Origin of the sequence: Streptomyces sp. NPDC004539 (genome assembly GCF_040610055.1) — a bacterium.
In the GTDB taxonomy this organism is placed as follows: domain Bacteria; phylum Actinomycetota; class Actinomycetes; order Streptomycetales; family Streptomycetaceae; genus Streptomyces.
In genome coordinates this window covers 57,019-172,361 of sequence record NZ_JBEXLS010000020.1, presented here as the reverse complement: position 1 = coordinate 172,361, position 115,343 = coordinate 57,019, and the positions used below count along the sequence as shown (strand labels likewise).

Annotated in this window: 93 protein-coding genes and 1 pseudogene (1 of these 94 running past the window's edge); 51 read left to right on the top strand and 43 right to left on the bottom strand. The window is 71.3% G+C overall.

Annotated elements, in window-relative coordinates; translation table 11 throughout:
• Positions 1 to 1,088 carry the 3' portion of a citrate synthase 2 gene (locus tag ABZX85_RS34185; RefSeq protein WP_355877429.1) on the top strand. It extends 13 nt beyond the left edge of the window, so only the last 1,088 of its 1,101 coding nucleotides appear in the window; its start codon lies beyond the left edge, outside the window; it ends in the stop codon at positions 1,086 to 1,088.
• A 53-nt stretch (positions 1,089 to 1,141) separates the two neighbouring features.
• Here the strand turns inward: ABZX85_RS34185 and ABZX85_RS34180 are convergent, their stop codons facing one another.
• On the bottom strand, positions 1,142 to 2,158 hold the full coding sequence (locus ABZX85_RS34180) for a 2-oxoglutarate and iron-dependent oxygenase domain-containing protein (RefSeq protein WP_355877426.1): 1,017 nt from the start codon (positions 2,156 to 2,158) through the stop codon (positions 1,142 to 1,144).
• Between the two features lie 578 nt (positions 2,159 to 2,736).
• On the opposite strand from ABZX85_RS34180, the gene ABZX85_RS34175 reads away from it, so the two are divergent.
• The 3 genes from ABZX85_RS34175 to ABZX85_RS34165 all read left to right on the top strand — a co-directional run bounded on the left by ABZX85_RS34175 (position 2,737) and on the right by ABZX85_RS34165 (position 5,191).
• Complete coding sequence (locus ABZX85_RS34175) at positions 2,737 to 3,132, top strand: RidA family protein (RefSeq protein WP_355877424.1); 396 nt, start codon at positions 2,737 to 2,739, stop codon at positions 3,130 to 3,132.
• 56 nt (positions 3,133 to 3,188) lie between these two features.
• The gene (locus ABZX85_RS34170; protein ID WP_355877422.1) at positions 3,189 to 3,683 is read left to right on the top strand and encodes a GNAT family N-acetyltransferase; all 495 of its coding nucleotides are present in this window, start codon (positions 3,189 to 3,191) and stop codon (positions 3,681 to 3,683) included.
• 62 nt (positions 3,684 to 3,745) lie between these two features.
• Positions 3,746 to 5,191 (top strand): PAS domain-containing protein, encoded by a 1,446-nt coding sequence (locus ABZX85_RS34165; protein WP_355877419.1) that lies wholly within the window; start codon positions 3,746 to 3,748, stop codon positions 5,189 to 5,191.
• A gap of 68 nt (positions 5,192 to 5,259) precedes the next feature.
• On the opposite strand, the gene ABZX85_RS34160 is transcribed toward ABZX85_RS34165, so the two are convergent.
• Positions 5,260 to 6,015, bottom strand: coding sequence for an SIS domain-containing protein (locus tag ABZX85_RS34160; protein WP_355877417.1), 756 nt, complete (start codon positions 6,013 to 6,015; stop codon positions 5,260 to 5,262).
• Positions 6,016 to 6,716: 701 nt separating this feature from the next.
• Between ABZX85_RS34160 and ABZX85_RS34155 the strand changes: the two genes are divergently transcribed.
• The gene (locus tag ABZX85_RS34155; RefSeq protein WP_355877414.1) at positions 6,717 to 7,409 is read left to right on the top strand and encodes a metal-dependent transcriptional regulator; all 693 of its coding nucleotides are present in this window, start codon (positions 6,717 to 6,719) and stop codon (positions 7,407 to 7,409) included.
• 596 nt (positions 7,410 to 8,005) lie between these two features.
• Entirely contained in the window at positions 8,006 to 9,073 is a 1,068-nt protein-coding gene (locus ABZX85_RS34150; protein WP_355877411.1) for an alpha/beta hydrolase, read from the top strand.
• A 512-nt stretch (positions 9,074 to 9,585) separates the two neighbouring features.
• Here the strand turns inward: ABZX85_RS34150 and ABZX85_RS34145 are convergent.
• Positions 9,586 to 10,248, bottom strand: a complete 663-nt coding sequence (locus ABZX85_RS34145; protein WP_355877408.1) for a bifunctional DNA primase/polymerase — start codon at positions 10,246 to 10,248, stop codon at positions 9,586 to 9,588.
• Positions 10,249 to 10,644: 396 nt separating this feature from the next.
• Here ABZX85_RS34145 and ABZX85_RS34140 point away from each other — a divergent pair, with 396 nt between their 5' ends.
• Positions 10,645 to 12,030 (top strand): transcriptional regulator, encoded by a 1,386-nt coding sequence (locus tag ABZX85_RS34140; protein WP_355877405.1) that lies wholly within the window; start codon positions 10,645 to 10,647, stop codon positions 12,028 to 12,030.
• A gap of 161 nt (positions 12,031 to 12,191) precedes the next feature.
• Positions 12,192 to 13,709 (top strand): hypothetical protein, encoded by a 1,518-nt coding sequence (locus tag ABZX85_RS34135; protein WP_355877402.1) that lies wholly within the window; start codon positions 12,192 to 12,194, stop codon positions 13,707 to 13,709.
• Positions 13,710 to 13,719: 10 nt separating this feature from the next.
• Here the strand turns inward: ABZX85_RS34135 and ABZX85_RS34130 are convergent, their stop codons facing one another.
• Entirely contained in the window at positions 13,720 to 15,048 is a 1,329-nt protein-coding gene (locus tag ABZX85_RS34130) for an ABC transporter substrate-binding protein (RefSeq protein WP_355877399.1), read from the bottom strand.
• A gap of 140 nt (positions 15,049 to 15,188) precedes the next feature.
• On the opposite strand from ABZX85_RS34130, the gene ABZX85_RS34125 reads away from it, so the two are divergent.
• Both ABZX85_RS34125 and purU read left to right on the top strand, forming a co-directional pair.
• Entirely contained in the window at positions 15,189 to 15,689 is a 501-nt protein-coding gene (locus ABZX85_RS34125; protein WP_355877396.1) for a hypothetical protein, read from the top strand.
• 123 nt (positions 15,690 to 15,812) lie between these two features.
• Entirely contained in the window at positions 15,813 to 16,682 is an 870-nt protein-coding gene (gene purU, locus ABZX85_RS34120; protein WP_355877394.1) for a formyltetrahydrofolate deformylase, read from the top strand.
• 151 nt (positions 16,683 to 16,833) lie between these two features.
• Here the strand turns inward: purU and ABZX85_RS34115 are convergent, their stop codons facing one another.
• Together ABZX85_RS34115 and ABZX85_RS34110 are read right to left on the bottom strand one after the other, a co-directional pair.
• A complete protein-coding gene (locus ABZX85_RS34115) occupies positions 16,834 to 18,141 on the bottom strand; it encodes a zf-HC2 domain-containing protein (protein ID WP_355877392.1) in 1,308 nt (435 codons plus the stop codon).
• Positions 18,138 to 18,746, bottom strand: a complete 609-nt coding sequence (locus ABZX85_RS34110; protein WP_355877390.1) for a sigma-70 family RNA polymerase sigma factor — start codon at positions 18,744 to 18,746, stop codon at positions 18,138 to 18,140. The genes ABZX85_RS34115 and ABZX85_RS34110 overlap by 4 nt, the downstream gene beginning before the upstream one ends.
• 348 nt (positions 18,747 to 19,094) lie before the next feature.
• Here ABZX85_RS34110 and ABZX85_RS34105 point away from each other — a divergent pair, with 348 nt between their 5' ends.
• A complete protein-coding gene (locus ABZX85_RS34105) occupies positions 19,095 to 19,475 on the top strand; it encodes an STAS domain-containing protein (RefSeq protein ID WP_355877387.1) in 381 nt (126 codons plus the stop codon).
• A 42-nt stretch (positions 19,476 to 19,517) separates the two neighbouring features.
• On the opposite strand, the gene ABZX85_RS34100 is transcribed toward ABZX85_RS34105, so the two are convergent.
• Both ABZX85_RS34100 and ABZX85_RS34095 read right to left on the bottom strand, forming a co-directional pair.
• Positions 19,518 to 19,982 carry a hypothetical protein gene (locus ABZX85_RS34100; protein WP_355877384.1) on the bottom strand — a complete coding sequence of 155 codons (465 nt, stop codon included), beginning with the start codon at positions 19,980 to 19,982 and terminating at the stop codon, positions 19,518 to 19,520.
• 29 nt (positions 19,983 to 20,011) lie between these two features.
• On the bottom strand, positions 20,012 to 21,514 hold the full coding sequence (locus tag ABZX85_RS34095) for an AMP-binding protein (protein ID WP_355877382.1): 1,503 nt from the start codon (positions 21,512 to 21,514) through the stop codon (positions 20,012 to 20,014).
• Between the two features lie 132 nt (positions 21,515 to 21,646).
• On the opposite strand from ABZX85_RS34095, the gene ABZX85_RS34090 reads away from it, so the two are divergent.
• From ABZX85_RS34090 to ABZX85_RS34075, 4 genes are all read left to right on the top strand, one after another.
• On the top strand, positions 21,647 to 22,840 hold the full coding sequence (locus ABZX85_RS34090; RefSeq protein ID WP_355877379.1) for an amidohydrolase family protein: 1,194 nt from the start codon (positions 21,647 to 21,649) through the stop codon (positions 22,838 to 22,840).
• A gap of 5 nt (positions 22,841 to 22,845) precedes the next feature.
• Positions 22,846 to 23,976, top strand: coding sequence for an acyl-CoA dehydrogenase family protein (locus ABZX85_RS34085; protein ID WP_355877376.1), 1,131 nt, complete (start codon positions 22,846 to 22,848; stop codon positions 23,974 to 23,976).
• Positions 23,977 to 23,984: 8 nt separating this feature from the next.
• Entirely contained in the window at positions 23,985 to 24,872 is an 888-nt protein-coding gene (locus ABZX85_RS34080; protein ID WP_355877373.1) for an acyl-CoA dehydrogenase family protein, read from the top strand.
• Between the two features lie 458 nt (positions 24,873 to 25,330).
• Complete coding sequence (locus ABZX85_RS34075) at positions 25,331 to 25,810, top strand: ATP-binding protein (RefSeq protein WP_355877370.1); 480 nt, start codon at positions 25,331 to 25,333, stop codon at positions 25,808 to 25,810.
• Between the two features lie 420 nt (positions 25,811 to 26,230).
• On the opposite strand, the gene ABZX85_RS34070 is transcribed toward ABZX85_RS34075, so the two are convergent.
• On the bottom strand, positions 26,231 to 27,157 hold the full coding sequence (locus ABZX85_RS34070) for a cyclase family protein (protein ID WP_355877367.1): 927 nt from the start codon (positions 27,155 to 27,157) through the stop codon (positions 26,231 to 26,233).
• Positions 27,158 to 27,242: 85 nt separating this feature from the next.
• Between ABZX85_RS34070 and ABZX85_RS34065 the strand changes: the two genes are divergently transcribed.
• Genes ABZX85_RS34065 through ABZX85_RS34055 form a run of 3 tightly spaced genes read left to right on the top strand, consistent with a single transcriptional unit; the run spans position 27,243 to position 30,362 of the window.
• Positions 27,243 to 28,154, top strand: coding sequence for an SDR family oxidoreductase (locus ABZX85_RS34065; protein ID WP_355877364.1), 912 nt, complete (start codon positions 27,243 to 27,245; stop codon positions 28,152 to 28,154).
• A 16-nt stretch (positions 28,155 to 28,170) separates the two neighbouring features.
• On the top strand, positions 28,171 to 29,316 hold the full coding sequence (locus ABZX85_RS34060; protein WP_355877361.1) for an acyl-CoA dehydrogenase family protein: 1,146 nt from the start codon (positions 28,171 to 28,173) through the stop codon (positions 29,314 to 29,316).
• A complete protein-coding gene (locus tag ABZX85_RS34055) occupies positions 29,313 to 30,362 on the top strand; it encodes a Zn-dependent alcohol dehydrogenase (protein ID WP_355877359.1) in 1,050 nt (349 codons plus the stop codon). The genes ABZX85_RS34060 and ABZX85_RS34055 overlap by 4 nt, the downstream gene beginning before the upstream one ends.
• 18 nt (positions 30,363 to 30,380) lie before the next feature.
• Here the strand turns inward: ABZX85_RS34055 and ABZX85_RS34050 are convergent, their stop codons facing one another.
• Positions 30,381 to 31,364 (bottom strand): helix-turn-helix domain-containing protein, encoded by a 984-nt coding sequence (locus tag ABZX85_RS34050; RefSeq protein ID WP_355877556.1) that lies wholly within the window; start codon positions 31,362 to 31,364, stop codon positions 30,381 to 30,383.
• A 386-nt stretch (positions 31,365 to 31,750) separates the two neighbouring features.
• Between ABZX85_RS34050 and ABZX85_RS34045 the strand changes: the two genes are divergently transcribed.
• Complete coding sequence (locus ABZX85_RS34045; protein ID WP_355877356.1) at positions 31,751 to 33,061, top strand: MFS transporter; 1,311 nt, start codon at positions 31,751 to 31,753, stop codon at positions 33,059 to 33,061.
• A gap of 28 nt (positions 33,062 to 33,089) precedes the next feature.
• Here ABZX85_RS34045 and ABZX85_RS34040 read toward each other — a convergent pair whose 3' ends face one another.
• Together ABZX85_RS34040 and ABZX85_RS34035 are read right to left on the bottom strand one after the other, a co-directional pair.
• Complete coding sequence (locus tag ABZX85_RS34040) at positions 33,090 to 34,604, bottom strand: ATP-binding protein (RefSeq protein WP_355877353.1); 1,515 nt, start codon at positions 34,602 to 34,604, stop codon at positions 33,090 to 33,092.
• 62 nt (positions 34,605 to 34,666) lie between these two features.
• Positions 34,667 to 34,843 carry a hypothetical protein gene (locus tag ABZX85_RS34035; RefSeq protein WP_355877350.1) on the bottom strand — a complete coding sequence of 59 codons (177 nt, stop codon included), beginning with the start codon at positions 34,841 to 34,843 and terminating at the stop codon, positions 34,667 to 34,669.
• 202 nt (positions 34,844 to 35,045) lie between these two features.
• Between ABZX85_RS34035 and pglX the strand changes: the two genes are divergently transcribed.
• A complete protein-coding gene (gene pglX, locus ABZX85_RS34030) occupies positions 35,046 to 38,513 on the top strand; it encodes a BREX-2 system adenine-specific DNA-methyltransferase PglX (RefSeq protein ID WP_355877347.1) in 3,468 nt (1,155 codons plus the stop codon).
• On the opposite strand, the gene ABZX85_RS34025 is transcribed toward pglX, so the two are convergent.
• Complete coding sequence (locus ABZX85_RS34025; RefSeq protein WP_355877344.1) at positions 38,510 to 39,118, bottom strand: flavin reductase family protein; 609 nt, start codon at positions 39,116 to 39,118, stop codon at positions 38,510 to 38,512. The genes pglX and ABZX85_RS34025 overlap by 4 nt on opposite strands.
• 82 nt (positions 39,119 to 39,200) lie before the next feature.
• On the opposite strand from ABZX85_RS34025, the gene ABZX85_RS34020 reads away from it, so the two are divergent.
• Positions 39,201 to 40,184 carry a hypothetical protein gene (locus ABZX85_RS34020; RefSeq protein WP_355877341.1) on the top strand — a complete coding sequence of 328 codons (984 nt, stop codon included), beginning with the start codon at positions 39,201 to 39,203 and terminating at the stop codon, positions 40,182 to 40,184.
• Between the two features lie 27 nt (positions 40,185 to 40,211).
• Here the strand turns inward: ABZX85_RS34020 and ABZX85_RS34015 are convergent, their stop codons facing one another.
• From ABZX85_RS34015 to ABZX85_RS33990, 6 genes are all read right to left on the bottom strand, one after another.
• Positions 40,212 to 40,952, bottom strand: a complete 741-nt coding sequence (locus ABZX85_RS34015; RefSeq protein WP_355877553.1) for an enoyl-CoA hydratase-related protein — start codon at positions 40,950 to 40,952, stop codon at positions 40,212 to 40,214.
• Between the two features lie 71 nt (positions 40,953 to 41,023).
• A complete protein-coding gene (locus ABZX85_RS34010) occupies positions 41,024 to 43,249 on the bottom strand; it encodes an acetate--CoA ligase family protein (RefSeq protein WP_355877338.1) in 2,226 nt (741 codons plus the stop codon).
• Between the two features lie 121 nt (positions 43,250 to 43,370).
• Positions 43,371 to 44,231 (bottom strand): GNAT family N-acetyltransferase, encoded by an 861-nt coding sequence (locus ABZX85_RS34005; protein WP_355877335.1) that lies wholly within the window; start codon positions 44,229 to 44,231, stop codon positions 43,371 to 43,373.
• Positions 44,228 to 44,821, bottom strand: a complete 594-nt coding sequence (locus ABZX85_RS34000; RefSeq protein WP_355877332.1) for a GNAT family N-acetyltransferase — start codon at positions 44,819 to 44,821, stop codon at positions 44,228 to 44,230. Before ABZX85_RS34000 ends, ABZX85_RS34005 begins: the two co-directional genes overlap by 4 nt.
• A gap of 131 nt (positions 44,822 to 44,952) precedes the next feature.
• Positions 44,953 to 45,366: a Zn-ribbon domain-containing OB-fold protein gene (locus ABZX85_RS33995; protein WP_355877329.1), complete on the bottom strand. Its 414-nt coding sequence runs from the start codon at positions 45,364 to 45,366 to the stop codon at positions 44,953 to 44,955.
• A gap of 2 nt (positions 45,367 to 45,368) precedes the next feature.
• Positions 45,369 to 45,815, bottom strand: coding sequence for a DoxX family membrane protein (locus ABZX85_RS33990; protein WP_355877326.1), 447 nt, complete (start codon positions 45,813 to 45,815; stop codon positions 45,369 to 45,371).
• Between the two features lie 296 nt (positions 45,816 to 46,111).
• Between ABZX85_RS33990 and ABZX85_RS33985 the strand changes: the two genes are divergently transcribed.
• From ABZX85_RS33985 to ABZX85_RS33975, 3 genes are all read left to right on the top strand, one after another.
• Complete coding sequence (locus tag ABZX85_RS33985; RefSeq protein ID WP_355877323.1) at positions 46,112 to 47,752, top strand: subtype B tannase; 1,641 nt, start codon at positions 46,112 to 46,114, stop codon at positions 47,750 to 47,752.
• A 190-nt stretch (positions 47,753 to 47,942) separates the two neighbouring features.
• Positions 47,943 to 49,139 (top strand): NAD(P)/FAD-dependent oxidoreductase, encoded by a 1,197-nt coding sequence (locus ABZX85_RS33980; protein ID WP_355877320.1) that lies wholly within the window; start codon positions 47,943 to 47,945, stop codon positions 49,137 to 49,139.
• A gap of 174 nt (positions 49,140 to 49,313) precedes the next feature.
• The gene (locus ABZX85_RS33975) at positions 49,314 to 50,801 is read left to right on the top strand and encodes an FAD-dependent oxidoreductase (protein WP_355877317.1); all 1,488 of its coding nucleotides are present in this window, start codon (positions 49,314 to 49,316) and stop codon (positions 50,799 to 50,801) included.
• Between the two features lie 30 nt (positions 50,802 to 50,831).
• Here the strand turns inward: ABZX85_RS33975 and ABZX85_RS33970 are convergent, their stop codons facing one another.
• The 3 genes from ABZX85_RS33970 to ABZX85_RS33960 form a co-directional block, all read right to left on the bottom strand.
• The gene (locus ABZX85_RS33970) at positions 50,832 to 51,500 is read right to left on the bottom strand and encodes a pyridoxal 5'-phosphate synthase (protein ID WP_355877314.1); all 669 of its coding nucleotides are present in this window, start codon (positions 51,498 to 51,500) and stop codon (positions 50,832 to 50,834) included.
• Positions 51,501 to 51,582: 82 nt separating this feature from the next.
• Positions 51,583 to 52,620: an expansin EXLX1 family cellulose-binding protein gene (locus tag ABZX85_RS33965; RefSeq protein WP_355877311.1), complete on the bottom strand. Its 1,038-nt coding sequence runs from the start codon at positions 52,618 to 52,620 to the stop codon at positions 51,583 to 51,585.
• A 227-nt stretch (positions 52,621 to 52,847) separates the two neighbouring features.
• Entirely contained in the window at positions 52,848 to 53,006 is a 159-nt protein-coding gene (locus ABZX85_RS33960) for a hypothetical protein (protein WP_355877309.1), read from the bottom strand.
• 31 nt (positions 53,007 to 53,037) lie between these two features.
• Between ABZX85_RS33960 and ABZX85_RS33955 the strand changes: the two genes are divergently transcribed.
• Entirely contained in the window at positions 53,038 to 60,378 is a 7,341-nt protein-coding gene (locus tag ABZX85_RS33955) for an LPXTG cell wall anchor domain-containing protein (protein ID WP_355877306.1), read from the top strand.
• A gap of 128 nt (positions 60,379 to 60,506) precedes the next feature.
• On the opposite strand, the gene ABZX85_RS33950 is transcribed toward ABZX85_RS33955, so the two are convergent.
• Genes ABZX85_RS33950 through ABZX85_RS33940 form a run of 3 tightly spaced genes read right to left on the bottom strand, consistent with a single transcriptional unit; the run spans position 60,507 to position 61,789 of the window.
• Entirely contained in the window at positions 60,507 to 60,713 is a 207-nt protein-coding gene (locus tag ABZX85_RS33950) for a hypothetical protein (RefSeq protein ID WP_355877303.1), read from the bottom strand.
• A 21-nt stretch (positions 60,714 to 60,734) separates the two neighbouring features.
• The gene (locus ABZX85_RS33945; RefSeq protein WP_355877300.1) at positions 60,735 to 60,929 is read right to left on the bottom strand and encodes a hypothetical protein; all 195 of its coding nucleotides are present in this window, start codon (positions 60,927 to 60,929) and stop codon (positions 60,735 to 60,737) included.
• A gap of 8 nt (positions 60,930 to 60,937) precedes the next feature.
• Positions 60,938 to 61,789: a helix-turn-helix transcriptional regulator gene (locus ABZX85_RS33940; protein WP_355877297.1), complete on the bottom strand. Its 852-nt coding sequence runs from the start codon at positions 61,787 to 61,789 to the stop codon at positions 60,938 to 60,940.
• A gap of 174 nt (positions 61,790 to 61,963) precedes the next feature.
• On the opposite strand from ABZX85_RS33940, the gene ABZX85_RS33935 reads away from it, so the two are divergent.
• A complete protein-coding gene (locus tag ABZX85_RS33935) occupies positions 61,964 to 62,473 on the top strand; it encodes an ATP-binding protein (RefSeq protein WP_355877294.1) in 510 nt (169 codons plus the stop codon).
• Between the two features lie 6 nt (positions 62,474 to 62,479).
• Here the strand turns inward: ABZX85_RS33935 and ABZX85_RS33930 are convergent, their stop codons facing one another.
• Positions 62,480 to 63,640: an acetyl-CoA acetyltransferase gene (locus ABZX85_RS33930; RefSeq protein ID WP_355877291.1), complete on the bottom strand. Its 1,161-nt coding sequence runs from the start codon at positions 63,638 to 63,640 to the stop codon at positions 62,480 to 62,482.
• Between the two features lie 90 nt (positions 63,641 to 63,730).
• Between ABZX85_RS33930 and ABZX85_RS33925 the strand changes: the two genes are divergently transcribed.
• The gene (locus ABZX85_RS33925; RefSeq protein WP_355877288.1) at positions 63,731 to 64,897 is read left to right on the top strand and encodes an acyl-CoA dehydrogenase family protein; all 1,167 of its coding nucleotides are present in this window, start codon (positions 63,731 to 63,733) and stop codon (positions 64,895 to 64,897) included.
• Positions 64,897 to 65,385 (top strand): nitroreductase/quinone reductase family protein, encoded by a 489-nt coding sequence (locus ABZX85_RS33920; RefSeq protein WP_355877550.1) that lies wholly within the window; start codon positions 64,897 to 64,899, stop codon positions 65,383 to 65,385. Before ABZX85_RS33925 ends, ABZX85_RS33920 begins: the two co-directional genes overlap by 1 nt.
• 69 nt (positions 65,386 to 65,454) lie before the next feature.
• Here the strand turns inward: ABZX85_RS33920 and ABZX85_RS33915 are convergent, their stop codons facing one another.
• Positions 65,455 to 66,090 (bottom strand): TetR family transcriptional regulator, encoded by a 636-nt coding sequence (locus tag ABZX85_RS33915; RefSeq protein WP_355877547.1) that lies wholly within the window; start codon positions 66,088 to 66,090, stop codon positions 65,455 to 65,457.
• A gap of 133 nt (positions 66,091 to 66,223) precedes the next feature.
• Here ABZX85_RS33915 and ABZX85_RS33910 point away from each other — a divergent pair, with 133 nt between their 5' ends.
• The 3 genes from ABZX85_RS33910 to ABZX85_RS33900 all read left to right on the top strand — a co-directional run bounded on the left by ABZX85_RS33910 (position 66,224) and on the right by ABZX85_RS33900 (position 70,380).
• Complete coding sequence (locus tag ABZX85_RS33910; protein WP_355877285.1) at positions 66,224 to 67,027, top strand: VOC family protein; 804 nt, start codon at positions 66,224 to 66,226, stop codon at positions 67,025 to 67,027.
• A gap of 242 nt (positions 67,028 to 67,269) precedes the next feature.
• The gene (locus ABZX85_RS33905; protein WP_355877282.1) at positions 67,270 to 69,708 is read left to right on the top strand and encodes a serine/threonine-protein kinase; all 2,439 of its coding nucleotides are present in this window, start codon (positions 67,270 to 67,272) and stop codon (positions 69,706 to 69,708) included.
• Positions 69,709 to 69,813: 105 nt separating this feature from the next.
• Positions 69,814 to 70,380 carry a hypothetical protein gene (locus ABZX85_RS33900; RefSeq protein WP_355877279.1) on the top strand — a complete coding sequence of 189 codons (567 nt, stop codon included), beginning with the start codon at positions 69,814 to 69,816 and terminating at the stop codon, positions 70,378 to 70,380.
• 22 nt (positions 70,381 to 70,402) lie between these two features.
• Here ABZX85_RS33900 and ABZX85_RS33895 read toward each other — a convergent pair whose 3' ends face one another.
• Genes ABZX85_RS33895 through ABZX85_RS33880 form a run of 4 tightly spaced genes read right to left on the bottom strand, consistent with a single transcriptional unit; the run spans position 70,403 to position 73,788 of the window.
• The gene (locus ABZX85_RS33895; protein WP_355877276.1) at positions 70,403 to 71,380 is read right to left on the bottom strand and encodes an alpha/beta hydrolase; all 978 of its coding nucleotides are present in this window, start codon (positions 71,378 to 71,380) and stop codon (positions 70,403 to 70,405) included.
• Positions 71,381 to 71,424: 44 nt separating this feature from the next.
• Positions 71,425 to 72,195 (bottom strand): enoyl-CoA hydratase/isomerase family protein, encoded by a 771-nt coding sequence (locus ABZX85_RS33890; RefSeq protein WP_355877273.1) that lies wholly within the window; start codon positions 72,193 to 72,195, stop codon positions 71,425 to 71,427.
• Entirely contained in the window at positions 72,192 to 72,602 is a 411-nt protein-coding gene (locus ABZX85_RS33885) for an OB-fold domain-containing protein (protein ID WP_355877270.1), read from the bottom strand. The genes ABZX85_RS33890 and ABZX85_RS33885 overlap by 4 nt, the downstream gene beginning before the upstream one ends.
• Positions 72,603 to 72,639: 37 nt before the next feature.
• Positions 72,640 to 73,788, bottom strand: a complete 1,149-nt coding sequence (locus ABZX85_RS33880; protein WP_355877267.1) for a lipid-transfer protein — start codon at positions 73,786 to 73,788, stop codon at positions 72,640 to 72,642.
• Between the two features lie 110 nt (positions 73,789 to 73,898).
• Here ABZX85_RS33880 and ABZX85_RS33875 point away from each other — a divergent pair, with 110 nt between their 5' ends.
• The 3 genes from ABZX85_RS33875 (at position 73,899) to ABZX85_RS33865 (ending at position 80,293) form a co-directional block, all read left to right on the top strand.
• Entirely contained in the window at positions 73,899 to 75,479 is a 1,581-nt protein-coding gene (locus ABZX85_RS33875) for a FadD3 family acyl-CoA ligase (protein ID WP_355877264.1), read from the top strand.
• A 183-nt stretch (positions 75,480 to 75,662) separates the two neighbouring features.
• Complete coding sequence (locus tag ABZX85_RS33870) at positions 75,663 to 78,638, top strand: BTAD domain-containing putative transcriptional regulator (protein WP_355877261.1); 2,976 nt, start codon at positions 75,663 to 75,665, stop codon at positions 78,636 to 78,638.
• 419 nt (positions 78,639 to 79,057) lie between these two features.
• Positions 79,058 to 80,293 carry an amidohydrolase family protein gene (locus tag ABZX85_RS33865; RefSeq protein ID WP_355877258.1) on the top strand — a complete coding sequence of 412 codons (1,236 nt, stop codon included), beginning with the start codon at positions 79,058 to 79,060 and terminating at the stop codon, positions 80,291 to 80,293.
• A 130-nt stretch (positions 80,294 to 80,423) separates the two neighbouring features.
• Here ABZX85_RS33865 and ABZX85_RS33860 read toward each other — a convergent pair whose 3' ends face one another.
• Positions 80,424 to 82,889, bottom strand: coding sequence for a histidine kinase (locus ABZX85_RS33860; RefSeq protein ID WP_355877255.1), 2,466 nt, complete (start codon positions 82,887 to 82,889; stop codon positions 80,424 to 80,426).
• 87 nt (positions 82,890 to 82,976) lie between these two features.
• Here ABZX85_RS33860 and ABZX85_RS33855 point away from each other — a divergent pair, with 87 nt between their 5' ends.
• Entirely contained in the window at positions 82,977 to 83,660 is a 684-nt protein-coding gene (locus ABZX85_RS33855) for a response regulator transcription factor (protein ID WP_355877252.1), read from the top strand.
• An 8-nt stretch (positions 83,661 to 83,668) separates the two neighbouring features.
• Here the strand turns inward: ABZX85_RS33855 and ABZX85_RS33850 are convergent, their stop codons facing one another.
• Positions 83,669 to 84,094, bottom strand: coding sequence for a M23 family metallopeptidase (locus ABZX85_RS33850; protein ID WP_355877249.1), 426 nt, complete (start codon positions 84,092 to 84,094; stop codon positions 83,669 to 83,671).
• A 199-nt stretch (positions 84,095 to 84,293) separates the two neighbouring features.
• On the opposite strand from ABZX85_RS33850, the gene ABZX85_RS33845 reads away from it, so the two are divergent.
• Together ABZX85_RS33845 and ABZX85_RS33840 are read left to right on the top strand one after the other, a co-directional pair.
• On the top strand, positions 84,294 to 85,232 hold the full coding sequence (locus tag ABZX85_RS33845) for a TIGR03619 family F420-dependent LLM class oxidoreductase (protein WP_355877246.1): 939 nt from the start codon (positions 84,294 to 84,296) through the stop codon (positions 85,230 to 85,232).
• Positions 85,233 to 85,310: 78 nt separating this feature from the next.
• Positions 85,311 to 85,964 carry a response regulator transcription factor gene (locus tag ABZX85_RS33840; RefSeq protein ID WP_355877243.1) on the top strand — a complete coding sequence of 218 codons (654 nt, stop codon included), beginning with the start codon at positions 85,311 to 85,313 and terminating at the stop codon, positions 85,962 to 85,964.
• Between the two features lie 12 nt (positions 85,965 to 85,976).
• Here ABZX85_RS33840 and ABZX85_RS33835 read toward each other — a convergent pair whose 3' ends face one another.
• Positions 85,977 to 86,762 (bottom strand): hypothetical protein, encoded by a 786-nt coding sequence (locus tag ABZX85_RS33835; protein ID WP_355877240.1) that lies wholly within the window; start codon positions 86,760 to 86,762, stop codon positions 85,977 to 85,979.
• Positions 86,763 to 86,800: 38 nt separating this feature from the next.
• Positions 86,801 to 87,538: a hypothetical protein gene (locus tag ABZX85_RS33830; RefSeq protein WP_355877238.1), complete on the bottom strand. Its 738-nt coding sequence runs from the start codon at positions 87,536 to 87,538 to the stop codon at positions 86,801 to 86,803.
• A gap of 193 nt (positions 87,539 to 87,731) precedes the next feature.
• Here ABZX85_RS33830 and ABZX85_RS33825 point away from each other — a divergent pair, with 193 nt between their 5' ends.
• The 6 genes from ABZX85_RS33825 to ABZX85_RS33800 all read left to right on the top strand — a co-directional run bounded on the left by ABZX85_RS33825 (position 87,732) and on the right by ABZX85_RS33800 (position 94,246).
• On the top strand, positions 87,732 to 88,511 hold the full coding sequence (locus ABZX85_RS33825; RefSeq protein ID WP_355877235.1) for an SDR family NAD(P)-dependent oxidoreductase: 780 nt from the start codon (positions 87,732 to 87,734) through the stop codon (positions 88,509 to 88,511).
• 110 nt (positions 88,512 to 88,621) lie between these two features.
• Complete coding sequence (locus ABZX85_RS33820; RefSeq protein ID WP_355877232.1) at positions 88,622 to 88,828, top strand: cupin domain-containing protein; 207 nt, start codon at positions 88,622 to 88,624, stop codon at positions 88,826 to 88,828.
• Positions 88,829 to 88,925: 97 nt separating this feature from the next.
• Positions 88,926 to 90,044, top strand: coding sequence for an LLM class flavin-dependent oxidoreductase (locus ABZX85_RS33815; RefSeq protein WP_355877229.1), 1,119 nt, complete (start codon positions 88,926 to 88,928; stop codon positions 90,042 to 90,044).
• Between the two features lie 6 nt (positions 90,045 to 90,050).
• Positions 90,051 to 91,781, top strand: coding sequence for a D-aminoacylase (locus ABZX85_RS33810; protein WP_355877226.1), 1,731 nt, complete (start codon positions 90,051 to 90,053; stop codon positions 91,779 to 91,781).
• The gene (locus tag ABZX85_RS33805) at positions 91,778 to 93,229 is read left to right on the top strand and encodes an aldehyde dehydrogenase family protein (protein ID WP_355877223.1); all 1,452 of its coding nucleotides are present in this window, start codon (positions 91,778 to 91,780) and stop codon (positions 93,227 to 93,229) included. Before ABZX85_RS33810 ends, ABZX85_RS33805 begins: the two co-directional genes overlap by 4 nt.
• Before the next feature lie 225 nt (positions 93,230 to 93,454).
• Positions 93,455 to 94,246, top strand: coding sequence for an alpha/beta hydrolase (locus ABZX85_RS33800; protein WP_355877220.1), 792 nt, complete (start codon positions 93,455 to 93,457; stop codon positions 94,244 to 94,246).
• A 103-nt stretch (positions 94,247 to 94,349) separates the two neighbouring features.
• Here ABZX85_RS33800 and ABZX85_RS33795 read toward each other — a convergent pair.
• Positions 94,350 to 94,743 (bottom strand): annotated as a pseudogene (locus ABZX85_RS33795) (nitroreductase/quinone reductase family protein).
• 239 nt (positions 94,744 to 94,982) lie between these two features.
• Positions 94,983 to 96,542 (bottom strand): CehA/McbA family metallohydrolase, encoded by a 1,560-nt coding sequence (locus ABZX85_RS33790; RefSeq protein ID WP_355877217.1) that lies wholly within the window; start codon positions 96,540 to 96,542, stop codon positions 94,983 to 94,985.
• Positions 96,543 to 96,664: 122 nt separating this feature from the next.
• On the opposite strand from ABZX85_RS33790, the gene ABZX85_RS33785 reads away from it, so the two are divergent.
• The 4 genes from ABZX85_RS33785 to ABZX85_RS33770 all read left to right on the top strand — a co-directional run bounded on the left by ABZX85_RS33785 (position 96,665) and on the right by ABZX85_RS33770 (position 101,829).
• Positions 96,665 to 97,531 carry a serine hydrolase domain-containing protein gene (locus ABZX85_RS33785; protein WP_355877214.1) on the top strand — a complete coding sequence of 289 codons (867 nt, stop codon included), beginning with the start codon at positions 96,665 to 96,667 and terminating at the stop codon, positions 97,529 to 97,531.
• A gap of 103 nt (positions 97,532 to 97,634) precedes the next feature.
• The gene (locus tag ABZX85_RS33780) at positions 97,635 to 98,480 is read left to right on the top strand and encodes a TIGR03619 family F420-dependent LLM class oxidoreductase (RefSeq protein ID WP_355877211.1); all 846 of its coding nucleotides are present in this window, start codon (positions 97,635 to 97,637) and stop codon (positions 98,478 to 98,480) included.
• Between the two features lie 58 nt (positions 98,481 to 98,538).
• Positions 98,539 to 101,124, top strand: a complete 2,586-nt coding sequence (locus ABZX85_RS33775) for a bifunctional FO biosynthesis protein CofGH (RefSeq protein WP_355877208.1) — start codon at positions 98,539 to 98,541, stop codon at positions 101,122 to 101,124.
• Positions 101,125 to 101,253: 129 nt separating this feature from the next.
• Positions 101,254 to 101,829: a hypothetical protein gene (locus ABZX85_RS33770; protein WP_355877205.1), complete on the top strand. Its 576-nt coding sequence runs from the start codon at positions 101,254 to 101,256 to the stop codon at positions 101,827 to 101,829.
• 68 nt (positions 101,830 to 101,897) lie between these two features.
• Here the strand turns inward: ABZX85_RS33770 and ABZX85_RS33765 are convergent, their stop codons facing one another.
• The 4 genes from ABZX85_RS33765 to ABZX85_RS33750 all read right to left on the bottom strand — a co-directional run bounded on the left by ABZX85_RS33765 (position 101,898) and on the right by ABZX85_RS33750 (position 106,343).
• Positions 101,898 to 102,353 (bottom strand): hypothetical protein, encoded by a 456-nt coding sequence (locus ABZX85_RS33765; protein ID WP_355877202.1) that lies wholly within the window; start codon positions 102,351 to 102,353, stop codon positions 101,898 to 101,900.
• A 117-nt stretch (positions 102,354 to 102,470) separates the two neighbouring features.
• Complete coding sequence (locus ABZX85_RS33760) at positions 102,471 to 103,607, bottom strand: ADP-ribosylglycohydrolase family protein (protein WP_355877544.1); 1,137 nt, start codon at positions 103,605 to 103,607, stop codon at positions 102,471 to 102,473.
• A 198-nt stretch (positions 103,608 to 103,805) separates the two neighbouring features.
• The gene (locus ABZX85_RS33755) at positions 103,806 to 105,371 is read right to left on the bottom strand and encodes a sodium:solute symporter family protein (protein ID WP_355877199.1); all 1,566 of its coding nucleotides are present in this window, start codon (positions 105,369 to 105,371) and stop codon (positions 103,806 to 103,808) included.
• A 186-nt stretch (positions 105,372 to 105,557) separates the two neighbouring features.
• Entirely contained in the window at positions 105,558 to 106,343 is a 786-nt protein-coding gene (locus tag ABZX85_RS33750) for an SDR family oxidoreductase (RefSeq protein WP_355877196.1), read from the bottom strand.
• Between the two features lie 74 nt (positions 106,344 to 106,417).
• Here ABZX85_RS33750 and ABZX85_RS33745 point away from each other — a divergent pair, with 74 nt between their 5' ends.
• A complete protein-coding gene (locus ABZX85_RS33745; protein WP_355877193.1) occupies positions 106,418 to 107,269 on the top strand; it encodes a hypothetical protein in 852 nt (283 codons plus the stop codon).
• Between the two features lie 45 nt (positions 107,270 to 107,314).
• On the opposite strand, the gene ABZX85_RS33740 is transcribed toward ABZX85_RS33745, so the two are convergent.
• Both ABZX85_RS33740 and ABZX85_RS33735 read right to left on the bottom strand, forming a co-directional pair.
• Positions 107,315 to 109,198, bottom strand: a complete 1,884-nt coding sequence (locus ABZX85_RS33740; RefSeq protein WP_355877191.1) for an MFS transporter — start codon at positions 109,196 to 109,198, stop codon at positions 107,315 to 107,317.
• 181 nt (positions 109,199 to 109,379) lie between these two features.
• The gene (locus ABZX85_RS33735; RefSeq protein ID WP_355877185.1) at positions 109,380 to 112,691 is read right to left on the bottom strand and encodes a D-alanyl-D-alanine carboxypeptidase; all 3,312 of its coding nucleotides are present in this window, start codon (positions 112,689 to 112,691) and stop codon (positions 109,380 to 109,382) included.
• 260 nt (positions 112,692 to 112,951) lie between these two features.
• Between ABZX85_RS33735 and ABZX85_RS33730 the strand changes: the two genes are divergently transcribed.
• The 3 genes from ABZX85_RS33730 (at position 112,952) to ABZX85_RS33720 (ending at position 115,270) form a co-directional block, all read left to right on the top strand.
• A complete protein-coding gene (locus ABZX85_RS33730) occupies positions 112,952 to 113,713 on the top strand; it encodes a GPP34 family phosphoprotein (protein ID WP_355877182.1) in 762 nt (253 codons plus the stop codon).
• A 324-nt stretch (positions 113,714 to 114,037) separates the two neighbouring features.
• Complete coding sequence (locus ABZX85_RS33725; RefSeq protein WP_355877180.1) at positions 114,038 to 114,919, top strand: helix-turn-helix transcriptional regulator; 882 nt, start codon at positions 114,038 to 114,040, stop codon at positions 114,917 to 114,919.
• Positions 114,920 to 115,081: 162 nt separating this feature from the next.
• Positions 115,082 to 115,270 (top strand): DUF397 domain-containing protein, encoded by a 189-nt coding sequence (locus tag ABZX85_RS33720; protein ID WP_355877177.1) that lies wholly within the window; start codon positions 115,082 to 115,084, stop codon positions 115,268 to 115,270.
• Positions 115,271 to 115,343: the final 73 nt, after the last annotated feature.

Below are 115,343 nucleotides of genomic sequence, written 5' to 3'. Positions count from 1 at the left end.
TACCCGGTCTCGAAGGAGTCGTCGCGTTCGAGACGGAGATCGCCGAACCGGACAAGGAGGGCGGCGCCCTGCGGTACCGGGGCGTCGACATCGAGGATCTGGTGGGGCACGTCTCGTTCGGGAACGTCTGGGGCCTGCTGGTGGACGGCGCGTTCGACCCCGGCCTGCCGGCCGCCGAGCCGTTCCCGATCCCGGTGCACTCCGGGGACGTCCGGGTCGACGTGCAGTCCGCGCTGGCCATGCTGGCCCCTGTGTGGGGCCTGAAGCCCCTCCTGGACATCGACGAGGCCCGAGCCCGGGACGACCTCGCGCGGGCCGCTGTGATGGCCCTCTCGTACGTCGCGCAGTCCGCGCGCGGGCAGGGCCGGCCGATGGTGCCGCAGCGGGAGATCGACAAGGCGCGGTCCGTCGTCGAACGGTTCATGATCCGCTGGCGCGGCGAGCCGGACCCGAAGCACGTCGCGGCCGTCGACGCGTACTGGACGTCCGCCGCCGAGCACGGCATGAACGCCTCCACGTTCACCGCGCGGGTGATCGCCTCCACCGGGGCGGACGTCGCCGCCGCGCTCTCCGGCGCCGTGGGCGCCATGTCCGGCCCGCTGCACGGCGGCGCCCCCTCCCGGGTGCTCGGCATGATCGAGGAGATCGAGCGCACGGGCGACGCGGAGGCGTACGTCCGCCAGGCGCTCGACCGGGGTGAGCGGCTGATGGGCTTCGGGCACCGCGTCTACCGTGCGGAGGACCCACGCGCGCGCGTGCTGCGTCGTACCGCGCGGGAGCTGGGGGCGCCCCGGTTCGAGGTCGCCGAGGCGCTGGAGAAGGCCGCGCTCGCCGAGCTGCACGCGCGCCGGCCCGACCGGGTGCTCGCCACGAACGTGGAGTTCTGGGCGGCGATCGTCCTCGACTTCGCGGAGGTCCCGGCGCACATGTTCACGTCGATGTTCACGTGCGCGCGCACGGCCGGGTGGTCGGCGCACATCCTGGAGCAGAAGCGGACGGGGCGGCTGGTGCGGCCGTCCGCGCGGTACGTGGGGCCGGGGGTCCGTGATCCGCGGGAGATCCCGGGGCACGCCGGAATCGCCTCCTGAGGCCCTCGGACGGCTCTGCTCGAGGCGGAAGCCGTCCGATCCGTCCCAGGCGGTCAGGCGGGCGTCAGGAGGCTCGCGTGGTGCCTCTCCGCCACCAGCGGATGCGCCCGCAGCTTCCCCTTGAGCTCGTTGAAGCCGTACTCCGCGAACAGCGGGTTCGCCGGGTCCGTCGTCACTCCGGGGGCCGTCGACGCGTGCGGGAAGACCAGGGGCTCCACGCGCGCGTCGAGGCGCGGGTTGTAGAAGAACGGGACGGAGAAACGTTCCACTGCGGCCGGCGGGGAGACCACGCGGTGGTTGGTGGCGAGCAGGTAGCCGTTCGTGGCGACCTCCAGCAGCTCGCCGAGGTTGACCACGAAAGCGCCCTCCAGGGGAGGCACGTCGTGGAAGAGGCCGTCCTCGCGCTGGACCTGGAGGCCGCCCACCCGGTCCTGGAGGAGCAGCGTCAGGAAGCCGTAGTCCTTGTGCGCGCCGACACCCTGGTCGGCACCGTTCCCGGCGCTCCCGGGGTAGCGGACGAGCTTGAGGTGCGGGTGGGAGTGCTCCCCGAAGGCGGCGTCGTAGAAGTCCGGGGAGGCGCCTATGGACGCCAGCAGTTCGTGCAGCAGCTTCTCGGCGACGGCGCTCAGGCGGTCGATCCAGCGCAGGGCGGCCGTGCGCAGCTCGGGGAGTGCGGCGGGCCACTGGTTGGGGCCTTCGAGCCACCAGTAGGGCGCGTCGCCGGGGCCCGGCACGCGCGCGGGGCGCTCGGCGCCGATGTCCAGCTGGTCACGCCAGTCCTGACGGCCGCCCGTGCGTTCGTCACCGGTGCGCGTGTAGCCGCGGAAGTGCGGGGAGCCGACGTTGTCCAGAGCGAGGCGGTCGGCCTCCGGGAGGGCGAAGAAGCGGCGCATCGCCGTCAGCAGGGCGGTGGTCTCGGCGTCCTGCACGCCGTGGCCCACGAGCTGGAAGAAGCCCACGTCGTGCGCGGCGCCGTGCAGGCGCGCGTGCAGCTCCGCACGCGCGCGTGGGCCCGCGTCCGCGGCGGAGAGGTCGATGATCGGGAGCTGCTGGTACGACGGGTTCGTCATGGTGCGTCCGTAGGTGTACGGGGGCAGGCCCGAAGCCGTGGGTGGGGCGCGGGCGCGGGTGCCGGATGTGCGGGAGAGAAGGGGCCGTGGGGTGGCCGGGAATGCGGGCTGGAGGCTCAGACGGAGCGTCGACAGCCCATGCTCGTGACGCGGACGTAGTCCACGTGGCGGCGTCGAACGAGCGAAAGCATGTGCCCAGGCTACTGCTTGACGAGAAATTCGTACGTGGCGCAGATCACGCCCCGGAAATCCTCCGGAACGCAGGCGACCCGCGAGTCGGGTTCCTCCGGAGAGGAGCCGGCCGGACGTACCGGCGACTCGCGGGTCGGGTGACTGCTTGGGACTGGGCCGGCTGCGCACGGTCTCCCGCGCGCGGGTCCGGCACCGCACAGAGTGGGTGACGGGCGCTAGCCCGCAGCCACCTCACGCGTCCGGTTTCCATACATCTGCCGAACCACCTCCCTTCGTGTGTGCTCCACACCCTAGGAACCCTTCCCGGCGCACTCAACCGGTTTTTTCGTGACCCGTTCTCAAGTACGACGATCAGGACGGATGCGGCTGTCGTTACCGTCTCCGCCATGACGGAACGACGCGCCATCCTCAGCGGCTCCCCCTTCGAGGAGCAGATCGGTTACGCCCGCGCGGTCGTCGACGGGGACTGGGTGCACGTCTCCGGGACGACCGGTTACGACTACGCCGCCATGACGATCTCCGACGACGTCGTCGAACAGGCCGAGCAGTGCCTGCGCAACATCGGCGCCGCCCTCAAGGAGGCCGGCTGCGGCTTCGAGGACGTCGTCCGGGTGCGCTACCTGCTCCCCGAACGCGCCGACTTCGAACCCTGCTGGCCCGTCCTGCGCCGGTGCTTCGGCGAGGTGCGGCCGGCCGCGACGATGCTGGTGTGCGGGCTGGCGGACCCGGCGATGAAGATCGAGATCGAGGTGTACGCGCGGCGGCCGGCGGGGGCGGTGTAGCGCACGCGCGGGGGCTCGCGTTGACACGCGCGCGGGCAGCGTGTTCGGCTCTGGGGGTGATCGGCTTCCGTATCGAACCCGCCGTCGGCGAGCACCGGTTGGAGCAGTGGCGGCAGGTGCACAACACGGTCGTGCCGCCCGCCGCGCTGTCTCCGGAGGAGGTTGCCGAGCGGGCCGGACGCAACCGGCTGGAGAACGCGTACGCCGGTGACGTGCTCGTCGGCTGCTCGACCGTGCGCCCGCCGGAGGGCGAGGCACGGGCGGCGACCGTCATCGCGCGGGTGCTCCCGGAGTTCCGGGGACGCGGATACGGCGACGCGCTGTACCGGCACGCGCTCGCCCACGCGCGCGGGCTGGACGCCGGGGTGATCGAGACGTGCGTACTGGCCGTGAACACCGACGGACTGGCGTTCGCCCGCGCGCGGGGGTTCACCGAGGTCGAGCGGTACACCCTGGACGACGGGAGTGACGACTGGTGGGTGGATCTGCGGCTCACGAATCTCGGCCCGGCTTCCGGGAACACCGTGTGGGCTGAGTCACGTTCCAGTTGAATGAAAGGCGAGTGAGCGAACCGACGCGCCCGGGGCGCGGAGGCGGCTGGTAGGGGGTCCGGATGAGTGCTTCCCGGCAGAGCGGGACCACTGACGAGCTGGGCCCGGACGAGCCCGGACGGGACGGGCCGTACGGGTTCGACCTGCTCTCCGCGCTGCTCGACGGCATGGACGCGGCACTGTGCGCGTTCGACGCCGACGGAGTCGTCACGCACTGGAACCGCGAGGCGGAGCGGATTCTCGGCTGGAGCGCCGAGGAATCCGTGGGCCGGCACGGCTTCGCCGGCTGGGCGGTGCGCAGCGCGGACGCCGAGGAGGTCGAGGGCCGCCTGATGGCCGCCATGCACGCGGCCGGACGCCAGGTGCACGAGTTCGCGCTCCTCACCAAGGACGGCGGCCGGGTCCTCGTCCGCACCCAGTCCTCCGCCGTGCGCGGGCCCGACGGCAAGCCCGCCGGGCTGTACTGCGCCTTCAGCGAGGTCCACGCGCAGATCGACCTGGAGCGGTCCATCGCGCTCAGCGAGGCCCTCTTCGAGGACGCCTCCTGGGGCGTCGTCCTCGTCGACGCGGACCTGCGACCCGCCGTCGTCAACACGCACGCCGCGCGGGCGCTCGGCACGGGCCGTACGGCGGTCCTGGGCCGCCCGCTGGGCGAACTGCTCACCCACGGCGTCCGGGAGCTGGAGAGCGCCCTCACGCACGTCCTCGCGGAAGGCGCCCCGCCCGCGCCGGCCGAGATGTGGATCGGCGTGCGCACACCGGACGGCGAGCGCCGGCGCTGCTGGCGCAGCGGCTTCCTGCGGCTCGCCTCGCCGCTCGCGGAGGAGCCCGTGCCGCTGGGCGTCGGCTGGCTCTTCCAGGACGTCACGGAGGCCAAGCAGGGCGAGCAGGAGGCGGCCCTGCTGCGCTTCCGCGCCAACCAGCTGCACCGTGCCGCGCGCGCGGCGGCCGAGTGCGAGGACCCCGCCGAGGCCGTGACCGTCCACCTCGACTTCTCGCTCGCCGGGTTCGCCGACCACGCCTTCCTCGACCGCCTCCACGGCGCCCCGCGCGCGGACGCCGATCTCGCCGCGCCCGTACGGCTGGTCCGGGTCGCGGCGACCCCCGCGGGCGGTCCCGGGCCGAGTCTCCTGAGCCCTCACCCCGGTCTCCCCGTCGGCTATCCGGAGGGCCACCCGGCGCTCCAGTGCGTCGCCCGCGCGGGGACCGTCCGCACCGGGGCCGCCGGCATCCCCGCCGACCAGGCCCGCATCTGGGCGCGCACCCGGCAGTGGCCCGAGGACACCGTCCACGCCCTCTCCACCGTCCTGCGCAGCCGGGGCCGCACCCTCGGTGCCGTCACGTTCCTGCGGGGCGGGGGGCGCTCGGCGTTCGAGCGCGGCGACACGACGTACGCGGAGGACGTCGCCGTACGGATCGCGGCGGCGCTGGATCTGGCGGGGGTGGCGGAGGCGGCGGGGGAGAAGCGGGGCTGGCGGGGCGACGCGGGGCCCGTCAGCGGGGCGTGAGGCTCAGGGCGTGAGATCCGGAGGGCGCCTCCCGGAAGCTCCTGCCCAGGAAGCGCGTGTCCCGGGAGTCAGCTCCGGTAGAAGATCCGGTCCCCGTACTCCTCCATCACGCGCGCGTTCCACGCGTGGCCCTCGTCGACGTTCCCCGACCGCAGGAGGGGCGGTTCGACGCCCCGGGCGGCGAGGGAGGCCGCGGTGGTGGCCATGACGGCCTGGAGGAGGGCGGAGGTGACGACGGTGGAGGCGGGGGCGAAGGGGGCGGGGACGGCGTCCAGGGAGATCTCGGCGTCGCCGACGGCCACCTTGGAGTCCAGGACGACGTCGCAGTGGTCCTTGAGGAAGGTCCCGGAGGAGTGCCGGGAGGCGGTCTCGGCGGCGTACGCGACGGACGTGACGCCGATGACGCGCACACCGCCTGCGCGTGCGTGGAGGGCCATTTCCACGGGGAGCGGGTTGCGCCCCGACAGGGACACGATCACCAGCGCGTCGCCCGCGCGGAGCGGCGAGTTGTCCAGGACGACCTTCGCGAGCCCGTCCACGCGCTCCAGGGCGGAGCCGAGGGTCGCGGGCCGGACGTCCACACCGACGAGGCCAGGGACGGACAGCAGGTTCATCACCGCGAGCCCGCCCGCGCGGTAGACGAGGTCCTGGGCGGCCAGCGAGGAGTGCCCCGCCCCGAAGGCGAACAGCCGCCCGCCCGCGACGACGGTGTCGGCCAGCAGCTCGCCCGCCGCCTCCACCGCGTCGGCCTCCTCCGCGCGCACCCGCTCCAGCAGTGCGGCGGCGGCCTCGAAGAACCGCTCCCCGACCCCGCGCTCACCCATCCCGAGCACCCCTTCGCACCGTCCGTGAACCACACCCGCCCGTTCCGCCGATCACCGTGCGGTCTGGACCAGTGCGGTGTCAATACGGGGGAGGGGGGACGCGCACAGGGGACGGCTACGGGCCCAAGGGGGGACCGCCGGTGGCGCCCGCATGCGCAGGGGGGGCGGGCGGGCTCTGGCACGGGGCAGGTCGGGAGGGCGAGGGACGCCGGCCTATGGCCGTTGCGCCTCGGGGTACACGCGCGTGCGGCACCCGACCGAACCCTGGCTCCGGGGGCGGCGTCCGGATCGGGCACGCACACGCGTGCAGGGCGTCCTCCGGTGACCGCGCCCCCGGCCCGGCACGCGCGCCCGTGGCGTTCGGCGCCTCCTGCCCGGCTTGTTCGTTCCCGAACCGCCGCCCCCAAGCGAAAACCTCCGCTCGCCGCCGAGTGCGCGTGCCCACGGACGCCGTGGCCGTGGCCCGTGTGCGGTGGGCGGATCAAGTACGTGGGCGCAGGTGAGAGCCGGTGGTGGGCGGGGGTGGAGGGGAGTGCGCCGGGGGCGTGTGGGGGGCGGTGTGCTTCCGAGGGGCGGTGCGTGAGGCGGTGGTTTTGTCGGCGCGGCACGGTTGTCAGTGGTATCCGGCAGAATTGGGGTCAGGGCCAGCGCACGCGCCGAAGAGCCGTCGAGCCTTCGGCAGAGCTAATCGAGGGGCACGTATGTCCGGACTGATCGACACCACGGAGATGTACCTCCGCACCATCCTCGAGCTGGAGGAGGAAGGTGTGGTCCCCATGCGCGCCCGGATCGCCGAGCGGCTCGACCAGAGCGGACCGACGGTGAGCCAGACGGTCGCGCGCATGGAGCGCGACGGCCTCGTCTCCGTGGCCAGCGACCGCCACCTGGAGCTGACCGACGAGGGCCGCCGCCTCGCCACGCGCGTGATGCGCAAGCACCGCCTGGCCGAATGCCTCCTGGTCGACGTGATCGGCCTGGAGTGGGAGCAGGTCCACGCGGAGGCGTGCCGCTGGGAGCACGTGATGAGCGAGGCCGTCGAGCGCCGCGTCCTGGAGCTCCTGCGCCACCCCACCGAGTCGCCCTACGGCAACCCCATCCCCGGCCTGGAGGAGCTCGGCGAGAAGGACGGCGCGGACCCGTTCCTCGACGAGGGCATGGTCTCCCTGGCCGACCTCGACCCCGGCGCCGAGGGCAAGACCGTCGTCGTCCGGCGCATCGGCGAGCCCATCCAGACGGACGCGCAGCTGATGTACACGCTGCGGCGGGCCGGCGTACAGCCCGGCTCGGTCGTGAGCGTGACGGAGTCCGCGGGCGGCGTCCTCGTCGGCAGCGGCGGCGAGGCGGCGGAGCTGGAATCGGACGTCGCGTCGCACGTCTTCGTGGCCAAGCGCTGAGCCTCCGGGGGGCGTGCGGAGCCGCTTGGCGGGGCATGGTCAACTCCTGAGCCGCGCGCGGCGGTTGGGTTCCCTTCGGGTGCCTCGAACCCGAAGATTCCCCGTGCCGAATCGCAGCGCTCCGGCGCTGCGCGTGCGAGGCTGTCGCGTGAGGCATATGACCGGAGGGGGCGGGAAGATGTGCCGCAGACGTGAGAAGGGCCCCGGTGCCGTGAGGCACCGGGGCCTGTCCTCCCCTGTGCTGACCCGGAGCCCCGAGCTCCCAGGGTCATTCCCCTCGGACCGGTTTCCCCGGCCGGTCCGCCTCCCGTTGAAGATCTCCCCTCGGCAGCGGCGATCATTCCTTGAGCGTGGTCACTCGAACGAGTGGGGTTGCCGCCGGACACTCCAGTTTTCGAATGTGCATTCGATACGCTGCGGGTGAGGGGCCGCGGGAAGCGGAGGCCGCGCTTCGGGCGGGCGGGAGCGGGGCGGCCGGCGGCGGCAGCGGGACACGGCGTTAGTGGTACGACGGCAGACACGAAGCGGTTGACTCGGACCGGTGGGCTTGAGCGGGAGCGGGCGGGCCGAGCGGAGCCAGGGGGGTGCCAGGACCGATGGCGCGACGCATCGAGGTGACCGGGGCCGGCGGGGTACGCCTCGTGGCCTGGGAGTTCGGTGATCCGCCCAAGCCGATTCCGGACCAGCCGGGGGCGCCGGAGGAGGCCGGGCGGGGGCCGGGTCTCGCGGCGGACGGGCAGGGGGCGCGTGCGGGCGAGGGCTCGCGACGGGGTGCCGTCCCGGGAGAGGGCGGTGTGCGGGGCGCTCTTTCGGGTGACGCCGGGGCCGGTGGGGCCGCGGGTGGTGACGCCGGGCCGGGTGGCGTCGTGACCGGCGATGTCCTGGCCGGTGGCGCCGGGGCCGGTGTCCTCTTACTGCACGGCCTCATGGGGCGCGCCTCGCACTGGGCGTCCACCGCCCGCTGGCTCTCCGGCCGGCACCGCGCGGTGGCGCTGGACCAGCGGGGGCACGGCCAGAGCGAGAAGCCCCCGGAGGCCGCGTTCACCCGCGAGGCGTACGTCGAGGACGCGGAGGCGGCGCTGGAGCAGCTCGGGCTCGGTCCCGCCGTTCTCGTCGGGCACGCGATGGGAGCGCTCACCGCGTGGCAGCTCGCCGCCAAGCGGCCCGATCTCGTCCGGGGGCTCGTCGTCTGCGACATGCGGGCGTCCGCGCTCGGAGCGGCCTCCCAGCGGGAGTGGGCCGACTGGTTCAAGTCCTGGCCCCTCCCCTTCGCCACCCTCGCCGACGTCCGCAAGTGGTTCGGTGAGGACGACCCCTGGGTCGAGCGCCCCAACCCCGCGCGCGGGACGTTCTACGCCGAGGTGATGCACGAGTCGGGTGACGGCTGGCGCCCCGTCTTCGAACCCGAGCAGATGCTCAAGTCCCGCGAGACCTGGGTCTACGACGCGCACTGGGAGGAACTCACCCAGGTCCAGTGCCCCGCCCTCGTCGTCCGCGGTCTCGACGGCGAACTCGGCCGCGCCGAGGCCCAGGAGATGGTCCGCGTCCTCCCCCGAGGCCAGTACGCCGAGGTCCCCGACGCCGGCCACCTCGTCCACTACGACCAGCCGGAGGGCTGGCGCGCGGCGATCGAACCGTTCCTGGACGGGGCGTTCGCGGAGTGAGCGGAGTGGAGTGAGGGGTGTGAGCGAGGGAAGTGAGGGACGCGAGGGACGTGAAGGAAGCACGAGGGCGACGAAACCGGCGAAGTGAAACCGACGCCCCCACGGTTCACGGCAACACCCCGAGAACCACCGGACACGGCCCGCACGCCCCCACCACTCCAGCAGCCCGACCCGCCGTCACCTGAGCCGCCGTCACCTGGGCCGCCGTCACCCAACCCGCCATCACCCGAACCCGAACCGCCCCCACCTGAAGCCCAATCCGAACCGCCCCAATCCGAGCCGCCCCAATCCGAACCGCCCCAATCCGAACCACCCCGCCCCGAACCGCCCCCACCCGCCCCGCCGTCACCCGAACCGATCCACCCCCACCCCCCACTTTCAGCCGCCCACCCCCAGCCCCGCCCCGCCCCAAGACTCCCTCGGCCGGGCCTCACGGCCCGACCGGTTCGATGAAACTCCAACGCCCCCCGCCCGCGGCCAATACCGGCCAACACCCGGCAGAAGAACCGCAGTTACCGATCCCGCCCACAGGCGTACGCGAGCGGTGAGATCAACTCCTCCGCATCCGGCAGCCACCGGTTCGCGGCGGTCGGCCGGCAGGCCCACTGCACCGCCCGCGACCCGAACCGCGTGGGCGGAGCGGCGACGTACGCCCCTTCCCCCAGCACATCGAGATCGAGGGACCCGATCGACCAGCCGATCCGCCGCAGCAGGTCCGGGACCTTCACCGAAGCCCCCGGCAGCACGAAGAACTGCATACGCCCGTCGGGCGAGAGCGTCACGGGCCCGAGGGTCAGCTCCATCCGCTCCATCCGCGCCAGCGCGAGGAACCCCGCCGTCTCCGGCACGGAGATCGCGTCGAAGGTCCGCCCGGTGGGCAGCAGGATGGCGGCGCTGGGCTGCTTCTGCCACATCCTGCGGGCGACGGTCGCACTCCCCGTCGCCTGGGACGCCCAGTCGGGGCGCACGGGATGTGCGCCGGGAGCGGCACACTTGGCGTCACCGCAGGAGCAGCGTTGCACTCCGTCGACGGCTTCCAGCCAGGTGCCGGAGAACACGTCCCAATGACGCTCCTCGGCATAGCGGACGGCGGTTTCCAGCAGCGTTTCCCCGCGCTGCTTCGGGATTTGGGTGGCTTCGGCGACGCCGGCAATGGTCTCTTCCACGGTGAGCACAACTCTAGCGGTCACGAGGGGTTACGCGTGCCCGAAAGCCTGGGCGGAAGCGGGCTCTCGCACGGCTCTGACGGATGTTCAAGTGCGCGGGGGAGAGCACCGGTTCGGCCTTCGGGGCGCATGGGTGCACGTCCGGGGGCGCGTGGCAGGAAAGCGCCGGGGAACGGGTAGGCACAAATCGGGGGGAACGGGGAGTCACGCTGGGGGGAGGACTCCGCCCGGCACTTGAGCGAGGCTCCGGCAATCCTCACAAGTCCCGCATTTTCGTCATGTTCGTGGGGCACTGATCTTCACGGCCGGATTTTTTCGGTGACGACCCGGAGCCGGCCGGTGGAAGACACGACAACCACGATAAATCGGTGCGTGGCAGGCACCGCAGCCACAGGGGGTTACACCATGGCCGCAAGGCCGCTTGTCGCGCGGCAGCCGAACGAACGGTTGCAGGCGCTCATCCAGGAGGCGGGGTGCTCGAACGCCGGGCTCGCCCGCCGGGTCAACATGTGCGGGGCCGAGCACGGTCTCGACCTGCGCTACGACAAGACGTCCGTGGCCCGCTGGCTGCGCGGACAGCAACCGCGGGGCAGGGCACCGGCGATCATCGCCGAGGCGCTGGGCCGCAAACTCGGCCGTACGGTCACGATCGACGAGATCGGCATGGCCAACGGCAAGAACCTCGCCTCGGGCGTCGGCCTCCAGTTCTCCCCGACCGTCCTCGGCGCCATCGAGCAGGTCTGCGAGCTGTGGCGCAGCGACGTCGGCCGGCGCGACTTCCTCTCCGGGTCCTCCGTCGCCGCGTCCGCGCTGGTCGAGCCCAGCCGTGACTGGCTGATCTCGGCGCCGGACGCGCAGGTCGCCCGCTCGGCGGGGCCGCGCGTCGGACAGTCGGACGTGGCCGCCGTCCGCGCCATGACGCAGGCCCTCGTCGACCTCGACCACCAGTACGGGAGCGGGCATGTGCGCCCCGTCGTCGTCCACTACCTCAACAGCGTCGTCTCCGGGCTGCTCGCCGGGTCCTACCGGGAGGCGGTGGGGCGGGACCTGTTCGCGGCGGTCGCCCGACTGACCGAGCTGGCCGGGTACATGGCCGTCGACACCGGTCAACCGGGCCTGGCGCAGCGGTACTACATCCAGTCGCTGCGGCTCGCGCAGGCCGCGGGGGACAGAGGCTACGGCGGGTACGTCCTCGCCGCGTCCATGAGCCACCTCGCCGCGCAGCTCGGGAACCCGCGCGAGATCGCCCAGTTGGCGCGCGCGGCGCAGGAGGGCACGCGCGGCCGGGTCACCCCGCGCGCGGAGTCGATGTTCCACGCCGCCGAGGCCCGCGGCCACGCCCTGCTGGGCGACGTCCGCGCGGCGCAGCTGTCGTCCACCCGCGCGATCACCGCGCTGGAGGCCGCCGACACCGACACCGGGGACGATCCGCCGTGGATCGCCCACTTCGACGAGGCGTACCTCGCCGACGAACTCGCCCACTGCCACCGCGACCTCGGCCAGGCGGAGGCCGCCGCCCGCTGCGCGGAGCAGTCCCTCGCCGGCCACCCCCCGAGCCGCGCGCGCCGCCGCGCCATCGGGTACGTCCTGCTGGCCACCGCGCAGGTCCAGCAGCGCGAGATCGAGCAGGCGTGCACGACCGGCCTCAAGGCGGTCGAACTGCTGGAGACCCTGCGCTCCAACCGGGGCGCGGAGTACCTCGACGACCTCCAGCAACGCCTGGAGCCCTACCGGGACGAGCCCGTCGTCCGGGAGTTCGGGGCGCGCCTCGACCTCCAGACGGCGGCCTGATCCGACGCGGGACCGCCGTACCGACGAGTACGGCGGCCGGCGCCCTGTTAGCGACGTCACAAGGCGGCAGGTCACGGTCCGAGCTGTGTGGTCCGGGATTCCGGGGACCCGGTAGCGTGGGCCGACGACTGTCGTGAAGTCCCCCGTTCGGAGGAGTTTCGGTGACGCAGAGTGGACAGGGCGAGGAGCCCTCGGCGCGGTTCGCGCGCGAAGGCATCGTGCTGCCCTCCGACGGCGGTGAGCCGCTGCTGCCGGGCATGACGGGCGCGTCGGCGGTTCCCCCGGCTCCTCGCTACGACCCGCAGCCCGACCCGACGCCGGTGGCCGGCCAGGGCTGGACCCCACCGCCGGCCCAGCCGTCCCAGCCGCCGACCCAGAGCTGGCCGCTCCCACCGGAGGGCGGCGAGTCCCCGGTGACGTACGGCCAGGGGGCGCCGACACCGTCGTACGACCACATGCCGACGTACGGCCAGACCCCCTCGTACGACCAGTCGGGCGCGTACTCCCAGCAGTCGTACGGACAGCCCGGCGCGGCCTATGGCCAGAGCACCCCGTTGCCGCCGATGGACGAGGCCGCCACCCAGTACATCCCGCCGGTCCCGGCGGACGGCGGATACCCGGACTCAGGGGGATTCCAGGGTTCTCCCGGAACTTTCCCGGGGGCGCAGCCCGGAGGTTTCCCGGGTTCCGAGGGGGCCACGCAGTACCTTCCGCCGGTCCCCGCCGTCGAGGAGGGCGCCACCCAGCTCCTCCCCCCGATCACCCCGGGCGCCCTGCCCCCCGAGTCCGGTCAGGGCCACTACCCGGGCGCCGACTCCGCCCCCACCCAGGTCATCCCGCCCATCCCGGCGGACGGCAGCCCCCCGGCGGGCTTCGAGAACCTCTTCCGCGACACCCCGGCCACCCCGCCCCGCCCCGACACCCGCACGGTCCCCCCGCAGCAGACCTACGGCGGCCCCCGCCCCGGCTACGGCCACCCCCAGCAGCCGGGCCCCGCGACGTACGCCCCGCAGGAGCCGTACGACGACGGCGGGCGCGGCCGGGGTGGCCGCAGCCGCTCCAAGGTGCCGCTGATCGTGGCGGCGGGCGTCGCGCTCGCGGCCGTCGGGATAGGCGCCGGGGCCCTGATGGGCAGCGGCGGCGACGACGCGAAGGCCAACAGCACGAACGTGGCGGCGTCGGCCGACGCCGGCCAGGGCACCGGCGCGGCGGCCGGGGACGGCGCCGAGGGCCAGGCGCAGGCGCTCGACAAGCTGCTCGCGGACAGCGGCAGCAGCCGGGCGACGGTCATCCAGGCGGTCGCCGACGTCAAGTCGTGCGACAACCTGGAGCAGGCCGCCGCCGATCTGCGCGACGCGGCCGGGCAGCGCAACGAACTGGTGACGAAACTGTCGGCGCTCTCCGTCGACAAGCTCCCCGACCACGCGGCCCTCACCGACGCCCTCACCAAGGCGTGGAAGGCGTCCGCCGCCGCCGACGACCACTACGCCGCCTGGGCCGACGAGGTCGCCGACAAGAAGAAGGGCTGCCGCAAGGGCCAGGCGCGGACGACGTCCGAGACCGCGCAGGGCAACAAGGAGAGCGGCACCGCGACCCAGCAGAAGGCCAAGGCCGCGGCGCTGTGGAACGTCATCGCCAAGAAGTACGGGCTGACGGAGCGGCAGCCGACGCAGCTCTAGCGGGCCGGCCTCAGCGGAGGCTGGCCTCCTGGAGGGACTTCGTGACGTCCACGAAGTCCGTGCGGGCGGCGACCAGGCGGCCCTGGCGGACGATCTGGAGGGTGACGTCCGCGTTGACCATCCGGGGGAAGCCGACGGAACCGAGCCGGCCGGAGAACTCCCAGCTCAGGGTGGGGGTCAGCCCGCCGGTGTCGACCTTGAGGCCGTCGTCCAGAGCGCTCTTCAGCGAGTCGGCCGTCACGCTCTTGCCCTTCAGTGACTCGACGGCCTGCCTGAGTACCGTGAACGCGAGGTACGTCGTCTGGACGCCCGTGTCCTCCGCGTCGATCCGGGTGTCGGAGAAAGCTTCCTCCTTGATGATCTTCTTCATCTCGTCCCACCGCTTGTCGCTCGCGACGGGGTACCAGCCGGTGACGTACGACCCCTCGTAGGGGCCGTCGGCCCCGCCCGTCGAGTCGATCTCCGGCTGGTCGACGCTGCCCAGCACGGACGCGGTGCGCACCTCGGGGTACTCGTCCCGGACCCGGCGGAAGGAGTCCATGAAGATGCTGGTGCGGTCGCCGAGCGCCGGGACCACGCACCCCTTCTTCGCCGACGACCCGCCGGTCGCCTCCTTGAGCGCCGCCTCGGCCGCCGTCGAGTACTCCGTCGCGTCCTCCGCGGCCCGCTGGTCCGCCGACCCCGCGTGGTCCCCGCTCTCCAGGCCCGCGTCCAGCATCACCGGCTGGGTGTCCCCGGCGATCGTGTCGGGCCGCACCAGCGTGACGCGTCCGCAGGTCTTCGCCAGCTCCTCCCCGAGCCCCGCGAGCAGCGCGGGCTGACCGCCGTTCACCGGGTACGACAGGGGGCTCGTGAACTCGTTCTCGGTGACGCCGTAGCCGCCTATGTAGGGGATGCCCGCGCCCTCCAGCGGCGGGAAGAACGACTTCGCGTACTGGCTGTACGAGCCGACGACCGCGACCGCGCCCTCCTTGACGGCGGTGCGCGCGCACTTCGCCGCGCCGACCGAGTCGTTACGGTCGTTGCAGGTCAGGACCTTGAGGGTCCGGCCGTCCAGGCCGCCGTTGTCGTTGATCCAGCGGGCGTACGCCTGGGCGAACGCGGGCATGCCGGGTTTGTTCGTCGCGCCGGTGTCCTGGGGGGCCCAGGTCATGACGGTGACGGGGCCGTCCTCGGCGTCGCCCGAGGTGCCGGGGACGACTCCGCAGCCGGCGACGAGTGAGGCGCCGGCCAGCAGGGTCGCCGCTCCGGCCCTGACGGACGTGCCGGCTCTGACGGACCCCGTGAAGCGGCCGGTCCTGGGGAGGAAGGTGCTGCGCGTGCGTCGCCTGCCGGTCATGGGCACACACGCTTCCGCCACATCCCCAACTCGGGAGTGACCCGTGGTCAACGTGAGGTGACACGGAGGTGAATTGCGCGGGCCGGGTGGGGTGGGGGTGGGCGATGGGGCGGGGAGAGGTGTCGGCGATCATATGATTCATGACCTTGCAAGGACCGGAGAACCCTTCCCGTCGGGGCCGTCGCTCATCCACCATGGGCGTCATGCCACTCAACGACATGCCGTGGTGGCGCTGGCGCAGCAATGTGCGTTCCGCGCTGCACATGCTCTCCGATCCTGTCTTCCAGCGGAACGTCTGGCTCACCGGCGCCGAGGGGTACGGCGACGTCACCGACGCCGTGTACCGCCTCGTCGAGGACACCTGGCTGGACAACTGGTCCGCCGAGAAATACGTGGGCACGATCTTCCGCGACTCCCAGGAGGCGGCCCTCGTCGACACCGCCGTCCTGCGGGTCCTGCGCATCATGCACCAGGTCGGCCCCGACGCCCTCGTCTCCGCCTACCTCGAACACCCCGGCTGGGGCGAGGCGGTCCGCGCCTGCCGCGACGCACACGTCCGGATGGCCGTCGCGGACGGGGAGGACCCGGAGGGGGCGCCGCAGACGCTGGAGGTGTTGCGGATCGTTACGCGGGCGGTTTAGGGGGGCCGGTTCGTTGGCGGCTGCGGGTGCGTTGTGGCTTGGCGAACGGCCACGACGCACCCGCACTCGCCCACCCACTGGAACCCCCCGAGCTCCTGGGCGCACGTATGGGACCCTGTGCCCATGAACGCGCAGTCCACCCCCGCCCAGCAGTACATCCTCACCCTCTCCTGCCCCGACAAGCAGGGCATCGTGCACGCGGTGTCCAGCTACCTGTTCATGACCGGGTGCAACATCGAGGACAGTCAGCAGTTCGGGGACCACGACACGGGCCTGTTCTTCATGCGCGTCCATTTCTCCGCCGAAGCCCCCGTCACCCTCGACAAACTCCGCGCCAGCTTCGCCGCGATCGGCGACTCCTTCCACATGGACTGGCAGATCAACCGGGCCGACGAGAAGACCCGCATCGTCCTGATGGTCAGCAAGTTCGGCCACTGCCTCAACGACCTCCTCTTTCGCGCCCGCACCGGCGCCCTGCCCGTCGAGATTGCGGCGGTCGTCTCCAACCACACGGACTTCGCGGAGCTGGTGGGGTCGTACGGCATCCCCTTCCACCACATCCCGGTCACCAAGGACACCAAGGCCGACGCGGAGGCCCGCCTCCTGGAGATCGTCCGCGAGCAGGACGTCGAGCTGGTCGTCCTCGCGCGCTACATGCAGGTCCTCTCCGACGACCTCTGCAAGCAGCTCAGTGGCCGGATCATCAACATCCACCACTCCTTCCTCCCCAGCTTCAAGGGCGCGAAGCCGTACCACCAGGCGCACACCCGCGGCGTGAAGCTGATCGGGGCGACGGCGCACTATGTGACGGCCGACCTCGACGAGGGGCCGATCATCGAGCAGGAGGTCGAGCGCGTGGGCCACGGCGTCACGCCGGACCAGCTCGTGGCGATCGGCCGCGACGTGGAGTGCCAGGCGCTGGCGCGTGCGGTGAAGTGGCATGCGGAACGCAGGATTTTGTTGAACGGCCGACGCACGGTGGTGTTCGCGTAGTAGGTCGGCTGCGGGTTGTATGTGGTTGCTCGCGCAGTTCCCCGCGCCCCTAAAAGCAAAAAACGGCGACGCACCCGCATTCTTTTAGGGGCGCGGGGAACTGCGCGACAAGCCACAACGCACCCGCAGCCGCCAACGAACCAGAGGCCCCCTACATCCTGCTCAACGCCGCCGCAGCGAACAGCACATCCCTGATCGCCTCCCGATCCCCCACCTGCCCCACAGCCGCCTCCTCCGGAGCGATGTGCCCGGCGGCGAGCTGACAGAACTCCACGTCGTCCAACGCGATGTGCGCGACCTCGTACTCCGCGGACCCCACCGCCGCGGGCGAGTCGAGCGGGATGAACCACTCACCCCCACCGAGCCCCTCGATCTCCAGCCGCAGGCTCCGCCCGGGATGCCCGGCGGGCACGAGATGACGGGTACGACCGGGCGCCGCGAGCCCCGCGAGCCGCCGCTCGGCCAACGCCCCCGGCAACAACCGCGCCGCCAGCCCGATCATGGCCCGCAGATGACGCGGCGCGGGCGGATCGTACGGATAGTCCACGGCCTGCGCGATGTCGTCCGCATGGACCCAGCACTCGAAGGCCCGGTCGAGCAGCGCGTCGCGCAGGGGCAGCTCGAAGGCGCCGTACGACACCCCGAGCCCCCCGGCGGAGCCGCCCGTGAAGGACGCGGTCCGCACGATGTCGTGGACCTGCGCCCGCCAGGGCCCCCGCGCGGTACGGGTGTGCGGGAACCGGGACGTCCGCCAGGCGAACTCGGTCCGCTCGACGGCCCCGGTCAGCGGCTCCTCGCTCTGGACCGGGTCGTCCAGTCCGAGGGCGACGGCGATCATCCCGTCCACCGCGTGCAGATGCGCGATGACCCCGGCGACCGTCGTCCGCCGGCTCTCCCGCCGCTCCCCCTCGAACCACCGCAGCCGCACGGGCGCGTGCCACTCGGAGTCGCCGAAGTCCTGGAGCAGCGCGTCGAGCCGGGCGGCCTCCGCGTCGTACGGCAGGGACCAGTCCGGCACGGGGATGCGCGGCGGGCGCCGTTCGAGACAGCTCGCGAGGACGCGGGTGCGCAGCCCGGGGTCGAGGTCGAGCGGCTCGGGCCGCTGGAGCAGCCCGACGGCCTCCCGCAGCCGCCGCGCCTCGTCCGCGCAGACCCCGCACCCGCCCAGATGCTCCTCGACGGCCTCGGCCTCCTCGGCGGAACAGGCCGCCAGCGCCCACGCGCCCAGCAGTGACTTGAGCACCGGGTGCTCCAGAGGAGGTTGCGGCACGGGGACGTCCCCGCCTTCTTGTCGTACGACGGTCCCGGCGCCGAAGTCGGCCTCGGCGCCCGCGGGGTACGCGCCGCCGTCCTCCGCCGCGGCGCGCGGCAGCGGTATCCGGGGTGGCGGCTGGCCGGGGGAGCGGTGGTGGCCGGCCGGGTCGAAGGGGTTCTCGGCGTGCCGGTCGGCGCTGCTCATGCTGCACCTCCGTAGCCGGGCGGGGCTCCGGGGGCCGCGCTGTCGTGGGCCGTGGACAGCAGCTGGAGGCCGAGGCGGAGCCGGCGGCGGGCCTCGTCCTCCGTGACGCCGAGGTCGGCGGCGGTCTGGCGGTAGTCCCGGCGCTGGAAGTAGGCCAGTTCGAGGGCGGTGCGCAGGGGGGCCGGCATGGACTGGACGATGTAGTCCGCGCGGGCGGCCACCGAGGCGTGCCGGACGCGGTGTTCGAGGTCCTCGGGGGTGCCGGGGCCCGAGCCGGAGCCGGGGTCGGTGCCGGGGCCGTGCGCCAGATCGGCGGTGCCGGTGTCGCGGAGGTGCTGGACGGCGAGGCGGTGGGTGAGGCCGGCGATCCAGGTGCGCAGCGGGCCCTGCTTGGGGTCGTAGGCGTCGGGGTGCTCCCACACGTGGGTGAACACTTCGCGGGTGATCCGGTCGGCTCCCCGCTCGTCTCCGAGCACGCGGTGGGCGAGGCCGTGCACGAGTGAAGCGAACCGGTCGTACAGCTCGCCGAGCGCCGCCGCCTCGCCGCGTGCCAGCCGCTGCTGCATCTTGCGGTCCCAGCGGGGCAGTGCGTCCTTCTTCGCCATGCGGCCCCCTCTACCCGTGTCTGCCTTCACCTCGAATGTAGTCGGCGCCTCCGACAACGCACGCTCGTTTGTCGCATTGTGCGCCCCTGACCCGTCGCGAGGTGATAAAGGGCCCTCCGGTCGTCGCCTACCCCGTTCCGGAATGATCAAGTCGCGATCGAATTTGATCGCTTCATGACCTGTACGGCCCGGACATGACCCGATGGGAACAAGCCTCCTTCTTCCGGTTCCCGTTTCCGCCCCGGCGTTTCGGGGAACGGCCGCTGGGCAGCCGCGGTGCAGGGAGCGAAGGGAAGCGAAGGGACCGCTTCCGGGGAACGACCGCTTCCGTACCGGCGAGCGAAGGGCGTGGTGGTGGCGATCAAAGTGACCGGTGAGGAGCGTGGCCGCTGGGCCGTGCTCCACGTGTCGGGCGAACTGGACCTGGTCACCTCGACCAGCCTGCGCCGACGGGTCCACGACGAGGTGGCCGAGGGCCGACACCTCCTCGTCCTCGACCTCTCCGGCGTCCGTTTCTGCGACTCCAGCGGCGTCGGCGTCCTCATCGCGGCCCGCCGCCTCCTGCGTTCCTGCGGGGGCCGCCTGCGCCTCGTCCTCCCCGCCGGCGGCGGCCAGGACGCCCACGTCAACAAGGTCTTCGGCGCGCTCGGTGTACGCCGCCTGTTCGACGTGTACGGCACGCTGGACGAGGCGACGACGGAGGACGAACCCAGCCAGGTCTCGGCGTAGGGATTCTTTCTGCGTCGGGCACCGGTGTGGAGACGCCGGGTGTCACAGTGTCCGTCCGGCCTCGGTCACGAACGCCGTGACCGCCGCGCGCGTGATGTCGCGGCGGGCGTCCAGTTCGAGCCGGTCGGGAGCCCTGTGCAGCTGGTCGATCAGCTCCAGCGCCTCGTGGGCCCGTGCCACCAGCGCCTCGTCCGGTGTCAGCATCTGTACGCGGAACAGCGCCTCCTGGGCCGTCGTCCGCAGGGTGTACCCCTCCATGCGGGCCCGGTGCGACTCCTCCGGCGCGTTGTCCACGTGCAGCCGGAACCAGCGGTCCAGCAGCACCCGCCGGTAGGTCACCAGCGCTCCCGCGTACGCGGCGTACGCGTCCATCCGCTCCTGGCGCAGCCGCTCGTCGTGCGCGAAACGCTCCGCGCGCTCGGCCGCGCGCACCTGGAACCGGTGGGTCACCCCCGCACCGAGCAGGGTCCCCAGGACCGCCACGAGACTCGCCGCCAATGCCTCCACGCCGGACAGTTGATCACACCGGCCTCTCCTCAACTCCCCGAATACCGCTCCCGCAGCTTGTACTTGAGGACCTTCCGCAGCGTCTCGTTGCGCGGCAGCGCGTCCACCACCTCCAGGCGTTCCGGCAGCTTGTGCGCCGACAGGCCCTGCTCCCGGAGGTAGGCGACGACGCCCGCGAGGTCCGGCGCGGTGTCGGCGGACGCCGGTTCGACCACCGCGCAGACCAACTCCCCGCGCTCCGCGTCCGGCAGCCCCACCACCGCCGCCTCGCCGATGCCGGGGTGCGCGGCGAGGAGGTCCTCGATCTCCTTCGCGGAGACGTTCTCGCCCTTGCGGATGATGACGTCCTTGAGCCGCCCGGTGAGGACGAGGTGCCCGTCACCGGTGACGTACCCGAGGTCGCCGGTGCGCAGGAAGCCGTCCGCGTCGAACGCCTCCGCGCTCTGGGCGGGGTCCAGGTACCCCTGGCAGACCGCCTCGCCGCGCAGCCGCACCTCGCCGTCCACGATCCGTATCTCCATCCCCTCCGGGGGCCTCCCCTCCGTCGTCGCCAGGTTCTCCGCCGTGTCGTCCGGCGATCCCATCGTGATCATCGGGACCTCCGTCATGCCGTATCCGTGCGTCAGCTGCACCTCCATCTCCCGGACCACCGCGTGGTACACCTCCGGCGGCTTCGGCGCTCCGCCGCCCGCGAGGAGCCGCAGCGTCGGGATCACCTTCGCCCCCGGGGACTTGCGCTGCTCCGCGAGGAACATCGAGTAGAACGCCGTCGACCCGCCCGCCACCGTCACGCCGTGCCGCCGGAACTCTTCGAGCGCCTCGGGGAGCGCGAACCGCTCGAACATCACCGCCGGGAAGCCGTAGAGCAGCAGCATCACCGTGTAGTCCGGCCCCGCGATGTGGGCGTACGGGAAGGCCATCGACCCCACGTCCGTCTCCGACAGGCGCAGTGCGTGGGCGAGGCAGGCCCCGCCGGCGATGAGCGAACGGTCTGTGTGGAGAACTCCCTTGGGGTCCGAGGTCGTTCCCGAGGTCCAGTAGATCCACCGAACGGAGTAACCGTCCCCGGGCGGCGGCGGCAGCACGGCCGGGTCTCCGGCGGGCAGCGCGTCGTACGCCTCGAAGACCCCCTTCGCGCCGAGCCGCCGGGCCATCTCGCCGTGGTCGAAGTCCCGCCAGACGCCCGGCACGGCGAAGAACTCGGCCTTGGACTCGCGCAGGGCGAAGCCGACCTCGCGGTCGCGGTAGAAGGGGATCACGGGGCTCTGGACGGCGCCGAGGCGGGCGAGGGCGAAGGTCAGGACGGCCGTCTCGATCCGGGTGGGGAGCTGCCAGGCGACGACCGTGCCGGGGCGCACGCCCCTGCCGTACAGGCCGGCCGCCGTGCGTTCGGCGGCGTCCCGGAGGCCGCCGAACGTCATCGCGCGGTCCTCCTGGAGGAACACCGGGCGGTCCGGGGTGAGGGCGGCGCGGCGGTCGAGGAGTTCCCAGAGAGTGCGGGCGGAGCCCAGGGCGTGCGCGGTGTCGGTCACTTCGGCCCCCTGCTTGGCTGACGGGTCGTCAGATCGTAGGGGTGTGCGCCTTGTCGGTCCAGGGGTGCGGGGCTAGTCTGCGCGGTGACGACTGGATCTGACGGTCCATCAGATAACGGGAGTGGGGGCCTCATGGGTGAGCTGCCGCGCATCGTCAGCGTCGACGACCACGTGATCGAACCGGCGCACCTTTTCCAGACCTGGCTGCCGGCCAGGTACCGGGAGCGCGGGCCGCAGCCGCTGACCGCCGGGATCGGTGAACTGGCCTACGTCGGCGGCAAGTACCAGATCACGATGGACCCCGACGGGCCGCCCGCCGACTGGTGGATCTACGAGGGGCTGAAGTTCCCCTACAAGCGCGTCATCGCCGCCGTCGGCTTCGACCGCGACGACATGACCCTGGAGGGCATCACGCGCGCGGAGATGCGCCCCGGGTGCTACGACCCGGTCGAGCGCCTCAAGGACATGGACCTCAACCACGTCGAGGCCAGCCTGTGCTTCCCGTCGTTCCCGCGCTTCTGCGGGCAGACCTTCGCGGAGGCCCAGGACAAGGAGGTCGCCCTCGCGTGCGTGCGCGCCTACAACGACTGGATGGTCGAGGAGTGGTGCGGCGGCAGCGGCGGACGGCTCATCCCGCTCTGCCTGATCCCCCTGTGGGACATCGGTCTGGCCGTCGCGGAGATCCACCGCAACGCCGCGCGCGGGGTGCGCGCGGTGACGTTCTCCGAGATCCCGACCCACCTCGGCCTGCCGTCCATCCACTCCGGCTACTGGGACCCGTTCTTCGCGGCCTGCGAGGACACCGGGACGGTCGTCAACATGCACATCGGGTCGTCCTCCCAGATGCCGGCCGCCTCCCCGGACGCGCCCCCGGCCGTCCAGGCGTCGCTGTCCTTCAACAACGCCATGGCCTCGATGATGGACTTCCTCTTCAGCGGCGTCCTGGTGCGCCACCCGCGCCTCAAACTGGCCTACTCCGAGGGGCAGATGGGCTGGATTCCGTACGCCCTGGAGCGCGCCGACGACGTCTGGGAGGAGCACCGCGCGTGGGGTGGCGTCCGCGACCTGGTGCCGGAGCCGCCGTCGACGTACTACTACCGGCAGATCTTCTGCTGCTTCTTCCGCGACAAGCACGGTGTCGCGTCCATCGACGTCGTCGGCCGGGACAACGCCACCTTCGAGACGGACTACCCGCACGTCGACTCGACGTTCCCGCACACCAAACAGGTCGCCCTGGAGCACGTCGAGGGACTCGACGAGGAGACGACCTACAAGCTGATGCGCGGCAACGCGATCCGCATGCTCGACCTGGACCTCGACAAGTAGCCCTCATGGACCTCGCGTACACGCCCGAGGAGGAGGAGTTCCGCGCGCGCCTGCGCGCGTGGCTCACGGAGACGCTGCCCCTGCTGCCGCCCAAGCCGTCCCCCGACGACTGGCCCGCCCGGCGCGCGTACGACCTCGGCTGGCAGCGCCGGCTGTACGACGCCGGGTACGCGCACGTGCACTGGGACGCCTCCCCGACCCTGCGGCTGATCTTCCTGGAGGAGACCGAGCGGGCCGGGGCGCCCTATGTGGGCGCCGGGTTCGTGGGCCTCCTGCACGCGGGGCCGACGATCGCCGCCGAGGGGACGGACGCCCAGCGGGCGCGCTGGCTGGAGCCGATCCTGCGCGGCGAGGAGGTGTGGTGCCAGGGGTTCAGCGAACCGGACGCCGGGTCCGACCTGGCCTCCCTGCGCACGCGCGCGCGACGCGACGGCGACGTCTACCGGGTGACCGGCTCCAAGATCTGGACGTCCCACGCGGAGGTCGCCGACTGGTGCGAACTCCTCGTGCGCACCGACCCGGACGCGCCGAAGCACAAGGGCATCACCTGGCTCGCGATGCCCATGGACGCCCCCGGGATCACCGTCCGGCCGCTGCGCACGCTCGCCGGGTCCGCCGAGTTCGCCGAGGTGTTCCTCGACGACGTGCCGGTGCCGGTCGCCAACCGGGTCGGCGCCGAGAACGACGGCTGGCGCGTCACGCTGGTCACGCTCTCCTTCGAGCGCGGCACCGCCTTCGCCGGCGAGGTGGTCGCCTGCCGCCGCGTGCTGGCCGAACTCGCCCGCGAGGCCCTGACGGTCGGCCGGTGGGACGATCCGGCCCTACGGCGCCGTCTGGGCCGCCTGGAGGCCGAGTTCCGGGCCCTGTGGCGGCTCGTCCAGTGGAACGTCAGCGAGGCCGCCGAGAACGGCGTCCCCGGCGTCGGCGGCTCCGTCTTCAAACTCCGCTACTCGCACGCGCGCCGGCAGCTCTACGACACCGCCGCCGAGATCCTGGGCGACGCCGCCCTCGACCTCGACCGGCCGTGGGTCCTCGACCGGCTGTCGTCGCTGTCGTACACGATCGCGGCGGGGACGTCGCAGATCCAGCGGACGATCGTGGCGGAACGCGTGCTGGGGCTGCCGAAGGGGAGGTGAGAGCCACCGTGCGCTTTCAGTTGACCGAGGATCAGCGGGCCCTGCGCGCGGGCGTGCGCGAGGTGCTCGCCCGGCGGTTCGGGCCCGACGCGCTGCGCGCCGCCGTCGACGCGCCGGGGCTGGACCGGGGGCTGTGGCGGGCCCTGGGCGAGGCCGGGTTCTTCGCGCTGCGGCTGCCCGAGGAGCGGGGCGGGGTCGGACTCGGGCTGCCGGAGGCGGTGTTGGCGTTCGAGGAGGCCGGACGGGCCCTGCTGCCGGGGCCGTTGGTGGGGACGCATCTCGCGGCGGGGACGGTGCCGGGGGCGGCGGAGGGCGAGACCGTCGTCGCGGTCGTCGACGGGGGGCTCGTGGAGTGGTGGGACGAGGCGGACGTCGTGATCGGGGAGGGCGGTTCGGGGGCCGTCCCGATCCGCTCCGTCGACCCGCTGACCCCGCTGCGCCGGGTGCCCGACGCGACCGTACGTACGGCCGGTCCCGACCCCGTGGCCGTCCTGCTGACCGCCGCCGAACAGCTCGGCACGGCCACGCGCGCGTGCGAGCTCGCCGTCGGCCACGCGCGCGTGCGGGAGCAGTTCGGGCGTCCCATCGGGGCGTTCCAGGCGGTGCAGCACCTGTGCGCCGACATGCTGGTCCGCGCGGAGGTCGCGCGGGCGGCGGTCTACGCGGCGGCCGTCACCGGGGACGCGGCCGACACCGCGTGCGCGCGCGTGCTCGCCGACGAGGCCGCCGTGGGGAACGCCGGGGACTGCCTCCAGGTGTTCGGCGGGATGGGGTTCACCTGGGAGGCGGACGTACATCTGTTGCTCAAGCGCGCGTGGGTGCGCACGCGGCGTGCGGGAGGCGCGACGGAGAGTGAGGAGTTGCTTGCTCGGGAACTGCTCGCCGGGGCCGGCTGACAGGCGCGTGGCCTGCGGGGACGGCGCCGGGGGCGGCAGAACGCCGTACGGATGTCGCCGATCGTGGCATCGGGTGGTGACGGAGTGTCGATACCGGGTTGTGTCCCGCATGTGACCCGTCACGGTGCGGAGTCGGTGACCGGCTCGGGTACCTTCGGGGGATGCGCGTGGTTCCCGGTGTGAGCCGCCCCGGTGTTGCCTGTTCGACTCCCTCCGAGGGGGGTCGCACAGTATGCCGCACGGGTACTCCTTCGCGCGGGAATATGCCCGAAGCGCTTGTTCGGGTGACGGAACGTCAATCAGGCTGTCCTGCAAGGGATTCACGTTCCGTCACGATGCCTCTGGCCCTTGTGGGGGCCACGCGGAAAATGGCTACGATCGTGGCCCTCGTCGTCATGGTGGGCATGTCGCCGTCATGGCGCGCGGTCATGTGTCCGCCGGTTCGGATGGTGTGAGCGGTGCAGGTGCTTCAGGAGCAGTTGGAGATCCGGCCCGACCCCGCGGAGGTGGGGCGGGCCCGCAGATGGGCGTGCGCGCGGCTCGCCGGGTCACCTCTGGGCGACGACGACGCGCTCGCCGAGACGCTGGCGCTGATCGTCTCCGAACTGGTCACCAACGCCGTCGTGCACACGGGCCGGCCGGCCGTCCTGAGCCTCTGTCTGCCCGGTGAGGCGGTCGAGGAGGCCACGGTGCGCCTGGAGGTCGCCGACGGCAGCGAGCGGGCCCCTGTGCCCCGCTGCGCGAGCGACGAGGCCACCGGCGGGCGGGGCCTCGCCCTCGTCGACGGGCTCGCGGACCGCTGGGGGTGGGCCGCCGAGGGGGCGGGCAAGCGGATCTGGTGCGAACTCGACCGCCCCGCGCGGGCGCGCGAGCGCGTGGCGGCGGAGTGCGGGCGGGCGCTGGGGATCTTCGAGGGGCTGGCGTACGGGGTCGTGTGAGACGGCCGGGGCGAGACCGCCGGGGCGGTCGTCCCGCGCGCGTGCGCACCGGCTCGCACCGGCGGGGCGACGGGTGCGCCCGGCCGTGCTTCCGTGCGCGCCCGGCGCCGGGCGGGCGTATCACCACAAAACCCCGAGAGGGTGTTGACGCGACGTGTCCGTTTGATCACGCTTGTGGTCAGCGATTCGCCGCGAGGGGACGGCGAGGGCTTCGGTGACGGAAGTCCTCGGCGAGTGTGGGTCGTTGATTCGGCGCCGGTTCTCTCTCGGGGCGAGAGGACGTGGGGCGGGCGCGCCGAGTGCGGACGGCGGTGCGCGGTGCCGAGCTCGGGGCGGGCGCGGCGTGCCGTCGTCCGGAGCCGTACGGGTGAGCGCGTGCGGGGTGCCGGGGGCATCGGGGTTCGGTCGGGGTGCCGGGGTTCACAGGACCGCCACCGGGGCCACCGGCGTGCCCGTCGCGCCGACGAACGGCTCGGGCATCGCCGACAGCAGGAACGCGTACCGCCCGCTCTCTCCACAGGCTGTGGACAACTCCTCCAGATTCCAGTTCTGCCCCTGGAGCATCCCCATCTCGACCAGGTCGAGCGCGTGCACCGGCAGCCACAGGTCCTCGATCTCCGGCGGGAAGATCTCGAAGGTCAGCGTGTCGTTCGCGACGGCCGCCACGTCCCGCGCGTGGAACCACTCCGGCGTCCGCACGGACAGCCCCGGCGACGGGTACGCGTACGCGTGCCGGTCCCCGGCGAGATACACCCGCACCTGCCCGGTCCGGACGAGGACGACGTCCCCCGCGCGCACGCGCACGCCGCCGAACTCCTCGGCCGCCGCCAGGTCCTCCGGCGTCACCGCGTGCCCGCCCGCCAGCCGCTCCACGCCCCGCGCGCGGGCCACGTCGAGCAGCACGCCGCGTGAGACGACGTGCCGGGCGCTCGCGATGTCGCTGAACGCGGCGCCCGCGTGCGCGGTGATCGAGCTCGCCGGACGCCCGTTGTAGACCCGCCCCGAGTGCGAGACGTGCGTCAGCGCGTCCCAGTGGGTGCCGGCCTGGAGCCCCATGGTCACCGCGTCGTCGCTGCACGCCACCGTGCCGGGGCCGAAGATCTCCTGGTTGATCTGCGTCATCGCGTGCAGGGGGTTGACCCGCCCCGGGATCGTCCCGGTCTGCACGCCGTCCTCCTTCAGGGGCAGCGCGAGCGGGACCCGGCGGCCCGAGCGCACCTCGGCGGCGGCGCCCCGCACGACCTCGTCGGTGATCAGGTTGAGCGTGCCGATCTGGTCGTCCGCTCCCCAGCGCCCCCAGTTGTTCACGCGCTTCGCGATCTCGTGGAACTCCTCCGGCAGTGCCATCCGGTGCCTCCCCGGGGCTTGTCCTCGGCGGTCCGCCGCGCCATAAAATCTAACGGTCCGTCAGAAACCGTGGAAGGGGCGGGTCGTGGGGAACTTCTTGACCGGCAAGGTCGTCGCCGTCACGGGCGCCGGGCGGGGCATCGGACGCGCCGTCGCGCTCGCGGCGGCGGCCGAGGGCGCCCGGGTCGTCGTCAACGACTACGGCGTCGCCGTGGACGGCGCCTCGCCCACGAGCGAGATCGCCGAGGGCGTCGTCAAGGAGATCGTCGCGGCGGGCGGCGAGGCCGTCGCCGTCGCCAACGACATCTCGACGATGAGCGGCGGGCAGCGGGTCGTCGACATCGCCGTGGAGACGTACGGGCGGCTCGACGGCGTCGTCTGCGTCGCCGGGATTCTCCGCGAGCGGATGCTGTTCAACATGACCGAGGAGGAGTGGGACCCGGTCGTCGCGACGCACCTGAAGGGCACGTTCACGGTGTTCCGGGCCGCCTCCGCCGTCATGCGGAAACAGGGCTCCGGGGCGCTCGTCGGGTTCACCAGCGGCAACCACCAGGGGTCCGTCTCCCAGGCCAACTACAGCGCCGCGAAGGGCGGGATCATCTCGCTGGTGCGCAGCGCGGCGCTCGGCCTGCACAAGTACGGGGTGACCGCGAACGCCGTCGCGCCCGTCGCCCGGACCCGGATGTCGGCCGGGGTGCCGACGGAACTCGCGGAGATGGGCGAGCCCGAGGACGTCGCCGCGATGGTGATTTTCCTTTTGTCCAACCGGGCGCGCGACCTGTGGATAACCGGCCAGGTCTATACGGTCGCGGGTGCCAAGATTGCCGTGTGGGCGCAGCCGAGGGAAGTGCGGGCGGCTTTCTCCGAGGCGGGCTGGACGCCGGAGCGGATCGCCGAGGTGCTGCCGGGAAGCGTGGGGACGGAACCGATGCCCATGCTGGCGAAATTGGAGGAGATGAGAAAAGCGGCGGCGGAGGGAAAACGGCCCAACGCGTAACGGGAAGGGAGGGGTTGTGGATTTCGATTTCGGTGCCGACGACGAGGGATTCCGTACCGAGGTGCGCGCCTGGCTCGCGGCGCGGGTCCCCTCGGCCGGTGACCGGCGCTCCTGGGAGCGTGCGCTGGGAGCCGCCGGATGGATCGGGATCGGCTGGGGCGAGGAGGGGTACGGCAACCGCGCCGAGCCCCTGACGCGGCAGGTCGTGTGGGCCGAGGAGTACGCGCGCTCGGGCGCCCCCGCGCGGTCCGGGCACATAGGGGAGAACCTCCTCGCGCCGACGCTCCTGGCGCACGGGAACGCCGCGCAGAAAGCCAGATTCCTGCCGCCGATAGCCGCCGGCGACGAATTGTGGTGCCAGGGCTACAGCGAACCCGGCGCGGGCTCCGACCTCGCGGGGATACGCACGAGAGCGCGCCGGTGCCCCGGCGGATACCGGATCACCGGCCAGAAGATCTGGACGTCCCTGGCGCGGGACGCCGACTGGTGTTTCGTCCTCACCCGGAGCGACCCGGAATCGGCCCGGCACAAAGGGCTCTCTTTCCTGCTCGTCCCCATGGACCAGCCGGGCCTGATCGACGTACGGCCCATTCGGCAGCTCACCGGCACCAGCGAGTTCAACGAGGTGTTCTTCGACGGGGCGTTCGCCGCCGAGGAACACCGCGTCGGGGCCGAGGGCGACGGCTGGCGGGTCGCGATGGGCCTGCTCGGCTTCGAGCGGGGCGTCTCCACGCTGGCCCAGCAGATCGGGTTCGCCGAGGAGCTGGGGCGGGTGCTGGCGGCTGCGGAGGCGTCCGGGGCCGCGCGGGACCCGGTCGTGCGCGAACGGCTCGTGCGGGCCTGGGCCGAGCTGCGGGTCATGCGGTGGAACGCGCTGCGGACCCTGGGCGGCGCGCAGGAGCCGGGGGCGACGAGCGTCGCGAAGCTGCTGTGGGGCGGCTGGCATCAGCGGCTGGGGGAGCTGGCGCTGCTGGCGCGGGGCGCCGGGGCGGCGGTCGGGCCCGGGGCGTGGACGCCGGATGCGCCGTACGAACTGGACGAGGGACAGCGGGACGCGCTGTTCTCCCGGGCCGACACGATCTACGGCGGTTCGGACGAAATGCAGCGCACGATCATCGCCGAGCGGGTGCTCGGCCTTCCCAGAGAGCGGGTCGTCCGATGAGAGGTGTGGTGTTCGACGGGAGCCGGGTCGAGGTCGTCCGGGACCTCGACGTACGGGAACCGGGCCCCGGGGAGGTGCTGGTCGCGATCTCCGCCGCCGGGCTGTGCCACAGCGACCTGTCGGTCGTCGACGGCACGATCCCGTTCCCCGCCCCGGTCGTCCTCGGGCACGAGGGCGCGGGGGTCGTCGAGGCCGTCGGCGCCGGGGTGGCGCACGTGGCCCCCGGCGACCACGTCGCCCTCTCCACGCTCGCCAACTGCGGGGCCTGCGCGGAGTGCGACCGGGGCCGGCCGACGATGTGCCGGCACTCCATAGACCGCCCCAAGCGTCCCTTCACGCGCGCGGGCGCGCCGGTCCACCAGTTCGCCGCGAACTCGGCGTTCGCCGAACGGACCGTCGTCAAGGCCGTCCAGGCGGTCCGCATCCCGAAGGACGTGCCCCTGACGTCCGCCTCGCTGCTGGGCTGCGGCGTCCTGACCGGCGTGGGCGCCGCGCTGAACCGCGCGCGGATCGACCGGGGCGACACCGTCGTCGTCATCGGCACCGGCGGCATCGGCCTCAACGTCCTCCAGGGCGCCCGCATCGCCGGCGCCCTGCGGATCGTCGCGGTGGACGCGAACCCCGCGAAGGAGGCGGCGGCCCTGCTGTTCGGCGCGACCGACTTCCTCACCTCGACGGACACCGTCCGCGAACTCCTCCCCACCGGCGCCGACCACGTCTTCGAATGCGTCGGCAACGTCCACCTCGTCCGCGCGGCCATCGACCTCCTCGACCGCCACGGCCAGGCCATCCTCCTCGGCACCCCGCCCCCCACCGCCGAAGCGTCCTTCCCCGTCACCTCCCTCTTCCTCGACAAGTCCGTCCTCGGCTGCCGCTACGGCTCCTCCCGCCCCCAACGCGACATCCCCCTCTACACCGACCTCTACCTCTCCGGCCGCCTCCTCCTCGACGAACTCGTCACCCAGACCTACCCGATCGAGGACTTCGAGAAGGCCCGGGAGGACGCGGAGGCGGGGCGGGTGGCTCGGGCGGTGCTGACGTTCTGAGTTGTCCACCGGAGGCGTTCAGTGCACGGCGGAGTCGTGGTCGTCCCTCGTTCCGCCCCGGAACGTGCGGCGGTAGGCCGAGGGGGTGACGCCCAGGGCGGTCTGTAGGTGCTGGCGCATGGACTGGGCGGTGCCGAAGCCGGCGGCGTGGGCGATGCGGTCGATGGAGAGGTCGGTGGATTCGAGGAGGTGACGGGCGTGTTCGACGCGTTGGGAGGTGAGCCACTGGCCGGGGCTGACGCCGGACTCCTCGCGGAAGCGGCGGGTGAAGGTGCGGACGGACATGGACTCCTGGGCGGCCATGTCGCGCAGCTGGATCGGCTCGTGGAGGCGGGCCAGCGCCCAGGCGCGGGCGGCGGTGGTGCCGGCCTGGCGGGCGTCGGGGACGGGGCGCTCGATGTACTGCGCCTGGCCGCCGTCGCGGTGCGGGGGGACGACGGTGCGGCGGGCGACCTCGTTGGCGACGGCGGCCCCGTGGTCGCGGCGCACGATGTGCAGGCACAGGTCGATCCCGGCGGCGACACCGGCCGAGGTGAGGATGTCGCCGTCGTCGATGAACAGGACGTTCGGGTCGACGTCCACCTTCGGGAAGAGGTGCTGGAGACGGGCGGCGTCGGCCCAGTGGGTCGTCGCGGGGCGCCCGTCGAGACGCCCGGCGGCGGCCAGGACGTACACGCCCGTGCAGATCGACGCGAGCCGCGTGCCCGGTCTGATCAGCGCCAGCGCGGATTCCAGCTCCGGGGTGAGGACGCCGTCCTCGAAGACCGGCCCCAGCTCGTACGAGGCCGGGACGATCACGGTGTCGGCCTCTGCCAGTGCCTCGGGGCCGTACTCGACCATGATCGAGAAGTCGGCGTCCGTCCGGACCGGGCCGGGCGGGCGGACCGAGCAGGTGATGACGTCGTACAGGTGGCGGCCCAGCGTGTCCTTGGGGCGGCCGAAGATGCGGTGGGGGATGCCGAGTTCGAAGGGGAGGATGCCGTCGAGGGCGAGGACGACCACGCGGTGGGGGCGGTGGGGGTGGTCGTCGGGGTGGGGCGAGGGGTGGTCGGTGGTGTGGCGGGTGGCGGGTTCGGCGGTGTGGTGGGTGGCGGGTACGCCGTTCTGCCGCGAGGGGTGTTCGGTGGTCTGGCGTGGGGGTTGTTCGTCGGCCCGGTTCGCGTCCCGCCCGCTGACCCGGTTCGCGCCCTGCTCGGCGCCCCGGCCCGCGCCCCGGTTCGCGTCCCGCTCGCCGCCCCGGCCCGCGCCCCGTTCGTCGGCCCGGCCCGCAGTCTGTTCGCCGCCCCGGCTCATCGCCCGTTCACTTTCCCGGCTCATGGCCCGATCCTAGCGAACCGTGTCCTTCGGGCCAGTCGATGGCGGGAGGCGGATGGCCGAAGCTGAGTGGCGTGACCCAGACAACCGATACGCCGGCAGCCGAGAGCGCCGGGCAGGGGCAGGCGCCGCGCGGGAGACGGCGTGTGCACCGCGCCTGGTTCGTGGCCGCCGTCACCTTCGTCACGATCATCGGCGCGGCGGCCTTCCGCTCCCTGCCGGGCCTCCTGATCGACCCCCTCCACGACGAGTTCGGCTGGTCGCGCGGCACGATCGCCGCCGCCGTCTCCGTCAACCTCGCGCTGTACGGGCTCACCGCCCCGTTCGCGGCGGCCCTCATGGACCGCTTCGGCATCCGCCGCGTCGTCGCCGTCGCGCTGACCGTCATAGCGATCGGCTCCGGGCTCACCGTATGGATGACGGCGGCCTGGCAACTGATGCTGTACTGGGGCCTGTTGGTCGGTCTCGGCTCCGGCTCGATGGCGCTGGCGTTCGCCGCGACCGTCACGAACCGCTGGTTCACCGAGCGGCGCGGCCTCGTCAGCGGCATCCTCACCGCCGCGTCCGCCTCCGGCCAGCTGATCTTCCTGCCGGTGCTGTCGTGGATGGTCACCCGCTACGACTGGCGTCCGGCGGCGGTGACCGTCGCCCTCGCAGCCCTGACCGTCGTCCCCTTCGTCTGGCTCCTGCTGCGCGACCACCCCGCCGACGTGGGCCTCAAGCCGTACGGCGCGAAGGAGTTCGTCGAGAAGCCGCCGCCCGTCACGGGGGCCGCGAGGCGTGCCGTGACCGTGCTGTTCAAGGCGGCCCGCACCGGCCCGTTCTGGCTGCTCGCCGGCACCTTCGCGATCTGCGGCGCGTCCACGAACGGCCTGATCCAGACCCACTTCGTACCCGCCGCGCACGACCACGGCATGCCGATCACGGCCGCCGCGTCCCTCCTCGCGGTGATCGGCGTCTTCGATGTCGTCGGCACGATCGCCTCCGGCTGGTTCACCGACCGCTTCGAGGCGCGCCGCCTGCTCGCCGTCTACTACGCCCTGCGCGGCATCTCGCTGCTCTTCCTCCCGATGCTGCTCGCCGCGACCGTCCACCCGCCGATGATCTTCTTCATCGTCTTCTACGGCCTCGACTGGGTCGCCACCGTCCCACCCACCCTCGCGCTCTGCCGTGAGCACTACGGCGACGACTCCGCGATCGTCTTCGGCTGGGTCCTCGCGTCCCACCAGATCGGCGCGGCCGTCGTCGCCTTCCTCGGCGGCCTCGCCCGTGACGTCTTCGGCTCGTACGACGTCGTCTGGTACGCGTCGGGAGCGCTGTGCGCGGCGGCGGCGCTGATGGCGTTGGTGATTCGGCGGCGGCCGGTGGGGGTGGCTGCGGTGTGAGGGTGGGTGGGGCCTGAACCTCGTCGTGTCAAAGCAGGAAGCCGGCCGGTGCCGCCCTCCCGTACAACTCATCAAGACCGATCAGCAGTACTCCGCCCTTGGCTGCTTCGGCCCGCAGTGCGTCGCTGAAACCTGCCGCGCTGAAGCACGCCACCCCACAGCGTGAGGTGTCCATGCTGCGCGCGGCGAGCAGTTCCTTCGCGCGGTTCAGGCGATCAAGATGGGAAAGCCCCATGACTGTGCCCCACTTGACCTCGCCCAGCAGAGCGACCGAAGAACGCTGTCCACCAGATCCTTGTTCGACGACAGCCACATCGATCTGGAACTGACGCCGCTCCTTGGGATCGGTCACGACACCACCGCCTACCTCGCCCAAGGACGTATTGAGCAACGAGCGTCCGGGGCCGAGGATGTACTCCCGGCAGACTGCCTCGAAGTGCGGGCCCGCCACTTGGGCCGCGAAGCGTTCAGCAGCCTGTGCCCATACCTCCGACGACTGGCCGCCTTCCAGCCGGGCCCAGGCGGGACGCATGACGGCCTCGTAGAAATTGATCAGTGGTTCGGTGATGCGGTACTGCGACTTACCGGTCCGGAAGACATCGGCCTCCCGTACGAGCAGGTGGCTGTCCTCAAGGACGTTGAGCGGATGCGAGATGTCCACGGACTTCCGTCCGATGTAGTTCGCGATGCCTCCCCGCGTCGAGTTGCCATGGGCCACAGCGGCCAGCACTGAGTGGTACAGCGCCGTGTCCCGGATGTCTGCCTCCTCGGCCAGCAGATAGCGCGCCTCCCGGAACAGCGGGCTGAACGGAGAGAGCACCGTACGGCAGATCCAGTCGTCGAAGTCATGCAGGTCGGCGGGGACGTCGTCCGCCAGGAACTGTCGTCGGTAGGCCGGTGTCCCGCCGAGAACCGAGTGCAGTCTGACGGCGAGTGCCGGATCGGCCGCCACCTCCCAGAAGTCGGCTGCCGCGCGATAGCCGAAGGGGCGTACGACGAGTTCGAGCTGAGCCCGGCCGCGCAGCGGTGCGTTGCTGGCCAGCAGCCCTCCCATCACCGACATGGCCGAGCCGCACAGCAGCAGCCGCATGCGGCTCTCCTCGCCCTGGAAACGGTCGATCAGACGCTGGACGAGAGACGGCAGCTCTGGGGCGGCCTTCACCAGATAGGGGAACTCGTCGATGACGACGAGAGCAGGGCCGTCGCCGCGCTGCCCGCCGGGAGCGGCCAGCCCGAAGAGGTAGGACATGGCGTCGTCCCAGGTGGCGAAGGAGAAGGCCACCGGGGAGCCCGCGTACTCGGCCAGCGCCGCGCTGAACTGGCGGAGGGATTCCGCCTCGGTCGCGTCCGTGGCCGCGAAGTAGAAACCGTCGTACTGCTCCACGAGCGCTCGCAGCAGATACGTCTTGCCCATGCGCCGTCGGCCACTGACGACTCCCAGGGACGCGTGGGGGAGGGGCCGACTGACGAACGAGGTGAGCGCGTTCCATTCGGGTGCGCGGTCGAAGACGCGGGACGGCTTGGTCGGCTTCGGCTTCTGCACGGTTGCTCCTGGGCGAAATTCGTTAGAGGTATACATCTTAGGGGTGTGGTCCTAGTGATGCGCTAGGTCAGGAAAGCGACGACGAGGAGCCCCACGGTTGCTACGGCGGTGAACGCGCTCCCTCCGGCGCCGAGGGCGCTTCTGACGCGCTCGCCGGCGGGCTGATCGCGCCCGGCTTCCCAGAAGACGGCGGCCATGATCGCGGCTGCCACCACAGCGCCGAGCAGGATGATCGCCACCCATACCCCCTTCCCCCTGCCGCCCATGTGAACAGCCCACCCCTTCTGCCGGGAACACTCCGAACCATGAGAGGAGCGTAGCCGCCAGGTTCAGCACTCTCAACTATTTAGGGGTCGACCAAGTGTCGACCTACAATCCACTCGCTGAAAATTTCGCCTCGTGGAATTTCAGCGGCATCACACGACGACCGAGAAGAGGCCCATGCCCGTTGACAACGGCCTCCTGGCCGAGGATCTGCGTCGGCTGGCCGTCCGTATGCGCTCCGACCTGGCCGCACGGACCTCCGTGGAACCCATGGCGGGGCAGCTCCGTGAGGAGTACGAGTCCGCCGTAGCCCTTCGCGCGACCGCGAGTACATGGGGGTCGTGGCTGGACGACCGGGTCTCCAGGACGGCGGCGGCCTGGATTCTCGCCACCGTGCTCATCCGGTTCTGTGAGGACAACGACCTTCTCGACATCGGACTGATCGAGGACGGGCCGGCCGGCGACCCGGTCGTCGATGTCGTCGACCGGTTGTGTACGCATCCTGCCCTGTCCGCCGTGTTCGGGGGGAGCGTTCGCACGTTGTGGCAGTTGCGCCCCGGCCGGGAAGCCCGTGTCGACCTGCTCGCCTTCTGGCGACGTCGGACCGAGGACGGCACTCTCGTGCACGACTTCACCGACTCCGCTCGAGACGCGGCGTTCTTGGCGGACCTGCCCGTGATGCTCGACGAGAACGCGATGCGGTCTCACGGCCAGGTCCGGACACCGGGGTTCGTCGTCGAGTTCATCCAGGACCTCGTCCTCGAACCGGCCTTGGACGATCATGGAGCCGACCTGCCGGGGTTGCTCGGCTTCAGGTTCGTCGATCCCGCCTGCGGGACCGGAGAGTTCCTCATCGGCGCCTATCGCCGACTCATGCGCAGGTGGTCCGAGTTCGGGCCGGACATGAGTTCCTGGCAGCGGGCGGCACGGTCACTGCGTTCCGTGCACGGCTGCGACATCGACCCGTGCGCCGTGCTCGTCGCACGGTTCCGTCTGCTGATGGCTGCGCTGAACGACACCGGCGACAAGCAGCGTCTCGACGACGTCCCGGATCTCCAGATCGTCGTGGCCTCGGGGGACTCACTGTTGTCCGGCTGCTCGGGCGCGGGCACTTTTGACGCCGATGCCGATGGCAGAAGTTCCTTGACCGGGCACAGGTTTCTCGAACGCGGTTCGTATCACGCGGTGACGACCAATCCGCCGTACGTGTCCGTCAAGGACAAGGCCCTCTTCGCTGCCTACCGCGACGCGTACGAGAGTTGTGGCGGCGTCTACCCACTCTCCGTGCCGTTCACCGAACTTGCGTTCCGCCTGGTGGTGCAGGGCAAGAGCGCGGGCAGGGCCGGCTTGCTGACGTCCAATGCCTTCATGAAGCGTGAGTTCGGCAGGAACCTCGTCGAATGTTTCCTTCCGACGGTGGAGATCTCCCACGTCATCGACACGTCAGGGGCCTACATTCCCGGGCACGGCACTCCGACCGCCATTCTGATCGGCCGGGGGCGTGTCCCCGATCCCGCTACGCCCGTGCATGTCGTCGTGAGTCTCCGTGGCGAACCCGCGATGCCCGAGGAACCCGCCGAGGGCCTGGTGTGGAAGGCGTTGTCCGCCTTGGCGACCGGGACCGGGGCACACAGCGCCTGGGCGGAGGCGTCCCTTCAGAGCCGGGCACGGCTGAGTGTCTTCCCCTGGACCCTGACTCCGACGGCCGCCTTGGAGGTCATGCGACGCATGGAGACGGGGCAACGTCTCAAACATCGCGTGGCCCGTATCGGATACGCCGCCAGTACCGGATCCGACGACGTTTTCTGCGCCCCCGCCGACGTCTTGCGGCGTTCTGGCGTCGAGGAAAGCGCTACGGTCCCGGTCCTCACGGGATCCGAGGTGCGGGACTGGACGACGAACCCCGCACTCCTGGCGTTCTTTCCCCGCTCCGGACCGAACCTCGAACCTGTCGAGCTGAACCGGCTCCAGGGGTATCACCGACGCCTGTGGCCTTACCGGACCATGCTGCGTGCGAGGCCCGGTGCGAAGAAGACGGCTCCTTGGTACGACTGGCACCAGATCGCCTCCGACAGAGGGCCGCACGACTGGTCGGTCGTCTTCCCCTGGGTGGCCACACATCCTCACTTCAGCCTGCTTCGTGACCGCCGTGTGGTCCCGCTCAACTCCGCACCGGAGATCAGGCTGGAGGCGGACGCGTCCGAGGAGTCCTGCTTCGAGCTCCTCGGGGCCCTCAACAGTTCGGCAGTGTCCTTCTGGCTCAAACAGATGAGTCAGAGCAAAGGACAGCCGCGGACGGACCAACTGCGCGGCGGCGAGGTCTGGGAGAAGATCTACGAGTTCACCTCGACCAGGCTTCTGGACCTGCCGCTTCCCCGAAACCTCTCTGCGGAGAAGGCGGAACGGCTGGACCGTCTGGCAGCGGAGTCCCAGGCGATCCTGGCAGAGATCGCGAATCCGGACGTCGGCCTCACTGCCGCGTTCCTTGCGGAGGCTCGGAGCCGGTGGCAGGCCCTGAGGTCGCAGCTGATCGCTGTGCAGGAAGAACTCGACTGGGAGATGTACGTTCGGTACGGCCTGATCGCCGACGACGGTGAATTGACCTCCTCAGGGAGCGTGCCCGGTATCGCCTTGGGCGAACGGTCCTTCGAGATCGTGCTCGCCAGGAGTACCGCGACCGGAGAGACGGACACTTTGTGGTTCGACCGGCACGCGTCGGCCCCGCGGACCGAGATCCCTGAGCACTGGCCCTCCGGGTACGGCGACCTGGTGGCACGTCGGGTGGAGGCGATCCAGGAGAACGGGCTGCTCGAACTGCTGGAGCGACCCGAGTACAAGCGTCGTTGGGCGACGCCGGGGTGGGATGCGCTGCTCCACGACATCGTTCGGGACCGGCTGCTCGGCCTCTGTGAGTCCACCTGGCTCTGGTACGAACCCTCGGCCTCGGAGCGACGTCCCGCTGCCCGGTCCCTTCGGCAACTCGCCGAACTGCTGTCGCGCAGCGAGGATTTCCTACGGTTGGCGGAAATTCACTCGCCGGGCTCCACCATTACCGAACTTCTGATGGGGCTGCTGACCGACGAACACGTTCCCCTCGCCGGACCGCTTCGGTACAAGGCGGCTGGGATCGACAAGCGGCTGCGGTGGGAGAAGTCGTGGGATGCGCAACGCCGGGACGACGAACAAGGGATCGCCGAGAAAGAGGTCCGCCATAGCCATATTGTTCCACCCCGCTATGCGCCCAGCGATTTTCTCAGGCTTTCCTACTGGCGGCAGCGCGGGAAGTTCGACGTCCCGAGCGAGCGTTTTGTGTCGTTTCCCTTGGTCACCGGCCCGCTTTCGCCCGCGACAGTGCTCGGCTGGGCCGGCTGGAGTGGGCCGGAACGTGCGCTGGCCGTACTGGATCTGCTCGACGTTGACTCCCTCACACGCCGTCCTGAGCATGCGCTTCCGCTGCTCAGCGCATTGGCGGAAGCGTTGTCACAGGCTGCGGAACCTGCGGGCGAGCCGGTTCGGACGCCGGACAGGGCGCTTCTGTTGGGCGCCTTCTACGACCATGTCGCTCGTCTCGGCCTGTCGGTGCAGGAGGTCCGCGAATGGCGACCGCCCGCTCCCAAGAGGGGCAGGCCGCGGCGCGACGCCTAGCCGGAGACGAACCGCCCCCGATGGAACAGCAGCGGCCCGCTCTCCCCGTTCGTCGCCCCCAACGCGTCCACCCGCCCCACGACGATCAGATGGTCGCCCCCCGTGTGCACCGCCTGGACCGTGCAGTCCACCCACGCGAGCGTGCCGGTGAGGCGGGGCGAGCCGGTGACGGGAGCGGCGTCGTACGGCACGCCGGCGAACTTGTCCGTGCCGCTGCGGGCGAAGGCGCGGCACAGGTCGGACTGGCCCTCGGCGAGGACGTTCACGCAGAAGACGCCCGCGCGGGCGATCCGGGGCCAGGTCGTGGACGTCCGGGCGACCATGAAGACGATCAGGGGAGGGTCGAGGGAGAGGGACGAGAACGACTGGCAGGCGAACCCAGCGGGGGCCGCTCCTTCCGTGAGCGCCGGTGCCGTGACAACGGTCACCCCGCTCGCGAAGTTCCCGAGCACCTGCCGGAACACCGCCTGATCGACCGGCACGCACTCGTCGTCCCGCACACACCGCAGTTCCGGGCGCGGTCCCGGCGGCCCCACGGCCGCCCCGCCGCCCGGCAGGGCCCTCAGATAGCGGACTGCGGCAGCCGCAGCGCCTGCGTGTCCCATCACCCTCCCATTGAAGCTGACGGGTCGTCAGGTGGGAAGGGGTGGTGAACACTCCTTCGCACACCCCGCATACGCTCCCCCCATGGGGTGGGGGACCTTCCGGGCGGTCCGGCTGAGCTGGACGCCTTCCGACACGCACGTGGCCGCCGCGACAGCGGCCGGGCAGCTACCGGCCGCCCTCGTCCTGTGGACGGCCGCCTTCTCCGGCGAGGACGACTACGGGATTCCCCCTAATACCCTCGCCTGGTTCTTCCCCCTGCTCCTGGCCCCGTTGTGGGTCCCACTCACCGGCCTGCTGCAAGCGGCCCTGCTGAGCCGCCCGGCCGGCTCCCTCGCCGCCCTCGCGACCCTTAAGGGACACCGCCCGGCCTGGGCGTGGTACCTGGGAGCTACGGGGGTGATGAGCGCGCTGTGGGCGGCACTCGCGACCTGGCGACTCGCCGCCCCCTTCCTCCCCACGGCGGCCACCCTGACCGCTCTCGGCACCCTGCCCACACTCGCGGTACTGGCCGTACGCCGACGGGGCCGGGGCCGGGGCCGGAGCCAGGGCCGAGAGCGGGATCGGGATCGGGATCGACGACCCTGGTCCGCCTGGGGCGTGTGGTGGCGCTCAGTCCCCGCCTCGATCGCCCTGTTCGCCGTAGCTCTCACGGGGGAGTCCGTGGCCGAGTCGGCAGGTCTACTCCCTGAGTACGACCCACCCCGGCTCTCCGCCGACCGGCTCACCGGCGTCTGGCACGGCCCACGCGGCGCGGAGCTGCGGCTGAGCCCGGGAGGCGGCGCCGAGGCGAAGTCCGTCCCCGCCCAACGGGCCGACGGGGACCGGTCCGCCGAGCAGATCTACGACGTCTGCACCGCCACCGGCACCTGGTTCCTCGACACCGAGGGCCGCTACGACCGGCTGTCCGGCGAGGGCCCCGGGGAACGGGACGGGGCGGTCGTACGACTTGAGGGGTGCGGGTCGGACACCTACTGGGTGATCGGGGGTACGACGGACTCGCCCGAGCTGTTCGTGCTGTTCGGCGACCCCGACGCGGGCGACGTACGCATCCTCAGGCCCTTCTGACGCGCACCGCGGGCCCGCCCGCCGTCCTCACCGCCCCCGGAACTCCGGACCCCGGCGCTCCACGAACGCCCGCAGCCCTTCCCGCGCGTCCTCGGTCGTCATGTTGATCTCCTGCGCGGCGGCCTCGGCGGCGAACGCGGTGGCCCGGTCGGAGTCGAGGGACGCGTTGACGAGCTGCTTGGTGAGGGCGAGGGACCGGGTGGGACCGACGGCCAGCCGGGCCGCCCACTCCTGCGCGGTCTTCGCCAACTCCCCGTCCGCGACGACCCTGTTGACCAGCCCCAGCCGCTCGGCCTCCGAAGCCGACAGCGAATCCCCGAAGAACATCAGCTCCTTGGCGCGGTGCGCCCCGATCAGCCGGGGCAGCAGATAGGCGCCCCCGCCGTCCGGCACGAGCCCCCGCCGCACGAACACCTCGATGAAACGGGCCGATTCGGCGGCGAGCACCAGATCACAGGCGAGGGCGAGATGCGCCCCAAGCCCCGCCGCCGTCCCGTTCACCGCCGCGATCACCGGCTTCTCGCAGTCCAGCACGGCCCCGACGAGCCGCTGCGCACCCACCCGAAGCGTGCGGGCCACATCCCCGGGCAGCACCCCCCGCCCGGCCCCGCCCCGCAGATCCGCCCCCGCGCAGAACCCCCGTCCCGTACCGGTCAGCACGACGACCCGTACGCCGGGGTCGGCCGACGCCGCCTCCAACATCCTGATGACCGCGTCCCGTTGGGCCGGGGCGAGGGCGTTGAGGGCCTCGGGCCGGTTGAGGGTGATCCGGGTGACGCCGTGGTCGTCGGTGGAGTGGAGGAGGGGCGCGTCGGAGCCGGCGCCGGTCACCGGGCCGCTCACCGGCACACCGCCAGCGCGTCCAACGCCACCGCCCCCTGCCCCCGGGGCAGCACGATCAGCGGATTGATGTCCAACTCCGCGATGTCGTCGACGAGTTCGAGCGACATCCGCTGCACCCGCAGCACGACCTCCACCAGCGCGTCCAGATCGGCCGGCGGACGCCCCCGCACCCCGTCCAGCAGCGCCCGCCCCCGCAGATCCGTCAGCATGTCCCGCGCCTGCGTCTCCCCGAAGGGCGGCACGCGTACGGCGGTGTCGTGCAGGACCTCGACCAGCACCCCGCCGAGCCCGACGGTCACGGTCGGCCCGAACAGCGCGTCGTGACTGATGCCGACGACCATCTCCACGCCCTGCTCGACCATCTGGCAGACCAGGACCCCGTCCAGCGCGACGTTCTCGTACCGGGCGATGTCGGTCAACTCGCGGTAGGCGTCGCGGACCTGGCTCGCGGAGGTGAGCCCGATCTTCACCAGGCCCAGCTCCGTCTTGTGGGCGATGTCCGCGCCGGACGCCTTCATCACGACCGGATAGCCGACGAGGCTCGCCGCCCGTACGGCCCCCGCCGCGCTGGTCACCAACTGCTCGCGCGGTACCCGTATCCCGTACGCGCGCAGCAGTTGCTTGGCCGCGTGCTCGCTCAACTGCTGTCCGGGCCGCATCAGTTCACGGGCCTTGCGGAAGGAGGGCGAGGGGGTGCGGGGGGCCTGGTCGAAGGGGGAGCGGTAGTCGCGGGTGAAGCGGTGATGGTCGAGGTAGGACTTCACGGCCTTCAGGCAGTTGGGGACCGTCCGGAACGTCGCGACCCGCCGTGAGCCCAACAGCACCTCGCGGTACGCCTGTTCGGTGCCGACCGGCGAACCCCACACCACGCACACCAGCTTGTCCGTCTGCTCGGCCGCCGCCACCAGGTCCTCGACGAGGCGGTCGCTGAGCGGCGGGAACGGCCCGGTGATCGGGCAGATGAGGACCCCTACGGACGGATCGGCGAGGATTGTGTCGATGATCTTCCGGCCCCGGTGGTCGCCGACCGGATGCCCCCCGTTGTCGACCGGGTTCGCGACGCTGAGGAACTCCGGTATCCACTGGTGGAGTTCGGCCTGTTTGGCGGCGGACAGGGTGGGCAGCCGCAGTCCGGCCGCCGTCGCGAGGTCGGCGGCGTGCGCACCGGTCCCGCCGGAGATCGCGTAGACGGCGACCCCGTCCGCGACGGGCGGTTTCGCGCGGGCCAACAGGGTTGCCGTGTCCTGGAGTTCGTCGAGCGCGTCGACGCGGATCACGCCGTACTGGCGCATCGCGGCGTCCACCACGTCGTCCGCGCCGGTGAGTTTGCCGGTGTGGGAGGCCGCCGTGCGGGCGCCGGTCTCGGTGCGGCCGACCTTCACCGCGACGACGGGCACCTTGCGGCGGGCGGCGCGGTCGGCGGCGAGCAGGAACGCGCGGCCGTCCTTGAGGCCCTCGACGTAGCAGGCGATGGCGCCGGTCTCGGGCCGCTCGGCGAAGTACGAGATGAAGTCGGCGGTTTCGAGGTCGGCCTCGTTCCCGGTGGGCGCCCAGTGGGAGAGCCGGACGCCCAACTCCTGGAGGGAGAAGACCGGTCGGCCCTGGTGACCGGACTGGGTGATGAGGGCGATCGCCGGTCCGTCGAGGTCGTCGCGGAACTCCTCGAACGCGTTGAGGTTGGTGTTCGGGCCGAGCAGCCGAAGTCCCGCGCGTTCGACGGCGGTTGCCAGCCTCGCCTGGGCGGCGGCCCCCTCCTCGCCGGTCTCGGCGAAGCCGGACGCGAAGGCGACCGCGAACTTCACCTTGGTCTCGGCGAGTTGCTCGATCACCGGCAGCGGGTCGGACACCAACAGCACGGCCAGGTCGACCTGTTCGGGCAGTTCGGCGACCGTCGCGACACACGGGATGCCGAAGACGGCGGGACGGGTGGGGTGCACCGGGTGCAGCCGGGCCCCCACCCGTTTCGACCAGGCCAGCAACTGCCTGGTGATCCCGGTGTTCGGCCGCCCCTCGGCGTCCGAGGCGCCGACGACCGCGACCGACTCCGGCCGGAAGAAGCGCTCCAGGTCGGGCACGTCCGCGTACAACGGCCGTCCGCTGACGTCCATGCCGTCCACATCGGCCGGACGGCCGTGCACCGCGGGGCCGGGCTGTTCGCCGCACGCGATGACCCGGGCCCTGCGGGAGTCGGTGGTGAGGGTGCCGTGGGTTGATCCAAGCATCGGTCCGCCCGTCTCCTGGGACAAGGTCTGACTTAGCTGACGCACTGTCAGATTACAGAACTGATGGTGTGTCAGGAATGGTGGTGCGGTGAAAGCTTGGCGAGGACCCGGGCCGGTCCGCTCAGTCCTGGAACTCGTACACGGTGAAGTCCTGGACCGGCCGGTAACCGATCCGCTGATACAGCGCGTTGCTCGTCGGATTCCCCAAGTCCGTGAAGAGCAACACCTCTTGGGCGCCGGACGCGCGGGCCCGGCGGCTCGCCTCGGCGGTGGCGGCACCCGCGTAGCCCCGGGCGCGGTGCTCGGGCGGGGTGTAGACCGTGACGATCCGGATCTGGCCCGCGACCTGGTCGGTGGCGCTCGCCATCGAGACGGGGGTGCCGTCCGGGGTCTCCCAGACCGTGAAGGAGCCGGCGGCGATGCGGGCGGTCAGCAGGGAGTCGGCGATGGGGCGGGGGTTGCCGACGTCCGCCGTGAAGGCGTCGTTCCACGCCCTGAGCCAGGCGTGGTCCGCCGGACCGGCGACCCGGGCACGGCCCGGCGGGACCGGCTCGGGGGGCGTCAACTCCCCGAGCTGATAGAGGCGTTCGTGCCGGTACACGGTCGCGGTGGCGTTCGTCGCGCGCCGCCACCCCGCCGCGAACGCCTCCGCCGTCCGGTCGTCCGCGGTGACCCCGGGCAGCGGGTGCCGGTGACGCAGGAGTGCCTCGACGAGGGACTCGGTCCGGTCCGGGGTGAGCCGGGTGACGTTCAGGGAGAAGGGCGGGGTGTGGAAGAAGGCTGCCTCCACCTTCCCGTCGGCGCCGGTCAGGGTGCCGAAGAGGGGCGGTTGGTCGCCGTACATCGTGGTGCCCTGGTTGCGCAGGTTCTCGGTCACGGTGAGCGGGACCGTGTGGTGGACGGGGCTGGAGTGCAGGAACAGGGTCGCCGTGGCCAGGAATTCGGTGAGGTCGGTGGTCAACTGCCAGTGTTCGTCGGTCATTCGGGTTCCCCGTTCGGGTCAGGGTCGGTGGACAGGCGGGCGTGCAGGTGCATGTCGCGGAAGGCGTCGTGCCGGCCCGCCGCGAACGTGGCGCCGCGGAGGGTCCCCTCGTAGCGGAAACCGCAGCGCTCGGCGATGCGACAGGAGACGCCGTGGCCGTCGGCGTGGTCCAACTCCAGCCGGTGCAGGCCGAATTCACCGAGGGCCCAGCGGGATACGACGTCGAGGGCGCCGGTGGCGACTCCCCGGCCCCGCGCCTCGGGCAGCACCCAGTAGCCGACGCGCGCGGACCGCATGACCCGGTTCACGGCGTTGAGGCCGACCTGCCCCAGCGTCTCCCCCGTCCCGGCGTCGGTGACGCGGAACGGTGTCCCGGTGCCCTGAGCGGCCCCCTCGACCTTCGACCGCAGGTGCGCGCGGGCCGTGTCGAGGTCGGTGACCGGCATCAGCGGGGTGTTCCACCGCCGGAACTCGTCGTCCGACTGCCCGCGCAGCCAGGCGTCCACGTCAGCCTCCGAGCCGGGGTCCCAGAGGCGCAGGGTGAGACCGTGGCCGTGCAGGAGGGGCGGAGAGGTGTTCGAGTGGGCCATACCGTCATTGAAACGGGGTCCCTCCGGAGAGGCACCTCATTTGATCTACGCCTCGCGGGCTACCTCTCGCGGGCTACCTCTCGGGAGCTACCTCCTGAGAGGTACGGGCCATCCCCTAGGTGCCGTGTGCGTCAGGTACCGTGCGGCCCGAACACCGGCACACCCTCCCGGAACACCACCGCCAGTTCCATCCCCGGATGCAACTCCCCGGCCGTGCACCCCACGATCTCTGTCATCATCCGCGGCCCTTCCTCCAGCTCCACGACCGCCGCGACATAGGGCACCCGGCCCCGGAAGGGCGGGAGGTCGTTGCGGTGGACCGTCGACCACGTGTAGAGGCTCGCCCGCCCGCTCGCCTCCTCCCAGACGACGTCCTCGCTCCAGCAGTGGGGGCAGAACTCGCGGGGGTAGTGGTGGGGCCGGGAACAGGCCGTGCAGCGCCGGATCAGCAGACGGCCCCGGGCGGCGGCGTCCCAGTAGGGGAGGGTGAAGGCGTCGGCCTCGGGTATGTCGTACCTCTGAGGGACCCCTGAAGGCTCCGGCACGGTCAGAACCACCCCAGCGCGCTGTCCACCGACCAGCTCTGCCAGGACATCCCGAACAGCCCGACCACCGACATCAGCCCCATCATCGAGTTCTGCCCCTGCTCGGCCCAGTCGTGGATCATCAGGACGAAGTAGAGGGCGTTCAGCAGCAGCCCGCCGACCAGGGCGACCGGGGTGAGGAAGCCGAGGATCAGCCCGAGCCCGAGGGCGAGTTCGGCGTAGGCGACGACGTACGCCATGAGGCGGGGCCGGGGTGTGACGGTCGCCGCGAACCCGCCGCGGACCGCCTGCCAGCGGTGCTTCGCGGCGATGTCCGCCGCCCAGCGGATGCCGCCGCCCTGGAACCAGGTCTTCTTGTCCTTGTGCCGCCAGCTCTCCAGCCACCACAGCCCGAGCCCGATCCGCAGCACCGCCAGCCACTCGGCGCCGTCGAGCCAGATCGTGTCCATGGGACTCCCTGCGAGGTCGGGCGAACGGGGCCGCGAATCTGACGGTACGTCAGTTCTAGGGCCGGGTCCGGGGTTTGGCAAGGGAGAGGAACCCTGCCGGGATGTCTCAGTGCTGCGTCCCGGTGCTGTGCCCCCGCTGTGAAGCTGTGCGTCCCCCGTGAATGGCGGCCATATTGTTGACGATTTTGTCGGGCGCGGATTACGTTCGTTCGCGAGAGCAAGGCCGCGGGTCGACAGCAGGGGCCGCGGCCCGGAGCCGGACGAGAGGCAGCGCCGTGAAGCACAGGTCAGGGTCAGTGAAGCGCAGGACGGTCGTGCTGGGGATCGGCGCGACCGCCGGTGCGGCGGCCGTCGGCGGCATCGCCCTCACCGCACGGGCGGACGACTCGACCACGTCCCCCTCGGGAGGGACGGGCTCCAGTGGCTCCCTGGTATTCGACCCCGAGGGCTACACGAAGCTCACCACCACGGTCACGGACACCGCGGGCGACGAGCACGCCGTGACGTACCACTTCTGGAAGGCGATCACCTATGTCGCCGAACCGGTCGACGCGACGTACCAGAGCCTGAACGTGAGCGTTCCCGTCGAGATCGACGGCGTGGCGGTCGACGCGCGCAACGCGCCGATCCTGCTCGCCAACTCGGTCGGCGGCTACATGCCCTCGTCCGTCGCGGACGCGACCGGCATCGGGGGCGGCGGCATGACCCCCGGCGGAGGCGGCGCCCCGAGCGGCGCGCCCACCGGCGGCACGACCGGCGGTGATACGGCCACCGGCAGCGCGGCACCGACCGCGCCCGGCGCGAACGGGAACACCAACGCCACCGGCGGCGCCCTCGCCTCCAACCAACTCCTCGCGCTGGCCGCCGGGTTCGTGGTCGTCGAGCCCGGCGCGCGCGGCCGTACGCTCAAGAACTCGGCCGGGGAGTACTACGGGGTGGCGCCCGCGGCGATCGTCGACCTCAAGGCGGCCGTGCGGTACGTACGCGCCAACAAGGGCCGGATTCCCGGCGATACGGAGCGGATCGTGTCGGCCGGGACCAGCGCGGGCGGCGCGCTCTCCGCCCTGCTCGGCGCGTCCGGCGACAGCCCGCTCTACGACAGGCTCCTCAGGGAACTCGGCGCGGCCGACGCGAGCGACGCGATCTTCGCGACCGGCGCCTGGTGCCCGATCACCGACCTGGAGCACGCGGACGGCGCGTACGAGTGGAACTGGGGGGACAACGCGACGAGTTCGGGAGCGAAGGTCGACCAGACGGTGTCGAAGGCGCTGCGCGGGCAGTTCGCCGAGTACCAGGCGGCCCTGAAGCTGAAGGGGCTCGGCGGGTTCGGGGCGCTCAACGCCCGTAACTACGACGAGTACTTGGTGCGCCAGTACCTGGAGCCGTCCGCCACGGCCTACCTCACCGCCCTGTCCGACTCGGCCCGCGCCACCTACCTCGCCGCGAACACCTTCATCACCTGGAAGAACGGCCGGGCCACGTTCTCCTGGGCGGACTTCCTCACCCACGTCGGAGCGCGCAAGAAGTCGGTGCCGGCCTTCGACGCGTTCGACCTGTCGGCCGGGGAGAACAACCTCTTCGGCAAGGGCACCACGCTCTCCCGCCACTTCACGGCCTTCGGCGCCAAGAACGACACAACGGGCCTGACGAGCAAGCGCGTTGCGAGCGACCTCCCCGAGACGCTGCGCCTGATGAACCCGATGACCTTCCTCACCGGCAAGGCCAACCCGGCACGCAGCAAGCACTGGTGGATCAGGCTCGGCACCAAGGACTCCGACACCTCGCACACGGTCTCCGCGAACCTCGCCGCCGCCGCGAACGGCCTGGGCGACGAGGTCAGCCACACGTACTACTGGGACGAGGGCCACGGCGCGAACACCGACCCCGGTGACTTCATCGCCTGGATCGCGAGGATCTCGGGCCACAAGGCCAGGTAGTACCCGTCATACCCGTAGTACCCCCGAGATCCGCGGCCCCCGAGATCGTGGTGACCGGCGCTTCCCGTCATGCGGCGCCGGTCACCACCCGCATTCCCGTTGCACTTCTCTTTACATCCGTGATCAATCCGCAACCAATTCCGGTCTTGACCGATACCCATCAACCCGTCGCGTGATTACGCTCGCGACTATGGCACAGCCCAGCGAATCCACAGCGCCGATACAGTCCCGGCACACCGCCCCCACCCCGGCCGACCGTCCCGTCTACATCATCGGGGCCGGTCCGGGCGGACTCGCCGCGGCGTACGCGCTGAAGGAGAAGGGGATTCGGGCGGTCGTGCTGGAGAAGGCCGACCGGATCGGGGACTCCTGGCGCCGCCATTACGACCGTCTGCATCTGCACACGACCCGGCGGCTCTCGGCCCTGCCGGGGCTGCCGATGCCGCGCAGGTTCGGCCGCTGGGTGGCCCGCGCGGACGTCGTCCGCTACCTGGAGAAGTACGTCGAGCACCACGAACTCGACATCGTCACGAGCGTCGAGGTCTCCGGCGTCGAGCGCGCCCCCGACGGCACCGGCTGGCTCCTGAGAGCCACGGGCGGACGCGAGCTGACCGGCTCCGCGGTGATCGTCGCGACCGGCTACAACCACACCCCGTACCTCCCGGGATGGACCGGACGTGAGAGCTACACCGGCCCGCTGACGCACGCCGTCGAGTACCGCAACGGCGCCCGGTACAAGGGCAAGGACGTCCTCGTCGTCGGCGTCGGCAACACGGGCGCCGAGATCGCCGTGGACCTGGTCGAGAACGGCGCGGCCCGGGTGCTGCTCGCGGTGCGGACGGTCCCGCACATCGTGCGCCGCTCCACGGCCGGCTGGGCGGCGCAGTACACCGGCATCCTCGTCCGCCGCCTGCCCGCCGCCGTCGTGGACCGACTCGCCCGCCCCATGGCCCGGTTGAGCATCCCCGACCTCGCCGAGCACGGGCTGCCCCGCCCCGACACCGGGCTCTACAGCCGGGCCAAGCAGGGGGCGATCCCCGTGCAGGACGTCGGGCTGATCAGCGCGATCCGCAAGGGGAAGGTCGAAGTCGTCGGTGCCGTCGAGGGGTTCGAGGAGGGGGAGGTGCTGCTGGCCGGCGGAGAGCGGGTGCGGGTGGACGCCGTCGTCGCCGCGACCGGCTACTCCCGGGCGCTGGAAGGGCTCGTCGGGCATCTCGACGTGCTGGACGAGAGCGGGCGGCCGGTGGTGAACGGGGCGCGGACGCCGAAGAACGCGGCCGGGCTGTACTTCACCGGGTTCGTCACGCCGATCAGCGGCACGTTCCGCGAGGTGGGGCTGGACGCGGAGCGGATCGCCAAGCGGATCGCCCGCGACCGGCGAGCGTAGGCGGCCTCAACTCGTTGCAGTAGTACGGCTGTTGTACAAGTGTCGGATGTGGCGGCCGTTGCGGTGCCCGGGCTCTGTTGACCGTCGCCCCCGATCACCACAATGTGCGGGCAGAACGTGAGCACTGTTCAACTTTTCCGCACCGTCTTTTCTGCACCGTCCCGGAGGCCGTACGTGGCAAGCGAAAGACAGTTCTCCCGCCGCAAGTTGATCGGTGGCGCGGGCGCCCTCACCCTGGCCGCGACGACGGCCGGTACGACGTCCGCGTCGGCCGCGACCGCCACCCGTGACGTGGACGTCGCGATCGTCGGCGCCGGACTCGCCGGGCTGACGGCGGCCCGCGACCTGGCGGCGGCCGGAAAGTCCGTCGTCGTCCTGGAGGCCCGCGACCGAGTGGGCGGCCGGGTGCTGAACCTGTCCCTCGCGAACGGCGGAATCACCGAAGGCGGCGGGGAGTTCATCGGCCCGACGCAGACCCGCATGAAGGCGCTCGCCGACTCCCTCGGCGTCGAGACCTTCGCGACCTACAACACCGGCAACAACCTCCTGTACAAGGACGGCAAGAAGACCCCGTACGCCACCGACGGGGCCCTCGGCTCGGTGCCGCCCGTCGACCTCGCCGGACTCGCCAACGCGGCCATCGTGCAAGCCTCGTTGAACGACATGGCCAAGCAGGTACCGGTCGACGCCCCCTGGACCGCGCCCAAGGCCGACGAATGGGACCGCCAGACCTTCGAGACCTGGCTGCGCGCCAACGCGGTCGTCCCGTCCGCCAAGTTCCTTCTGGACGTGGCCTGTACGTCGATCTTCTCCGCCGAACCGCGCGAACTCTCCCTGCTCTTCGTCCTGTACTACATCGCGGGCGCCGGTGACGCGAACAACCCCGGCACCCTGGAGCGGCTCACCGAAACCGCCAAGGGTGCCCAGGAGTTGAGGTTCGTCGGCGGCTCACAGCTCGTGCCGGTCAAGCTGGCCGCGACCCTCGGCGACCGCGTCGTCCTGAACGCGCCGGTCCGCTCGATCACCAAGTCCGGTTCCCGGTACGTCGTTTCGGCGGACGGCACGACCGTCACCGCGTCCCGCGTCGTCGTCGCCGTCCCCCCGCCGCTGGCCGCCCGCATCACCTACGACCCCCTGATGCCCGCCGCCCGCGACCAGCTCACCCAGCGGCTGCCGATGGCCTCGGTCGCCAAGGCGATCGCGATCTACGACACGCCCTTCTGGCGGGCCGACGGACTGAACGGCCAGGTCGTCAGCGACAGCGGCGTGATCAGCTCGACGTTCGACAACTCCCCGCCCGACGCCTCCTTCGGCGCCCTCATGGGCTTCATCGAGGCCGACAAGGCGCGGCAGTTGGACGCGGCGAGCGAGGCCGAGGTGCGGACTGCGGTCCTCAAGGACTTCACCACCTACTTCGGCGCCAAGGCCGCCACCCCGACCTCCTTCGCCCTGCACCGCTGGAACAACGAGCAGTACACGCGCGGCGGCCCCGTCTCCATCGCCGCGCCGGGCGTACTCACCCAGTACGGAAGGTCGTTGCGCACCCCGGTCGGCGGTATCCACTGGGCCGGGACGGAGACGTCCGTGTACTGGATGGGCTTCATGGACGGGGCCGTGCGGTCGGGCGAACGGGTCGCGAGGGAAGTCCTGGCCGCACTTTGACGGACTGTCAGGCCGGGAGTGAGGGGCAACTCACGGCCACAGCAGGACTTTCTCCCAACTCCCCTCGCCCCGCCGGTACTCCAGCCGTACATGCCTGCGCCGCTCGTCGCCCTGGAAGAACTCCACGGCGTCCGGCGCGAGCCGGTACAGCGTCCAGGTCGGGGCGGGGGCAGCCGGATCGGCCACCGCACGCTCCCACGCCTCCTCGGAGGCGGCGGCCAAGTCGCCGACGGACGGCAGGACTTCGCTCTGCCGTCCGGTGAGCGCGGCGGCCAGGGCGCCCGTCGAGCGGGCGTGCAGATCCGCCTGCGACTCCGTGTCCGGGGCCGACGTCACCCGGCCCCGGACACGGACCTGACGGCCGAGCGACGGCCAGTAGAAGGCGAGCGCCGCGTACGGCCGTACCGCCAGCTGCCGGCCCTTCCGGCTCGTCGCGTGCGAGGCGAACGACCAGCCGTGCCGTTCGTCGGCGCCGTGCAGCATGACGATCCGTACGTCCGGCAGGCCGTCCTCGCCGGCCGTCGCCAGCGACACGGTGTGCGGCTCGCGCTCACCCGCGGCCACCGCCTCGGCGAACCAGGCCGCGAACAGAGGCAGAGGCGACGCGGGAGCGCCGTCCGGGTCGAACGCCGGGAGGCTGGTGGCCTCGGGCGCCCAGACCCGGAGGGTACGCAGCAGGCTGGGGAGATCACTGGTCATGCCCCGATTATCGAACGGACCCCGTACGACCCCTAGGGGAGCCGCCAAGCCGCTCGACCACCCGGCCGCTCGCCCCCGCCGCTCACCGCTGCCGGAACTGCACGCCCGTCCCCTGCACGACGTTCGCCTTCACCGCGATCCCGTCCACGACGAGCTGCTCGCCGTAGATGTCGGTGATCCGCAGCGACCCACCGCACCCGGTGCCCTGCTCGGACAGGAAGTAGTTGTACTCGGTCCGCTCCAGCCGCACCCACGAACCCCCGCTCCGCACCTCCAGCCGGGCCACGGGATTCCGGTGCCCGAGGACCTGAATCCCGCACCAGTACTGCGTCGACCCCGTCTTGTACCGCACCGACACGTTCCCCTCGACCCCCGGGCTGACCAGGCTCCACGAGACCGGAATCCGCCCGGCCGACAACGCCGCCAGCTTCGCGAACGCCTGCCTGCTCAGGTCGAGTTGCCCCGGCTGACAGGGCGCCGGGCACTCGTTGGTGATCCGTACGGTGATGGCGGCGCCGCCCGCGCTGACCCGCACGTACGCCCCGCACGCCTTGGACGTCTCGTAGTCGGCGGTGTTCATCGCGGCCGTCATGGTGTCGCCGGTGGGCCCGAAGGAACAGGCGCCGTCGCCGTCGCCGATGTCGTACGACGTGGCGACGCCCTGGTACGTCCGGCCGGGCTCGATACGGCCGGCGAGCGGGGCGTCGCCGCTGCCGGCGGCGGCGACGGTGCCTGAACCCGAACCGCCCGAGCCGCTCGAACCGCTCCCGGCCTGCGCGCGGACCGGCGGTGCGGTGCTGGACGTGGGGGAGGGCTTCGCGGCGGGGGCGGACCCGGAGGAGGGCGAGGGAGACCCCGTAGTACTCGGGGTGGGGGATACGGAAGTACTAGGGGACGGGCTACCGGAGGGGTACGGGGACTCGCCCGCCTGCTCCTCGACGACCGACCCCGCACCGGCGCGCGCCTTCGCGTCGTCCCCGTCACCCCCGTAGTACCCGCCACCGGGCCGGAAGGCGACCACCAGCGAGACCACCAGGGCGACGCCCGCCACGGCGAGCACGGATATGAGGACGCCGGGCCGGCGCCGGGGCCGGCTGCGGCGGTGCGATGAGGTTGCCACGCGTAGTCCTTACGTCGGGTGGGGCTGCTCATCAGTGGTCACGGACCCCGGAAAGGTTGCCGGGCCGATCGTATGCATGTCCGCCCGCCGCAGGGGACCGTACGGGGGATTGACCGGAAGACACATAATTATGCCTTTCTGGTTAATTAAATCCCGATGGTAAGAGATAGCGACTGTGATGGGAGTTTTCGCTGGTCGGGCGAGAGGCGGTAGTAGTTGATGAGGCGTCAGAGCGGAACGGCGCGCTGGAGAGGTGGCGGTACGGCCGCGCTCCTGGCCGTGCTCGCGTTGCTCTTGTCCTGGCTGCCCCCGATGTGGGTGCCGACGGCGGCGGCCGTTCCGGCGGGGTCGGAGTACCCGGCGAACTGGTCGGTCAGCGGGGGCACGGCTACGGGTACCACGCCGAGCGGGGTCGTGGTGACCGCGACCGTCTCCGGTGCGATGCAGATGCAGCAGCCCGGCGACGTTCTCCTCAGCGGGAACCGGCCGTGGTACCTGCCCAGCACCAGTAGCGGGGCCCTGAAGATCGGTACGCAGAACTGCGCCAACACCGCCCAGAACGGCTGCGGTTCGATCACCTACACCTTCTCCCGGCCGGTGAAGACTCCCGTCATCTATGTGTCTGACTTCGGCGCGGGACAGACAGGTTCGACCTTCCAGCAGTATCACGACCACCCGATGACCCTCGCGTCCGGGACCTTCAGCCTGGACGCGTCCGGATCGCAGTCCGCGCGCATGGGGATCTGGAACAGCGGCCGGACCGTCGGTGTCGTCAACGCGCAGCAGTACGTGGGATCGTCCGCAGCGGACCAGACGAGCTGTGTCGCCTTCGGCTGCGGGGTCTACGACATCAGTACGACGACGTCGACGATCACCAGTCTGACGCTGAACTACGGGTACGAGGGAAGTGGTACCACCCTCGACCTCTGGGGCCAGATCCTCGGCATCACCCCGGCGACGACCTCCCTCTCCCTCACCAAGTCCGCCTCCCCGAGCCAGATCTCCAAGGCCGGGGACACGGTCACGTACTCCTACCAGGTGACCAATACCGGAGAGGTACCCGTCACCGACCCGAGGATCAACGAGTCCTCCTTCTCAGGTACGGGTACGAAGCCCTCGGTCTCCTGTCCTACGGGTACGGTCGGGGTGGGCGCGTCGGTGACCTGCACGGTGACCTATACGGCGACCCAGGCGGACGTCGACGCGGGCCGGGTCAGCAACACCGCGACCGCGACGGCGACGCCGCCGAGCGGGATGACGGCGCCGACCTCGAACTCCTCGACGGCCACGGTGAGCGTCGCGCAGAACCCGGCGCTGTCCGTGCAGAAGACGGTCGCCGAGACGGGCGACCTGAACGCCGGACAGACCCTGCACTACTCGTTCAAGGTCACCAACACCGGTAACGTCACGCTGGCTTCGACGAAGATCAACGAGACCGCGTTCACCGGCAGCGGCGGCACGCCGTCCGTCACGTGCGAGAACGTCGCGCTGGCGCCCGGGACTTCACTGACCTGCACCGCGACGTACACGGTCACGCAGGCGGACGTCGACTCCGGGTCGATCTCCAACACCGCGACGGCGACCGGGACTCCGCCGAACAACGGCACCCCGGTCACGTCGACCCCGTCGACCGCCGTCGTGCCGTTCACGGCCAGGCCGGCGCTGACGGTGGCGAAGTCGGCGGACAAGACGAACGTCGTCGTCGGGGACACGGTCACCTACTCGATCCGGGTGACGAACACCGGCAACGTGACGATGCGCAACGTCGCCGCGCAGGAGGCCAACTTCTCGGGCAGCGGCGGCACTCCGGCCGTCTCCTGCCCCGCCGCGGCGAGCTCGCTGGCGCCGGGCGCGTCCGTGACGTGTACGGCGACGTACCGGGTGACGCAGGCCGACATGGACGCCGGGAAGATCACCAACACCGCGACGGCGACCGGCACTCCGCCGAACTCCAGCACCCCGGTGACCTCGCCGCCGAGCGCGACGACGACGGTGACGACGTCCCAGCGGCCCGCGCTGACGGTGACGAAGTCCGCCGACCGCACGGATCTGGTCGCTGGCCAGACGATCACGTACACCTACAGAGCCACGAACACCGGCAACGTCACCCTCACGGGGGTCACGGTGAAGGAGACGAGCTTCTCCGGCAGCGGCGGCACCCCCGCCGTGTCCTGCCCGGGCGGCTCGCTGGCGCCGGGCGCGTCGGTGACCTGTACGGCGACCTACACCGTCACGCAGGCGGACGTGGACGCCGGGAAGGTCACCAACTCCGGTACGGCGACCGGCATTCCGCCGGGCACCACGACGCCGGTCTCGTCGCCGCCGAGCCCCACGACCACGGTGACCGGGACGCAGAGGCCCGCGCTGACCGTCGCCAAGTCGACCGACCGCACGGACCTGGTCGTCGGCCAGACGGTGACGTACTCCTACAGAGCCACGAACACCGGCAACGTCACGATCACCAACCTCAAGGTGAACGAGAGCGGTTTCAGCGGCACCGGCACGCTCTCGGCGATCACCTGCCCGAGCAACTGGCTGGCGCCCGGCGCCTCGACGACGTGCACGGCGACGTACACGGTCACGCAGGCGGACGTGGACGCCGGGAAGCTCACCAACTCGGCGACCGTCTCGGGGACACCCCCTAATACCTCCACGCCGATCACCTCACCCCCGGGTACTACGACCGTCACCGGGACGCAGAAGCCCGCGCTGACCGTCGTGAAGTCCGCGGACAAGACCTCGCTGGTACTGGGTGACACGATCACCTACTCCTTCAAGGTGACGAACACCGGCAACGTCACGATGAAGAACATCACCGTGAAGGAGAGCGACTTCACGGGTACGGGGACGCTGTCGGCGATCTCCTGCCCGAGTACGACGCTGGCGCCGAACGCGACGACGACCTGTACGGCGACGTACAAGGTGACGCAGGCCGACGTGGACGCGGCGAAGCTCTCCAACTCCGCGACCGTGACCGGCGTTCCGCCGCAGGGCACGACGCCGGTCCCCTCGTCGCCGTCCACGACGACGATCCCCGGGACGCGGACGCCGTCGCTGAAGGTGGAGAAGTCGGCGGACCGCACCGACCTGGTGGCCGGGCAGACGGTGACGTACTCGTTCAAGGTCACCAACACCGGGAACGTCACGCTCAAGAACGTGGCCGTGCAGGAGAGTTCGTTCTCCGGCTCGGGCACCATGTCGGCCATCTCCTGCCCCGCCGGGGCGAGTTCGCTGGCACCGGGCGCGGCGGTGACGTGTACGGCGACGTACACGGTGACCCAAGCCGACGTGGACGCGGGCAAGTTGACCAACACGGCGACCGCGACCGGCGTCCCGCCGGGGACGACCACGCCCGTCACCTCGCCGCCCAGCCCGCCCAACACGGTCACCGGCACGCAGAAGCCGGGTATGACGGTGACTAAGGCGGCCGACAAGACCTCCGTGGTCCTCGGGGACGTGGTGACGTACACTTTCAGGGTGACGAACACCGGCAACGTCACGCTGAAGGACGTCGGCATCAAGGAGGGCGACTTCAGCGGTACGGGGACGATGTCCGCCCCCGTCTGCTCGGACGACGCGAAGTCGGTCGCCCCCGGCGCGTCGGTGACGTGCACGGCGACGTACACGGTCACGCAGGCCGATGTGGACGCCGGGAAGGTCACCAACTCCGCGACCAGCACGGGCGTTCCGCCGGGGACGACCACGCCGAGCACCTCGCCGCCGGGGACCACCACGGTGACCGTCGACCAGAAGCCGGCGCTGAAGCTGGAGAAGTCGGCCGACCGTACGGACCTGGTCGTCGGCCAGACCGTCACGTACTCCTTCAAGGTCACCAACACCGGGAACGTCACGATGAAGGACGTCTCGGTGAAGGAGGGGACCTTCAGCGGTACGGCGACGATGTCCGCGATCACCTGCCCGGGCGGCTCGCTGGCCCCCGGCGCCTCGGCCACCTGCACCGCGACGTACGTCGTCACGCAGGCGGACGTGGACGCGGGCAAGGTCACCAACTCGGCGACCCCTACGGGTACGCCTCCGGGTAGCACGACACCTCAGGACTACCCCCCGGGTACGACGACCCTGACGGGTACCCAGACTCCGGGTCTCACGGTGGTCAAGACCGCCGACCGTACGGATCTGGTGCTCGGGCAGACGGTGACGTACTCCTTCAAGGCGACCAACACCGGCAACGTGACGATCAAGGACGTCACCATCAAGGAGGGCGACTTCAGCGGTACGGGCACCCTCTCGGCGCCGACCTGTCCCGACGCGGCGAAGTCGCTCGCGCCGGGTGCCTCGGTGACCTGTACGGCGACGTACACGGTCACACAGGAGGACGTGGACGCGGGGACGATCTCCAACACCGCGACGGGCAGCGGGACTCCGCCGAACACGACGACGCCGATCACCTCGACGCCGTCCACGGCGAAGGTGCCGGGGACCCAGACGCCGTCGCTGAAGGTCGAGAAGTCGGCCGACCGCACGGACCTGGTCGCCGGCCAGACCGTCACCTACTCGTTCAAGGTCACCAACACCGGCAACGTCACGCTGAAGAGCATCGCCGTCAAGGAGGGCACCTTCAGCGGTACGGGGACGATGTCGGCCGTCACCTGCCCGAGCGGCTCGCTCGCGCCGGGTGCGGCGGTGACGTGTACGGCGACCTACGTCGTCACCCAGGCCGACGTGGACGCGGGCAAGTTGACCAACACCGCCACCGCGACCGGAGTCCCGCCGAACACGACCACGCCGGTCGAGTCGCCGCCGAGCCCGCCCAACACGGTCACCGGCACGCAGACGCCGGCGCTGAAGGTGGAGAAGACGGCCGACAAGACGCTCGTGGTCCTCGGGGACGAGATCACGTACACCTTCAGGGTGACGAACACCGGGAACGTCACGGTCAAGGACGTCTCGGTGAAGGAGGGGGACTTCAGCGGTACGGGTACCCTCTCGGCGATCGTGTGCGCGGACGGCGCGAAGTCGCTGGCGCCGGGTGCCTCGGTGGCCTGTACGGCGACGTACACGGTCACGCAGGCGGACGTGGACGCCGGGAAGCTGACCAACTCGGCCACCACCACCGGCGTACCTCCGCAGGGTGACACCCCGACCACTTCGCCGCCCGGGACGACCACGGTGAACGTGGACCAGAAGCCGGGTCTCAAGGTGGAGAAGTCCGCCGACCGTACGGACCTGGTGCTCGGGCAGACGGTGACGTACTCCTTCAAGGCGACCAACACCGGGAACGTCACGCTGAAGGACGTCACCATCAAGGAGGGCACCTTCAGCGGTACGGGGACGATGTCGGCGATCACCTGTCCCGACGCGGCGAAGTTGCTGGTGCCGGGTGCGGTGGTGACGTGCACGGCGACGTACACCGTCACGCAGGCCGACGTGGACGCGGGTTCGCTGACCAACTCGGCGACGGGGACCGGCGTTCCGCCGAACACCACGACGCCGATCGAGTCGCCGCCGGTCACCCCCACCAAGGTCACGGGGACGCAGACCCCGGGTCTGAAGGTGGAGAAGTCGTCCGACCGGACGGACCTGGTCGCCGGGGAGACGGTGACGTACTCGTTCAAGGTCACCAACACCGGGAACGTCACGATGAAGGACGTGTCGGTGAAGGAGGGGGACTTCAGCGGTACGGGGAAGCTGTCCGACATCACCTGCCCGGACGGCGCGAAGTCCCTTGCTCCGGCGGCCTCGGTGACCTGCACCGCGACCTATGTCGTCACGCAGGCGGACGTGGACGCGGGCAAGATCGAGAACTCGGCGACCCCTACGGGTACGCCCCCTAACCCCGCGGACCCGAACAACACCACTCCGAAGGACTACCCCCCAGGTACGTCGACCCTGACGGGTACCCCCAAGCCGGGTCTGAAGGTGGAGAAGACCGCCGACCGGACCGACCTGGTCGAGGGCGAGACGGTGACGTACTCCTTCAAGGCGACGAACACCGGGAACGTCACGCTCAAGGACGTCACCATCAAGGAGGGCGAGTTCAGCGGTACGGGCAAACTGTCCGCGATCACCTGCCCCGACGGTGCGAAGTCCCTCGCCCCCGGTGACTCGGTGACCTGCACCGCGACGTACGTCGTCACGCAGGAGGACGTCGACGCGGGCAAGCTGACCAACACCGCGACCGGGACCGGCGTCCCGCCGAACACGACGACACCGATCACCTCGCCGCCCACGACGCCGAACACGGTGACCGGGACGCAGACGCCGGGTCTGAAGGTGGAGAAGTCGGCGGACCGTACGGACCTGGTCGTCGGGCAGACGGTGACGTACTCGTTCAAGGCGACGAACACCGGCAACGTCACCCTGAAGAACGTCTCCGTCCAGGAAGCGGACTTCAGCGGTACGGGCAAGCTGTCCGACATCACCTGCCCGGACGCGGCGAAGTCCCTCGCGCCGGGGGCGTCGGTGACCTGCACGGCGACCTACGTCGTCACCCAGACCGACGTGGACGCGGGCAAGCTGACCAACTCCGCGACCGGGAGCGGGGTTCCGCCGGGCACGACCACGCCGACGACCTCGCCGCCGGCCACGCCGAGCACGATCACCGGGACACAGACGCCGGGTCTGGAAGTCGAGAAGACCGCGGACAGGCGGGAGTTGGTGGCGGGCGAGACCATCACCTTCTCCTTCAAGGCGACCAACACCGGGAACGTCACGCTGACGGACATCATCGTCCGGGAGGGCGACTTCAACGGGACCGGCGTCCTGTCGGCGCCCGCCTGCCCGGATGCGGCGAAGTCCCTCGCCCCGGGAACGTCGGTGACCTGCACGGCCACCTACGTCGTCACCCAAGAGGACGTGGACGCCGGACAGTTGGCCAACACCGCGACCGTCACCGGGGAGCCGCCGCTCGGCGGGGACGAGATCACCTCGCCGCCCGGGACGACGAAGGTGCCGACGGAGGTGAAGCCGGGACTGTCGGTCGTGAAGTCGGCCGACAAGACGGAGCTGGTGCTCGGCGAGACCATCACGTACTCGTTCGTGGTGACCAACACCGGGAACGTGACGATGAAGGAAGTCACCGTCCAGGAAGGCGAGTTCACCGGGTCCGGCACACTGTCCGAGGTGTCCTGCCCGGACGGGGTGAAGGCGCTCGCGCCGGGTGTCTCGGTCACGTGCACGGCCACCTACAAGGTCACCCAGGACGACGTGGACTCCGGGAACATCTCCAACTCGGCCACCGTCACCGGGGTTCCGCCCACCGGGACCACGCCGGTCACCTCGCCGCCGGGCACCACCACGGTCCCCACGGACCTCAAGCCGGGCCTCAAGGTGACGAAGACCGCGTCGCCGGACACCAAGGTGAAGGCGGGCGAGACGATCACGTACTCGTTCCTGCTGGCCAACACGGGCAACGTCACGCTGTCCGATGTACGGCCGGTGGAGACCGAGTTCACCGGAACCGGCAAGGTGTCCGAGATCAACTGCCCCGCCGAAGCGGCCAAGTTGATCCCCGGCCAGCGCACCACCTGCACGGCCACCTACGTGGTCACCGAGGACGACGCGAAGTCCGGCAAGCTCAGCAACGCGGCGACCGGGACGGCGCGGGTGCCGGGTGGCGGTACGCCGCCCGTGCCGCCCACGTCGACCGTCACGGTGACGACGGACCCGCCGCCGAGCCCCGAACTCCCCGACACCGGCGACGACTTCAACCCGCTGCTGATCGGCCTCGCGGTGTCGCTGGCCGCGGCGGGCGGGGGGCTGCTGCTGGCGGTCCGTCGTCGCGGACGCGGAGAGTAGTGACCGCTTGAGGAACGGGGCGTCCGCCGGGTGGCGGGCGCCCCGTTCGGCGTTCTGGGGGGTGGGGGGTTCTGTACGGGATTGAGCATGCGCGGGCGGGGGCGCGGGGGTTGCTGGGGGTGGGCGGGTCAGAGGAGGTGGTCGGCTTTTCCGGCTTTGATTTCGAGGATGAGGGCGCGGAGGGCGTCGTGGGTGTCGGTGAGGGGGGTGTCTTCTTGCCCGGCGACGGCGATGTAGGCGTTGCCGGAGGTGTCGGTGCCGAGGCGGAAGCAGTTGTTGCCTTCGCCGCAGAAGGGGTCTTCCCAGGTGATGTGGTTGTGTGTGGGAGTCCTCATAGGCGCACGGTACTGGGCGGGTCAGAGGAGGTGGTCGGCTTTACCGGCCTTGATTTCGAGGATGAGCGCGCGGAGCGCTTCGCGGGAGTCGGTGAGGGGGGTGTCTTCCTGGCCAGCAACGGCGATGTAAGCGTTTCCGGCAATATCGGTGCCAAGTCGGAAGCAGGCGGAGCCTTCTTGGCAAAAGGGTTCTTCCCAGGTGATATCGCTGTGCACAGTGATCCTCAAAGTTCGCGGGCAACGGTAAGGATGAAGTCGCGTGAGGCTGCCGGGGGCAGTGCGGCGGTGTCCATCCAGGTCATATGTGCACGGTACTTCGCGAGTTGGGTCTCTGCGTCTGTGAATACGGGGCCGCTGGTGGAGTCCAGCTGCACGGTGTCGAGCTGGGGGACCGGGCCGTCGGCGTAGAGCATGGTGTGCCCGGCGCCCGGGAAGTCCATGACGGTCACAGGGATGACGCGAACCTCGATGCTGTCGCGCTCGGACTGCTCAGCCAGGTGGGTCAGTTGGTTTCGAGTGGCGTCGATGCTGCCGAAGCGCATGCGCAGAGCGGCTTCGTGGATGTAGGTGGTGAAGGGGGACGGGGCGGGTCGGTCGAAGATCTGCTGGCGGGCCATGCGGTGGGCGACCCGCAACTCGATCTCCAGGCGGCTGATGGGGATCAGTCCGGCGCCGAAGATTCCGCGCGCGTACTCCTCGGTCTGGAGGAGGCCGGGCGGGTGCATGAACTGGACCGGGCATAGGCGCATGGCGTGCCATTCCAGCTCGGCGATGTCCAGCAGGCCCGCAGGTAGGGTGCCGCGGTACTCCTCCCACCAGCCGCGTTCCTTGTTCTCGGCCATGGCGACCAGTGCGTTGACGTAATCCTCGTCCGTGCAGTCGTAGTTGCAGGCGAGCGTACGGATGCGGTCGGCGGGGAAGATCCGGATGCCGGACTCCATGTTGGACAGCTTGGTCCGGTCGATGCCAAGGAGCCCGGCGGCGTACTCGGTGGGGATGCCGGCCGCCATCCGCATCTTTCGCAACTCCGCACCCAGGCGCTTCTGACGCTGGGTCGGTGTACGTCGTGTGCCCATGCTGCCCCTTATGCGTGTGGTCGCATCAAGTCTGCCGTGGGCAAGGTAGCCGAGTCCAACTCGTTGGTGGCAATTATTAGCGAACCGGTGGACATCACGGAACAAGCATCCCTACAGTCGGTCATGGCTCAGTTACTGAGCCCCTCAATCCCCACGCGCCCCAAGGGAGTTGCCGTGACCCTCGACATGCCCGGAGACGGAACCTGTCGGTCCCCCCGCCTCAACCCCACCCAACTCGCCTTCATCCCCTGCCTCCCCACCGACCTCCGCTACAGCTTCACCCTCCCCGCCGACCTCCAGACCCCCGGCGTCGCCCGCCACGCCACCCGCGCCATCCTCAACGTCCACTCCCTCACCCCGATGGCCGACGCCGCCGTTCAGACCGTCAGCGAACTCACCACCTGCGCCTGCCGGTTCACCCCGGGCAACGAGATCTACCTCTCCCTCCGCTACCGCCACGACGCCCTGTACATCACCCTCTTCGACGACCACCCCCAGCACACCAACCGCCACCTCAAGTCCGCCTGCGAAGACCACCGTTGCACCTCCCTCGACCTCCTCGACCGTGTCATCGGCGCCTGCGACGGCAACTGGGGCATCGGCCCCAGCAGCACCTTCAACGGCGGCACGAAGATGTGGGCCCTGCTGCCGAGGGAGGGAGCGGAGGGGTACGTGAAGAGGTGACGGGATTCACCTCCCCAGCACCACCGTCCCCGAGGAGCAGAACCACCCGCCCGTCCCCGACGCCACCCCCAACCTAGGCAAGTCCCCGTCCCGGGAACGGACTTGCCTGGCCCCTGCCTCGCCACGAAGTTGACGGACCGCCTCGACCAAGAGGAACAGCCCCCGCATGCCAGGGTGTTGGGCAGACAGCCCGCCCCCGTCCGTGTTGACCGGCAACTCCCCACCCTCGACCAGGAGTCGGCCCTTCTCGACGAAGGCACCACCCTCGCCCTTCGCGCAGAAGCCGAGGTCTTCGAGCGTCACCAGCGTCATGTAGGTGAACGCGTCGTAGATCTCCGCGAAGTCGATGTCGGCAGGCTCAACTCCCGCCCGCTCGAAAGCGATCCGCCCACTCACCGCAGCGGGCGACACCGTGAAGTCGGCCCACTCCGACATGCTCGCGTGCGACACGTGCTCCCCACTCCCGAGCACCCACACCGGCGCCGAACGGCAGTCCCGCACGTACTCCTCCGCCGCCAGCAACACCGCCGCCCCGCCGTCGGACCGCACGCAGCAGTGCAGCTTGGTGAACGGGTCGGCGATCAACTCCCCGTCCAGGACGTCCGCTTCGGTGATCGGCGTCCGGAACATCGCCTCGGGATTCAGCGAAGCGTTGGCGCGGGCCTGCACCGCCACCGACGCCAACTGCTCGACCGTCGTACCGAATTCGATCATGTGCCGCCGCGCGGCCATCGCGTACTTGGCGATCAGCGTGTGCCCGTACGGCACCTCGAACTGGCTCGGCCCTCTGCTGCCGAAGGACAGCGTCCCGCCCCGCCGCCCGGCCCGCACATCCGCCCGAGCCGTCGAACCGTACGCCAGGAGGACGACGTTGGCGTGCCCGGCGGCGATCGCGTCGGTGGCGTGCGCGGCCATCACCTCCCACGTGGAACCGCCGACGGACGTCGAGTCCACCCACGTCGGCCGCAGCCCGAGGTAGTCGGCGACCTCGACCGGCGCGAGCGTGCCGAGTCCGGCCGAGGCGAAACCGTCGATCAGGCCCCGGTCCAGCCCGGCGTCGGCCAGCGCGCGGCGGGCCGCCTGGGCGTGGAGGGCGTACGGAGTCGTGTCGTCGAGGCGACCGCAGTCGGAGAGGGCGGCACCCACCACAGCTACCTTGCGCGTCATGAGATCTGACGGTACATCAGATCGGTTCTCTTCTATATGTGTCGGCGCTTTGGTATGACGGATCGTCAGATGTTGAGCCCTGGGGGACCCGTGGACGCCAGCCTCACCGCCGAACAGCACGAGATCCAGCGCACCCTGCGCGAACTCCTCGGCAAACGTTGTGGATCGGCCGAGCTGAGGGCGGCGGCAGAGACCCCCGCCGGACACGACCCCGCCTTGTGGAGCGCGCTCTCCTCCCAACTCGGCCTCCCCGGCCTCGCCTTGCCGGAGGCGTACGGCGGAGTCGGCTGCGGCACCCTCGAACTCGCCCTCGCCGGAGAGGAACTGGGCCGCTCCCTGGCGCCGTCCCCCTTCACCGCGACCACCGTCCTCGCCGCCCCGCTCGTCCTCGCCCTCGGCAGCGCCGAGCAGCGCGCGGCCCTCCTGCCCCGCATCGCCGCCGGACAGCTCACCGCCACCCTCGCCGCACCGGTCACCGCCCTCGCCCTCACCTGCGGGAACGACGGCGACTGGGCTGGGGGAGGGCGCGCCGGCGGCGTACAGGCCCGGCCCCATGACAGCGGCTGGCGGCTCTACGGCGAGGTCGTGCGCGTCCTCGACGGGCACAGTGCCGGGCTGCTGATCGTCGCCGCGCACTGCGGAGGGTTCGCCCGGTCCCGGGTGCGGCTGTTCGTCGTACGAGGGGATGCCGTCGGGCTGACTCGGTTGCGGCATACCTCACTTGACGTCACCCGGCCACTCGGGCGCGTCCAACTGAGGGACGTTCCCGCCGAGTTGCTCGGGGACGACGTCGACGTCCTGCCCGCGCTCGTCTCAGCCGGGGAGCTGTTCGCCGCGCACCTCGCCTGCGAGGCCGTCGGTGCCGCCGGGCGCGTACTGGAGCTGACCGTCGAACACGTCAAGCAGCGCGAGCAGTTCGGGCGGGCCATCGGGTCCTTCCAGGCCGTGCAGCACCGGCTCGCGGACGTGTACACGCAGGTGCAGGCCGCCCGTTCAGCCGCGTACTACGCCGCCTGGGCCGCCGGGCGGGAGTCGGCGGGGAGGATCGCCCTCGCGCGGGCCCTCGACGCGCTGCGGCTCGCCGCCGCCGAGGGCATTCAACTGCACGGCGGCATCGGGTTCACCTGGGAGCACGACGCGCATCTGTACTTCAAGCGGGCGGTCGGCGACGAGTTGCTGTTCGGGCCGGTTCACCGGCTCCGGGAACGGGCCGCCGACGCCGCGGGAATCTTCCGCACACAGGAGGTCACCGCGTGATCACCATCGGGGTCCGGCTCGTCCAACGCGTGTCCTCCACACGGGGGTTCAGCAGATTCGCGCCGCGCGTCATCCCCGCGCTCGACCGCGCCGTACACCGCCTCAGCCGGGGCAAGGTGCTGCTGAGCGCGCAGATGCTGCCGGGGGTGATTCTCACCTCGACGGGGGCCCGCAGCGGGCTGGCCCGGCGTACGCCGCTCGCCTGCATGCCCGAGGGCGACGGGAATTGGCTGCTCATCGGCTCCAACTTCGGCCGCCCGGGGCATCCTTCGTGGACCGCGAACCTCATCGCCCACCCGGAGGCTTCCGTCAACTGGAAGGGCACCGAAATCCCGGTCAGCGCGCGGCTGTTGGCGGGGGAGGAGCGGGCCGCGGCGTGGAAAGCGGCGCTCGCGTTCTGGCCGCCGTACGCGACGTACCAGGCGCGGATCGACCGTGAGATCCGCCTGTTCAGGATCACCGCCGGGAGCGCTGCCGGCGCCGGGTGACGGCAACGGGCGATGGCCCACCCAGGTGAACCACCGCCCGCTGAGACAGGACGAGTCAGGTCTGCACGCCTACTTCGTCGGCTTCTTGCCGGTGATGCCGAGGTGCACCAACAGCGCCAGATTCGGCTTGAGTTCGGCCTGCTTCACACCCCAGGTGGTGAACCCCTTCTGGTGCGAGGCGACGGCCGCGAGCATGGCGACGAGGGAACCGGCGACGGCCGCCGGGTTCACGTCCTTGTCGACCTTGCCCTTGGACTGCAACTCGGCGACCGCGTCCGAGAGGGAGTTGTTCACGGAGTTCAGGATCTTCATCCTGAGCTTGTAGAAACGCTTGTCGCCCTCGGCCGCGCCGAGGTCCACGACTCGCAGGATCGCCTCGTTCTTCCGCCAGAACTCCAGGAAGCCGTCCACGAGTTCCTGGGCGGTCTGCCAGCCGGCCTTGCCGACCCACGAGCGGCCTTCGAGGAGTTCGGTCAACCCCGCGCCCTCGGTGGCCATTTGCTCGGCGATCTCCAGGACGGCGCCTTCGACGTCCGGGAAGTACTGGTAGAAGGTCGCGGGCGAAGTGCCCGCCTTCCGGGCGACATCGATGACCTTGACGTCCCGGTAAGGAGAGGAGCTGAGCATCTCGCTGAGGCAGTCCAGCAGCTTCTGCCGCGTGGCCTGCCCACGCCGACCGGCTACGCGGCCGTCGACGGTACGCACTTGTCCTGTCATGCCGTCAGCTTACCGAGGGGTGATCGGAGCGCGATTCGGCCGATCCAAATGGGGTGCACCCTGCTCCGGAGGAGGGTCTCGCTGGTCTGCGCGGTGCGGGCGGCGCCGTTACTTTGGGCGCATGGCCGAAAACAGGGCATCGGGGTACGGAGAGGGCGGCGCCTCGGGCGCGGGTGCCCATGGCGAGGGCGCCTACGGCGAGAGCGGCTACGGCGAGGGCGTGCCCTGCTGGGTCGACGCGCAGCTCCCCGACCTCGACGCGGGACAGCGTTTCTACGGTGAGCTCTTCGGGTGGACCTTCACCGAGCCCGACGACCCCGGAATGGCCCACGGCGGCTCGCTGTGGGCCAGAAAAGACGGGAAAGCGGTTGCTGCGCTGTCTCCCAAGTCGGACGGCCGGATGCCCACCGTCTGGACCGTCTACTTCGCCGCCCCCGACATCCGCCGCACCGCCGGACGCATCGTCGCCGTCGGCGGCCAGGTCGTCATGGCCCCCTTCCCGGTCGGCCGGCTCGGTGCCGCCGCCCTGGTCACCGACCCCGAGGGGGCCGTCTTCGGGCTCTGGCAGGGGGAGCGGCACCCCGGCTTCGGCGCCCGTCACACCCCTAGTACTTTCGTCTGGGCCGAGCTGTACGCCCGGGACATCGACGCCGTGAACTCCTTCTACGGCGGGCTCTTCCACGAGGCCCTCTTCGGCCAGGGCGCCCGCCCCGACTTCGGCCGCGCCCCCGTGTCCGACGTGTTCCCCGCCGAGATGCCCCCGCACTTCGTCGTCCACTTCGGCGTCGAGGACTGCGCCGTCGCGGTACGGACCGTCGTACGCCTCGGCGGGCGGGTCCAGGCGGGGCCGTTCCCGACGTCCTACGGGGTCGCCGCCGTCGTATCGGACAATCAAGGGGCGTCCTTCGCGTTGTTGCAGCGGTGAGAACCACTGTTTCGGCGTCGAAACGGCGTGAAACGACGTCGGACCGAAGGCGATCCGGCGTTGATTTGCCGGAAACCTTCCGGTAGATGAAGTAGCGCCCTATTTTTCACCGGGTTCGCAACCAGCCGCCCGGCCAGGAAGAATCGGGGGTGCGTGCCGCCAAGGCGGTGCGGTGGTGAGACGCTGCACGGGGTCGCGTGAAGACGTGGCTTGCGCGGCCCGTACGGGGAGGTGGCAGGCAAGTGGTGGATCAGCTGACGCAGCACGATCCGCGGCGGATCGGGCCGTTCGAGGTGCTGGGACGGCTGGGGGCCGGCGGCATGGGGCTGGTCTATCTGGCGCGCTCCGCGTCGGGCCGGCGCGTGGCGATCAAGACGGTGCGCACCGAGCTCGCCGAGGACCAGCTCTTTCGCGTGCGGTTCACACGCGAGGTCGAGGCGGCACGTGCTGTAAGCGGTTTCTACACGGCGGCCGTCGTGGACGCCGATCCGCGCGCGGCCGTGCCGTGGCTGGCGACCGCGTACGTCCCGGCGCCCTCCCTCGAAGAGATAGTGAACGACTGCGGGCCGATGCCGGCCCAGGCGGTGCGGTGGCTGGCGGCCGGGGTCGCCGAGGCCCTCCAGTCCATCCACGGCGCGGGTCTCGTCCACCGCGACCTCAAACCGTCGAACGTCCTGGTCGTCGAGGACGGCCCCCGGGTAATCGACTTCGGTATCGCCTCCGGGGTCTCCAACACCCGCCTGACCATGACGAACGTGGCCGTGGGCACCCCCGCGTACATGTCGCCCGAGCAGGCGAAGGACTCGCGGAGCGTGACCGGGGCGAGCGACGTGTTCTCGCTCGGGTCCATGCTCGTCTTCGCCGCGACCGGGCATCCGCCGTTCCACGGCGCGAATCCGGTAGAGACCGTTTTCATGCTGTTGCGGGAAGGGCCCGACCTGGAGGGGCTGCCGGACGAGCTGCGGCCCCTCATCGAGTCGTGCATGCAGATGGAGGCCACCGCGCGGCCCAACCCGGCCGACCTCCAGGCGCAGCTCGCGCCGCATCTGTTCGGGTCGGGGTCCGACGACAGCGGTACGGCGTCCGCGTGGCTGCCGGAGAAGGCCGTCACGATGATCGAGACCCGTAGGGGCGGGCGGGCGCCGAAGCCCGCCGGGCCGTCCGGGCGGAGCGGGGGCGGGGTCAACCTCGGGTCCCGGCCCGCGCTGCCGCCTCCGCCGTCGCACGATCCCGTAGTACCCGTAGTACCCCCGAGGCCGGCCGGTCCGGCGCCGTTCCCCGTCGCGGTCGGGTCCCCCGACCCCGGACCCGTACGACTCGCGGGTGCGCCGATCCCGATCGGCCCCGGACCGCGGATCTCCGACATCCGGGCCACCTCCGCCGTCCGGGCCCCCGTGCCCGACCCGGGGCTGACCGGGTCCTGGACGCGCGTGCGGCCGGGCGTGGGTGCCGGGGCGGGTGCCGGGGCCAACGGCGCCGATCCCGTAGTACCCGGAGTACCTGGGGCGACCGGCGCGCCCGCCCTGCCGAGCGCGCCCCCCGAGGCGCCGCCCGGCTGGCGGCCGTGGCGCTTCCGCATGTCCAACGACGTCTGGGGGACCCCCTCGGTCGACGGCGACCTCGTCTACGTCACCTCCTTCGAGGTGCACGCCCTGGACGTCGCGACCGGCCGGCGCCGGTTCAAGACGCGGGACGTCGCCTGGTCCATGGCCGTCGCGGACGGCCGGGTGCACGCCTCCGACGGGCCCACCCTCTTCGCCCTCGACGCCCGCGAGGGCGGTGACCTGTGGCGGCTGCCCGCGGACGCCTGGGTGTACTCCCTCAGGGCCGAGCGCGGCACCATCGTCACCGGCACGCGCGGGGGCGGTGCGCAGGGCTGGGAGGCGTCGAACGGGCAGAAGCTGTGGGAGATCGGCGGCTGCCAGACCGACTTCGAGTCCCCCGAGGCGGGCCCCGTGCTCCACGAGGGCACGGTCTACGTCTGGCAGGACGCCCGACTGCGGGCCCTGGAGGCCCGTACGGGTGAGGAACGCTGGTCCTACCCCATCGGTGACGCCGCCTCCTGCGGGGGCGTACCCGTACGGGTCACCCCTGCGGGGGACGGGAACGTGTACGTCTCCGCGGGGACACGGGTGCTGTCGATCGACATCGCGACCGGGATGGTGCGCTGGCACTTCGAGGCGCCCGCCGCGTTCCTGTCGCCGCCCGCGTTCGTGCCGGGGCCGGCCGTCACCGGGGGCGGGGTCTACCTCGCGGACTACCTCGGGACGGTCTACGCGATCGACGCCGCCGACGGGCGCGACCGCTGGCGGATCGCCACCGAGGCCCGGTCCTCCATCGACCCCGTACTGGTCGCCGCCGGACATGTGCACGTGGGGAGCGGCAAGGGGCTCTACACCCTCGACGCCGTGACCGGTACGCCCAAGTGGCGGTTCCAGGCCGGTGGGGACATCGTGGGGGCGCCCGCCGTCGCCGAGGGGCGGATTCACTTCGGGTCCACCGACTGCCTGCTGTACACGCTCAAGGCGGACGACGGGCGGCTGCGCTGGAAGCTGGCGACCGGCGGGGAGATCACTGGCTCTCCGGTCGTACGGGACGGGGTCGTGTACGCGTGCAGCAAGGACCGGTGCGTGTACGCGCTGGACGCGGAGAAGGGGACGGGGACGGCTCGGCCCATGTAGGGGGCCGGGCTCAGGCGGGTGGCTCGTCCGGGGCTCCCCGGGTTCTCCACGCCGTGCTCGCCGTTCGGTGACATGGTCGTGACAGGCGTTGCCTAGAGTGATCGTATGCAACGACGGGGGCACATCTTCAGGCTTACGGCTGTCTCGGCGCTGGTCGTGTTCGCGCTCACCGGGTTCTCCACCGGGCGCGGGCACGGGAGCAGCCACAGTGGGGGCGGCGGAGGGGGCGGGTGCAGCAGTTCCCGCCAGAATCACGACAGTTCGTCGTCCTCGGGCGGCGGTTCCTCGTCCTCCGGCGGCAGTTCGTCGGGGAACGGCACGCACTACCGGGACAACGACTACGACGATGACGACAACTCCGGCTCGTCCGGCGGGGGTTCGTCCGCGAAGACGCCCACGGTCGTCGAGCGCGGGCGCGTCTCACTCGTCGAGTGCGCGACGGGGAAGACGCCGTACGCGACGGTGAAGGTCACCAACCCCAACGCGTCGGTGGAGTGGTTCCGGATCACCGTCAGGTTCCTGGACGCGGACGGGGCGGTCGTCGCCGAGCCGGTGACCAAGGAGCTGGTCCGGGGGAAGCAGACGGAGTCCGTGCAGGTGCCGGTCGGTGACGACGGCCTCGCCGCGAAGGTGGTCCGCTGCGAGGTCGAGGCCACCGCGCCGGTCGCCTGAACCACGCCCGGTCTCCCGGGAGTTACGCCTGCTCGTCGCGGAGTTCGGTCAGGAACTCGACGAGCAGTTCGTTCACCTCGGCCGGCCGCTCCTGCTGGGTCCAGTGGCCGCAGCCCGGCAGGACGACCGGGGGCCGTCGCAGACCCGGCACCAACTCCGGGAGCCTCGCGATGAGTTCGGGGGTGCCGGGGAAGTACGCGACGGGGTCGCGGTCGCCGTACACGTAGAGCGCGGGCGTGGTGATGGACGCGCCCGCGTAGGGGCCGGTCAACTCCCAGTTGCGGTCGAGGTTCCGGTACCAGTTGAGGGCGCCGGTGAAGCCCTTGGCGTACCCCTCGGCCAGCTCGTCGAGGTCGGACTCCGGGAACCAGTCCGGCTGTTCGGCGGTGTCGGGGAGCTGCTCCAGCCACGGGGTGCCCGGCTCGACCAGGGCCTGGTGGACGCCGGGCTCGCCCGGGGCGTCACCGGAGAACGCGTGCACGAACCTCCGCAGTGCCGCCTTCGGGTCCCGCCCGAACTCCTCGTCGGCCACGCCGACTTCGTTGAAGTACGTCCAGTAGAAGCGGCCCTGGTACACCGCCTTCACCACCTCCAGCGGCCGACGGGTGCCGCGCGGCGTCGGGGCCACGCTGAGCCCCGCGACCCCGCGCACCACGTCGGGCCGCAGCAGCGCCGTGTGCCAGGCGACCGGCGCACCCCAGTCGTGGCCGACGACGAACGCCGTCTCCTCACCGAGCGCGTGGATCAGCCCGATCACGTCCCCGACGAGGTGCAGGATGCTGTACGACGCGACGTCCGCCGGGCGGTCCGAGGCGCCGTAGCCGCGCTGGTCCGGGGCGACGACACGGAACCCGGCCTCGACGAGCGGCGCGAACTGGTGGCGCCAGGAGTGCCAGGACTCCGGGAAGCCGTGCAGCAGGACCACCAGCGGGCCCTCGGTCCCGGCCTCGGCGATGTGGAGGGTGACGCCGTTCACTTCTATCGTGCGGTGCTGGATCATGGGATCAGTTTATGGGCGCTTCCCGGCCTAAATGCCGTCTCTTTTCAGCGAATTCGGAAATTCTGGGTTCTTTCTGTGAAGAGTTGATTCTGCCGGTCGTCCGGCAGATTTCCCAGCGCTATGAGGTGCGGAGCCTGCGCGAAACCCTGTGCATGGGCCGCCTCCCGCGCCGCCCACAGCGCCCGCACCGTCCCCTGCACCCCCTCCGGCGGATATCCGGCAATCACCCTCGCCCGCTCGACGGCGGCGCCCAACGCGTTTCCCGCGTCGGTGAGTTCGGAGACGAGCCCCACCTCGTAGGCGCGTCGCGCGGAGACTCTTTCCGCCGTGCCCATCAGCATCATCCGTGCGACCTCGCCGTACGGCATCCGCTGCGCCATCAGCACCGACTCGTAGGCGCTGACCATTCCGTACGTCGTGTGCGGGTCGAAGAACCGGGCGCCCTCGCCGGCCACGATGAACTCGCTCTCGCCCAGCAGATAGAAAGCGCCGCCGCACGCCATTCCCTCGACGGCCGCGATCACCGGTTTCCAGAGGTCGTTGGACTTGGGTCCGATATGCAGGAGCGGATCGTCCTGCATATAAGGCGAGTTGGGCTGCGGGACCACCGTGTCGCGGTCGAGGCCGGTGGAGAAGGCGCGGGTTCCGGCGGCGGTGAGGACGATCACGCGTACGGTGTCGTCGAACCGCAATTGCCGCCAGATTTCCGCGAGTTGCCGGGCCGTCGGGACGTCGATCGCGTTGAGTTTCTCCGGACGGTCGAGGGTGACCACCGCGACACCGGTCTCCTTGTCGGTGTCGAGCCGCGGGGTCATGCCAGCACCCACTGGGGGAGGCCGTCGTCGGGGAACACCGCGTGGACCCGGGCGCCGATCCGGAGCCGGTGCGGATCAAGGGAGTTGAGTGGTGCGCCGGGGTGGGTGACGACGTTGCCGACGAGGCGGACGCGGGGGGCGTCGTCGAGTTCGATCAGGGCGACGTTGTAGGGGGCCTGCGCGGCGTAGTCCGGCAGGAGGGGCGGGTGCGGGACGACGTACGACCAGATGCGGCCCCTTCCCGACGTGAGCCGCCAAGTGGACTCGAACGACTGGCAGTTCGGGCAGCAGGGGCGGGGCGGGAAGCGGGGCTCGGCGCACTCCGTGCAGGTCTGGACGCGGAGTTCGCCCTGCGCCGCGTACGCCCAGAAGGGGGCGCCGTCGGTGTCGGGCAGCGGGGTCAGCATGGCGGGGCTCCTCAACTCCGTCCCAGAGGTGGGCTCTTCACGTCCTGAGCAGCAGCGCGGAGGTGGGGACCCCCTCGCCCGCGGTGACGAGGCAGGTCGCGGCGCCGGGGACCTGCGCGGTGCTGGTGCCCCGGAGCTGCTTCACGCCCTCGTTGATGAGGTTGAAACCGTGCACGTACGCCTCCGAGAGGCCGCCGCCGCCCGTGTTCACCGGGAGCCGTCCGCCCAGTTCCAGCGCGCCGCCCTCGGTGAACGCGCCGCCCTCACCGCGCCCGCAGAATCCGTAGCCCTCCAGGGAGAGCGGGACCAGCGGGGTGAACGCGTCGTAGATCTGGGCGACATGGACGTCCGCCGGGGTGAAGTCGGCCTGTTTCCACAGGTGTCGGGCCGTCGCCCAGGAGGGGCCGGTGAGCGGGTCGTCGTTCCAGTAGTTGACCATGCCGTGGTGCTGGGCGGGCAGGCCCTGGGCGGCGGAGTGGATGTAGACCGGGGTGCGGCGGCAGTCGCGGGCCCGTTCCGCGGAGACCACCACACAGGCCAACGCCCCGTCCGTCTCCAGGCAGTTGTCGAACAGGCAGAGGGGTTCGCTGATCCAGCGCGAGGTCATGTACATCTCGCGGGTCAGCGGGCGGTCGTACATGATCGCGGCCGGGTTCTGGTTCGCGCGGTTGCGGCAGGCCAGGGCGACGTTGAAGAGGTGGTCGCGGGTGGTGCCGTACTCGTGCATGTGGCGGCGGGCCAGCATCGCGATCTCGTCGGCGGGGCGGAGCAGGCCGAAGGGGCGCGTCCACTGGGCGGGGGTGGGGAGTTGGACCGCCGTGTTCGTCCAGGGGCGGGGGCCGCTGCCGCGTTTGCGGGAGCGCCAGGCGACGCCGACGCTCGCCTGTCCGGCGGCTATCGCGGTGGCGAGGTGGGCGACGGTCGCGCAGGAACCGCCGCCGCCGTAGGGGGACTTGGCGAAGAAGGTGAGGTCGCCGAAGCCGACCGCCTTCGCGAGTTCGACCTCGTCCGTCTCCTCCATCGTGAACGAGGCGACCGCGTCCACCTCGCCCGGGGTGATCCCCGCGTCGTCCAGGGCGGCGAGGACGGCCCGGCAGGCGAGCGTCCGTTCGTCCTCCGGGAGGCGTTTGGCGAACGGCGTCTGCCCGATGCCGACGATGGCTGTCGCGTCCTTGAGTCCGGCCATGTCCCCCTCCCGGTCCGACCTGCTGACAGTGCGTCAGGTTACCGCTAATCTGACGGACCGTCAGCTACTGTCTTCCGTCTCGTCGGAGGCCGTGCGATCGGAGGCCGTTCATGGAGTGGCAGAGCATTCCCGGGCTGGTGCGTTCGGCGTCCGAGCGGTACGGGGAGACCGAGGCGGTGGTGGACGGGCGGGTCCGGGTGTCCTACCGGGAGCTGGGGGAGCGGGTCGAACGGGCGGCGGCGGCCTGCGCGGCGGCGGGGGTGCGGGTGGGGGACCGGGTGGGGGTCTGGGCGCCGAACTCGCTGGAGTGGGTGGTCGCGGCGCTCGGGGCGGTGTCGGCAGGGGGTGTGCTGGTGCCGCTCAACACCCGGTTCAAGGGGGGTGAGGCGGCGGACGTGCTGCGCCGGAGCGGGGCGCGGCTGCTGTTCGTGACGGGGACGTTCCTGGGCACGTCCTACGTCGCGTCGCTGCGGCGGGCCGCGGGGGAAGGGGTCGGGGAGGGGCCGCTGCCGGGGCTGCCGGAGCTTCGGGAGGTGGTGGTGCTGGCGGAGGACGCGCCGCTGGGGTTCCGGACGTGGAAGGAGTTTCTGGTGGGTGGGGAGGGGGTGGGGGAGGACGTGGGTACTACGGGTCCCTCGATCACCGGCTCCTCGCCCTCCGACATCATCTTCACCTCGGGTACTACGGGTAGCCCCAAGGGCGCCGTCATCACCCACGAGCAGACCCTGCGCGGCTACGACGCCTGGAGCGAGCTGGCGGGGCTGCGGCAGGGGGACCGGTATCTGATCGTGAACCCCTTCTTCCACACGTTCGGCTACAAGGCCGGGGTGATCGCCTGCCTGACCCGGGGCGCGACGATGATCCCGCAGCCGGTGTTCGACGTGACGACCGCGCTCGCGAACATCGCGGCGGAGCGCGTCACCGTCCTGCCCGGCCCGCCCACGCTCCACCAGTCGCTCCTGGACCACCCCGCGAGGGCGTCGTACGACCTGTCGTCGCTGCGGCTGGTGGTGACGGGCGCGGCCGTCGTCCCGCTGCGGCTCGTCGAACGGCTGCGGGACGAGCTGGGGGTGGCGACGGTGCTCACCGCGTACGGGCTCTCCGAGGCGAGCGGCATCGTCACGATGTGCCGGCGCGGCGACGAGCCGGAGGTGATCGCGACGACGTCCGGCCGGGCGATCCCCGGGACGGAGATCCGGGTGGTGGACGCGGCGGGCGTGGCACTGCCGTCCGGCGAGCCGGGGGAGGTGCTGGTACGGGGGTTCAACGTCATGCGCGGGTACTACGGGGACGACGTGGCGACCCGGGAGGTGATCACGCCGGACGGCTGGCTCCGTACCGGAGACGTAGGGGTCCTGGACGAGGCCGGGAACCTGCGGATCACCGACCGGATCAAGGACATGTTCATCGTCGGCGGTTTCAACGCGTATCCGGCCGAGATAGAGCAACTCCTCGGGCTGCATCCGGCCGTCGCGGACGTCGCCGTCGTCGGCATACCGGACGCCCGCCTCGGAGAGGTCGGCAAGGCGTACGTCGTCCGGCGGGCCGGGGCCGTGGCGACCGGGGACGACCTGATCGCCTGGGCGCGGCGCGAGATGGCGAACTACAAGGTGCCCCGAGTGGTGGAGTTCGTGGGCGAGTTGCCCCGGAATGCGAGTGGGAAAGTGGTCAAGGGGCGGCTGCGCGGCTGACGTTCGGGGATTGCCGAAAACGTTCGTAGTGGCATACGTCACAGCCTCCCGTGTTGTGGAGAGTGCGTGAGGGACGTGTGTAATCCCGTGTGCCGCCGTGTGACCGGTGTTTCCGGTTGCTGACGGGTCCCGTGCCAGCAGGGCAAACTGGGCTGGTCAACAGGAGCGCCCAGGGAGACCTCGATGGACGACCGAGTACCGCGCGTGCCGGGGCGGGGGCGCCGCGAGCCCTCGCGGGACGAGGAGGACGCGGCGGGTCTGAGGTTCGGCGTGCTCGGACCGGTACGGGCCTGGCGGGACGACGAGCCGCTGCCCACCGGGTCTCCCCAACAGCGCGCCGTGCTCGCGACGTTGCTCCTGCGCGAGGGCCGCACGGTGACCGCCGCCGAGCTGATCGACGCGGTGTGGGGCGAGGACCCGCCACCCCAGGCGCTGGCCGCGCTGCGGACGTACGTCTCCCGGCTGCGGAAGGTCCTCACCTCGCGCACGCTGGTCAGCGACGCCGGGGGATACGCGCTGCGCGACCCGGCCGGCGCCGTCGGGCTCGACCTGACGCAGGCTCAGATCCTGTCCGAGGAAGCCGAGAAGGCGTGGTCGGCGGGCGACGTGCGCGCCGCGCGGGACCGGCTGAACCACGCGCTCGGCCTCTGGGAGGGCGAGACACTCGCGGGCGTACCCGGACCGTACGCGGAGTCGCAGCGCGTCCGGCTGGAGGAACTGCGCCTCAAACTCATCGAGAACCGCCTCGATCTCGACCTCGAACTCGGCCGACACGCCGAAGCCGTCGCGGAGTTGACCTCCCTCACCGCCGAACACCCGCTCAGGGAGCGGCTGCGCGAGCTGCTCATGCTGGCGCTGTACCGAAGTGGCCGTCAGGCGGAGGCACTTGCCGTGTACGCCGACACCCGCCGCCTGCTGGCCGAGGAGCTCGGCGTCGACCCGCGTCCCGGTCTGCGCGAGCTCCAGGACCGCATCCTGCGCGCCGACCCCGCGCTCGCCGAACCGGAGGCACCGGCCGCCGACGCCCCCCTGGTCCGTATTCTGCCCGCCCAACTCCCCGCTTCGGTACCGGATTTCACCGGACGCGAGGCGCTCGCCCGGGAGTTGGGGGAAGCGCTCGTCTCGGAGCCCGGGGACGAGCACCGGGTGATGGCCGTCTCGGCGGTCGCCGGGATCGGCGGCGTGGGCAAGACGACACTCGCCGTGCACGTCGCCCACCAGGCCCGATCCGCCTTCCCCGACGGCCAGTTGTACGTCGACCTCCAGGGCGCGAGCCCCCGCCCCGCCGAACCGCAGGCCGTCCTCGGCGCGTTCCTGCGTGCCCTCGGCACCGCCGACCCGTCGATCCCCGACTCGCTCCAGGAGCGCTCGGCGCTGTTCCGCTCCCTGCTCGACGGCCGCCGCCTCCTGGTCCTCCTCGACAACGCCCGCGACGCCGCCCAGATACGGCCGCTGCTGCCCGGGACGGCGGGCTGCGCGGCCCTCGTCACCTCCCGTACCCGCATGGTGGGCGTCGCGGGCGCGCACCTCGTCGACCTCGACGTCATGGCACCGGACGAGGCACTCGCCCTCTTCACCCGCATCGTCGGTGCCGAACGCGTCGCCTCCGAACGGGAGTCGGCGCTCGACGTCGTCGCCGCGTGCGGCTTCCTGCCGCTCGCGATCCGCATCGCCGCGTGCCGGCTCGCCGCCCGCCGCACCTGGACCGTCTCCGTCCTCGCGGACAAACTCGCCGACGAGAGGCGCAGGTTGGACGAGCTCCAGGCCGGAGATCTTGCCGTGAAGGCAACATTCGAGCTGGGATACGGCCAGTTGGAGCCCGCGCAGGCGCGCGCCTTCCGCCTCCTCGGCCTCGCCGACGGACCCGACATCTCCCTCCCCGCCGCCGCGGCTGTCCTGAAACTGCCGCCGGACGACACCGAGGACCTGCTGGAGTCCCTCGTCGACACCTCGCTCCTCGAATCGGCGGCACCCGGCCGCTACCGCTTCCACGACCTGGTCCGCCTCTACGCGCGCGCATGCGCGGAGCGTGACGAACTCCCCTCCTCCGAACGGGAGTCGGCGCTCACCCGGCTGCTGGACTTCTACCTCGCGACGGCCGCCGGCGTGTACGCGGTCGAGCGGCCCGGCGACCGGCTCGTCGAGCAACTGGAGGAAACCGCCTACCCCGGGCTGCGCTTCGAGGACCGGCACGACGCGCAGGACTGGCTGTACGCCGAGGCGGGCGCGCTGCTGTCCTGCGTCCGGCAGTCCATCGGGGACGGCCGACTGCGCCGCGCCGTCGACCTGTTGTGGGTCGCGAAGGACCTCGCGGAGTCCGGCGCCAACGCCCGCGAGTACGAGGTCGCCGCCAACGAGGCGCTCCAGCGGGCCCGTTCGGCCGACGACCGGCACGCGCTCGGCCGGGCGCTGGTCACCCTCACGGACGTCCACCTCGTCGCGGGACGCTTCGACCGGGCCGACGCCGCCGCCGTCGAGGTGCTGCGCATCACCGAGGACGCCGACGACCCCGTCGCGCGCTGCTGGGCCCCCAACGCCCGTGGCATCATCGCCCTTTACCAGGGCCGGCACGAAGAGGGCGAGCGGCATCTGACGCTCGCGTTCGACAACTTCCGCGCGAACAAGAACCGGGCGGGCGAGGCGAGCGTCCTGTGCAACCTCTCCCGTATCCACCTCGCGACCGGCCGCGTCGACAGCGCGGTGACGCTGGCCCACCAGGGCATCGGCATCTACGACCGGACCGGCAACGCCCTGCGCGGCGCCAACGGTCGGTACGCGCTCGGGCTCGCGCTCACCGAGAGCGGGCTGCTCACCACGGCCGCCGACATCCTGCGTGACGCGCTCGACGTCTTCCGCGACAGCCGGCAGCGGCTGTGGGAGGGCATGACCCTCTTCCGGCTCGCCGAGGTCGACCTCGCCGCCCGCCGGCCCGCCCAGGCCGCCGCCAACGCCGACCTCGCGCTCACCGCGCTGCGGGGGATCGGCGGGGAGTGGCGCCGGGGGCTCGTCCTCACGGTCCTCGGCCGGGCCCTCAGCGGGCTGGGGCAGGCCGGACGGGCGCACGTCTGCTGGACCGAGGCGCTCGGCATCTACGAGGAGCTGAGGGCACCGGAGGCGGAGGAGGTACGGGGGCTGCTGGAGCTGTCGGCGGTGGCGTAGGGGTGGCTCCCGAGGCGTAGCCCCACGGGCGTAACCCCGACGGCCTACCTCCTGAGGGCTACCCCCTGGGGGCTACCTCCTGCGGCCTACCCCTTGCGGTCTACCTCCTGCGGCCTACCCCTTGCGTATTGCCCCCCCGAAAGTTGCCCCCGGCATACGGAGGCAGACGTTCATGGAACGTTTATCGCTCACTGACATGCTCTTACCAACGGACGGCCGGACCGGGGGGAACGGCCGGAGTCGTTGCAGGGCCCGTCCGGCAACACTCGGGGGAGTGGCCGGACGGGCGTCCCACTCCACGGGGGAGTCTGGGGGGACGGAGACGGTCGCGGTGACCCGGAGGGGGAGTCACCGCGACCGGGGAACCCCCCTCGCCGCACTAGCTGACGATCCGTCAGATCGGCGCTACCGTGGCCGACATGGAGACCACGACAGAGTTCCCGCTGATCATCTCCGTCGACGACCACACCGTCGAACCCGCGCGCGTCTGGCAGGACCGCCTCCCGAAGAAACACCTCGACACCGGCCCGCGAGTCGTCCGGGCGCCCCTGAAGGAGATGACCTTCCTGGGCGGACGGTTCAAGCCCGTGATGGGCGAGAAGGGCGACGACGGACCGGTCGGCGACTGGTGGCTCTTCGAGAACCTGCAACGCCCGCTGACCCGCCTCGACACGGCCGTCGGCTTCAGCCGCGACGAGATCCGCCTCGAGGTCATCACCTACGACCAGATGAGGCCCGGCTCCTACGACGTCCCCGCGCGCCTCGCCGACATGGACGTCAACCACGTGCAGTCGGCGGTGTGTTTCCCCACCTTCCCCCGCTTCTGCGGGCAGACCTTCACTGAGGCGGACGACCGTGAGCTCGGGCTGCTGTGCGTGCGCGCGTACAACGACTGGATGGTGGAGGAGTGGTGCGGGCCGCAGGCGCGCGGCCGGCTGATACCGCTCACCCTGATCCCTCTGTGGGACGCCGAGTTGGCCGCCGCCGAGGTCCGCCGCAACGCCGCGCGCGGGGTGCGTGCCGTCGCGTTCTCCGAGATCCCGCCCCACCTCGGGCTGCCCTCCGTGCACTCCGACGACTGGGACCCCTTCCTCGCCGCCTGCGACGAGACGGGGACCGTCATCGCCATGCACATCGGCTCCAGCAGCCGGATGCCGTCCACCTCCAAGGACGCGCCGCCCGCGGTCGGTTCGACCATCACCTTCGCCAACTGCTGCTTCTCCATGGTGGATTGGCTGATGAGCGGCAAGTTCGAGCGCTTCCCGAACCTCAAAGTCATGTACGCCGAGGGGCAGATCGGCTGGATTCCGTACATCCTCGAACGCGCCGACGTCGTGTGGGAGGAGAACCGGGGCTGGGGCGGGGTCGCCGACAAGGTCCACCGTCCGCCGTCCGAACTCTTCGCCGACCACGTCTACGGCTGTTTCTTCGACGACGCGTTCGGGCTGCGCAACCTCGACTCCATCGGCGTCGGCAACGTCCTCTACGAGACCGACTACCCCCACTCCGACTCGACCTGGCCCAAGTCGAGGGAGGTCGGGGAGTCGCAGATGGGGCACCTCGACGCGGACGTGGTCGATCGCATCGTCCGCCGCAACGCGATCGAGTTGCTGGGGCTCACGAAGGACGGACTCTGGCCGGGCCCGGGAGCGTGACGTAAGTGGCCGCTCCAGTAGGTGAGTTGGCCGGCGCGGCGGCCGGAACCGGACGACACCGGCTCCGGCCCCGACCCGCCGGGACGGCACCGACACCGACACCGACACTGGCACCGGCTCCGTCCCCGTCTCACGCCCGCACCGGCAGCACCGCCCGTACGACCGTCCCCCGCGTCCCGTCGTCCCGCGCGGACACCGTGCAGTGCCCGCCGATCTCCTCCGCCCGCTCCACCATCGACGCGAGCCCCACGCCCTCCCGCGCGGCGGACGCCCGGGGCGCGTCCCCGAGGCCACGAGCCACCGTCGTACCACCGAACCCCACCCCCACCCCGTCCCCGTCCCCGGACCGGCCGTCCCCGGACCGGCCGTCCCCGGACCGGCCGTCCCCGGACCGGCCGTCCCCGGACCGGCCGTCCCCGTAGCCCACCCCTACCTGAGAGCCACCCACCCCCGCGTCCGCCTCCACCCCCACCTGAGAGCCACCCTCCACCTGAGAGCCACCCCCTACCCGAGAGCCACCCCCCGCCCCCACCCCGTCGTCCCACACCTCCAGCACCACCGCCCCACCCCCCTCGACACCCCCCTCCGCGACCCGCAGCACGACCCGTACGACCCCCGCCCCCGCATGCCGGACGGCATTCGCGAGGGCCTCGGACGTGATCCGGTACGCGGCCGTCTCGGTGGCGGCCGGCAGCGGCGGCAGCGTCCCGGCGATGTCCGCGACGACCCGCGGCGCACCGCTGTCGAAGCGTGCGACGAGGGCCGTGAGCGCGGCGGCGAGACCCCCGTCCAGGGCGGCGGGCCGCAGGTCGTCCACGAGCCGGTGGACCTCTTCGAGCCCCCGTACGGCCTCCTCGCTCGCCGACTCGACCAGCGCGCGCGGCGGCGAGGACGACGGCAGCAGGCCCGCGGCGGCGTCCAGGCGCAGCCGCAGCCCGGCCAGCGTCGGCCCGAGGCCGTCGTGCAGATCGCGGCGCAGCCGCCGGCGCTCCTCCTCCCGCGCGGTGACCACCCGCTCGCGGCTGCCCCGCAGCTCCTCCCGCAGCCGGATCGCGGCGACGACGGTCCCGAGGCGGTCGGCGACGGCCTTCAGCGCGGCCAGGTCGGTGGCGTCGAGCGCCCGCTGCCCGGGACGCAGGGCCACGGCCAGCACCCCGACCCGCTCCCCCCGCTCGGTCAACGGCAACTCCACGAACCGCCCGCCCGCCTCGTCCACCTCCCCCGCCCGGGCCAGCACCCGCCCCTCCACGCGCGCGCACGCGCCTGCCGCCGAACCGCCCTCCACGCGCGCGTGCACACCGGACCCCGAACCGCCCTCCACGCGCGCGCACGCGCCGACCTTCCCACCACCCTGCACGCGCGTGTGCGCGACAAGCACCGCCCCCGGCAGCCCCAACCGCTCCACCACCGTCGCGCACACCACCCCCGGCACCTCGTCCGCGGGCATCCGCCGCCGCAGCTCCTCCCCGAGCGCGCGCAGCATCTCGTACGGCTTGGCCCGCCGCCCGTACAGCAGCAGGTCGCCCACGCGCCACAGGAGCCCGGCCGCGGGCCGCAGGGCGAGGGCGCCGAGGGCGGCGGCCAGGGCGGCGGCGGTGGGCCGGGAGAGGCCCAGGAGGTCGCAGGAGACGAGGTAGAGGCCGTAGCAGCAGGTGCACAGCGCGATGGGCAGGGACATCGCGAGGAAACCGCGCCGCAGGGTGCGGTCGAACGAGGTGAAGCCCTGGGGGAGCGCGGCGGCCACGGAGACCAGCGCGAGGGCGATCACGGCGAAGGAGTTGCCCAGGTGCACGGCCCACTCGGCGAGCTGGTGCGAGGTCACCACGAGGTGCACCCGGTCGACGATCCGCAGCAGCCAGTACACGGCGTACCCGACGGCGGTCACGGTGAGCCGGTGGCGCGCGCGCCCGCGCGCGGTGCGCCGCCGACGCAGGAGGTCCACGAGGACGACGACCGCCAGCAGCCGGGGCAGCACGACGGTGACCTGGGCCGCCACCCGGTACCAGCCGACCCGGTCGCGCAGCACCGACCCGTCCCAGGAGACGTCCGTCACGGACCACCCGTACGCGGCGACGGTGGCCAGGCACAGGGCGTACACGGCGACGAGAGCAGCGATCGCCACGCGCCAGCGCCGGCCGCCCTCCAGGCGCCCGCGCGGGACCCACAGCGGCAGCAGGACGAGCGCTCCGTGCATGGCGAACGTTCCCGCGCCGCCGAGCAGCTCCGTGACGACGGGCGGCAGGTGCGTGCCGCCGTCCTGGGCGGCTGCCCGGAGCATCGGCCGCAGCCCGTACAGGCAGGTTCCGGCCGCCGCGACGGACAGGACGGCGCCCAGGCCGCGCCGCCCCGTGAGGAGGGCCACGGCGGCCGGTACGGCGAACGAGAGGCCCAGGAGGAGGCTGCGGGCGGGCGCCCCGTGGTCGAGGCCGTACAGGGCCGGACGGCGGTCCACGGCGGCCACCGCGAGCGAGCAGGCCACGAGGGCCGCGCCGAGCAGGACCGGGCCGGCGCCGAGCGCCCGTCCCGGCCGCAGCAGCCCCGCCGGGGAGGCCCCGGGAGGCAGCGTCGCGGAGGGTGGATCGGAAGTCGTGGTCATGGTGAGGGCCTAACGGTGCGTTGATGGTATCTGGTGGCGCAATCGGATGGATTTCCTATTTGTCGGATCAGATCTAGATTGGGTTCGGTGAGCGTGCCGCCGATCCCGTCGATCCCGCCGTCCGCCGTCGTCCGGGTGCTGCTCGTCGACGACCATCCGCTCTTCCGCCTCGGCCTGCGGACGGCCCTGGAGACCGTGGGTGACATCGTTGTCGTCGGTGAGGCCGGGACCGTCGAGGAGGCGTTGGCGGCGGCGGGCTGCGGCGCCCCCGACGTCGTCCTCATGGACCTGGAGCTGGGCGCGTCCGCGTGCGGTATCGAGGCGACCAGGCGGCTCACGGAACGGGCGCCCGGGACGGCCGTTCTCGCCCTGACGATGTCCCGGGACGACGATCACCTCCTGGCGGCCGTGCGCGCGGGCGCGCGTGGCTACCTCGGGAAGGACGCGGGCCTGGCTGAGGTCCTGGGTGCCGTACGGACGGCCGCCGCCGGGGGGACGGTGTTCTCCGGCGGGGTGGCCGCGCAGGTCGCCCGGCTGCTGGGCGGCGCCGCCGCGTCCCGGGCCGCCGAGGTGCTGCCGCAGCTCACCGCGCGCGAGCGCGAGGTGCTCGCGCTGCTCGCGCGCGGGTACGGCAACCACCGGATCGCCGGCGACCTGGGGCTGTCCGAGAAGACCGTGCGCAACCACGTCTCCCACGTCCTCGACAAGCTCCGGGTGGCGACGCGCGCCGAGGCGGTGGCCCGGGCGCGCGACGCCGGTCTGGGGGCCTGAGAGGGCCGCTACGCGGCCGTGAGAGGCGCGGGCGGGAGGACGGCGGGCGGGGCGCCCTTGAGGAGCGGCTGCGGGTCCACAGCGGCTTCCCGGGCGTTGTGGACCTTGCGCACCTCGAAGTGCAGGTGCGGTGCCGTCGAGTCGCCGCTGTTGCCCGACTGCCCTATCCGCTGTCCGGCCCGGACCACCGCGCGCACGCCGACGAGCCGCTTGTCGAGGTGCCCGTAGAGCGTGAAGACGCCGTCCGCGTGCTCGATCACGATGTACCTGCCGTACCCGTGGGGGAGTTCCTCCGACGTGACGACGGTGCCGTCGGCGGAGGCGAGCACGGGCGTGCGCATCGTCAGCGAGTAGTCCACCCCAGGGTGGACCCTGGCCTTGAAGGGCTGGGTGACGGCGAAGGTGCCCCGGAACGGCAGGTAGAGCTTGGGCATGTCAGGTCTTCCGTTTCTGTCGGGTGCCGCCCGGCCGGTTCGCTCCGGTGCGGCGTCGGCCCACAAGCTGTCCCGCCCGCCGTCCCGGGCGCGTGGGGCGAATGTCCCGATCCCGCCCGGTGCCGTGTCCCGGACCCTTGTCTGACGGCCCGTCAGATACGACGATGAGGGCACCCGGCGCGATCGGAGGACGCCGCCCATGCCCAGGACGCTCGCCTACGGCATCCAGCTCCCCGTCCAGTCCCAGAGTCGCATCTACGTCGAACCCTGGGAACTCGACGCCGGACCACGGGAGTTGGTGGCCGTCGCACAGGCCGCCGACGACGCCGGGTTCGCCTACGTCGCCTGCTGCGACCACGTCGCGATCCCTCGCCGCCTCGCGGACGCGATGGGCACGGTCTGGTACGACCCCGTCGCCACCCTCGCCCACCTGGCCGCCGTCACGACCCGCGTCCGGCTGCTCAGCCACGTCGCGATCGCCGGTCTGCGCCACCCCCTGCTCACCGCCAAGCAGTACGCCACCCTCGACCACCTCTCCGGCGGCCGGCTGATCCTCGGGGTCGGCGCGGGTCACGTCCAGGAGGAGTTCGAGGCCCTCGGCGTCGACTTCACCCGGCGGGGAGCCGTCCTGGACGAGACCCTGGACGCGCTGCGGACCGCGCTGGGACCGGACGAATTTGTCGGCCACCACGGCAAGTCGTACGACTACGACGAGCTGGGCCAGCGCCCCCGCCCCGCCCAGCCGCACGTCCCCGTCTGGGTCGGCGGCTCCTCACCCGCCGCTGTCCGCCGCGCCGCCCTCAAGGGAGACGGCTGGCTCCCGCAGGGCGATCCGCGTGACCGGCTGCCCGGACAGATCGCGGCGATACGGCAACTGCGCGCAGACTGGGGGGAGTTCACCGTCGGAGCGATCGCCGAACCGCTGTACGTCGGGACGCCCGGCTGGGACGTCGGCCGACGCGTCCTCACCGGAACCCCCGAGGAGCTGGCCGAATCGCTCAACGCGTACGGGGAGTTGGGGGTGGACCAGGTTCAAGTAAGGTTCAGGAGCCGCTCGGTTGGGGAACTCACCGATCAGATAAGGGAGTTCGGCGCCGAAGTGGCCCCCCTGCTCGGCCCTGTGAGCCAACTCTCTTGAATCTTTGAACATATCCGCGCCGGACAGCGTATGTACGAACGTACGGACGTCGCTGTTCCGGCGGAAGGACCCCCCACAGTGAGATCCTCCGAAAGGCTCTCCGTAGCTCTGGCCTGCGCGGAAGGCGCCGACTGGCCGCACGCCGACTGGCCCGCGCCGGACGACTCGTACGTGGGCCGGGTGTGGCAGGTGGCCCCGCCCTACCGGAAGCTGGCGGAGGCGCCGCTCGACGTCGTCCTGCTGAGCTGCGTCGAACCCGCCGACGCCCTACCGGAGTTGACCGGCGCGCTCGCCGGGCGCGGGGTGCCCGTGATCGTGGTGAGCGGACGGCGGGACGTCGAGACGGTCGTCGAGGTGTTCCGGGGCGGCGCGGGCTACCTGGTCGACGGCGACTACTGCTCCTGCATGCTCTCCTCGGCGGTGATGGCGGCCACCGTCGGCCACACCTACCTGTCCCCGGCGGCCTGCGCGGCACTGCGCGAAGGGGCCCGCGAGACGCCCGCCGGAGGGGATGCGGTGGAACGCCTGCGGGCCCTGCTCTCGCCGCGTGAACGGCAGATCATGGAACTGCTGTCGACCGGGCTCGGGGCCCAGGAGATCTCGCTGAGGCTGCGGCTGTCGGAGAAGACCGTGCGCAACAACCTCAGCAACATCTACGCGAAGCTCGACGCGCGGGGAGGCACGGACGCGGTCCTGCGCTGGCTGGGCGCCACGCCCGTGCTTCGCGTCTGAAAATGATCGTCCTCAGGACTGGCTGATCTCGGCCACCGGGATTTCCACGTCCGTCACATTGGCGCCGCCCTCGTCGAGTCCGGGCTCCACACGGATGCTGTTCTCGGAGTTCAGGATGCCGTTCGCCTGAGGCGTTCCGCACTTCACGTTCCGCAGCCACAGACGGCCGTCCGGAGTTCCGTTCTTCAGGATCTGCGGATAGAAGACGTGTACGGAGGTGGCGCCTTCGCTCGGGGAGAAGAAGACTTTCTGCCCGTCCTGGGCGTCCTTGTACGTGGCGCGCAGGAATCCGCTCACGTCCGTGCGTTTCGCCGACCACATGAAGAAGCCGATGCTGTCGGGCTGGACGGTGTCACTGCGCTCGAAACTCAGGCCCGTCGTCTTCTCGTCCCGGGTGATGTTGATCTCCGAGGTGCTGAACTGCACTCCGACCTCGAAGACGGAACTCGCGAGTTTCGAGCCACCCTCCACGGTGAAGCCGTCCTCCAGTTCGATGCTGCGGGTCACCGAAGTGCTGACCGCGAACTCCTTGGAGGTCGCCGTCGTGTTTCCGCAGTTGTTCGTCACGGGGGAGACCCGCTGATTCGGGCCGAGACTGTTCGCCTTGAACTGCACATTGACGAACTCGCAGTTCTCCAGTTTGTCGGAATCCGCCGCGCAGTCGGCCGACACCTCGTTCGGCGTCGCCGCGCCGGCGGAGTTCATCAGCGGGATCGCGACGGCGAGCGCGGCCACCGGGGCGAGGGCCAGGGTGATGCGCTTCTTGCGGCTGCGGTGCTTTCTGGTGCGGGTGCCCATGATGGTCTCCAGGGGGTGAAATGGCTGGTGGGAAGAGGTCAGCAGTCTTCGAGGACGGCCTTGGACACGCCGTCCACGACGCCCGGCGCACCGGCCGCGCCCGGCAGCATGTGCGGGCCCTCGACGACGTCCGGGGCGACGAAGTTCTTCTCGGGAGTGGCGTTCGTGACGGTCGTCGCCGAGCGCGCGTCGATCCGTACGCGCCATTCGCCGGTCATGCGCTGCATCTTCGGCGTGAATTCCATGTGCAGCACCTTGCCGACCGGAACCTCGCGCTCTTCCGTGTCGCTGGCGGTGGCCGAATCCACGGTCATGTCCAGGGTGCCCTTGTGCTTCACCCACGAGCCGCTGATGGCACCGAAAAGACCACCGCCGCCGCCCTGCTGGGTCACGGTGTACTTGCCCTCCCCCTGGGCCACCGTCGCCGACCAGCCGATCTTCACCTTGGACGGTTCCGTGGCACCCGGCTCGCAGTTCGGGAAGTCGATCGACGCCTTCTCGGTGGGGCCGTCGAAGGTCTCGAAGTTCGTCTCGACGAAATCACAGTTGTCGGCCTGGAACCCGTCGGCGAAGCCCCCGTTGAAGTCGCTGACCGAGCGCTGCTTCCCGTTGAGCACCGCCGAGCGCTCGCACATCGACATGATCTGCTCGGGCGTCTTCTGCTCGTCGGCCGCGTTCGCCGAGGGGAGCAAGGTGATGATGGCGCCACCAGTCGCCAGCGCGGCGCCTATCGCGACGTACCGGACCTTCTTGTTCCGGAGCTTTCTCTTGGCCATCCCTTGTTCCTCCCTTGAAGACTTCTTTGTCTGTCGCGGTCTGGATTATTGGGGCCGAGGGCGGGCGCCGACAGGGTCAAATATCCCGACTCCCCAGTCTGTGAAATTGCTCACGCAATGCTCATGCAGGTATCTGACGACTCATCAGGTCCGGCGTTACGATGCTGACCTCCACCGATGCCGAGGGGGTCCCATGGACAGCACGGGCAAGTTGGACGGCCGGGTCGTCATCGTCACCGGCGCGGCCCGAGGGCAGGGCGAGCAGGAGGCGCGGCTCTTCGCCGCCGAGGGTGCCCGGGTCGTCGTCGCCGACGTCCTCGACGAACAGGGGCAGGCCCTCGCCACCGAACTGGACTCCCTGTACGTCCACTTGGACGTCCGCGAGGAGAACTCCTGGCGCTCCGCGCTGACTTCGGCCAAGCAGGCGTACGGCCGCGTCGACGGGCTCGTCAACAACGCCGGCATCCTGCGCTTCAACGCCCTCACCGATACGCCGCTCGACGAGTTCATGCAGGTCGTGCGGGTCAACCAGGTCGGCTGCTTCCTCGGGATCAAGACGGTCGCCCCCGACCTCGCGGACGGCGGGACGATCGTCAACACCGCGTCGTACACGGCGATCACGGGCATGGCGGCGGTCGGCGCGTACGCCGCGAGCAAGCACGCGATCCTCGGTCTGACCCGCGTCGCCGCCCTGGAGCTGGCCCCCCGGGGCATACGCGTCAACGCGATCTGCCCCGGCGCGATCGACACGGCCATGTCCAACCCCTCGCTCCTGGACCCGACTTCGGACCCCGAGGAGACCTCGAAGGCGCTGGACACCCTGTACCGCAAGCTCGTTCCGCTCGGCCGCATCGGCCGCCCCGAGGAAGTGGCCCGCCTCGCCCTGTTCCTGACCTCCGCCGACTCGTCGTACATCACCGGCCAGCCGTTCGTGATCGACGGCGGCTGGCTCGCGGGGGTCTCGGTGATCTGAGGTTTTGCCGAACGGTCGACCGATCGGCCCCGCGGCCCGGACAGCGTCCTCGGCGTTCACGGATCGCGAGATGCGCGGGCTCCCCCTGGGGGTCCGCCGGGAGGTGTGCCATGGGGCTGTTCGACGTGCGGGGGACGGCCGTCGCGCTTCCGGAGGCGCTGTTCGTGGTGGACGGCCGGCTGGAGCTGGAGATCGAGGGCGCCCCGGTGCCGGTCGGGGCGGGGGAGATGTACCGGGTGCCCGCCGGGGTCCGGCACGCCGTGCGGCCCGGCAGCCACGGGACGCCGCTCGTCTTCGAGACCGTCGTATCTGACTGAGCGTCAGCTATTGACGGTGTATGCCCGTGGTGTCAGAGTCGGCCGCAGTCCATCAGCTGACGATGCGTCAGATAACGGCTTGGGGTGGTGAACCTCCTTGGAATTCGGGCTCTTTGTTCAGGGATACGTCGGCAAGCGGGCCGAGACGGACCCGCTGGCCGAGCACAAGGCGCTGATGGAGGAGACCGAGTACGTCATCGAGGCGGACCGGTCGGGCTTCAAGTACGCCTGGGCGTCGGAACATCACTTCCTCGACGAGTACTCGCACCTCTCCGCCAACGAGGTCTTCCTCGGCTACCTGGCGCACGCCACCGAACGCATCCACCTCGGCTCCGGCATCTTCAACCCGCTCGCGCCGGTCAACCACCCGGTGAAAGTCGCCGAGAAGGTCGCCATGCTCGACCATCTCACCGGCAACCGCTTCGAGTTCGGCAGCGGCCGGGGCGCCGGCTCCCACGAGATCCTCGGTTTCATGCCGGGCATCACCGACATGAACCACACCAAGGAACTCTGGGAAGAGACGATCGCCGAGTTCCCGAAGATGTGGCTCCAGGAGGAGTACGTCGGATTCCAGGGCAAACACTGGCAGTTGCCCCCGAGGAAGGTGCTGCCCAAGCCGTACGGCAAGTCCCACCCGGCGATGTGGTACGCGGCCGGCTCGCCCCCGTCGTACGCGATGGCCGCCAAGAAGGGCCTCGGTGTCCTCGGGTTCAGCATCCAGAAGGTCTCCGACATGGAGTGGGTGCTGGAGCAGTACAAGACGGCGGTCGTGAACGCCGAACCGGTCGGGGACTTCGTCAACGACAACGTGATGGTGACGACGACGGCGATCTGCGCGCCCACCCACGACGAGGCGATCCAGGTCGCGGTCAACGGCGGCCTGCACTACCTGCCGTCGCTCGTCTTCCGCTACCACGACACCTTCCCGCGCCCCGAGGGCTTCCCCGTCTGGCCCGAGACCCTCCCCGAGTACACCGCCGAGTTCGTCGAACTCCTCGTCGAGGAGGAGCTGTTGATCTGCGGCGACCCGGACGAGGTACTGCGCCAGTGCAAGCGGTGGGAGCAGGCCGGCGCCGACCAGCTCAGCTTCGGACTCCCGGTCGGCGTGCCGAAGGAACAGACGCTCCAGACCATCCGGCTGATCGGGGAGCACGTCATCCCGAAGATCGACACGGACCCCGTGCACCGGACGACGCGGTTCCGTCAGGGGGCGTGACCGCTGATGCTCGATCACGTCATCAGGGGGGCCACGGTAGTTGACGGCACCGGTGGCCCCGCCCGCGTCACGGACGTCGGCATCCGGGACGGCCTGATCGCCGTCATCGGCCAAGTCACCGAGGAATCAAGGACGTTCGAGGACGCCACCGGTCTCGTCCTGTGCCCCGGCTTCGTCGACCCCCACACCCACTACGACGCCCAGCTCTTCTGGGACCCCTACGCCACCCCCTCCCTCAACCACGGCGTCACCACCGTCGCGGCGGGCAACTGCGGCTTCACCCTTGCCCCGTTGAACCCCGCCCGCCCCGAAGACGCCGACTACACGCGGCGGATGATGTCCAAGGTCGAGGGCATGTCCCTGGTCGCGCTGGAGGAGGGGGCGCCCTGGAGCTGGCACTCCTTCGGCGAGTACCTCGACGCCCTCGAAGGCCGCATCGCCGTCAACGCCGGTTTCATGGTGGGTCATTGCGCGCTGCGACGGCACGTGATGGGCGCCGACGCGGTGGGCGGGCAGCCGTCCGAGGAGCAACTCGCCGAGATCGTACGGCTGTTGCACGAGGCGATGGACGCCGGGGCCTGGGGCTTCTCCACCACCCAGTCCACCACCCACTCCGACGGCGACGGCCGGCCGGTCGCCTCCCGGCACGCGTCGCCCGCCGAACTCATCGCCATGTCCAAGGCGGTGGGCGAACACGAGGGCACCCAGATCGAGGCCATCGTCGCCGGCTGCCTCGACCAGTTCAGCGACGCCGAGATCGACCTCCTCGTCGACATGTCCGCCGCCGCCGGCCGCCCCCTCAACTGGAACGTCCTCACCATCGACGCCCAGGTCCCCGAACGCGTCCCCCGCCAGCTGCACGCGAGTGAGCGCGCCCGCAAGGCCGGTGGCCGCGTCGTCGCGCTCACCATGCCGATCCTCACACCGATGAACATGTCGCTCGGCACGTTCTGCGCGCTCAACCTCATCCCCGGCTGGGGTCCGGTCCTCGGCCTGCCTGTCCCCGAACGCATCGAGAAACTCGCCGACCCCGACGTCCGCGCCGAACTGCTGCGCCGCGCCCAGTCCAAGGAGGCGGGCGTCTTCCGCAGGCTCGCCGACTTCGGGCGGTACGTCATCGGCGACACCTACAGCCCCGAGAACGAGGGCCTCACCGGACGCGTCGTCCGCGACATCGCCGAGGAGCGGGGCCAGGACCCGTTCGCGACCCTCGTCGAGATCTGCTCCAACGACCAACTGCGCACGGTCCTTTGGCCGATGCCCCGGGACAACGACCCCGCCTCCTGGGCGCTGCGGGCCGAGACCTGGCGGCACGAGGACGTCCTCCTCGGCGGCTCCGACGCAGGGGCGCACCTCGACCGGATGTGCGGGGCGCCGTACACCACCCGGTTCCTCGGGGACTGCCTGCGCGGACGCGGACTCGTCGGGCTGGAACAGGCGGTGAGGATGCTCACCGACGACCCCGCCCAACTCTTCGGACTGCGCCGGCGCGGGAGGGTGGAGGAAGGGTTCCACGCGGACCTGGTCCTCTTCGACCCCGAGCGCATCGACGCCGGGAAGGCCACCCTCGTCCACGACCTGCCGGGCGACAGCCCACGCCTCGACTCCAAGGCGATCGGCATAAAAGCCGTATGGGTCAACGGAGTCGAGTCCCTCCGCGACGACGTCCCCACCGGCGCCGTACCCGGCAGGGTGCTGCGCTCCGGGACCGACACCCGCACGGTGAGCACCAAGTGACCGACGGACAGCGGCTGTTCGTCGGCGGGGAGTGGGTCGAACCCGACGGCGGGCACTACGAGGTGGTCGACCCCGCGACCGAGGACGTCGTCGGGCTCGCGCCCGAGGCGTCCGCCGCGCAGGCCCGCGACGCCTGCGCGGCGGCCCGCGCCGCGTTCGAGGGCTGGTCGCGCACCCGCCCCGAGGAGCGGGCCGCCGTACTCGCCCGCGCCGCCGACCTGATCCTGGCCCGCCGCACCGAACTCACCGACCTCGCCCGCGCCGAGACCGGGGCGACCACCGCGACCGTCCGCGCCATGCAACTCGGCGTCGCTGCCGCCCGGTTCAGGCGCTACGCCCGCGTCGAACCCGTCGAGTGGGCGATCCCCCCGCAGATCAACGACGCCGGGCCGATGGGGAAGGCCGCCGTGATGGGCGCGCTGGCGGTCCGGCAGCCCGTCGGCGTCGTCACCTGCGTCACCTCCTACAACAACCCCTGGGCCAACCCCGCCGGGAAGATCGCGCCCGCACTTGCCATGGGAAACACGGTCGTGGTGAAGCCCGCGCCCCAAGACCCCCTCTCCGTCTACCGGATGGCGGAGATCCTGGAGGCCGCCGGGGTGCCGCCCGGTGTCGTGAACGTCGTCTCCGGGGAGGCGGTCGAGGTGGGAGAGGAGACCGTCGCCTCGCCCGATGTCGACATGGTGAGCTTCACCGGGTCCACCGCCGTCGGCGTACGGATCGGCGAGGTCTGCGGGCGGGACATGAAGCGACAGCTCATGGAACTCGGCGGCAAGGGCGCCGCGTTGGTGTTCGACGACGCCGACATCGGATCGGCGGTCGCGGGGATCGGGACGACGTTCTCCTTCTACAGCGGGCAGATCTGCACGGCGCCGACCCGGGTCCTGGTCCAACGGGGCCTGTACGGCAGGCTTGTCGAGCAACTCGTCGCCTATGCAGGGCGGTTGACGCTGGGTGATCCCCGGCAGGCCGGGACCGTCATGGGGCCGCTGATCAGTGCCGCGCACCGGGAGCGGGTGCGGGCGCATGTCGAGTTGGCCGTGCGGGAGGGGGCAACTCCCCTGGTGGGCAAGGTCGTCGATCTTCCCGAGCGGGGTTTCTACCTCGGGCCGACCGTTCTCGCCGACTGCACCAACGCGATGCGGGCCGTCCGTGAGGAGATCTTCGGGCCCGTCGTCGCCGTCCTCCCCTTCGACGACGAGGAGGAGGCCGTCGCCCTCGCCAACGACTCCGACTACGGGCTCATCGACTACGTCTGGTCCGGCGACATCGCCCGCGCCTTCCGCGTCGCCCGTCGGCTGCGGGCCGGCGGCGTCGGCGTCAACACCGTCGGGCGGAACATGGAGGCGCCGTTCGGGGGGTTCAAGAAGAGCGGCGTCGGGCGGGACGTGGGGTCGTACGCGCTGCACGCGTACAGCGAGGTGCAGGCGATCGTGTGGCCGGGGTGAGGTGAGGGAGGGGCTCGGCGGCGGAGCCCTCGGCTCGGCGGCGGAGCCCTCGGCTCGGCGGCGGAGCCCTCGGCTCGGCGGCGGAGCCCTCGGCTCGACAGGGGAGCCCTCGGCCCGACGGGAGAAGGGCCTTCAGCTCGGCGGGGGAGCCTTCGGCTCGGAGGAGGGAGCCCCGTGGCCGGTTTCCGCCGGGCGAGGGGCCGCGTCATGGGGCAGTATCGGAGCATGGGTGATGTATCGGGCGTGATGGTCGCGGTCGACGGCGGCCAGGTCTGGGCCGAGGAGCGGGGCGAGGGGGACGGCCCGCCGCTGGTCCTGCTCCACCCCGGCGTCGGCGCCTCCGAGATCTGGGAGCCGGTGCTCGGCCCGCTCACCTCGCGGCACCGGGTGATCCGGTACGACGCCCGGGGGTACGGCCGCTCCCCGGCGCCCACCTCGTCCTACCGTCAGGACGCCGATCTCGCCCTGGTACTGGGTCACTTCGGCGTGACGAGCGCCGTGCTGGCCGGCTACAGCATGGGCGGGGCCACCGCGACCGCCTACACCCTGGACCACCCCGGGCAGATCGCCGCGCTCGGGCTCCTCGTCCCCGGAGTGCCGGGCTACCCCGAACCCGATCCGCCCGAAATGGCCGCGCAGGTCGAGCCGTTGGCGCTGGCCGGGGACCTCGACGGGCTGGCCGACCTGGGCATGTCGTGGTGGAGCGGGGCCGGGACGCCACCGGACAGCGAGGCCCGGCGGTTGCTGCGAGCGGTGATCGGCGGGTGGTTCACCTCGTACCAGTACGAGGAGCAACTCCCGGCCTGCTTCGACCGGTTGGGGGAGCTGGCGGTGCCGTGCTCGCTGCTCCTGGGGGAGAAGGACCAGCCGGTCGTCGTCAAGCGGAACGAGGTGATCGCCTCACGGATTCCGGGGTGCCGGCTGGTGCGGGAAGCCGAGTGCGACCACTTTCCCACGCTGCGGGTGCCGGAGACGGTCGTGGAGCTGATCGAGGGGCTGTACCGGGAACTGGGGTGAGAGGGGGGCGGGGCGGCACGCCGCCGGGGTACTACGGGTATGACAGGGGCTCGGGGGAGGGGAGGCGTGCGGGCGCGGCAGGGGTCTACGGGTATGACAGGGGTCAGCCCCTGTGGAGGTCCACCCGTACGGTCAGCAGGTCCGTCCCCAGTACCCGTACCGCCGTGCTGTTCAGCCTCGGCAGCTCCCGCAGCCGGGCCACCGGGTCGTCGTCCCGGAGGATGTGCGCCGTACCGGAGTACCAGCGGCCCCTGATCCGGACCCGGACCCTCGGGTCGGCCTTGATGTTCCGGACGTACTGGGAGCGGTCCCCGAACTCCGACACCAGCCAGAACGCGTCCCCGACTCGGCGACCGCCCAGCGGCGTGCGGCGCGGCAGCCCGGACGTCCGGCCGGTGGTCTCCAGGACGGGCTAGCGGCAGCCTGCGGATGAGGGGGTTGAGACGCCGCTGGACGGCGGTCGTGATCCGGTAGCGGCGGTCGGCGAGGCTGGACATCGGGGTCCTGACGGGTCGGGGCCGGGGCGTCGGCCGACGGGCGGGGCAGGGGCGGCACAGGAGGGGTACGACGGACAGGGCGGGCGCTGCCGGACACGGCACGTAGCCCCCGTCCCCCTCAGGTACCCCCGCCGATTCTCCCCCCGAGGTACCCCGCCCGCCTCCCCTCAGCCCCGCCCGCCCCTCCGCGGCCTTGCCAGCACCCTGCCTTGCCCGGCGGCCCCAGCCCTGCCCGCCCCTCAGCCCCGCCCGCACCCCAGGAACACCGGATTCGTCAGCGCCGCCAGCGCCCCGGGCAGCGGCGGCGCGGTCGCGGCGTGCCGGACCTCGGCCCGTACGTACGCCGCGTACGACGGCGTCGTGCGCCACTCGAAGACCCCGGACCCGGAGACCCCTACGGGATCGCCGGTGAACAGGACCCCCTGGTCGGTGACGAGCCGGACCACGCACCCCGTAACCCCTGAGACCTCCACCCGTACGACCACAGGGGTGTCCGCCCCCACCGCGAGCCGCTCCCCGATACCGGCGTGCTCCCCGCGCGGCCCGGTCGCGGTCAGCGCGACGGAGACGTCCTTGGACTCGGCGACGTACGACCGCCCCGCCCGGATGCCCGCCTGGACCGCCTCGCGCGTCAGGTCGTCGGCGAGGACGACGGTCTGGGGGAGCCCCACGACGTCGGGGTCGCGGTGGGCGTCGCTGTTGCCCATGGCCGGGAGCCAGTCGCGGCCCTCCCGCACGGCGGCGGCCAGCGTCGCGTCCCACGAGGCGAGCGCGACCTCGTCGTCCGGCGTGTAGGGGCCGTTCCACACCTCCACCGCGTCCGCCTCGCCGAACCCGAACTTCCAGGCGCAGCCGATGCAGGTGGCGTGCGGGTGCGCGGGGATGACGAGCCCGCCCGCGCGGCGGATCTGGCGGGCGAACCGCCCGAAGCGGTTGTCGCGGGCCCGGTAGCGCCAGTCGACGAAGGTGCCCGGGTCGGTGCCGAGCGCGACGACGTGGCCGGTGCGGGTGGTGATCTCCTCGCCGAGCATGATCAGCAGGTCGTCACCGGCCTGGTCGGCCCAATGGGCGTGCCCCGCATGGGTGTTGTGCTCGGAGGTGTTGATGAAGTCCAGCCCCGCCGCCCGCGCGAGCGCCGCGATCTCGGCGGGGGTGCGGCGGCCGTCGGAGTACCAGGAGTGCAGGTGGCAGTCGCCCCGGTACCAGGCCCGGCCCCGCCCTTTCGCCCGCTCCGGCGGGTACACGGCCCTAGGGGTCGTCCCGTACGACCCGTGGGTGAGGGTGACGGTGATCTCGTACGACAGCCCTTGCGGGGCCACGGTGTACGGGCCGAGCGCGATGGACCAGGTGCCCGGCCGGATCACCCCGGGGAGGTAGCCCGGGGTCGTGTCGTCGGCCCGTACGAAGAACTCGGTGCGGGCGCCCCCGGACCAGCCCCGGAAGCCCCGGCCGCCGAGCTGCGTGCCGCGTTCGTCGAAGAGGCCGATGTCCAGGGCGTTGCCGGTGGTGCCGGCCGGCACGGCCGGGCGGTCGTAGGTGTACGACACCCTGAACTCGCCGACCCCCGACGGGACTTCGACCGGTACGTACACGAAGTCCGGCGCCCCGGCGGGCAGCGTCCCCCGCACGGTCCGCGTCTGCTGTCGCCGTTCCCCGTCCCCGTCCGGCCGCGCTTCGGCCGGCTGCCCGGCCTGCTGCTCCTCGGCGGAGGCGAAACTCACCCCTCCGAGCGTCATCGCGGTGGCCGCACCCGTCACGAACAGGGCGCGTCTGCCGATCTCGTGAGCGTCCTCGCACATGCCACCAGTGTGGCGGAGAGGGGTGAACTCGCGGCGACCTGAAGGGAATCGGGGAGTGAGGCAGTCTGATGCGGGCGCCCCGGCCGGGGCCGGCCGAAGCGGGAGAGCGGGAGAGACGGACCATGCGCACACCGACGTGTCTGCTGGGCGGGGGCGGCATCCGCGAACGGGTCGCCCACGGCCACGACCCCGACCGGTTCGTGGAGATCGGGTCGATCACCAAGGTGTTCACCGCGACCGTCCTCGCCGGACTCGTGAAGGAGGGGACCGTCGCCCTCGACCTGCCGCTGGAGGAGTGCCTGGCGTCCGTCCCGAGAGGTACGGGTATCACGCTGCGCAACCTCGCCGACCACACGTCAGGACTCCCCCGGCTGCCCGTAGTACCCGTAGGACCTCCGGACGACCCCTACGCCGGGTTCACGGAGGCGGCGCTGGCCGGGCTGCTGCGGGAACTCGACCGGCAGGTCACCGGACGGCAGGGCGAGGAGGAGTACTCCAACTTCGGGTACGCGGTCCTCGGGCACGCGCTGACCGTCGCGGCGGGACGGCCGTACCAGCGACTCGTCGACGCGTACGTGCTGTCGCCCCTCGGCCTCGCCGCGGGCACCGTGACGGCGCGTCCCCCGGCCGGGTCGCGGCTCGTGCCGCGCGGGATGTTCGGGCGGGCCCGTCCGCTGTGGGACCTGAGCGGGCCGATCCTCCCGGCGGGCGGGCTGTGGTCCACGTGCCGGACCCTGGCGGACATCGTGGTCGCGCTGCTCGTCGAACGCCGGCTGGGAGAACCGGCGCTCGCGTGGCGGCGGGGGCCGGCGACCCTGTGGCACAACGGGGCCACCCGGGGTTCGTCCGTCGTGGCCGCACTGCACGACGACGGGCCGTGGCTGCTGCTGCACCGGCTCGGTGGCGCGCCGGCCGAGACGGACCGGCTGGCCCGAGAGGCCCTGCTCGCCGCGGTCTCCTCGCGGGGAGGTGACGGAACAGCCCCTTGAGCCTGTGATTCCGACCGGTCGGTATGGACAGTTCGGGCCGTTCCGGGTACAGATGAGGTCGACACCCGCGCCCAGGACGTCGTCCCCCCGGAAAGGCCGCCGTATGCGTATCTCGGTCACGATCTTCCTCACCGACGAGACCATCACGCCCACGCGTCTCGCCCGCGAGCTGGAGGACCGGGGCTTCGCCGGCCTCTATCTCCCCGAGCACACACACATCCCGGTCGACCGCACCACCCCCTACCCCGCGGGTGGGGGGCTACCCAGGGAGTACGGGAGAACCCTGGACGCGTTCGTCGGGCTCGGACAGGCCGCCGCCGTCACCGAACGGCTCGGGCTCGGGACCGGGATCACGCTCGTCGCCCAGCACGACCCGATCGACCTCGCGAAGCAGATCGCGACCGTCGACCACCTCTCCGGCGGGCGGCTCACGCTCGGGCTCGGGTACGGGTGGAACGTCGAGGAGGCCGCCGACCACGGCGTCGAGTGGCGGACCCGGCGGGAGCTGGTGCGCGACCGGATGGCCCTCATGCGGGCGCTGTGGTCCGAGGAACCGACCGGCTACGAGGGGAAGTTCGGGAGCGTACGGCCGTCCCTCGCGTACCCCAAGCCGGTGCGCGAGCCCCGGGGGCCGGTCGTCGGGCCCCGCACCCTCATCGGCGGCGGCGCCGGGCCCAAGCTGTTCTCCCACATCTGCGAGTACGCCGACGGATGGCTGCCGATCGGCGGACGCGGGCTCGGGGAGTCCCTGCCGGTCCTGCGGGCCGCCTGGGCGGAGGCGGGCCGCGAGCCGGCGGACCTCCAGGTGGTGCCGTACGCCGTCGTGCCGGAGGAGGGAAAACTCAAGTACTACGGGGAGTTGGGCATCGAGGAGACGGTCGTCCAGCTGCCCCCGGCGGGCGAGACGGAAGTACTACGGGTACTGGACGGGCTCGCACGCTTCCTGTGAGCGGCGGGGGCCGGTGGTACCCCGTCCCCTCTGAGCAGCCCGAACGTATGCTCAAAGGATGACGACTTCCGCGACCTCGGGAACCGGCCCCACCGAGAACTCCATGCGTCGCGCCCTCAAACGCGCCCGGGACGGCGTCGCACTCGACGTCTCCGAAGCGGCGGTGCTGCTCCAGGCGCGCGGCGAGGCCCTCGACGACCTCACCGCGTCCGCCGCCCGGGTGCGCGACGCGGGGCTCTCGGCGGCCGGCCGGCCCGGCGTCATCACGTACTCCAAGAGCGTCTTCATCCCCCTGACCCGCCTGTGCCGTGACAAGTGCCACTACTGCACCTTCGTCACCGTCCCGGGCAAGCTCCGCCGCGCCGGGCACGGCATGTTCATGTCCCCCGACGAGGTCCTCGACGTGGCCCGTAAGGGTGCCTCCCTAGGGTGCAAGGAAGCCCTCATCACCCTGGGGGACAAACCGGAGGACCGCTGGCCGGAGGCGCGCGAATGGCTCGACGCGCACGGCTACGACGACACCATCGCCTACGTCCGCGCCATCTCCGTCCGCATCCTGGAGGAGACCGGCCTGCTGCCCCACCTCAACCCCGGGGTGATGTCCTGGACCGACCTCCAGCGCCTCAAGCCGGTCGCCCCGAGCATGGGCATGATGCTGGAGACCACGGCCACCCGCCTGTGGTCCGAACCCGGAGGCCCCCACTACGGGTCCCCCGACAAGGAACCCGCGGTGCGTCTACGGGTACTGGAGGACGCCGGCCGCTCCTCCGTCCCCTTCACCTCGGGCCTGCTGATCGGCATCGGCGAGACCTACGAGGAGCGCGCCGACTCCCTCTTCGCGCTGCGCAAGGTCTCCCGCGCCCACCACGGCATCCAGGAACTCATCATCCAGAACTTCCGCGCCAAGCCGGACACGGCGATGCGCGGCATGCCGGACGCCGAACTCGACGAACTGGTCGCGGCCGTCGCCGTGTCGCGCCTGATCCTCGGCCCCGCCGCGAACATCCAGGCCCCGCCGAACCTGGTCGACGGCGAGTACGAGCGCCTCATCGGCGCCGGCATCGACGACTGGGGCGGCGTCTCCCCGCTCACCATCGACCACGTCAACCCCGAACGCCCCTGGCCGCAGATCGAGGAACTCACCCGCCGCTCCGAGGCCGCGGGCTTCGAGCTGCGTGAACGGCTGTGCGTCTACCCGGAGTTCGTCACCCGCGGCGAACCCTGGCTCGACCCCCGCCTCCTCCCGCACGTCCGCGCCCTCGCCGACCCCGAGACCGGCCTCGCGCTCCCCGACGCCGTCGTCGAGGGCCGCCCCTGGCAGGAACCCGAGGAGGTCTTCGAGTCGACCGGCCGCACCGACCTGCACCGCACGATCGACACCGAGGGCCGGACGGCCGACCGGCGCGCCGACTTCGACGAGGTGTACGGCGACTGGTCGGCCCTGCGCGAGGCCGCCGCCCCCGGCATGGTCCCCGAGCGCATCGACACCGACGTCCGCCAGGCCCTCGCGACCGCCGCCGACGACCCGACGAAACTCACCGACGCCGAGGCCCTCGCCCTCTTCCACGCGGACGGCCCGGCGCTGGACGCGCTGACCCAGATCGCGGACGACGTGAGGAAGTCGGCGGTCGGCGACGACGTCACGTACATCGTCACGCGGAACATCAACTTCACCAACGTCTGCTACACCGGCTGCCGTTTCTGCGCGTTCGCGCAGCGCCGCACGGACGCCGATGCCTACACCCTCTCCCTGGACCAGGTCGCCGACCGGGCCCAACAGGCATGGGAAGTCGGCGCAGTTGAGGTCTGCATGCAGGGCGGCATCCACCCCGACCTGCCGGGGACCGCGTACTTCGACATCGCGCGGGCGGTGAAGAAGCGCGTCCCCGGCATGCACGTGCACGCCTTCTCGCCCATGGAGGTCGTCAACGGCGCGACGCGCACCGGGCTTTCGATCCGCGAGTGGCTGACGGAGGCCAGGGCGGCGGGGCTCGACACCCTGCCCGGCACGGCCGCCGAGATCCTCGACGACGAGGTCCGCTGGGTCCTCACCAAGGGCAAGCTGCCCGCCGCCACCTGGATCGAAGTCGTCACCACCGCCCACGAGTTGGGGCTGCGCACCAGCTCCACGATGATGTACGGCCACGTCGACCAGCCGCGCCACTGGCTCGGCCACCTCCGCACGCTCGCCGGAATCCAGCAACGCACCGGCGGATTCACGGAGTTCGTGACGCTGCCGTTCATCCACACCAACGCGCCCGTGTACCTGGCGGGCATCTCCCGGCCCGGCCCGACGATCCGCGACAACCGGGCGGTGACCGCGATGGCGCGGCTCCTGCTGCACCCGTGGATTCCCAACATCCAGACCAGCTGGGTCAAGCTGGGCAGTGAGGGGGCGGCCGAGATGCTGCGGTCCGGGGCGAACGACCTCGGCGGCACGCTGATGGAGGAGACCATCTCGCGGATGGCGGGCTCGTCGTACGGGTCGTACAAATCGGTCCGGGACCTGATCGCCGTCGCGCAGGCGGCCGGGCGCCCGGCGAAGCCGCGTACGACGCTGTACGGCGAGGTGTCCGAGGAGCGGCAGCGGGCCGCGGAGGCGTCCGACGGGCATCTTCCCGAACTGCTTCCGGTCCTCGACTGAGCCTGGTGGGGCGCCTGTTGTGATCTTGGAACGGTACCTGAGGGGGACCGGTACCGGCCCGGCGGACAGGCGCTCCACAGTAGGATGATCCGACCCCCGAGGTGCGGGGGTCGGAGTCTGAGGAGTTGCGTGCCCGTGCCTGCCCTGCGGATTCCCTCGTGGGTCTGGGTCTCCGGTCTGACGGCCGGGGCGATCGTCGGCGTGGGCTTCCTGGCGCTTGAGGCGGACAACGGCGTGCACCCTCACCCGACGGCCGCGGCGAGCCCGAAGCCGACGGCCACGCCCAAGCAGTCGGTGAGCCCCGAGGCGGCCCCTAGTACTCCGGGACTACCCGCCAAGTCCGGCACGGGGCGCCGTATCGTCTACTCGCTCTCCGAGGACCGGGTCTGGCTGGTCGACGCGGACGACCAGTCCCGCCGTACGTTCGTGGTCTGGCCCGGGACGGTCGACCCCGCGCCCGGTACGTACACGATCTCCGTGCGGACCCCCGCGACCACCGGCTCCGACGGGGTCGCCGTCGAGCACGTCGTCTACTTCACGGTGAAGTCCGGCATCAACATCGCCTTCTCCAACGCCGTCGACGGCTCCTCCCCGCCGCCCGCCCCCGCCGGCACGCAGACCGGCGGCATCCGCCTCCACAAGGAGGACGGCACGGCGCTGTGGGCCTTCGGCGCGACCGAGACCAAGGTCAGGGTCGTCGAGTAGCCCGGAAGTCGTACGGGGCGACCCGGACACCCTGATCGGTGTGCCCGGGCCGGTGCGACCTCGGCGGGTCAGCAGACGGACATGTTGTTGAAGTCGTACGTCGCCGCGTTCGGGAACACGGTGATGACGTTGGGGTTGGCGGGGGCGGAGTACGTACCTACGTTGGGCCCCCAGAAACGGACTTGGGCTCCGCCGGTCTGGTTGTTGCGGACGGAGAGCGCATCGATGAAGTTCGAGAGCGACCGGGTACCGCACTTGTACAGGTGGAAGATGCTCTGTCTGCCGTCGCCCTGGCCGACCGATACACAGGCGATTCCTGATGCCCAGGAGCAAATCTTGAGCGCGTCCTCAGCATTCTTGCCACCCGGTATGTCCCGCTGCACCGACTCGCCCGAGTACAGGGGGGAGATGTTCGGCGTCCACGCGTTCGCAGCCGCCTGTGCCGGCGCCTGCGCCGCCAGCGGAAGAAGGAACGCGGCGATCAACGTCGCCACCGTCGCAGCCGCTCGTTTTCTGAGTCCCATGTGGTCTCCTCTGTAGTCCCGACCAGGCGACTCGAACGTAGACCGCACCAGGGACGACGTGACCCTGACAGCTATCAGGGTCGGGTGCTCGGGGTACGTCCACCCCTGTCTCCACCCCTACCCCCGCTCCAGCTCCGCCCCACCCCGCGGATACCGCGCCAGCCACCCCGGCGCCGCCCCCGCCGGGCTGTGCAGCGCCGGCCCCTGCGTCATCTCCATCGCGAAGTCGTCGGCGAGTTCGAGGAGCGTCGGCCGGCCTTCGAGCTCCGCGAGCCAGGCCGGCGGCAGGGCGGTCTCGCCGTGCAGGGCGCCGAGGAGGGAGCCCGTGAGGGAGGCGGTCGGGGCGGAGGGAGCGCTGTGGTTGACGGCGAGGCGCAGGCCGTGGCGGACGTCCTCGGCGACGAGCGCGCAGTAGACGGCGGCGGAGAGCAGTTCGGGGGCGCTGCCGGACCCGGCGAGTTCCTCGACTCGTACGGGGGTCGGCAGCCCTTGTCTGACCGCGCCGAGCCCGCGTTGCAGCGCCTCGGAGACGGGTTCGTGGCCGGGCCGCGCCGACAGGTGGGACAGGGCCCGCTGGACGGCGCTGTCGAGGCTGTCTCCCCTGGCCAGCGCGTGGACGGTGACCGCGTACGCCCCCGCCGCGAGGTACGCCGCCGGGTGGCCGTGGGTCTGCGCCGCGCACTCCACCGCGAGCTGCGCGACCAACTGCGGCTCCCAGCCGACCAGCAGACCGAACGGCGCCGAGCGGCCGAGCGCCTCGGGGCCGTCCGCCGCCGGGTTCTTCGGCGATTCGAGGGTGCCCATCCGCTCGTCCCCGAGCCCGATGAGCAGCGGGCGGGTCGGGTCGCGGCGGGCGTACAGCCACTCCTCGCGGGCCAGCCAGCCGTCGTCCTTGCGGCGTAGGTCGGGACCCCAGTCGCGCTGGGTCGACGCCCAGCGCAGATACGCGCGATGCAGGTCCGTGGGGGGATGCCAGGCGCCGGTGTCACGGCGGACCTGGGCGCGGATCAGGCCGTCGACGGTGAAGAGGGTGAGCTGGGTGAGGTGGGTGATCGCGCCGCGCCTGCCGTAGGCCGGGATGAGGTCGGCGACCCCCTCGACCCCGTACACCTTGAGTATCTCCTCGGCGGAGACCCGGTCCACCGGAGCCCCCAGGGCGTCCCCCAGGGCCCCGCCCAGCAGCGTGCCGCGTACCCGGCTGCGGAAGTCCTGTTGCTCGGTGCGGCCCCAGATGGGCCCGGCCGCCGTACCCACCACCAAGCCTCCCTGGCCCCGTCCGCCGTCCGTACGACACGATTCGCCACTGTAATCGAACGGGGACGGGGAGTTCAGGGTCTGCTCGGTATGCCCCCTGTGCCCGAAGGGCAAAGGTTTTCGGCCGTCCTCGCACCCTTTCCGCACATGCGGGAGGGGAGGGAGGACGGCCGAACGGCGTACCGCCGAGGTAGGGGGTCAGGTGCGCGGCGGGGAGGGGACCGGGTCCTGGTGCTCAGGTCCGTCGGCCTTGAGAGCTACCCCGTCGTCGTCGGAGTTGATCTTGTCGATGATCGCGAGGCGGCCCGGGGTGTCCTCGGGGCGCAGGAAACCGATGCCGATGTACAGGACCAGTGAGACGGCGAGCGGGACCGAGACCTGATACTGGAGAGGTACGCCGCCGTCGACGTTCCAGTTGATCGGGTAGTTGACGAGCCAGAACGCGAGCAGGCCCATCGACCAGCTGGTGAGCGCGGCGGTCGGACCGGAGCGGCGGAACGGCCGGAGCAGCCCGAGCATCATCGGGATGGCCATCGGGCCCATGAGCCCCGCGACCCACTTGATGACGACGGTGATGATGTCCTTGAACGCCGGGGAGTTGACCTGCGTCGCCGCCGCCATCGAGAGCCCGAGGAAGACGACCGTCGCGACGCGCGCGACCCGGAGTCCCTGTCCCGGGTCCCAGGTTCGGGCCCGCTTCCAGATCACCGGCGCGCAGTCCCGGGTGAAGACCGCGGCGATCGCGTTGGCGTCGGAGGAGCACATCGCCATCGTGTGGGAGAAGAAACCGACGATGACGAGCCCCAACAGGCCGTGCGGCAGGAGCTGTTCGGTCATCAGGCCGTAGGAGTCGGAGCCGTCCGGCTTGTTCGACTGCACGAGCAGCGGCGACATCCACATCGGGTAGAACAACACGAGCGGCCAGACCAGCCACAGCACCGCCGACAGCCGCGCGGACCGCTCCGCCTCCTTCGCGTCGCGGGTGGCCATGTACCGCTGGGCCTGGTTGAGCATGCCGCCGTTGTACTCGAACAGCTTGATGAAGAGGAACGCCAGCAGGAACACCGTGCCGTACGGCCCGACGAGCGGCTTCCCGTGTCCTTGCAGGGCCGGTTCGTCCCAGGCGCCGAAGAACCCGATGCCCTTGTCGTCGAGTTCGAGGACGACGGCGACGAACATCGCGATCCCGGCGAGGAGTTGGATGACGAACTGCCCCAACTCCGTGAGCGCGTCGGCCCACAGGCCGCCGATCGTGCAGTAGACGGCGGTGATGGTGCCGGTGATGAGGATGCCCTGGTTCAGCGAGATGCCGGTGAACACCGACAACAGGGTGGCGATCGCCGCCCACTTGGCGCCGACGTCCACGATCTTCAGCAGCATGCCGGACCAGGCGAGCGCCTGCTGCGTCTTCAGGTCGTACCGGTTCTTCAGGTACTCCAGGGGAGAGGCGACATGGAGCCGTGAGCGCAGCCGGTTGATGCGCGGCGCGAACAGCTTCGAGCCGATCGCGATACCGAGCGCGATCGGGAAGGACCAGGTGACGAACGAGGTGACGCCGTAGGTGTAGGCGATACCGGCGTACCCGGTGAACATCACCGCGCTGTAGCCCGACATGTGGTGCGAGATGCCGGAGAGCCACCACGGCATCTTGCCGCCCGCGGTGAAGAAGTCGCTGACGTCGTCGACCCGTTTGTGCGACCAGACTCCGATGGCGACCATCACACCGAAGTAGCCGATGAGCACGGCCCAGTCGAGACCGTTCATGTGCCCCCTTCCAGGGTTCGCCGTCGACGTGGGGGTTCAAGGCAGACAGGCAGGGCAGGCATGTGAACTCTGGGGGTGATGAGGTGCTCACAGCAAGCACAGGGCAGGTCAAGGGGGAGTAAAATCGTTCGGTGAGGTGACTTCAATTCCTGTACGTGAACACCCAGTTGGCCGGTGACGAGCCCCTCACCGCATCAGCTCGCCCGCGTTCACCAGCAACGACTGCCCCGTGATCGCCCGTGCCCGCGACGACGCCAGGAACACCGCCGCGTCCGCCACGTCACCGTCGGTCGCCAGCTCCGGCAGCGCCATGCGCCCCGCCAGCCGGCCCAGTACCTCGCTCTCGGGAACCCCCTCGGTCTGCGCGGTGAAGCGGACGTACGCCTCGACCGGCGGCCCCCACATCCACCCCGGCAGCACGGTGTTCACCCGGACCCGGTACGGGCCCAACTCCCTTGCCAGCGAGTACATCACGCTGGTCAGCGCCCCCTTGGAGGCGGCGTACGCGGCCTGCCGGACCTGCGAGGGCGCCGCCACGGCCGACTGCGTCCCGATGAACACCACCGCGCCCCCGCCCTCCTTCAGCGCCGGCAGGCAGGCCCGGGTCATCCGCAGCGTCCCCAGCAGGTTCACGTCCATGACGGACCGCCAGGTCTCGAAGTCGGCGTCCTCCACACCCCCGAAGTAGGAGTCCCAGGCGGCGACTTGGACGACCGCGTCGATCCCGCCGAACCGCGACACCGCCAGCTCGGCGAGGCGTGCGCACTGCCGCTCGTCGGTGATGTCGGTCGCGAGGAAGGCGGTGTGCGCCCCGTCCGGGTCGATGTCCCGCGCGGACTTGGCGAGTTGGGCCTCCGTGCGGGCGCCCAGGACGGCGTTCCCTCCTTCCCGCACGACGGCCGCCGCGACCTGGTGGCCCAGGCCCGCGCCGACTCCGGAGACGACGACGGTCCTGCCGGGCAGCAGAGACATGGGCCCTCCCTGAGACTTCCGCATTGTCTGACGGACCGTCAGAGTATGGGCGACCGCAGGAAAGGGGAACGTGCATGAGCGAGGGCAACAGCAGTGACCTGTACGCCGAGTTGGCGTCCGTGGGCCCCTACGGCGTCCACCCCGGCCACGCCCTGATCACCATGGTCGAACCGCACCCCGGACACGAGTACGCCTACAACCGCTGGTACGAGGACGACCACTTCTACGCGGGCGCGATGGCGATGCCCTGGATGTACGCGGGCCGCCGCTGGGTCGCCACCCGGGACCTCCAGCTCCTGCGCCTGCCCGAGAAGTCGGCCATCGCCCAGCCGGTCACCCAGGGCTGCTACCTCTCCACCTACTGGATCACCGACGGCCGCTACGCCGATCACATGCGCTGGACCGTCTCCATCAACAAGCGCCTCAACCACGACGCCCGCGTCTACCAGGACCGCACCCACGTCCTCACGGCCTTCCAGGACCACGAGACGACCGTCTACCGCGACGGCGCGGCGGGCCCCCGCGACTTCCACGCCCTGGACCACCCCTACCAGGGGCTGATCCTGGAGGTCCTGGAGACCGAGTCGCCCCAGCAGCGCACCGAACTCCTCCAGTGGCTGCGCACCCGGTACCTGTCGAAGACCCTGAAGGGTTCCCCCACCGCGCTGGTCACGATCTTCCGGCCCACCCCCCTGCCCGTGGACCGCATGTCGTACGTGCGGCAGGTCGAGGGCGTCGACACCCGGCTGACCCTCCTCTGGTTCCTCGAACAGGACCCCCGGGAGTGCTGGGCCGACCACTACGCCGACCACCACGCCGGCCTCGACGCCCGCCTCACGGAGTCCGGCCTCGGCAGGGTGGAGCTGGTGGCCCCCTTCATCCCGACGATCCCGGGCACCGACCGCTACGTCTCAGAGCTGCGCTAGCTCCCCGGTACTACGGGACACCCCGTACTACTCGGCTCGCCACGACTACTTGAGCTCGTCCGGACAAGGCGTCCCCCGAGGCAGCTGATACGGCGCCGCCAGCCGGTAGATCCCCGCCGACGGAGCCACCAGCATCGTCCACTTGTCCCCCTCCGTGTCCTCCTCGGTCTCGAAGAGGCAGCCGTGGAGGTTCTCGTACACCTTCGGCTCCCCCTCCGCACGGTGCTTGGAGGCTTCGGTCTCCTGGGGAGCCTTGAGGCTCTTGCCCTCCGCGTCGACGATGCTCAGCCACGGGGAGTAGGGGATCTTGACCAGAACACGCCCGGCCCGTTTCACGTCGATCGTCATCTCACCCTGCTCCGCCCGCTGGACCACCGCGTCGGGCTCGGCGAGCGGCGCCGGGTCGTTGACGCGGAAGAGCTGCCAGTTCGCGTCGCCCCAGATCTGCTTCAGGTAGGGCAGACCCCGCTGCACCAGCTCACGCTCGCGCTCGGCGCCGTCCCCGTCGGGCGCGTCCTTGGGGACGACGACGAAGTGGACGGCCCACCGCTTCAGCCATTCGTGGTAGTTCGCGGAGTTGAGGGTGTCGTCGTAGAAGAGCGGGTTGCGCTTCATGTCGGCCTGCCGGTTCCACCCGCGCGCGAGGTTCACGTACGGCGCGAGCGCGGACGCCTCCCGGTGCGAGCGCGCCGGGACCACCTCGACCCGGCCCTTCCCGGCGCCGACCTGCTGCAACTCGTTCACCAGCGGTGCCAGCTCACGCGCCCAGGAGGCGGCCGGGGTGGTCCGTACGACGTCGTCGACCGACTTGAAGCCGACCCACACCACGAACCCCACGGTCGCGATCACCAGCGCGTACCACTTACGGCTGCGCGGCACCGCGAACGGCAGCGCGCACGCCACCACGACCCCGCCGAACAGCATCGCGAGCCGGGTGATGTTCGACCCGATCTGCGAGCTGACGATCCACACGCCGAGCACGAACAGCCCGTACACGGCCGCCGTGATCCGGACCGTTTTCCAGTCCTTCGGCACACCCAGGAAGACGATCACCGAGTAGATGAACGGCAGCGAGGCGGACCCGATCGACATCGGCTGCGTCCCGGAGAACGGGAACAGCCAGGCGGAGACGCCGACGACGACGGCCGGCGCGATCCCCAGCGCCCACGCCCCCGGACGTCGCTTCTGCAAAAACAGCGCGACCGCGACCAGCCCCACGAAGAGCCCGGCGACCGGGGACGACATCGTCGCGAGCGCGGCGAGCGGCGCCGCCGTCAGCGCCTTCGCCCACCGCTTGTACCGCCACTTGTGCGGCCAGCAGAACACGGCGGCCACCGCGCCCAGCGCGAACATGTTCCCGAGCCCGAAGGTCACCCGCCCGCTCGCCGCGTTCGCCAGGAACGCGACGACCCCTATCAAAGCGGGCCAGACCGGGTTCTTCACCGGCCGCGAGCGCAGCAGGATCAGCGTGAGCAGGCCCGCGGAGAGCGTCCCCGCGATCATCATCGTCGTCCGCACGCCGAGGACGGACATCAGGTACGGCGAGATGATGCTGTACGACACCGGGTGCATGCCGCCGTACCAGGCGAGGTTGTACGCCGAGTCGGGGTGGCGGCCGACGAACTCCGCCCAGGCGTCCTGTGCGGCCAGATCGCCACCGCTGTTCGCGAACGCGAAGAACCAGAGCAGGTGCAGACCGCCCGAGAGGACGGTCATGGACAGGACGAGATGGCTCAGCAGCCAGGCCCGTACCCGTACGACCCCGGGGGCGGCCCAGAGTCTCGGCCAGAAGCCCGGTACGGCACTCACCGGGGGGTCCTCGGCGGCCAGCCGGTCATGGGAGCCGGACTGCGGCGCGGGCAGCCGTATTCGCGGGCCGGAGTCCGGGCCCGGGCCGGTGTCGTCGCGTGTCGGCTCCGCTGTGGCCACCTGTAGGCACTCCCCGTGTCCCGTCTTCTTCTCTCGCCCCCTACGGGCTTTCCCGTAAGACCGCAGGGTTACGACCGCAGGGTGAGCGGTCGTCGAGCCGTGTCCGTTTCGTGACGCTAGCACGCAGCCCGCCGGCCGGTACCGGGCGGTACTGGCCGACGGGCTGCGGAGTGGTGCCGGGTCAGCCGATCCGGGTCAGCTTCGCGCCGAAGCCGGGCTCCGCCAACTCACTCTTGAGTGCTACGGGTACCTTCACGGCGCTCGCCGAGCCGCCGTCGCCGACGGTCAGGGTGCCGACCTGGGTACCGGCCTTCGCGGTGTGCGGGAGATCACCCGTGACGAAGGAGAGCTTCACCTTCAGGCCGGCCCAGCCGACCGCGGTGACGTCCTTCGTGACGACGACCGGGGTACGGCCGCCGAGACCGTCGTCCACATACCCGACGACGTCGCCCTTCTTGAGGATCGTCGCGGACTCCAGGACGTCCTGCGCCGCGCGGATCAGCTTGTCGCCGCCGTCCAGGGCCGCGCTGAGGATCGTGTTCTCCGGGCCGCCGGCGGGCTGCCGGACGACCGCGCCGATGATCGTCCGGGTCTCCCCGCCGACCTCCTTCTTCGCGGCGAACATCAGGTTGCCGAGCGCCGAGGTCGTCGTACCCGTCTTGATGCCCACGACCTTGTTCTTGCCGACCAGGCCGTTCCAGTTCGAGTGGTACTCGCCCTTGTAGTCGGTGTACGACATCATCGCCGCGACCTCGCGGAAGACGGGCTGCTCCATCGCCGCCTTGCCCAGCTTCACCTGGTCGATCGCGGTGGAGACGGTGGTGTCGTTCAGACCCGAGGGGTCCGTGTACGTCGTGTTCGTCATACCGAGGTCCTTGGCGGCGGCGTTCATCTTCTCGACGAAGGCCGTCTCCGAACCGGCGTCCCAGCGGGCCAGGAGGCGTGCGACGTTGTTCGCGGACGCGATCAGGATGGACTCAAGGGCCTCGCGCTGGGTGATCGAGTCGCCGGCCGTGACGTCCACGGTCGACTCCTGGCCGGCGTTCGACTGGTCCTGGGCGGCCTGGTCGATCTTGATCTTCGGGCCGTCGTCGCCGCTCTTCAGGGGGTGGTCCCTGAGGATGAGATACGCGGTCATGACCTTGGCGACACTGGCGATCGGGACGGGCTTCTCCTGGCCGGAGGAGCCGAACGTGCCGACGCCCTGGACGTCGAGGGCGGCCTGGCCGTCGGCGGGCCAGGGGATGTCGACCTTGCCGCCCTGGAAGGTGTAGACGCCGGCCGCGGTGAGGTCCAGCGTGGGCTTCGGCAGGGGGCGGACCGTCTGTGCGATCGCGAACGCGGCGATCAGCAGGACGACCAGCGGGGTCCAGATCTTCAGCCGCCGGGCGAGGGTCCGCAGGGGGGTCGGCGGCGGGGGAGGGGTGTTCGTCAGCTCGGCCAGCAGGTCCAGCGGGGGCTTCGGCGGGAGCGGCTGCTGCGTCGTCCGCTCCGGGCCCACCTGGGGGACCGCCGTGGTGGCGGTCGACTCCGAAGTAGTACGGGGCTTACGGGTCGCCGGGTCGTCCAGCGGCTTCAGCGCGACGAACGTACTGGTCCGCTCGCTGTCACCCTCACGGGGGGCGGGGGCGGCGGGCTTCGCGGCGGGGTCCGCCTTCGCGGCGCCGTCGGCCTTCGCGGCTCCGGCCGCGCCCTCGGCGCCGGTCGCGGACCCGGGCTTCCCCGTGGCTTCCGGCTTCGCTGCGGCGTCCGGCTTCTTCGTGGCGCCGGAGGTCCAGGCGGCGCCGGCCTTGTCCGTGTCCGCGGTGCCGGGCTTGTCGGTGGTGGGCTTGGGGACGTCCCCCAGCTTCAGCATCGTCGTCGGCTGGTCGACGCTCGGCTTCGGGCGTACGGCCTTGAAGATCGCGGTCGGCTGGTCGACGGGGTGGGTGTCGGCGCCGGAACGGGGGCTGTCGTCACCGGAGTCGGCGTCGTCGCCGTCGGACTCCCGCTCGGAGGCGGGGGAGTTGACCGGCTCGGCCTCGGAAGTGGGCTTGTCCTCGGGCGAGTTGTCGTCGTCCGGGTGGGACCGGTCGGCGGTGGCCTCGGGTTCGGCCGGGCCGGCGTCGTCCGCGTCGTCCGCCTCGGAGTCGGTGCTCCGCGCCGGGGCGTCGGCCTCGTCCGTGTCCGAACGGGGCTCGTCCTTGGGCGAGTTGGCTATCCCGGCGCCCGCGTTCCCGGACCGGGGGCCCTCGTCGGCGGAGTCGGCGTCGTCCGAACCGGCCTTGTCCTGAGCCGAGTTGTCCCGCGCCGAGCTGTCCTGATCGCCGTCCGCGTCACGCGGTTCCTGGAGGGCGTCTGCCTCGCCGGCGTCGTCCGCGTCCGGCTTCGCGGCGGCGGCAGTGGCCGTACGGCGCTGCCCGGACCCGTCGGAATCCGCCGCGGCGCCGTCCGTGGCCGCGTCGCGCGGCTCGGCCGCCTGCTCCGAGCCCCCCTCGGCGCCCCCAGAAGCCCCCTGGGCGCCCTTCGCGCCCCCAAGGCTCCCCGACCCGCCCTCGCCCGCTCCGGAGCCCTCAGCGCCCGCCTCAGCCCTCCCGGAGCCCTCGTCGGGGCTGGCCTGATCGGCGTCGTCGCTACCGGTGGCCGCTTCGCCACGCTCGGTGCCGGAGCCTTCGGAAGCCGCGCCCTCGGTGCCGGCGCCCTCACCGTTCAAAGCCTCGCCGCCCGAGCCCGACCTCTCCGAGCCCTCCCCACCGGCCTCCGCCTCACCCGAGACCCCGGCCTCCGATCCGGCCTCGCCCGGGCCTTCGCCGCGGGAGTCCCCGGCGTCCGGGCCTCCGGCCGACGAGCTCTCGCCCGTGGTCCCGGCGTTCGAGTCGCCCTCGCCCGGGCCGCCGTCGCGCGGCTTCCCGATGTCCCGGCCTTCGGCCGACGAGCCCTCACCCGCCCCGCCCGAGGCCCCGGCCTCGCCCGAGCCTTCGCCGCGGGAGTCCCCGGCGTCCGGGCCCTCGTCGCCCGTCTCCCCGGAGTCCCGGCCCCCGGCCGACGAGCCCTCGCCCGCTTCGTCCGCCTCGGCCTCGTTCGTCCGCGTGGTGTTCTCCGTGGGCCCGGAGCCCTCGGCGGCGTCGGGTTCTTCCCCGGGCGTGTCCGGAGTGTTCTCGGCGGGTCCGGACTCCCCGGGGCCCTTGGCGCTCGGCCGGCCGGCCGCTGCGGGGCTCTCCGGCGTCGCGTCGGCGTCCTCCGCTCCCGCCCCGGCCCCGGCGGCCTCCCCGGTCGTGTCCAGGTCCTCGGAGGGCGCGGGTGTGTCCGCCCCCGGAGTCTTCCCCGACCCCCCGGCCGCGCCTCTCGCGACCTCCCCGTCCTTCGGCAACGTCAGCACCCGGGTCGCCAGGTCGACGCCCCCCTCGGACCCGGTTCCCGCCGGAACCCGGGGATCGGGAACCGGGGAACCGGAACCCTGCGTCGGTCGTGACGACTCGTGCTGCTTCGACCTGTCGGGGGACTCGCCCGCCACCGATGCCTCCTCATGAGCCGCACGCCCTGCCGTACGGCTGCGAAACGAACCGTGTACCTGGTATCTGGCCATCAGCACCCCGTGCCGGACAGCGCCGCGGCGCTGTCCGAACCGTGTACCAGTGTCCTGTGTGGAGCGCTTGGCCCCTGCGGTAGACGAGAACGACATACCTGCCGGTTCCCTTACAAACAGGTCACGCACCCTCGACAGATGAATGTGAGAGGGGTCACCCTGTCTTTCATCCACGCGGGGAGGCATGGATGGGCAGGAGCCGCAGAACACTTCCGGAAGAGCTTCTGCTGCTGGCGTTGGACCCGACCACGGGTACCACCGCACAGCCGCAGTCGCTCGACCTCGGTCTGGCCGGAGCACAGCTAGTGGAGCTGGCGCTGGCCGGACGGATAGCCCCTGACGGGGATCGTATCGCCGTGGTGGCACCACGGCCGACAGGTGATCCGACACTGGACCACGCCCTGGAGCTGCTGCGCCGTCGCGGCGCTCCGGTCCGCGCGGTCCACTGGATCGGCGGACCCCGCCTGGGGCTCCGCCAGACGTACCTCTCTCATCTGGAGCGGTGCGGCATGGTGCATGCCGTGGCCGGCCAGATGTGCGGGGTGCTGCCGACCACCCGCTACCAGGCGACGGACAACGCGATCAGCCGGGAGATCAGGTCCCGGCTGGACTCCGCGATCCGCACCGGCGTTCCGCCGGACCCGCGGACCGCGGCGCTCGCCGCGCTCGCGCACGCGGTCGGCCTCGGCAAGCACCTGTACCCGGGCAACGAGGGTCGTTCCTCGCGCTCCCGGCTACGGGACCTGATCAGGCACGATCCGATGGGCGGCCTCGTGGCGCACGCCGTGATGGACGTCCAGAACGGCGTGGCGGTCCAGCCGCGCCGGCCCGCCCCGGCACCGGCCGGCCGTCAGGCCGCGCCACCCGCCAGGGCGACCGCGGAAGCGGCCCACGGGGTCCCGGCGCAGCCACGCCGGCCGGCCACCATGGTGCGTGTCGTGGCCCACTGAGCCGCAGTTCCACGACACGGCCCGCAACTCCGCGCCCCACCGGACCCGTCCGGGAGCCGCGCGTACCGCGCGGGGTGGAGTTCCGTTCTCGCCGATCAAGGCGAAACGGTACGCCGCCCCGCGCGGACGCATGTCCGAAAACGGTTGCCCCGGTGCGCAGTTGAGCAGGTCACAGGAACCGGCGTAATCCACCAGTATCCCTCAACTTGCGGACCCGGCCTGCATATCCGAGGTTTCCCGGCGGTAATAAGCCTGTTGGTGGCAGTCTGCTCAGCAGCAGATACGCAAAGTATCAACAGGCATTCAGCCGGAGGTGCACGTCATATGCCGTCCAACACCAATCCCACCGTGCGTCGGCGGCGACTCGGCTTGGAGCTGCGCCGGCTCCGGGAGTCCAAGAACATGACCGCCGAACAGGTGGCCAAGCGGCTGCTGGTCTCGCAGTCGAAGATCAGCCGGCTGGAGAACGGGCGGCGCAGCATCAGCCCGCGGGACGTCCGGGATCTGTGCGGGGTGTACGAGATCGAGGACGAGCGGATGATCGAGTCGCTCATGCAGATGGCCCGGGAGTCGCGTCAGCAGGGCTGGTGGTACGCGTTCAAGGACGTCCCGTACAGCGTCTACATCGGTCTGGAGGACGACGCGTCGAGTCTGCGCGTGTACGAACCCCAGGTGATGACAGGGCTGTTGCAGACCCCGGAGTACGCGGAGGCGGTGGTGCGGGGCGGGGCTCCGGAGTCGACCGAGGACGAGGTCGAGAAGCGGGTCGAGGTGCGGATTCGCCGGCAGGGGCGGCTCGGTGAGCAGACCAACCCCAACACCGGGGAGATCAAGGACGCGATCCGGCTGTGGGTGGTGCTGGACGAGGCGTGCCTGCGGCGCGTCGTCGGCGGGCGGCGGGTCATGCGGGAGCAGCTGGAGTACCTCGCGGAACAGGCCCGGCTGCCCCATGTCACCGTGCAGGTGCTGCCGTTCGGGGTGGGCGCGCACGCCGGTCTCACCGGGCAGTACGCGATCCTGGAGTTCGCCGAGCTCGCCGACTCCAGCGTGGTCTACATCGAGGGCGTCACCAGCGACCTGTACCTGGAGAAGCCGCACGAGGTGCAGAAGTACTCGCTCATGTACGAGCACTTGAGGGCGCAGTCGCTGAACCCCGAGGAGTCCCTCAGGCTGATCCAGGACACGGCGAAGGAGTACGCGCGCTGAAAGGCGGCACCCTATACGGGGCGCCGTCCGGGTGTGGTGTGTTCCTGGGATATGCCACTGGGACGGGTGAATCGCTACCTGCCCGAGAGGGGGTACCCAGTAGCGTCGAACGAGCCAGCGATCAACGCGTTGGCGCAATCGCTACTGCCTACCGGAGCAACGATGGCAATTCAACTCGGGGCCACAGAACGATGGACGACCTCCTCGTACACGGGCGCCAACGGCGCGTGTCTCATGGTCAGGTCCGTCGACCGCCACGCACTGGACGTCGGTGACACCAAGGTCCCCACCGGGCCCGCGGTGACCTTCTTCGAGGAGGCGTGGAACACCTTCGTGGAGTCGGTCAAGTAGCCGGAGTCGTCGGACAGGCGGGGCCGGCCGAGCGGGTGAAGTCGGCCGACGGGTCCACGCCACGGAACAACTG

Coding starts and splice junctions, on each gene's coding strand:
- ABZX85_RS34180 (WP_355877426.1), bottom strand. CDS start 2,158: ATGACGAACCCGTCGTACCAGCAGCTCCCGATCATCGACCTCTCCGCC.
- ABZX85_RS34175 (WP_355877424.1), top strand. CDS start 2,737: ATGACGGAACGACGCGCCATCCTCAGCGGCTCCCCCTTCGAGGAGCAG.
- ABZX85_RS34165 (WP_355877419.1), top strand. CDS start 3,746: ATGAGTGCTTCCCGGCAGAGCGGGACCACTGACGAGCTGGGCCCGGAC.
- ABZX85_RS34160 (WP_355877417.1), bottom strand. CDS start 6,015: ATGGGTGAGCGCGGGGTCGGGGAGCGGTTCTTCGAGGCCGCCGCCGCA.
- ABZX85_RS34155 (WP_355877414.1), top strand. CDS start 6,717: ATGTCCGGACTGATCGACACCACGGAGATGTACCTCCGCACCATCCTC.
- ABZX85_RS34150 (WP_355877411.1), top strand. CDS start 8,006: ATGGCGCGACGCATCGAGGTGACCGGGGCCGGCGGGGTACGCCTCGTG.
- ABZX85_RS34140 (WP_355877405.1), top strand. CDS start 10,645: ATGGCCGCAAGGCCGCTTGTCGCGCGGCAGCCGAACGAACGGTTGCAG.
- ABZX85_RS34130 (WP_355877399.1), bottom strand. CDS start 15,048: ATGACCGGCAGGCGACGCACGCGCAGCACCTTCCTCCCCAGGACCGGC.
- ABZX85_RS34125 (WP_355877396.1), top strand. CDS start 15,189: ATGACCTTGCAAGGACCGGAGAACCCTTCCCGTCGGGGCCGTCGCTCA.
- purU (WP_355877394.1), top strand. CDS start 15,813: ATGAACGCGCAGTCCACCCCCGCCCAGCAGTACATCCTCACCCTCTCC.
- ABZX85_RS34115 (WP_355877392.1), bottom strand. CDS start 18,141: ATGAGCAGCGCCGACCGGCACGCCGAGAACCCCTTCGACCCGGCCGGC.
- ABZX85_RS34110 (WP_355877390.1), bottom strand. CDS start 18,746: ATGGCGAAGAAGGACGCACTGCCCCGCTGGGACCGCAAGATGCAGCAG.
- ABZX85_RS34090 (WP_355877379.1), top strand. CDS start 21,647: ATGGGTGAGCTGCCGCGCATCGTCAGCGTCGACGACCACGTGATCGAA.
- ABZX85_RS34085 (WP_355877376.1), top strand. CDS start 22,846: ATGGACCTCGCGTACACGCCCGAGGAGGAGGAGTTCCGCGCGCGCCTG.
- ABZX85_RS34070 (WP_355877367.1), bottom strand. CDS start 27,157: ATGGCACTGCCGGAGGAGTTCCACGAGATCGCGAAGCGCGTGAACAAC.
- ABZX85_RS34055 (WP_355877359.1), top strand. CDS start 29,313: ATGAGAGGTGTGGTGTTCGACGGGAGCCGGGTCGAGGTCGTCCGGGAC.
- pglX (WP_355877347.1), top strand. CDS start 35,046: ATGCCCGTTGACAACGGCCTCCTGGCCGAGGATCTGCGTCGGCTGGCC.
- ABZX85_RS34025 (WP_355877344.1), bottom strand. CDS start 39,118: ATGGGACACGCAGGCGCTGCGGCTGCCGCAGTCCGCTATCTGAGGGCC.
- ABZX85_RS34020 (WP_355877341.1), top strand. CDS start 39,201: ATGGGGTGGGGGACCTTCCGGGCGGTCCGGCTGAGCTGGACGCCTTCC.
- ABZX85_RS34010 (WP_355877338.1), bottom strand. CDS start 43,249: ATGCTTGGATCAACCCACGGCACCCTCACCACCGACTCCCGCAGGGCC.
- ABZX85_RS34005 (WP_355877335.1), bottom strand. CDS start 44,231: ATGACCGACGAACACTGGCAGTTGACCACCGACCTCACCGAATTCCTG.
- ABZX85_RS34000 (WP_355877332.1), bottom strand. CDS start 44,821: ATGGCCCACTCGAACACCTCTCCGCCCCTCCTGCACGGCCACGGTCTC.
- ABZX85_RS33990 (WP_355877326.1), bottom strand. CDS start 45,815: ATGGACACGATCTGGCTCGACGGCGCCGAGTGGCTGGCGGTGCTGCGG.
- ABZX85_RS33980 (WP_355877320.1), top strand. CDS start 47,943: ATGGCACAGCCCAGCGAATCCACAGCGCCGATACAGTCCCGGCACACC.
- ABZX85_RS33970 (WP_355877314.1), bottom strand. CDS start 51,500: ATGACCAGTGATCTCCCCAGCCTGCTGCGTACCCTCCGGGTCTGGGCG.
- ABZX85_RS33950 (WP_355877303.1), bottom strand. CDS start 60,713: ATGAGGACTCCCACACACAACCACATCACCTGGGAAGACCCCTTCTGC.
- ABZX85_RS33940 (WP_355877297.1), bottom strand. CDS start 61,789: ATGGGCACACGACGTACACCGACCCAGCGTCAGAAGCGCCTGGGTGCG.
- ABZX85_RS33930 (WP_355877291.1), bottom strand. CDS start 63,640: ATGACGCGCAAGGTAGCTGTGGTGGGTGCCGCCCTCTCCGACTGCGGT.
- ABZX85_RS33910 (WP_355877285.1), top strand. CDS start 66,224: ATGGCCGAAAACAGGGCATCGGGGTACGGAGAGGGCGGCGCCTCGGGC.
- ABZX85_RS33900 (WP_355877279.1), top strand. CDS start 69,814: ATGCAACGACGGGGGCACATCTTCAGGCTTACGGCTGTCTCGGCGCTG.
- ABZX85_RS33895 (WP_355877276.1), bottom strand. CDS start 71,380: ATGATCCAGCACCGCACGATAGAAGTGAACGGCGTCACCCTCCACATC.
- ABZX85_RS33890 (WP_355877273.1), bottom strand. CDS start 72,195: ATGACCCCGCGGCTCGACACCGACAAGGAGACCGGTGTCGCGGTGGTC.
- ABZX85_RS33885 (WP_355877270.1), bottom strand. CDS start 72,602: ATGCTGACCCCGCTGCCCGACACCGACGGCGCCCCCTTCTGGGCGTAC.
- ABZX85_RS33880 (WP_355877267.1), bottom strand. CDS start 73,788: ATGGCCGGACTCAAGGACGCGACAGCCATCGTCGGCATCGGGCAGACG.
- ABZX85_RS33875 (WP_355877264.1), top strand. CDS start 73,899: ATGGAGTGGCAGAGCATTCCCGGGCTGGTGCGTTCGGCGTCCGAGCGG.
- ABZX85_RS33870 (WP_355877261.1), top strand. CDS start 75,663: ATGGACGACCGAGTACCGCGCGTGCCGGGGCGGGGGCGCCGCGAGCCC.
- ABZX85_RS33865 (WP_355877258.1), top strand. CDS start 79,058: ATGGAGACCACGACAGAGTTCCCGCTGATCATCTCCGTCGACGACCAC.
- ABZX85_RS33860 (WP_355877255.1), bottom strand. CDS start 82,889: ATGACCACGACTTCCGATCCACCCTCCGCGACGCTGCCTCCCGGGGCC.
- ABZX85_RS33850 (WP_355877249.1), bottom strand. CDS start 84,094: ATGCCCAAGCTCTACCTGCCGTTCCGGGGCACCTTCGCCGTCACCCAG.
- ABZX85_RS33845 (WP_355877246.1), top strand. CDS start 84,294: ATGCCCAGGACGCTCGCCTACGGCATCCAGCTCCCCGTCCAGTCCCAG.
- ABZX85_RS33835 (WP_355877240.1), bottom strand. CDS start 86,762: ATGGGCACCCGCACCAGAAAGCACCGCAGCCGCAAGAAGCGCATCACC.
- ABZX85_RS33830 (WP_355877238.1), bottom strand. CDS start 87,538: ATGGCCAAGAGAAAGCTCCGGAACAAGAAGGTCCGGTACGTCGCGATA.
- ABZX85_RS33825 (WP_355877235.1), top strand. CDS start 87,732: ATGGACAGCACGGGCAAGTTGGACGGCCGGGTCGTCATCGTCACCGGC.
- ABZX85_RS33820 (WP_355877232.1), top strand. CDS start 88,622: ATGGGGCTGTTCGACGTGCGGGGGACGGCCGTCGCGCTTCCGGAGGCG.
- ABZX85_RS33810 (WP_355877226.1), top strand. CDS start 90,051: ATGCTCGATCACGTCATCAGGGGGGCCACGGTAGTTGACGGCACCGGT.
- ABZX85_RS33800 (WP_355877220.1), top strand. CDS start 93,455: ATGGGTGATGTATCGGGCGTGATGGTCGCGGTCGACGGCGGCCAGGTC.
- ABZX85_RS33790 (WP_355877217.1), bottom strand. CDS start 96,542: ATGTGCGAGGACGCTCACGAGATCGGCAGACGCGCCCTGTTCGTGACG.
- ABZX85_RS33785 (WP_355877214.1), top strand. CDS start 96,665: ATGCGCACACCGACGTGTCTGCTGGGCGGGGGCGGCATCCGCGAACGG.
- ABZX85_RS33780 (WP_355877211.1), top strand. CDS start 97,635: ATGCGTATCTCGGTCACGATCTTCCTCACCGACGAGACCATCACGCCC.
- ABZX85_RS33775 (WP_355877208.1), top strand. CDS start 98,539: ATGACGACTTCCGCGACCTCGGGAACCGGCCCCACCGAGAACTCCATG.
- ABZX85_RS33765 (WP_355877202.1), bottom strand. CDS start 102,353: ATGGGACTCAGAAAACGAGCGGCTGCGACGGTGGCGACGTTGATCGCC.
- ABZX85_RS33755 (WP_355877199.1), bottom strand. CDS start 105,371: ATGAACGGTCTCGACTGGGCCGTGCTCATCGGCTACTTCGGTGTGATG.
- ABZX85_RS33750 (WP_355877196.1), bottom strand. CDS start 106,343: ATGTCTCTGCTGCCCGGCAGGACCGTCGTCGTCTCCGGAGTCGGCGCG.
- ABZX85_RS33745 (WP_355877193.1), top strand. CDS start 106,418: ATGAGCGAGGGCAACAGCAGTGACCTGTACGCCGAGTTGGCGTCCGTG.
- ABZX85_RS33730 (WP_355877182.1), top strand. CDS start 112,952: ATGGGCAGGAGCCGCAGAACACTTCCGGAAGAGCTTCTGCTGCTGGCG.
- ABZX85_RS33725 (WP_355877180.1), top strand. CDS start 114,038: ATGCCGTCCAACACCAATCCCACCGTGCGTCGGCGGCGACTCGGCTTG.
- ABZX85_RS33720 (WP_355877177.1), top strand. CDS start 115,082: ATGGCAATTCAACTCGGGGCCACAGAACGATGGACGACCTCCTCGTAC.